At 32.7% G+C, this 115,343-nt stretch carries 129 protein-coding genes, 2 pseudogenes, 1 riboswitch and 1 other annotated feature (2 of these 133 cut by a window edge); of the genes and pseudogenes, 99 read left to right on the top strand and 32 right to left on the bottom strand.

Annotated features, from left to right (window positions below; genetic code table 11):
* Window positions 1–1,417: the 5' portion of a hypothetical protein gene (locus tag bsdE14_RS16590; RefSeq protein WP_264851119.1), read on the bottom strand. 785 nt of this gene lie to the left of the window's left edge; only the first 1,417 of its 2,202 coding nucleotides appear in the window; it begins with the start codon at window positions 1,415–1,417; its stop codon lies off the left edge, out of view.
* 173 nt (window positions 1,418–1,590) lie between these two features.
* Between bsdE14_RS16590 and bsdE14_RS16595 the strand changes: the two genes are divergently transcribed.
* From bsdE14_RS16595 to def, 10 genes and pseudogenes are all read left to right on the top strand, one after another.
* On the top strand, window positions 1,591–2,322 hold the full coding sequence (locus bsdE14_RS16595) for a YybI family spore inner coat protein (protein WP_264851120.1): 732 nt from the start codon (window positions 1,591–1,593) through the stop codon (window positions 2,320–2,322).
* Window positions 2,323–2,521: 199 nt separating this feature from the next.
* Window positions 2,522–2,833 (top strand): annotated as a pseudogene (locus bsdE14_RS16600) (histidine phosphatase family protein); the annotation flags it as partial.
* A 123-nt stretch (window positions 2,834–2,956) separates the two neighbouring features.
* Window positions 2,957–3,883, top strand: a complete 927-nt coding sequence (locus bsdE14_RS16605; RefSeq protein ID WP_264852284.1) for an MYG1 family protein — start codon at window positions 2,957–2,959, stop codon at window positions 3,881–3,883.
* A gap of 327 nt (window positions 3,884–4,210) precedes the next feature.
* The gene (locus bsdE14_RS16610; protein WP_264851121.1) at window positions 4,211–5,818 is read left to right on the top strand and encodes a sensor domain-containing diguanylate cyclase; all 1,608 of its coding nucleotides are present in this window, start codon (window positions 4,211–4,213) and stop codon (window positions 5,816–5,818) included.
* A gap of 196 nt (window positions 5,819–6,014) precedes the next feature.
* Window positions 6,015–6,578 carry a serine/threonine-protein kinase gene (locus bsdE14_RS16615; protein WP_264851122.1) on the top strand — a complete coding sequence of 188 codons (564 nt, stop codon included), beginning with the start codon at window positions 6,015–6,017 and terminating at the stop codon, window positions 6,576–6,578.
* Between the two features lie 48 nt (window positions 6,579–6,626).
* The gene (locus bsdE14_RS16620; protein WP_264851123.1) at window positions 6,627–7,364 is read left to right on the top strand and encodes a PHP domain-containing protein; all 738 of its coding nucleotides are present in this window, start codon (window positions 6,627–6,629) and stop codon (window positions 7,362–7,364) included.
* A gap of 19 nt (window positions 7,365–7,383) precedes the next feature.
* Window positions 7,384–8,220, top strand: a complete 837-nt coding sequence (locus bsdE14_RS16625; RefSeq protein WP_264851124.1) for a metallophosphoesterase family protein — start codon at window positions 7,384–7,386, stop codon at window positions 8,218–8,220.
* Between the two features lie 184 nt (window positions 8,221–8,404).
* Window positions 8,405–9,067: an L-2-amino-thiazoline-4-carboxylic acid hydrolase gene (locus bsdE14_RS16630; protein ID WP_264851125.1), complete on the top strand. Its 663-nt coding sequence runs from the start codon at window positions 8,405–8,407 to the stop codon at window positions 9,065–9,067.
* A 104-nt stretch (window positions 9,068–9,171) separates the two neighbouring features.
* The gene (locus bsdE14_RS16635; RefSeq protein ID WP_264851126.1) at window positions 9,172–9,780 is read left to right on the top strand and encodes a TetR/AcrR family transcriptional regulator; all 609 of its coding nucleotides are present in this window, start codon (window positions 9,172–9,174) and stop codon (window positions 9,778–9,780) included.
* 134 nt (window positions 9,781–9,914) lie between these two features.
* Window positions 9,915–10,367 carry a peptide deformylase gene (def, locus tag bsdE14_RS16640; protein ID WP_264851127.1) on the top strand — a complete coding sequence of 151 codons (453 nt, stop codon included), beginning with the start codon at window positions 9,915–9,917 and terminating at the stop codon, window positions 10,365–10,367.
* A 101-nt stretch (window positions 10,368–10,468) separates the two neighbouring features.
* Here the strand turns inward: def and bsdE14_RS16645 are convergent, their stop codons facing one another.
* Complete coding sequence (locus tag bsdE14_RS16645) at window positions 10,469–10,975, bottom strand: HIT family protein (RefSeq protein WP_264851128.1); 507 nt, start codon at window positions 10,973–10,975, stop codon at window positions 10,469–10,471.
* A 287-nt stretch (window positions 10,976–11,262) separates the two neighbouring features.
* A riboswitch (Lysine riboswitch) is annotated at window positions 11,263–11,444 on the top strand.
* Window positions 11,445–11,557: 113 nt separating this feature from the next.
* Between bsdE14_RS16645 and bsdE14_RS16650 the strand changes: the two genes are divergently transcribed.
* Genes bsdE14_RS16650 through bsdE14_RS16660 form a run of 3 tightly spaced genes read left to right on the top strand, consistent with a single transcriptional unit; the run spans window position 11,558 to window position 13,976 of the window.
* Window positions 11,558–12,391 carry a transporter substrate-binding domain-containing protein gene (locus tag bsdE14_RS16650; protein ID WP_264851129.1) on the top strand — a complete coding sequence of 278 codons (834 nt, stop codon included), beginning with the start codon at window positions 11,558–11,560 and terminating at the stop codon, window positions 12,389–12,391.
* A gap of 40 nt (window positions 12,392–12,431) precedes the next feature.
* Window positions 12,432–13,214, top strand: coding sequence for an amino acid ABC transporter permease (locus tag bsdE14_RS16655; protein ID WP_264851130.1), 783 nt, complete (start codon window positions 12,432–12,434; stop codon window positions 13,212–13,214).
* Window positions 13,215–13,232: 18 nt separating this feature from the next.
* A complete protein-coding gene (locus bsdE14_RS16660) occupies window positions 13,233–13,976 on the top strand; it encodes an amino acid ABC transporter ATP-binding protein (protein WP_264851131.1) in 744 nt (247 codons plus the stop codon).
* A gap of 139 nt (window positions 13,977–14,115) precedes the next feature.
* On the opposite strand, the gene ybaK is transcribed toward bsdE14_RS16660, so the two are convergent.
* Both ybaK and bsdE14_RS16670 read right to left on the bottom strand, forming a co-directional pair.
* On the bottom strand, window positions 14,116–14,586 hold the full coding sequence (gene ybaK, locus bsdE14_RS16665) for a Cys-tRNA(Pro) deacylase (RefSeq protein WP_264851132.1): 471 nt from the start codon (window positions 14,584–14,586) through the stop codon (window positions 14,116–14,118).
* A 31-nt stretch (window positions 14,587–14,617) separates the two neighbouring features.
* Window positions 14,618–15,370, bottom strand: coding sequence for a MurR/RpiR family transcriptional regulator (locus bsdE14_RS16670; protein ID WP_264851133.1), 753 nt, complete (start codon window positions 15,368–15,370; stop codon window positions 14,618–14,620).
* 274 nt (window positions 15,371–15,644) lie between these two features.
* On the opposite strand from bsdE14_RS16670, the gene bsdE14_RS16675 reads away from it, so the two are divergent.
* From bsdE14_RS16675 to bsdE14_RS16710, 8 genes are all read left to right on the top strand, one after another.
* The gene (locus bsdE14_RS16675; RefSeq protein WP_264851134.1) at window positions 15,645–17,117 is read left to right on the top strand and encodes an FAD-binding oxidoreductase; all 1,473 of its coding nucleotides are present in this window, start codon (window positions 15,645–15,647) and stop codon (window positions 17,115–17,117) included.
* 219 nt (window positions 17,118–17,336) lie between these two features.
* Window positions 17,337–18,629: an MFS transporter gene (locus tag bsdE14_RS16680; RefSeq protein WP_264851135.1), complete on the top strand. Its 1,293-nt coding sequence runs from the start codon at window positions 17,337–17,339 to the stop codon at window positions 18,627–18,629.
* Window positions 18,607–19,401 carry an electron transfer flavoprotein subunit beta/FixA family protein gene (locus bsdE14_RS16685; protein ID WP_264851136.1) on the top strand — a complete coding sequence of 265 codons (795 nt, stop codon included), beginning with the start codon at window positions 18,607–18,609 and terminating at the stop codon, window positions 19,399–19,401. The genes bsdE14_RS16680 and bsdE14_RS16685 overlap by 23 nt, the downstream gene beginning before the upstream one ends.
* Window positions 19,398–20,363, top strand: a complete 966-nt coding sequence (locus tag bsdE14_RS16690) for an electron transfer flavoprotein subunit alpha/FixB family protein (protein ID WP_264851137.1) — start codon at window positions 19,398–19,400, stop codon at window positions 20,361–20,363. Before bsdE14_RS16685 ends, bsdE14_RS16690 begins: the two co-directional genes overlap by 4 nt.
* Window positions 20,360–21,136: an SDR family oxidoreductase gene (locus tag bsdE14_RS16695; RefSeq protein WP_264851138.1), complete on the top strand. Its 777-nt coding sequence runs from the start codon at window positions 20,360–20,362 to the stop codon at window positions 21,134–21,136. Before bsdE14_RS16690 ends, bsdE14_RS16695 begins: the two co-directional genes overlap by 4 nt.
* A gap of 83 nt (window positions 21,137–21,219) precedes the next feature.
* The gene (locus bsdE14_RS16700) at window positions 21,220–22,653 is read left to right on the top strand and encodes an FGGY-family carbohydrate kinase (RefSeq protein WP_264851139.1); all 1,434 of its coding nucleotides are present in this window, start codon (window positions 21,220–21,222) and stop codon (window positions 22,651–22,653) included.
* A 38-nt stretch (window positions 22,654–22,691) separates the two neighbouring features.
* Entirely contained in the window at window positions 22,692–23,504 is an 813-nt protein-coding gene (gene surE / locus bsdE14_RS16705; protein WP_264851140.1) for a 5'/3'-nucleotidase SurE, read from the top strand.
* Window positions 23,505–23,564: 60 nt separating this feature from the next.
* A complete protein-coding gene (locus bsdE14_RS16710) occupies window positions 23,565–25,121 on the top strand; it encodes a BCCT family transporter (protein ID WP_264851141.1) in 1,557 nt (518 codons plus the stop codon).
* 30 nt (window positions 25,122–25,151) lie between these two features.
* Here the strand turns inward: bsdE14_RS16710 and bsdE14_RS16715 are convergent, their stop codons facing one another.
* Together bsdE14_RS16715 and bsdE14_RS16720 are read right to left on the bottom strand one after the other, a co-directional pair.
* Window positions 25,152–27,980, bottom strand: coding sequence for a sigma-54-dependent transcriptional regulator (locus bsdE14_RS16715; RefSeq protein WP_264851142.1), 2,829 nt, complete (start codon window positions 27,978–27,980; stop codon window positions 25,152–25,154).
* An 11-nt stretch (window positions 27,981–27,991) separates the two neighbouring features.
* Window positions 27,992–28,186 carry a hypothetical protein gene (locus tag bsdE14_RS16720; protein WP_264851143.1) on the bottom strand — a complete coding sequence of 65 codons (195 nt, stop codon included), beginning with the start codon at window positions 28,184–28,186 and terminating at the stop codon, window positions 27,992–27,994.
* 179 nt (window positions 28,187–28,365) lie between these two features.
* On the opposite strand from bsdE14_RS16720, the gene bsdE14_RS16725 reads away from it, so the two are divergent.
* The 13 genes from bsdE14_RS16725 (at window position 28,366) to bsdE14_RS16785 (ending at window position 40,011) form a co-directional block, all read left to right on the top strand.
* Complete coding sequence (locus bsdE14_RS16725) at window positions 28,366–29,223, top strand: PHP domain-containing protein (RefSeq protein WP_264851144.1); 858 nt, start codon at window positions 28,366–28,368, stop codon at window positions 29,221–29,223.
* A 154-nt stretch (window positions 29,224–29,377) separates the two neighbouring features.
* Window positions 29,378–29,854, top strand: a complete 477-nt coding sequence (locus bsdE14_RS16730; RefSeq protein ID WP_264851145.1) for a PTS sugar transporter subunit IIA — start codon at window positions 29,378–29,380, stop codon at window positions 29,852–29,854.
* Between the two features lie 47 nt (window positions 29,855–29,901).
* A complete protein-coding gene (locus bsdE14_RS16735) occupies window positions 29,902–30,195 on the top strand; it encodes a PTS sugar transporter subunit IIB (RefSeq protein ID WP_264851146.1) in 294 nt (97 codons plus the stop codon).
* 144 nt (window positions 30,196–30,339) lie between these two features.
* Window positions 30,340–31,692: a PTS galactitol transporter subunit IIC gene (locus bsdE14_RS16740; RefSeq protein ID WP_264851147.1), complete on the top strand. Its 1,353-nt coding sequence runs from the start codon at window positions 30,340–30,342 to the stop codon at window positions 31,690–31,692.
* Window positions 31,693–31,750: 58 nt separating this feature from the next.
* Complete coding sequence (locus bsdE14_RS16745; protein WP_264851148.1) at window positions 31,751–32,416, top strand: class II aldolase/adducin family protein; 666 nt, start codon at window positions 31,751–31,753, stop codon at window positions 32,414–32,416.
* Window positions 32,417–32,420: 4 nt separating this feature from the next.
* Window positions 32,421–33,425 carry a dihydroxyacetone kinase subunit DhaK gene (locus tag bsdE14_RS16750; protein ID WP_264851149.1) on the top strand — a complete coding sequence of 335 codons (1,005 nt, stop codon included), beginning with the start codon at window positions 32,421–32,423 and terminating at the stop codon, window positions 33,423–33,425.
* Window positions 33,426–33,442: 17 nt separating this feature from the next.
* Entirely contained in the window at window positions 33,443–34,075 is a 633-nt protein-coding gene (dhaL, locus tag bsdE14_RS16755) for a dihydroxyacetone kinase subunit DhaL (RefSeq protein WP_264851150.1), read from the top strand.
* A 141-nt stretch (window positions 34,076–34,216) separates the two neighbouring features.
* Window positions 34,217–34,465 (top strand) — a binding site (T-box leader).
* A 102-nt stretch (window positions 34,466–34,567) separates the two neighbouring features.
* Window positions 34,568–35,713 carry a trans-sulfuration enzyme family protein gene (locus bsdE14_RS16760; RefSeq protein ID WP_264851151.1) on the top strand — a complete coding sequence of 382 codons (1,146 nt, stop codon included), beginning with the start codon at window positions 34,568–34,570 and terminating at the stop codon, window positions 35,711–35,713.
* A 21-nt stretch (window positions 35,714–35,734) separates the two neighbouring features.
* Window positions 35,735–36,544 carry an amino acid ABC transporter substrate-binding protein gene (locus bsdE14_RS16765; protein ID WP_264851152.1) on the top strand — a complete coding sequence of 270 codons (810 nt, stop codon included), beginning with the start codon at window positions 35,735–35,737 and terminating at the stop codon, window positions 36,542–36,544.
* Window positions 36,545–36,561: 17 nt separating this feature from the next.
* Window positions 36,562–37,245, top strand: a complete 684-nt coding sequence (locus bsdE14_RS16770; RefSeq protein ID WP_264851153.1) for an amino acid ABC transporter permease — start codon at window positions 36,562–36,564, stop codon at window positions 37,243–37,245.
* Between the two features lie 12 nt (window positions 37,246–37,257).
* Window positions 37,258–37,998, top strand: coding sequence for an amino acid ABC transporter ATP-binding protein (locus bsdE14_RS16775; RefSeq protein WP_264851154.1), 741 nt, complete (start codon window positions 37,258–37,260; stop codon window positions 37,996–37,998).
* Between the two features lie 130 nt (window positions 37,999–38,128).
* Window positions 38,129–38,917 (top strand): class I SAM-dependent methyltransferase, encoded by a 789-nt coding sequence (locus bsdE14_RS16780; RefSeq protein WP_264851155.1) that lies wholly within the window; start codon window positions 38,129–38,131, stop codon window positions 38,915–38,917.
* Window positions 38,918–39,117: 200 nt separating this feature from the next.
* Window positions 39,118–40,011: an AraC family transcriptional regulator gene (locus bsdE14_RS16785; protein WP_264851156.1), complete on the top strand. Its 894-nt coding sequence runs from the start codon at window positions 39,118–39,120 to the stop codon at window positions 40,009–40,011.
* A gap of 75 nt (window positions 40,012–40,086) precedes the next feature.
* Here the strand turns inward: bsdE14_RS16785 and bsdE14_RS16790 are convergent, their stop codons facing one another.
* From bsdE14_RS16790 to bsdE14_RS16825, 8 genes are all read right to left on the bottom strand, one after another.
* A complete protein-coding gene (locus tag bsdE14_RS16790) occupies window positions 40,087–40,392 on the bottom strand; it encodes a GNAT family N-acetyltransferase (protein WP_264851157.1) in 306 nt (101 codons plus the stop codon).
* Window positions 40,393–40,649: 257 nt separating this feature from the next.
* On the bottom strand, window positions 40,650–41,336 hold the full coding sequence (locus bsdE14_RS16795) for a FadR/GntR family transcriptional regulator (RefSeq protein ID WP_264851158.1): 687 nt from the start codon (window positions 41,334–41,336) through the stop codon (window positions 40,650–40,652).
* A gap of 21 nt (window positions 41,337–41,357) precedes the next feature.
* Window positions 41,358–41,936: a hypothetical protein gene (locus tag bsdE14_RS16800; RefSeq protein WP_264851159.1), complete on the bottom strand. Its 579-nt coding sequence runs from the start codon at window positions 41,934–41,936 to the stop codon at window positions 41,358–41,360.
* A gap of 83 nt (window positions 41,937–42,019) precedes the next feature.
* The gene (locus bsdE14_RS16805) at window positions 42,020–42,724 is read right to left on the bottom strand and encodes an LrgB family protein (RefSeq protein WP_264851160.1); all 705 of its coding nucleotides are present in this window, start codon (window positions 42,722–42,724) and stop codon (window positions 42,020–42,022) included.
* A complete protein-coding gene (locus tag bsdE14_RS16810) occupies window positions 42,721–43,071 on the bottom strand; it encodes a CidA/LrgA family protein (protein WP_264851161.1) in 351 nt (116 codons plus the stop codon). Before bsdE14_RS16810 ends, bsdE14_RS16805 begins: the two co-directional genes overlap by 4 nt.
* Window positions 43,072–43,269: 198 nt before the next feature.
* Window positions 43,270–43,521, bottom strand: coding sequence for a kinase to dihydroxyacetone kinase (locus tag bsdE14_RS16815; RefSeq protein WP_264851162.1), 252 nt, complete (start codon window positions 43,519–43,521; stop codon window positions 43,270–43,272).
* A gap of 171 nt (window positions 43,522–43,692) precedes the next feature.
* Window positions 43,693–44,421: an alpha/beta hydrolase gene (locus bsdE14_RS16820; protein ID WP_264851163.1), complete on the bottom strand. Its 729-nt coding sequence runs from the start codon at window positions 44,419–44,421 to the stop codon at window positions 43,693–43,695.
* Between the two features lie 69 nt (window positions 44,422–44,490).
* Window positions 44,491–44,865 (bottom strand): YunG family protein, encoded by a 375-nt coding sequence (locus bsdE14_RS16825; RefSeq protein WP_264851164.1) that lies wholly within the window; start codon window positions 44,863–44,865, stop codon window positions 44,491–44,493.
* Between the two features lie 192 nt (window positions 44,866–45,057).
* Between bsdE14_RS16825 and bsdE14_RS16830 the strand changes: the two genes are divergently transcribed.
* Complete coding sequence (locus tag bsdE14_RS16830) at window positions 45,058–46,047, top strand: helix-turn-helix transcriptional regulator (protein WP_264851165.1); 990 nt, start codon at window positions 45,058–45,060, stop codon at window positions 46,045–46,047.
* Between the two features lie 31 nt (window positions 46,048–46,078).
* The gene (gene aroD / locus bsdE14_RS16835; RefSeq protein WP_264851166.1) at window positions 46,079–46,843 is read left to right on the top strand and encodes a type I 3-dehydroquinate dehydratase; all 765 of its coding nucleotides are present in this window, start codon (window positions 46,079–46,081) and stop codon (window positions 46,841–46,843) included.
* 41 nt (window positions 46,844–46,884) lie between these two features.
* Here aroD and bsdE14_RS16840 read toward each other — a convergent pair whose 3' ends face one another.
* Window positions 46,885–47,397: a shikimate kinase gene (locus bsdE14_RS16840; RefSeq protein ID WP_264851167.1), complete on the bottom strand. Its 513-nt coding sequence runs from the start codon at window positions 47,395–47,397 to the stop codon at window positions 46,885–46,887.
* A gap of 22 nt (window positions 47,398–47,419) precedes the next feature.
* Window positions 47,420–48,115 (bottom strand): Crp/Fnr family transcriptional regulator, encoded by a 696-nt coding sequence (locus tag bsdE14_RS16845; RefSeq protein ID WP_264851168.1) that lies wholly within the window; start codon window positions 48,113–48,115, stop codon window positions 47,420–47,422.
* Between the two features lie 92 nt (window positions 48,116–48,207).
* Here bsdE14_RS16845 and bsdE14_RS16850 point away from each other — a divergent pair, with 92 nt between their 5' ends.
* The 12 genes from bsdE14_RS16850 to bsdE14_RS16905 all read left to right on the top strand — a co-directional run bounded on the left by bsdE14_RS16850 (window position 48,208) and on the right by bsdE14_RS16905 (window position 56,004).
* Window positions 48,208–48,630 carry a DMT family transporter gene (locus tag bsdE14_RS16850; protein WP_264851169.1) on the top strand — a complete coding sequence of 141 codons (423 nt, stop codon included), beginning with the start codon at window positions 48,208–48,210 and terminating at the stop codon, window positions 48,628–48,630.
* 63 nt (window positions 48,631–48,693) lie between these two features.
* Window positions 48,694–49,158, top strand: coding sequence for a DMT family transporter (locus tag bsdE14_RS16855; RefSeq protein ID WP_264851170.1), 465 nt, complete (start codon window positions 48,694–48,696; stop codon window positions 49,156–49,158).
* A 112-nt stretch (window positions 49,159–49,270) separates the two neighbouring features.
* Window positions 49,271–49,954 carry a YjjG family noncanonical pyrimidine nucleotidase gene (locus bsdE14_RS16860; RefSeq protein ID WP_264851171.1) on the top strand — a complete coding sequence of 228 codons (684 nt, stop codon included), beginning with the start codon at window positions 49,271–49,273 and terminating at the stop codon, window positions 49,952–49,954.
* Window positions 49,955–50,037: 83 nt separating this feature from the next.
* A complete protein-coding gene (locus bsdE14_RS16865; RefSeq protein ID WP_264851172.1) occupies window positions 50,038–50,577 on the top strand; it encodes an RNA polymerase sigma factor in 540 nt (179 codons plus the stop codon).
* Complete coding sequence (locus tag bsdE14_RS16870; RefSeq protein ID WP_264851173.1) at window positions 50,577–51,104, top strand: zf-HC2 domain-containing protein; 528 nt, start codon at window positions 50,577–50,579, stop codon at window positions 51,102–51,104. Before bsdE14_RS16865 ends, bsdE14_RS16870 begins: the two co-directional genes overlap by 1 nt.
* A gap of 1 nt (window position 51,105) precedes the next feature.
* Window positions 51,106–51,942: a YfjL-like protein gene (locus tag bsdE14_RS16875; RefSeq protein ID WP_264851174.1), complete on the top strand. Its 837-nt coding sequence runs from the start codon at window positions 51,106–51,108 to the stop codon at window positions 51,940–51,942.
* 128 nt (window positions 51,943–52,070) lie between these two features.
* Entirely contained in the window at window positions 52,071–52,268 is a 198-nt protein-coding gene (locus tag bsdE14_RS16880; RefSeq protein ID WP_264851175.1) for a helix-turn-helix transcriptional regulator, read from the top strand.
* 2 nt (window positions 52,269–52,270) lie between these two features.
* On the top strand, window positions 52,271–52,699 hold the full coding sequence (locus bsdE14_RS16885) for a DUF6442 family protein (RefSeq protein WP_264851176.1): 429 nt from the start codon (window positions 52,271–52,273) through the stop codon (window positions 52,697–52,699).
* 77 nt (window positions 52,700–52,776) lie between these two features.
* A complete protein-coding gene (locus bsdE14_RS16890; protein WP_264851177.1) occupies window positions 52,777–53,121 on the top strand; it encodes a phenylpyruvate tautomerase MIF-related protein in 345 nt (114 codons plus the stop codon).
* Between the two features lie 119 nt (window positions 53,122–53,240).
* A complete protein-coding gene (locus tag bsdE14_RS16895) occupies window positions 53,241–53,741 on the top strand; it encodes a DUF6241 domain-containing protein (RefSeq protein ID WP_264851178.1) in 501 nt (166 codons plus the stop codon).
* Between the two features lie 79 nt (window positions 53,742–53,820).
* Window positions 53,821–54,735, top strand: a complete 915-nt coding sequence (locus bsdE14_RS16900) for a GNAT family N-acetyltransferase (protein ID WP_264851179.1) — start codon at window positions 53,821–53,823, stop codon at window positions 54,733–54,735.
* Between the two features lie 159 nt (window positions 54,736–54,894).
* Window positions 54,895–56,004 (top strand): ribose-phosphate pyrophosphokinase, encoded by a 1,110-nt coding sequence (locus tag bsdE14_RS16905; protein WP_264852285.1) that lies wholly within the window; start codon window positions 54,895–54,897, stop codon window positions 56,002–56,004.
* Window positions 56,005–56,057: 53 nt separating this feature from the next.
* Here bsdE14_RS16905 and bsdE14_RS16910 read toward each other — a convergent pair whose 3' ends face one another.
* From bsdE14_RS16910 to bsdE14_RS16925, 4 genes are all read right to left on the bottom strand, one after another.
* Window positions 56,058–56,393, bottom strand: coding sequence for a hypothetical protein (locus bsdE14_RS16910; protein ID WP_264851180.1), 336 nt, complete (start codon window positions 56,391–56,393; stop codon window positions 56,058–56,060).
* Between the two features lie 12 nt (window positions 56,394–56,405).
* Window positions 56,406–56,804 carry a YtxH domain-containing protein gene (locus bsdE14_RS16915; protein ID WP_264851181.1) on the bottom strand — a complete coding sequence of 133 codons (399 nt, stop codon included), beginning with the start codon at window positions 56,802–56,804 and terminating at the stop codon, window positions 56,406–56,408.
* 199 nt (window positions 56,805–57,003) lie between these two features.
* Window positions 57,004–57,339, bottom strand: coding sequence for a hypothetical protein (locus bsdE14_RS16920; RefSeq protein WP_264851182.1), 336 nt, complete (start codon window positions 57,337–57,339; stop codon window positions 57,004–57,006).
* A gap of 11 nt (window positions 57,340–57,350) precedes the next feature.
* Window positions 57,351–57,692 carry a YtxH domain-containing protein gene (locus tag bsdE14_RS16925; RefSeq protein WP_264851183.1) on the bottom strand — a complete coding sequence of 114 codons (342 nt, stop codon included), beginning with the start codon at window positions 57,690–57,692 and terminating at the stop codon, window positions 57,351–57,353.
* A 409-nt stretch (window positions 57,693–58,101) separates the two neighbouring features.
* Between bsdE14_RS16925 and nuoE the strand changes: the two genes are divergently transcribed.
* The 14 genes from nuoE to bsdE14_RS16995 all read left to right on the top strand — a co-directional run bounded on the left by nuoE (window position 58,102) and on the right by bsdE14_RS16995 (window position 72,486).
* Window positions 58,102–58,605, top strand: a complete 504-nt coding sequence (gene nuoE / locus bsdE14_RS16930; RefSeq protein WP_264851184.1) for an NADH-quinone oxidoreductase subunit NuoE — start codon at window positions 58,102–58,104, stop codon at window positions 58,603–58,605.
* A gap of 11 nt (window positions 58,606–58,616) precedes the next feature.
* On the top strand, window positions 58,617–59,018 hold the full coding sequence (locus tag bsdE14_RS16935; RefSeq protein ID WP_264851185.1) for a (2Fe-2S) ferredoxin domain-containing protein: 402 nt from the start codon (window positions 58,617–58,619) through the stop codon (window positions 59,016–59,018).
* Between the two features lie 13 nt (window positions 59,019–59,031).
* Window positions 59,032–60,822, top strand: coding sequence for an NADH-quinone oxidoreductase subunit NuoF (locus tag bsdE14_RS16940; protein ID WP_264851186.1), 1,791 nt, complete (start codon window positions 59,032–59,034; stop codon window positions 60,820–60,822).
* A gap of 28 nt (window positions 60,823–60,850) precedes the next feature.
* A complete protein-coding gene (locus bsdE14_RS16945; RefSeq protein ID WP_264851187.1) occupies window positions 60,851–62,587 on the top strand; it encodes an NADH-dependent [FeFe] hydrogenase, group A6 in 1,737 nt (578 codons plus the stop codon).
* A 265-nt stretch (window positions 62,588–62,852) separates the two neighbouring features.
* Window positions 62,853–63,995 carry an N-acetylglucosamine-6-phosphate deacetylase gene (gene nagA / locus bsdE14_RS16950; protein WP_264851188.1) on the top strand — a complete coding sequence of 381 codons (1,143 nt, stop codon included), beginning with the start codon at window positions 62,853–62,855 and terminating at the stop codon, window positions 63,993–63,995.
* Window positions 63,996–64,109: 114 nt separating this feature from the next.
* Window positions 64,110–64,559, top strand: coding sequence for a NanQ anomerase/TabA/YiaL family protein (locus bsdE14_RS16955; protein ID WP_264851189.1), 450 nt, complete (start codon window positions 64,110–64,112; stop codon window positions 64,557–64,559).
* Between the two features lie 30 nt (window positions 64,560–64,589).
* Window positions 64,590–65,321, top strand: a complete 732-nt coding sequence (locus bsdE14_RS16960; protein ID WP_264851190.1) for a GntR family transcriptional regulator — start codon at window positions 64,590–64,592, stop codon at window positions 65,319–65,321.
* Between the two features lie 236 nt (window positions 65,322–65,557).
* On the top strand, window positions 65,558–66,256 hold the full coding sequence (locus bsdE14_RS16965; RefSeq protein WP_264851191.1) for an N-acetylmannosamine-6-phosphate 2-epimerase: 699 nt from the start codon (window positions 65,558–65,560) through the stop codon (window positions 66,254–66,256).
* Between the two features lie 74 nt (window positions 66,257–66,330).
* Window positions 66,331–67,665 carry an ABC transporter substrate-binding protein gene (locus tag bsdE14_RS16970; protein ID WP_264851192.1) on the top strand — a complete coding sequence of 445 codons (1,335 nt, stop codon included), beginning with the start codon at window positions 66,331–66,333 and terminating at the stop codon, window positions 67,663–67,665.
* Between the two features lie 56 nt (window positions 67,666–67,721).
* A complete protein-coding gene (locus tag bsdE14_RS16975) occupies window positions 67,722–68,648 on the top strand; it encodes a carbohydrate ABC transporter permease (protein WP_264851193.1) in 927 nt (308 codons plus the stop codon).
* A 60-nt stretch (window positions 68,649–68,708) separates the two neighbouring features.
* Window positions 68,709–69,497 carry a carbohydrate ABC transporter permease gene (locus tag bsdE14_RS16980; protein WP_264852286.1) on the top strand — a complete coding sequence of 263 codons (789 nt, stop codon included), beginning with the start codon at window positions 68,709–68,711 and terminating at the stop codon, window positions 69,495–69,497.
* 28 nt (window positions 69,498–69,525) lie between these two features.
* On the top strand, window positions 69,526–70,440 hold the full coding sequence (locus bsdE14_RS16985) for a dihydrodipicolinate synthase family protein (protein WP_264851194.1): 915 nt from the start codon (window positions 69,526–69,528) through the stop codon (window positions 70,438–70,440).
* A 139-nt stretch (window positions 70,441–70,579) separates the two neighbouring features.
* Complete coding sequence (locus bsdE14_RS16990) at window positions 70,580–71,539, top strand: alpha/beta fold hydrolase (RefSeq protein ID WP_264851195.1); 960 nt, start codon at window positions 70,580–70,582, stop codon at window positions 71,537–71,539.
* Window positions 71,540–71,601: 62 nt separating this feature from the next.
* Window positions 71,602–72,486, top strand: a complete 885-nt coding sequence (locus tag bsdE14_RS16995; RefSeq protein WP_264851196.1) for an ROK family protein — start codon at window positions 71,602–71,604, stop codon at window positions 72,484–72,486.
* 154 nt (window positions 72,487–72,640) lie between these two features.
* Here the strand turns inward: bsdE14_RS16995 and bsdE14_RS17000 are convergent, their stop codons facing one another.
* Both bsdE14_RS17000 and bsdE14_RS17005 read right to left on the bottom strand, forming a co-directional pair.
* Window positions 72,641–73,162 carry a GNAT family N-acetyltransferase gene (locus bsdE14_RS17000; protein ID WP_264851197.1) on the bottom strand — a complete coding sequence of 174 codons (522 nt, stop codon included), beginning with the start codon at window positions 73,160–73,162 and terminating at the stop codon, window positions 72,641–72,643.
* Window positions 73,163–73,206: 44 nt separating this feature from the next.
* Window positions 73,207–74,298: a UvrB/UvrC motif-containing protein gene (locus tag bsdE14_RS17005; protein WP_264851198.1), complete on the bottom strand. Its 1,092-nt coding sequence runs from the start codon at window positions 74,296–74,298 to the stop codon at window positions 73,207–73,209.
* Between the two features lie 143 nt (window positions 74,299–74,441).
* On the opposite strand from bsdE14_RS17005, the gene bsdE14_RS17010 reads away from it, so the two are divergent.
* Together bsdE14_RS17010 and bsdE14_RS17015 are read left to right on the top strand one after the other, a co-directional pair.
* Window positions 74,442–75,044: a zinc dependent phospholipase C family protein gene (locus bsdE14_RS17010; RefSeq protein ID WP_264851199.1), complete on the top strand. Its 603-nt coding sequence runs from the start codon at window positions 74,442–74,444 to the stop codon at window positions 75,042–75,044.
* Between the two features lie 95 nt (window positions 75,045–75,139).
* Window positions 75,140–76,087: a flavodoxin domain-containing protein gene (locus tag bsdE14_RS17015; RefSeq protein WP_264851200.1), complete on the top strand. Its 948-nt coding sequence runs from the start codon at window positions 75,140–75,142 to the stop codon at window positions 76,085–76,087.
* Between the two features lie 96 nt (window positions 76,088–76,183).
* Here bsdE14_RS17015 and bsdE14_RS17020 read toward each other — a convergent pair whose 3' ends face one another.
* On the bottom strand, window positions 76,184–77,263 hold the full coding sequence (locus bsdE14_RS17020; RefSeq protein ID WP_264851201.1) for a hypothetical protein: 1,080 nt from the start codon (window positions 77,261–77,263) through the stop codon (window positions 76,184–76,186).
* Between the two features lie 153 nt (window positions 77,264–77,416).
* Between bsdE14_RS17020 and bsdE14_RS17025 the strand changes: the two genes are divergently transcribed.
* Together bsdE14_RS17025 and bsdE14_RS17030 are read left to right on the top strand one after the other, a co-directional pair.
* Window positions 77,417–78,580 (top strand): MFS transporter, encoded by a 1,164-nt coding sequence (locus bsdE14_RS17025; protein ID WP_264851202.1) that lies wholly within the window; start codon window positions 77,417–77,419, stop codon window positions 78,578–78,580.
* 98 nt (window positions 78,581–78,678) lie between these two features.
* Window positions 78,679–80,166 (top strand): methyl-accepting chemotaxis protein, encoded by a 1,488-nt coding sequence (locus bsdE14_RS17030; RefSeq protein WP_264851203.1) that lies wholly within the window; start codon window positions 78,679–78,681, stop codon window positions 80,164–80,166.
* A gap of 55 nt (window positions 80,167–80,221) precedes the next feature.
* Here bsdE14_RS17030 and rocF read toward each other — a convergent pair whose 3' ends face one another.
* Complete coding sequence (gene rocF / locus bsdE14_RS17035) at window positions 80,222–81,118, bottom strand: arginase (RefSeq protein WP_264851204.1); 897 nt, start codon at window positions 81,116–81,118, stop codon at window positions 80,222–80,224.
* A 238-nt stretch (window positions 81,119–81,356) separates the two neighbouring features.
* Between rocF and bsdE14_RS17040 the strand changes: the two genes are divergently transcribed.
* Complete coding sequence (locus tag bsdE14_RS17040) at window positions 81,357–81,983, top strand: GyrI-like domain-containing protein (protein ID WP_264851205.1); 627 nt, start codon at window positions 81,357–81,359, stop codon at window positions 81,981–81,983.
* A gap of 113 nt (window positions 81,984–82,096) precedes the next feature.
* On the opposite strand, the gene bsdE14_RS17045 is transcribed toward bsdE14_RS17040, so the two are convergent.
* On the bottom strand, window positions 82,097–82,597 hold the full coding sequence (locus bsdE14_RS17045; RefSeq protein ID WP_264851206.1) for a nitroreductase family protein: 501 nt from the start codon (window positions 82,595–82,597) through the stop codon (window positions 82,097–82,099).
* 17 nt (window positions 82,598–82,614) lie between these two features.
* On the bottom strand, window positions 82,615–82,902 hold the full coding sequence (locus tag bsdE14_RS17050; RefSeq protein ID WP_264851207.1) for a putative quinol monooxygenase: 288 nt from the start codon (window positions 82,900–82,902) through the stop codon (window positions 82,615–82,617).
* 187 nt (window positions 82,903–83,089) lie between these two features.
* Here bsdE14_RS17050 and bsdE14_RS17055 point away from each other — a divergent pair, with 187 nt between their 5' ends.
* From bsdE14_RS17055 to arsA, 6 genes are all read left to right on the top strand, one after another.
* Window positions 83,090–83,527 carry a MarR family winged helix-turn-helix transcriptional regulator gene (locus tag bsdE14_RS17055; protein WP_264851208.1) on the top strand — a complete coding sequence of 146 codons (438 nt, stop codon included), beginning with the start codon at window positions 83,090–83,092 and terminating at the stop codon, window positions 83,525–83,527.
* An 82-nt stretch (window positions 83,528–83,609) separates the two neighbouring features.
* A complete protein-coding gene (locus tag bsdE14_RS17060; RefSeq protein WP_264851209.1) occupies window positions 83,610–84,110 on the top strand; it encodes a GNAT family N-acetyltransferase in 501 nt (166 codons plus the stop codon).
* Between the two features lie 196 nt (window positions 84,111–84,306).
* A complete protein-coding gene (locus bsdE14_RS17065) occupies window positions 84,307–85,230 on the top strand; it encodes a CobW family GTP-binding protein (protein ID WP_264851210.1) in 924 nt (307 codons plus the stop codon).
* Between the two features lie 219 nt (window positions 85,231–85,449).
* Entirely contained in the window at window positions 85,450–85,773 is a 324-nt protein-coding gene (locus bsdE14_RS17070) for an ArsR/SmtB family transcription factor (protein ID WP_309298121.1), read from the top strand.
* Between the two features lie 16 nt (window positions 85,774–85,789).
* Window positions 85,790–86,161 carry an arsenite efflux transporter metallochaperone ArsD gene (arsD, locus tag bsdE14_RS17075; protein WP_264851211.1) on the top strand — a complete coding sequence of 124 codons (372 nt, stop codon included), beginning with the start codon at window positions 85,790–85,792 and terminating at the stop codon, window positions 86,159–86,161.
* A 20-nt stretch (window positions 86,162–86,181) separates the two neighbouring features.
* Entirely contained in the window at window positions 86,182–87,927 is a 1,746-nt protein-coding gene (gene arsA, locus bsdE14_RS17080) for an arsenical pump-driving ATPase (protein ID WP_264851212.1), read from the top strand.
* A 65-nt stretch (window positions 87,928–87,992) separates the two neighbouring features.
* Here arsA and bsdE14_RS17085 read toward each other — a convergent pair whose 3' ends face one another.
* On the bottom strand, window positions 87,993–88,451 hold the full coding sequence (locus bsdE14_RS17085) for a C-GCAxxG-C-C family protein (RefSeq protein WP_264851213.1): 459 nt from the start codon (window positions 88,449–88,451) through the stop codon (window positions 87,993–87,995).
* A gap of 304 nt (window positions 88,452–88,755) precedes the next feature.
* Here bsdE14_RS17085 and bsdE14_RS17090 point away from each other — a divergent pair, with 304 nt between their 5' ends.
* Window positions 88,756–89,148: an ArsR/SmtB family transcription factor gene (locus tag bsdE14_RS17090; RefSeq protein WP_264851214.1), complete on the top strand. Its 393-nt coding sequence runs from the start codon at window positions 88,756–88,758 to the stop codon at window positions 89,146–89,148.
* A gap of 82 nt (window positions 89,149–89,230) precedes the next feature.
* On the opposite strand, the gene bsdE14_RS17095 is transcribed toward bsdE14_RS17090, so the two are convergent.
* Entirely contained in the window at window positions 89,231–89,452 is a 222-nt protein-coding gene (locus bsdE14_RS17095; protein WP_264851215.1) for a hypothetical protein, read from the bottom strand.
* Between the two features lie 247 nt (window positions 89,453–89,699).
* Here bsdE14_RS17095 and bsdE14_RS17100 point away from each other — a divergent pair, with 247 nt between their 5' ends.
* From bsdE14_RS17100 to bsdE14_RS17190, 20 genes are all read left to right on the top strand, one after another.
* Entirely contained in the window at window positions 89,700–90,068 is a 369-nt protein-coding gene (locus tag bsdE14_RS17100; protein WP_264851216.1) for an ArsR/SmtB family transcription factor, read from the top strand.
* 32 nt (window positions 90,069–90,100) lie between these two features.
* A complete protein-coding gene (locus bsdE14_RS17105) occupies window positions 90,101–90,523 on the top strand; it encodes an arsenate reductase ArsC (RefSeq protein ID WP_264851217.1) in 423 nt (140 codons plus the stop codon).
* 11 nt (window positions 90,524–90,534) lie between these two features.
* The gene (gene arsB, locus bsdE14_RS17110; RefSeq protein ID WP_264851218.1) at window positions 90,535–91,605 is read left to right on the top strand and encodes an ACR3 family arsenite efflux transporter; all 1,071 of its coding nucleotides are present in this window, start codon (window positions 90,535–90,537) and stop codon (window positions 91,603–91,605) included.
* A 168-nt stretch (window positions 91,606–91,773) separates the two neighbouring features.
* Window positions 91,774–92,118, top strand: coding sequence for an ArsR/SmtB family transcription factor (locus tag bsdE14_RS17115; RefSeq protein WP_264851219.1), 345 nt, complete (start codon window positions 91,774–91,776; stop codon window positions 92,116–92,118).
* A gap of 69 nt (window positions 92,119–92,187) precedes the next feature.
* On the top strand, window positions 92,188–93,201 hold the full coding sequence (locus bsdE14_RS17120; RefSeq protein ID WP_264851220.1) for a permease: 1,014 nt from the start codon (window positions 92,188–92,190) through the stop codon (window positions 93,199–93,201).
* Between the two features lie 14 nt (window positions 93,202–93,215).
* Window positions 93,216–93,443 carry a thioredoxin family protein gene (locus bsdE14_RS17125; RefSeq protein WP_264851221.1) on the top strand — a complete coding sequence of 76 codons (228 nt, stop codon included), beginning with the start codon at window positions 93,216–93,218 and terminating at the stop codon, window positions 93,441–93,443.
* Window positions 93,444–93,561: 118 nt separating this feature from the next.
* Window positions 93,562–94,065, top strand: coding sequence for a Csac_0668 family 2Fe-2S cluster-binding (seleno)protein (locus bsdE14_RS17130; protein ID WP_309298123.1), 504 nt, complete (start codon window positions 93,562–93,564; stop codon window positions 94,063–94,065).
* A 144-nt stretch (window positions 94,066–94,209) separates the two neighbouring features.
* Window positions 94,210–94,713 (top strand): MarR family winged helix-turn-helix transcriptional regulator, encoded by a 504-nt coding sequence (locus bsdE14_RS17135; protein ID WP_264851222.1) that lies wholly within the window; start codon window positions 94,210–94,212, stop codon window positions 94,711–94,713.
* A gap of 142 nt (window positions 94,714–94,855) precedes the next feature.
* Window positions 94,856–95,947, top strand: coding sequence for a permease (locus tag bsdE14_RS17140; protein ID WP_264851223.1), 1,092 nt, complete (start codon window positions 94,856–94,858; stop codon window positions 95,945–95,947).
* 129 nt (window positions 95,948–96,076) lie between these two features.
* Window positions 96,077–97,909, top strand: a complete 1,833-nt coding sequence (locus tag bsdE14_RS17145; RefSeq protein ID WP_264851224.1) for a sensor histidine kinase — start codon at window positions 96,077–96,079, stop codon at window positions 97,907–97,909.
* Window positions 97,910–98,018: 109 nt separating this feature from the next.
* Complete coding sequence (locus tag bsdE14_RS17150) at window positions 98,019–98,594, top strand: response regulator (protein WP_264851225.1); 576 nt, start codon at window positions 98,019–98,021, stop codon at window positions 98,592–98,594.
* Between the two features lie 179 nt (window positions 98,595–98,773).
* Window positions 98,774–99,100, top strand: a complete 327-nt coding sequence (locus tag bsdE14_RS17155; protein WP_264851226.1) for a hypothetical protein — start codon at window positions 98,774–98,776, stop codon at window positions 99,098–99,100.
* A gap of 335 nt (window positions 99,101–99,435) precedes the next feature.
* Entirely contained in the window at window positions 99,436–99,513 is a 78-nt protein-coding gene (locus tag bsdE14_RS22400) for a potassium-transporting ATPase subunit F (RefSeq protein WP_350339569.1), read from the top strand.
* A 28-nt stretch (window positions 99,514–99,541) separates the two neighbouring features.
* The gene (gene kdpA / locus bsdE14_RS17160; RefSeq protein WP_264851227.1) at window positions 99,542–101,221 is read left to right on the top strand and encodes a potassium-transporting ATPase subunit KdpA; all 1,680 of its coding nucleotides are present in this window, start codon (window positions 99,542–99,544) and stop codon (window positions 101,219–101,221) included.
* A 15-nt stretch (window positions 101,222–101,236) separates the two neighbouring features.
* A complete protein-coding gene (gene kdpB / locus bsdE14_RS17165; RefSeq protein WP_264851228.1) occupies window positions 101,237–103,246 on the top strand; it encodes a potassium-transporting ATPase subunit KdpB in 2,010 nt (669 codons plus the stop codon).
* 29 nt (window positions 103,247–103,275) lie between these two features.
* Complete coding sequence (kdpC, locus tag bsdE14_RS17170) at window positions 103,276–103,836, top strand: potassium-transporting ATPase subunit KdpC (RefSeq protein ID WP_264851229.1); 561 nt, start codon at window positions 103,276–103,278, stop codon at window positions 103,834–103,836.
* A gap of 14 nt (window positions 103,837–103,850) precedes the next feature.
* Window positions 103,851–104,975: a KdpD-like non-kinase potassium sensor gene (gene kdpDN, locus bsdE14_RS17175; RefSeq protein ID WP_309298124.1), complete on the top strand. Its 1,125-nt coding sequence runs from the start codon at window positions 103,851–103,853 to the stop codon at window positions 104,973–104,975.
* Window positions 104,976–105,089: 114 nt separating this feature from the next.
* Window positions 105,090–105,665 carry a hypothetical protein gene (locus bsdE14_RS17180; RefSeq protein WP_264851230.1) on the top strand — a complete coding sequence of 192 codons (576 nt, stop codon included), beginning with the start codon at window positions 105,090–105,092 and terminating at the stop codon, window positions 105,663–105,665.
* Window positions 105,658–106,038: an NAD-binding protein gene (locus tag bsdE14_RS17185; protein WP_264851231.1), complete on the top strand. Its 381-nt coding sequence runs from the start codon at window positions 105,658–105,660 to the stop codon at window positions 106,036–106,038. Before bsdE14_RS17180 ends, bsdE14_RS17185 begins: the two co-directional genes overlap by 8 nt.
* Window positions 106,038–106,409, top strand: coding sequence for an NAD-binding protein (locus bsdE14_RS17190; RefSeq protein WP_264851232.1), 372 nt, complete (start codon window positions 106,038–106,040; stop codon window positions 106,407–106,409). Before bsdE14_RS17185 ends, bsdE14_RS17190 begins: the two co-directional genes overlap by 1 nt.
* A gap of 221 nt (window positions 106,410–106,630) precedes the next feature.
* Here the strand turns inward: bsdE14_RS17190 and bsdE14_RS17205 are convergent.
* Window positions 106,631–107,796, bottom strand: a pseudogene (locus bsdE14_RS17205) (xanthine dehydrogenase family protein molybdopterin-binding subunit); the annotation flags it as partial.
* 240 nt (window positions 107,797–108,036) lie between these two features.
* Here bsdE14_RS17205 and bsdE14_RS17210 point away from each other — a divergent pair.
* Complete coding sequence (locus tag bsdE14_RS17210) at window positions 108,037–108,963, top strand: metallophosphoesterase (protein WP_264851236.1); 927 nt, start codon at window positions 108,037–108,039, stop codon at window positions 108,961–108,963.
* Window positions 108,964–108,978: 15 nt separating this feature from the next.
* Here bsdE14_RS17210 and bsdE14_RS17215 read toward each other — a convergent pair whose 3' ends face one another.
* Window positions 108,979–109,422 carry a hypothetical protein gene (locus bsdE14_RS17215; RefSeq protein ID WP_264851237.1) on the bottom strand — a complete coding sequence of 148 codons (444 nt, stop codon included), beginning with the start codon at window positions 109,420–109,422 and terminating at the stop codon, window positions 108,979–108,981.
* A gap of 367 nt (window positions 109,423–109,789) precedes the next feature.
* On the opposite strand from bsdE14_RS17215, the gene bsdE14_RS17220 reads away from it, so the two are divergent.
* From bsdE14_RS17220 to bsdE14_RS17235, 4 genes are all read left to right on the top strand, one after another.
* On the top strand, window positions 109,790–110,434 hold the full coding sequence (locus tag bsdE14_RS17220) for a TetR/AcrR family transcriptional regulator (protein ID WP_264851238.1): 645 nt from the start codon (window positions 109,790–109,792) through the stop codon (window positions 110,432–110,434).
* Window positions 110,435–111,133, top strand: a complete 699-nt coding sequence (locus bsdE14_RS17225; protein ID WP_264851239.1) for an ABC transporter ATP-binding protein — start codon at window positions 110,435–110,437, stop codon at window positions 111,131–111,133.
* Window positions 111,133–113,376 (top strand): ABC transporter permease, encoded by a 2,244-nt coding sequence (locus bsdE14_RS17230; protein ID WP_264851240.1) that lies wholly within the window; start codon window positions 111,133–111,135, stop codon window positions 113,374–113,376. Before bsdE14_RS17225 ends, bsdE14_RS17230 begins: the two co-directional genes overlap by 1 nt.
* 113 nt (window positions 113,377–113,489) lie before the next feature.
* Window positions 113,490–113,651, top strand: coding sequence for a hypothetical protein (locus bsdE14_RS17235; protein WP_264851241.1), 162 nt, complete (start codon window positions 113,490–113,492; stop codon window positions 113,649–113,651).
* A gap of 127 nt (window positions 113,652–113,778) precedes the next feature.
* Here the strand turns inward: bsdE14_RS17235 and dhaS are convergent, their stop codons facing one another.
* Both dhaS and bsdE14_RS17245 read right to left on the bottom strand, forming a co-directional pair.
* A complete protein-coding gene (gene dhaS / locus bsdE14_RS17240; protein ID WP_264851242.1) occupies window positions 113,779–114,342 on the bottom strand; it encodes a dihydroxyacetone kinase transcriptional activator DhaS in 564 nt (187 codons plus the stop codon).
* 169 nt (window positions 114,343–114,511) lie between these two features.
* Window positions 114,512–115,343 carry the 3' portion of a S1C family serine protease gene (locus bsdE14_RS17245; RefSeq protein ID WP_264851243.1) on the bottom strand. It continues 647 nt past the right edge of the window, so only the last 832 of its 1,479 coding nucleotides appear in the window; its start codon lies off the right edge, out of view; the stop codon is at window positions 114,512–114,514.

A 115,343-nucleotide genomic window follows, 5' to 3' on the forward strand; every position in this document is an offset into this window, starting at 1 on the left:
TTGCATTTGGCTTTATGATGTTGGTCCAAATGTGAGAAAAGTCATCCACCATTTTGTTATTCTTGTTTATGACCCTTTGAAGGTCCTCCCTGAGGTTCTTCTCCACTAGATTTTTTTCTCTAGTGGTATCTAAAGTCTTAAGGAAAACATCAAAGTCAAGCTCAAAGGTTGAATTGAGCACAAGACTAGGCAGATAATAACCTACTGAAGAATTACCTAGATTGCTATAAAGCTCATAATCCAGGTGTTCTAGATAGCCATATATGGTATCTGTCTGATTATAGGTCAACCTGTACAAGTCATCTGCAGAGGGCAATTTGCAGAGCAGATTGAAAAGCTTGTAATAGTAGGCAATTTTGTAATCTGGACAGTGGAAAAGTGCACTGTCAAAATCTTTTTCCTCCACAAGCTTTAGATACTCTTGGAAATTTCCATCCTCTACATAACCCAGTATGTCCTGAGCAGTTAGAGGCTCCACATAGGACTCATCATAGTCCTTTTTTATGCAGTATTCCTCACATACGAAGAGAAATACAGCAAAAATGGTAGCAGCAGCATCATAGTCTAATACTTCGCCCATAGTATTTTCCCATATAAAATCTATGGCGATATCCTTAAGTTTGAGAGCTGCTTCAAAGGCGGTTTCCGCAGATCTTCTGGAGGAGCTCTCGTAATAATCATCTCCTATTTTGCCCATTATAGCAGCAACAAAATAAAGAGAAGAACCTTTCCAGTTTTTCTTCTGCTTTTTCAGAGTTTGCATCTCATGCAGAAGGCCCTTATCTGGAGTTGCTTCAAATATGATGTCGTCATTGCACTTTAGTGCATGAGATTTAAGCCCCTCATCAACTAAAAACTTCATTCTTACATGAAGATAGTTGTCATAGGCAGCTAAAATCTCTTCATGAAGATATAGTGTTTCACTATAACTGCGGAAGCTTTTAACAATAGCGGCATGTAGCTCCAACTGTTTTTTCAAATAGCCTTCAAAGGCTCTTAGAATTTTTGCTGAAGCTTCTGTAACTACAGCTTTGTCTTCCATTTGCTCATGGTTGTAGAATTCTACTCCAAGAGCTCTTATGTCTTGGGTGAAGACATGAGTATTCTTAAGGAGCGTTATGAGCTCAAAAGAGTCTAGCATATCTTTACTACCAGCCCAAGCAATTATAGTATCAAAGTCGTACTCCAGATCATATTCTCTGAAGTATCCTTGTTCTTCGAATTGGTTTACAAAGTCGAGAAACAAGCCATAGGCAGTTTGGAAATCTTCAGGATTCGCATCTACGAAGTCAAGAAGTTCCTTTTCCATTGTTTCAACTAGCCACAGAAGATTATCACAATTCTTTTCAGTAGACTCCAAAAAGCTGTAATAACCATATTGTAAGTGTATTTCAAAAGTGTTTATATCTTTTATCATACTTATCAACCTCCACGAATTTATAAACCAATTATAGTTCATAGGAGCTATTGGTAACTATTCAAAAACTATGCGAGATTGAGGTTATTATATCATAAATTTGCATACCACGGCACAGAGTTGTTTTTTTATTCATAAGATATTATGAAAACAAATAATTAAAAGGAGAAATCATGTATAATCGTTATTTTAGGCAAAATAGTACTAGTCCGCAAATTGAAGCTTATGCACGTGGAGATGTTAATGGTGATGGTATACCCGATAATGTATATTTAACTGGAATTATAAAGCCAGACAGTCCCTTTATTCAAAATATAACCCTTGTAATACAGGATGGAGTTACTGGGAGGCTTAGCAGAATACCCTTAAAGGAAAATGCAGGCTATGATCCTACGCTCTTTTTAGGTGATTTTACAGGTGATGGAGTTGATGATATATTAATTAGTATTTTCTCTGGTGGCAGCGGAGGCATGATGTGGCACTACATCTACTCTTTTGTAAATAATTCACCAAAACTACTCTTTGACTTTAATGTTTACAATGAAGAATATAAATATGATGTTACTTATAAGGATAACTACAAGGCCGAGGTAATCAGCAGGAACAATAATGAAAAGTATATTATAGATTTAACTTATAAGGGCCAGGATTACTTAAATGAAATATATAATGAGCAGGGAATTTTAAAGCAGCCAATAAGCGGATTTGTAGATCCAATAAGTGGCTTATATCCTATAGATTATGATCGAGATGGAGTATATGAGCTGCTTGCAAATCAGAAAATAGCCGGCAGATATAATGCGGATGGTATAGGTACTGTTTTGAATATTTTAAAGTGGAAGGATAACAAGTTTAACTTGTACGAGCAGAATATAGCTATTTTTGGAGAAGAAATAGGGAAGTAGATAATTTATTGTGAGAGTCGATATATTGAAAGGTGTACTTTAAATAGTACACTTTTTTAGTGGTTTATATAGTTATATGAATTATATTTGAACTAATGCTATAATTAGCATTAAGGTGAGCAATAACTAGTACCAATTTAAATTAATTAGTAGGTGTTAATGTGAATAAGACAATAGGGATACTAGCAATGAAGAGTACGCAAACGAGTGGCATAAGCATTTAGCAGATTTACCTTATCCAGATGGAGAGTGCGGTGAAGATGTTTGCAAGAGGGTGATGAAAATTATAGACGATATAAAAAAGCAGCAATATGATAATGTTGCAATAGTAACTTCTGGAGGTACAATCGCAATACTCTTATGTGAATTTTTAGGCTTAGAACAATATAAGAGATTTGGAATAGGCATTGATAATTGCAGCATAAGCATTCTAGATTATAATATTTTTAATGATAAAGTAACTATAAAGTGTATTAATGATACAGCGCACTTGGAGGATTTAGTTTTGTAAGAAACAAGTTCCAGCTGCCAAAAGTACATTATAGATTTAGATTACAGTAAAGCTGCATATACTATTTAAAACTAATGATGAAATGAAGGGGATAATATAGATACTAAAAAGGAATTTAAAAGAATTGGTACTCATGATGGAAGATTTCATGCTGATGAGGTAATGGCTACCGCTATTTTGAAGGAAGTTTATGATGTAGAGCTAGTTAGAACAAGGGACAATAAAATATTAGAGAAGTTAGATATAGTATACGATGTTGGAGGCGGAGGACTTGATCATCATGGGCTGGATAAGGTTTATAGAGAAGATGGAATTCCTTATGCATCCAGCGGACTTGTGTGGAATAAGTTTGGAAGACAGGTAATAAGCAATAAGAATTCAAGCCTTGGTGAAGAAGAAGTTGAGACTGTAATTAAGCACATCGATAGGAAGCTCATTGAAGGCATTGATGCCTTGGACAATGGGGTTTGGATTGATACTACTGAAATACCACTTATGAATATAAGCTCAATAATATCGGGCTTTAATCCAAACTGGAAATCAGATAAGGACGAAGATGTGGCCTTTAATGAGGCAGTACAGGTTGCTTCCTCCATTTTGAATAATGCAGTAGACAACAGACTTTCTGTGCTTAAAGCAAGAGAGTGCGTAGTAAAAGCTTATGAAAAGAGAAAGACAAAGGAACTTTTAATTTTAAATAAATATTGCCCTTATGGTGAAATCCTAAGGGATATTGATGAGAATAATGAGGTTTTATATGTAATATATCCGAGAAAGGACAGTTATGCTATTCAAACAATTAGAAATGATAATAGAGAAGATAAGAAGAAGTTTCCGGCTTCCTGGGCAGGAAAAAGGGATGAAGAGCTGTCATCAGTAACTGGAGTTAAGGATGCAGTATTCTGCCATACTGGAAGATTTCTTGCAGTAGCAGGTTCATTAGAGGGTATTATGAAAATGGCAGAGCTGGCCCTTGCTGAACCAGAGGAAAGAAAGCCAAGTGGTATTTTTGAATTTATACACAAAGCGATGAAGAAGATAAAAAAATAATATAATAAAAGCATGTTAGAGAACATCCTGCTATGGATGTTCTTTTAGCATATAATTGAATTAACCTAGAAATATGATAGTGCTGTGACTGAGGTCGTGATACCGTAACACCTTTGTACAAAAGCTTACATATTAGTAGATTTGTATGTGCCAAAGATCACAGCCCCGGTTCACCCCTTGTGCCAAAGGTCACGTCCCCTTGGCATGTGGCCGTGATATATAAATTTGTCGAATTAATAAGAAATATGATGAAATAATTACTATTAAGATGTATAATTAAGGTAATACAATTTACAGTTATAAGTTAGAAAGGGGGCATTTTCTAAAATGATAACTAAAGAACTGATGAAATTGAAAAAAGGTATAATATTACATGGTATTTGCATATTCATTGCTGCAAGTTTTATATATTTAGTTATTGCTGTTGTTCTTCAGATAAAAACAAATGAATTAAAGAAAAGCGAAATAATAAGAAATGAAGAAATATTACTAAATGCTGAGCAGGATGTAATTTCATATAGAGTCGATAGAGTTGTTTCAGACGTTTTATATATAGCAGATAGTTTTGAAGCTCATAGTGTAGATTCTAGTGACTTTACAAATATTGAAAAGGAATGGATATCATTTTCTAATAGAAAAAGGATATATGATCAAATACGATTTATTGATGTAGATGGAAATGAGAGAATAAGAATTAATTACTCAGAAAAGGGTGCAACTGAAGTAGGAAAGGGGCAGCTTCAAAACAAGAAGGACAGTTATTACTTTACGGCTTCAACTGGTCTGAAAAAGGATCAAATTTATATTTCCAAGTTAGATTTGAATGTTGACAACGATAAAATAGAGCAGCCTAGCTTACCTACCATTAGATTTGCCACACCAGTTTTTGGACAAGACGGTAAAATAAAAGGTGTTGTAATATTAAATTATTATGCAAACTATGTTTTAAGGCAATTTGAAGATGTATCATTGCCAAGCTATGGAAATATGATTTTATTAAATTCTAATGGATATTGGCTTTTCAATAAACAAGATAGAGATAAAGAATGGACATTTATGTACGATGATAAGAAAAATGTGAGTTTTAAGAATGAGTTTTCTAAGGAGTGGAACCTTATAACCAGTGGCAGTAAGGGTTCATTCAATACAGAGAATGGTTACTATTCATATTCCAATATAAGCTTTAATGATAACAAATTAGCTGACAAAACAAAAAGTACAACAAATGAAGCCACAGTTTTAGATGAGGGAAATTGGATAGCAGTATCCTATATACCTAAGAGCAGAGAAGCTCAATTAATGATTTTTACTGACGTATATACAAATACTAAATACATTTTAAAAAATAATATACCAATTTTTATTTTTATAGCTATTTTAGCAGCAGTTATTGCTCTTTTAATGGCAATAAATAAGCTTTCAAAAGAGAGAATAAAATATTTTTCAGAGTATGATTCAATGACAGGAGCTCTTAATAGAAGAGCTGGCTTTGAAATTTTGAATAAAATATATCAGGATTTTGCAAGGGATAAAGGGGCTATAAGTATTTGTTTTTGTGATATTAATGGTTTAAAGGAAGTAAATGATAATCTAGGTCATGTAACTGGAGACGAGCTTATATCCTCAATAGTCAGTGTAATTAAAAAGCATATAAGGGAATCAGATTTTATAATAAGGCTTGGTGGAGATGAATTCTTAATAATATTTGTTAATTCTGATATTGAGCAATCAGAAAGAATTTGGAGTAGAATTAATGATGAATTTACTAGAATTAACCAGGAAGACAATCGAAAATATATAATAAGTATAAGCCACGGTATAGAAGAGTTTAAATTTAATTCTAATGAGTACATTGACGAGATTATTAATTCAGCTGATTCGAAAATGTATAATGAAAAGAGAATTATAAAAAGGAATTTTAAAGCTATAAAGTAAATAATTCATCTAGCATTAAATATAAGCTAATATTTTCTCAAACTGAGATAAATATTAGCTTTTTTATTTGTTAAAATTCTTTATAATATAGCAAACAAGAGAAAATTTAATTGTGTGTAAATGTTACTATGTGAAAAGTTCCAATACTATATTTCAGTCCATATACTATAATTATGATTATGTTATTAAGTGGGTGATGGGTATTACTAAATATTATAATGACTTAAATATAAATAAGCTGGAACTGCTAGGTGCGGGTACTCAAGGTAAGGTATATAGGATAGACAATAAAAGGTGCTTAAAGATTTTTAAGAGCAAAAAACAGTGCAAAGAGGAGCTTAAAACATTAATAATAGCCCAAGGAGACACGCATTTTCCCGTACTTTATCACTTTGGAGAGGACTATATTGTAAGGGAGTGCATAGAGGGAACCGAACTTAATGAATATTTATTAAGTCATAAACTTACTCCTGAGCTTATATTTAAGCTTATAGGACTTTACGAGGCTATGTTTAAGGTGGGCTATACTAGATTAGATGCGGCAATATTTCATGTTTTTGTAACTCCGGAGGGTGAACTTAAGCTTATAGATACTGCAAAAGCAATGAAAAAGGAAGCAGAAATTCCAAGTCTTCTTATTAGTGGCATTGAAAAAGCTGGATATAAAGAGGAGCTTTTTGATTTTTTGAAAAGTAACAGATCGGACCTTTATGAGGTTTGGAGAAAATATACAAGAATTAATTATAAAAAAATGAGCTAAAGTAACATTTTTAAGTGCTGCTTGCCAAGATAAGCGCAGGAGGTAGAGATGTTTTCAAAAGGGGATCTTCATATACATTCCACTGCATCGGATGGTGCACTAAGCCCAGAAGAAATAATTTTACTAGCAAAAGACAGACAGGTTGATACTATTGCTATCGCGGATCACAATTCAGTATCAGCCATAAATGAAGCTGCAGAAGCAGGCAATAAGTATGGTATCTCAGTAATTCCTGCTGTTGAGCTATCTACTAGGTATAACGGTGAAAGCATTCATGTGTTAGGATATTTTAGGGATAGGAGCTATGAAAGCTATAATTTTCAGCAGATTATAACACTTGTAAAAAATCATAAGGCTGTGGAAGCTAGAAAAATCATTGGTAGCCTTAGAGGCAGAAACAGTAATAATCATCTTTCAGTTTACGAAGGAATCCATTTTTTAAGGCTATTTGGAGCTGCTGTGGTGCTTGCTCATCCTGTTCGCATTTCAGAAAAAAACTTGCCAGAGCTTTTAGCTATGCCCTTTGACGGAATAGAAGCAAGATACTGCCTTAGTAGCGAGGATTCAACTAAATTTTTTATAGAAACAGCATTAAATAAATTTTCTTTTTATACTGGAGGCTCAGACTTTCATACCAACAAGATTAGAGATGAAAAGCACTGTATTATTGGAGAGCCATATCTTAATTCATTAGAACTTCAAAGGTTTCTTGTAAATTCTGGAGCCTTGGTGCTTGGTGCTGGTGCGCAAACCAGATGTTTATATAGATGGATTCCTTACTATTAGTATTTTTGGTGGTGAAATAATGAGATTTTTAATTTTCAGTGATTCTAAAGGGAAAGAAAATGGTATAAATGAGAAGGTACTGTCAAGGTTACTAAAGGAGAGCAAGAGACTTAGGCCAGAGCCTGATTTTATTATGCTCGGAGGAGACAATGTAGGAGGCAGCAGCGACATGGATATATATATGGAGCAGCTTCAAAGACTGAGAGCTTTAATAGATATATGTTATCCTGGCATAGCTCTGCTCCCTGTGATAGGAAATCATGAAGTGAATAATGAGCCTGCAGATGACAGCTATGAAAAAATATTTAAGAGTATTTATAATGATGTGCTCCCACATAATTGCCTTCAGGGTTACAACAATACTGTGTATTACTCAGATTATGGAAACACAAGATTTATAGTACTTAATTCCTTTCACTATGGAGAATTAAACAGGATTGGAGAGAGACAGCTGAACTGGCTTCAGGATACAGCTTCAAAGCCAATGAAGAATAAAATAGTTTTTGTTCACTCTCCTGCATTTCCAACAGGAGCTCATATGGGACACTGTCTTGATTTAAATCAAAGGGATAGGGATGCCTTTTGGAACATAGTTGAGAATTGCAATGTAGATATAGTATTTTCAGGCCATGAGCATAATTATTCAAGAAGAAAATGTGGAAGCGTTTATCAGATAATAACCGGAGGAGCAGGAGAGAAGCTTAAAGATAAATACAAGGATAAAAAGGGAGTTATAGAAGGTCCTAAAGCTAAATATCATTTTGTAGCTGTGGATATTGAGAACAGTGGATTAAAAGTGTCAGCAATTGGATTTGATGGTAAGCTTTTAGATGAATTTACAATGGATAAGTACTAATTGGGGCAGTTCTGAGTAACTGCCTCTATTGCTATTATATAGTTTGTAACACATGTATAATTATGGTAAAATATACTGATATATCTTCTAATTTAGTGCTAGAGGAAAGCCTGAATGAAAATCTATAAAGAAAAGATTTTTCCTAAGTTTTAGGTAGGATATTTATATTAGGGGGTGGCAATCAATGAACCTTAAAAGGTTAGTATATATGGTTACTATGCATAGGTCAAAAAAGTATATTGTTAATAAATATGGAGAAGCATTTTGGAAAGATTTTAAGCAAAAGTCTATGAGAATATTGAATAGCATTTTACCTAAGGTTCCAGATATAGGCAACAGCATATTTGCCTTTAACTATGAATTTTGCCCTGCTTATATATCTTGGTATAAAAGCTTTATGGAACTTGGATTAAGCAGTGATGAGGCGTGCAAAGAAATATGGAAAATGAATGAATGCTTAGTTACGATAATCCCAAGCTGGGTTCTGTCTATGTCAGTTGAAGCATACTTAGGCGGGTTTCGTAGAAGTGCAGCAAGGCATGAGCAAAGGATGAAGGAAAATAAGCTTCACCCCTATGATTGGAAAATTGCGTATAGGGAGATAGATGATAATACATTTGAAATTGATATAACAGAATGTGCAATGCTAAAGCTAAGTAAAGACTTTGATGCTCTTGGCATGTACCCAGCTATTTGTAGAATGGACTACCTTTTTTCACACTATATGGGCAGCGGTTTTGAACGTACTAAAACCTTAGGGGATGGTGATAGTTGCTGCAACTGCAGATATCATATGAGGGGAAGTTGTGAATGGGCACCTGAAAAGGGCTTTGAATATAGAAAGTAACTAGTTTATGCTCAATAGTTTTTTTATAGTATAAAAAGTGTTATAATCTTTATTGGAAAATAATTAGTATTAAAAATTCTTTAAAAAGTACGAGGAAATGTAAAATGGTAAAAAAATCATATGTAAAAAAGGATAAGGTTATAGAAGCTGCTATAAAAGTAGTAAGTGAAAAAAGCGTTGAAGAAGCAACAGTACGTGAAATAGCTGAGAGGGCTGGAGTGACAACAGGAACAATTTATCATTACTATAAAAATAAAGAAGAATTACTATATGATGTAATAAATCATTCAGTGCATTTTATATATAAAATCACCGAAGTTAAGGAAGCTAAAACCAAAACTCAAGAAGAACTTGAAGCACAGATTAAAAGTGAAGTTGCACAGCGTTTGTCAAAAATTGAAGAGCAAAAATTACATATAATGCTTATGAGTGATATACTTTCAAAGAATGGCGACATGAAGGAAAAGTCCAAAACAAATTATGAAAATATAATAAGAAAGTCTGCAGAGCTTTATTATAGTTCCTTTGGAGTAGAAAATGAAAAGCTTAGAAGATCAGTTATTTCAATATTGATTGCAGCCCTTGATGGAGTAGCTATACAGCAGTCATTGAGTGTTTTGCCTGAAGAACAGGAAAATTTTATTAAGATATTTAATGACTTTTTCGCGGAGAGTATTCCTCCGTTTTTAGAAAAGCATAAACTGGATAAGTAGATATAATTTTTATTTTTGAAGATTTGTATTTCTACGATAGTTTAAAAAAACGTAAAACAGCAATAAAATTATAGAAAGTATTGCTGTTTTTATTATGTTGAATATATATAAAATAAAGAAGAGGTGTAATTTAAATGGCATTGAGACAAATAAGATTGCAGGATGATGAAATATTAAGAAAAAAGAGCAGAGTAGTGGAAGTTGTTGATGATAGGATAAGACAGATTTTAAATGATATGGCTGATACTATGTATAATACAGAAAATGGCGGAGGACTAGCAGGTCCACAAGTAGGCATATTGAAGAGGCTAGTTGTAATAGATATGGGACAAGGACTAATAAAATTAGTAAACCCAAGAATCATTAATCAAGAAGGAACACAAGAAGTTGTAGAAGGCTGTTTAAGTATTCCAAACACTTGGGGAAAGCTTACTAGACCTGCAAAGGTAACAATACAGGCCCTAAATGAAAACGGAGAGGAAATTACTTTAACAGGTACAGGAGATTTAGCAAAATGCTTTTGTCATGAAATAGACCATTTAGAGGGCATTCTTTTTACTGATTTAGTTACTGAATTTTTAAAGTAATACTATAATACTAAAAGGCTATTCTACTGCTAAATGCATTGAGCAGTAGAATAAGCTTGTTGTATTTTTCACATGTAAATGACTTTTTTAAATATACTGCCCTATAGTTTAAATCCTTTTAATCTCTGTTTATATACTTCTACTGTTTCATCATAATCCATAAGAAGACCTTCTTCTTTGGCAAAGTTTCCAAAGCCTATGGTATCGCCTTTTAGTCTAGGCAAAAGCTGAAAATGCAAATGATTTCTTTTACCGTCGCATATTGTGCACATATATACCTTTTCTGCACCTAAAACTTCTTTATGGAGTTTAATTATTGCATCTGATATTTTTAATATATGTATTCCTAATTCAAGTGGCATTTCAGAAATATCTTCATAATGTTCCTTTGCTACTATAATCGTATGTCCAGTTGCTTTTGGGTATTTTTCAAATAAACATCTTACCTTCTCATCCTCATAAAAAACTAAACCATCATCAGGGAAAATATCTCCTGTTTCGAAATTATAGCAGGAAAAACATATACCTTTTTCCTGCAGCTCTTTTATTTTTTTGAATCTTTGTTTTAGTGCTTCTTTTTCGCCTTTGGATAATTGCTTAACGTACAAAGTAACCCCACCTTTTTACCGTATTAATCAATACATATCCTACTATAATAGAAATGTTATATTTTGTAAACCTACAATTTGGGTGTATTTTTGCAAATTTGAAGTATACAAATTTGATATACTTAACCTACCATTTATTGAGAGTAATTTATATTACAATAGTCAAAAAATATTAAAAAAATTTTAATGTAATTGTTTACTTTTGTAAAAAAGACAAATTACAAGGTTGACAAAGGTAAAATCCTGTTGTAGACTAAAAACATAATTTAATAAGACCTCACTTTTGCAAGTGAGGTAGAGGCGCGGTGTTTAACAGTCTTTAGTGGAGTATGAGAAGCTAAGATGCTAAGGAGAAGGAAATATCGCCGAAGTTTGTAATATTCTCAGTATTACATGCTGGGTCTGCAGTTAAGAACTGCAGGACTGTCTCAATAGACTGCCCGGTTTATTGAGTTGTGCTATCTCATATTGGGAAAGAAGGGGGATTAGGAGTAACTTTGTATATTTACGACCTGAGCTTGCCTCAGGTCTTTTTTGCGCAAAAAAATATCTAAAAATTCAAAAAATAAGGAGATAAGAATTATGAATAGAAAAATATCAGTATTAATAGCAGTATTTTTATCAGCAGTTATGCTGTTTACAGGATGTGGAAAAGGCAATGGTACAAATAAAGAAGTAAAGGGTGGAACTTTTAAAGTAGGTCTTGAAGCTGGATATGCACCTTTCAACTGGACTCAAAAGGATGATTCCAATGGAGCAGTTAAAATTGAGGGAAGCTCAGAGTATGCAGGAGGATATGATATAGAAATAGCAAAGAAAATTGCTAAGGATTTAGGAAAAGAATTAGTAGTTGTTAAAACTGAATGGGATGGTCTTGTACCTGCATTAACTTCAGGAAAAATTGATGCAATTATAGCAGGTATGTCTCCAACAGCAGAGCGTAAAGCAACAATTGATTTTTCAGATAACTATTATAAATCAAATTTAGTAATGGTTGTTAAAAAGGGTGGAAAATATGACGGAGCTACTTCTATTCAGGATTTCAAGGGAGCAAAGGTAACTGCTCAATTAAATACTTTCCACTATTCAGTAATAGATCAGATACAAGGGGTAGCTAAGCAGCCAGCAATGGACAACTTCCCAGCAATGAGAGTTGCTCTTCAATCAGGAATGATAGATGGATATGTTTCAGAGCGTCCTGAAGGCGTTAGTGCTGAAACTGCTAATTCAGCCTTTAAAATGGTTGAATTTAAAACTGGATTCACTACTTCCGATGATGATACTGCAATTGCTGTAGGTGTTAAAAAGGGCAGTGATCTAACAGCAAAAATTAATAAAACCTTAAGCGGAATATCAGAACAAGACCGTAAAGCTATAATGGATAATGCTATAAAGAACCAGCCAGCAGCTAAATAGTTTAATTTAAATTAAGTGCTGCATACTAAGGAGGATAAAGATGAGCTTTGATTGGGTAGTAAAAATTGTACAAAATAACTGGCAAATGTTCCTTCGTGGAGCTGGAATGACACTATATATTTCTTTGATTGGTACTATATTAGGTACTTGCATAGGATTATTAGTAGGAGTAGTACGTACTATTCCTCTTCCTGAGCGAGGGGTTAAAAAAATTATATTTAAGCTTGTTAATCTTATTCTGTCTATATATATAGAAATATTCCGAGGAACACCAATGATTGTACAAGCTATGGTAATTTATTATGGATCAGCTTTAGCCTTCGGAATAGATATGAACAAGGTATATGCAGCACTCTTTATTGTTTCGATTAATACTGGAGCGTATATGTCAGAAATTGTTCGTGGCGGTATTGTTTCAATCGATAAAGGACAATTTGAAGCAGCTGAGGCTATAGGTATGAGGCATATTCAAACTATGACAAGTGTTATATTACCACAGGTAATTCGTAATATTTTACCTGCAACCGGTAATGAATTTGTAATTAATATAAAAGATACCTCAGTACTTAACGTAATCTCTGTAACAGAATTATATTTCCAAACAAAATCAGTTTCAGGAAATAACTTCAGATACTTTGAAACATTCTTCGTTGCTTGCGTAATATATTTTGTTATGACCTTTACAATTACGAGAATTCTTCGTTATATTGAAAGAAAATTAGATGGCCCAGATAATTACATTATGTGTGGCAATCAAATGCAAGTAGAAACTGCTGAGGATGCTCTTCGCAGAACGAATAATAATGATGGACTAGCTTGTTAACGGGAAGGAGGAGAAAGTATGGAAAAAGTAATTGATATTCAACATTTAAGCAAATCCTTTGGAGCTCATGAAGTTTTAAAAGACATAGATTTTTCAGTAAATAAAGGTGAAGTAGTATGTATAATAGGTTCCTCTGGATCAGGTAAATCCACTCTTCTTCGCTGTGTTAACCTTTTAGAGAAGCCAAGCGGTGGCCAAATTATTTATAACGGAGAAAATATTTTAGATGATAAACATGATATCTATGCATATCGTACAAAATTGGGTATGGTGTTTCAACAATTCAACTTGTTTAACAATCACAATGTATTAAGCAACTGTGTTGTAGGCCAAATGAAGGTTTTAAAACGTTCCAGGGAAGAAGCTGAAAAAGTTGCTATGAAATATTTAAAGGTTGTTGGAATGGATAAGTTTATTAATGCAAAGCCAAGACAACTTTCAGGTGGTCAGAAGCAGCGTGTGGCTATAGCAAGAGCTCTTTCAATGGAACCAGATGTTATGCTTTTTGATGAACCAACATCTGCCCTTGATCCTGAGATGGTTGGAGAAGTTCTGAAGGTTATGAAAGAGTTAGCTGAAAGTGGCCTTACTATGCTTATAGTAACTCACGAAATGGGATTTGCTAAAGAAGTGTCAGATCGTGTAGTATTTATGGACAAAGGAGTTATTGCAGAAGAAGGAAGTCCAGAGCAAATCTTCAATAATCCAACTCAAGAACGTACTAGAGAATTTTTAAAACGAACATTACAGAGAGATAACTAAAACTCATAAAAAATATAAATCCATAGGTTAAAGAAATTTAAACTGCTCCTTGTTATTTAGACATAGAGCAGTTCAAATATAAGTTTAGTCTATGGATTTTTTCTTTCTACTGAAGCTATAAATGCTCAGTTAGGATAGCTTAAACAGTAATATCATCTAAGGAAAAGCTTATAATTTTTTTTAGTTCTTCGAGGCTCATTTCAACCTGATATCCAATTTTACCAGCACTGAAAATTATAGTATTAAACTTAGCTGCTGTCTCATGTATTGTTGTAGTAAGGCACTTTTTCATACCTATAGGTGAGCAGCCTCCGTGTACATAGCCCGTGATAGAAAGCAGATCTTTAGATTTTAACATCTCTATGGATTTTTCATTAACTGAGTTTGCTGCCTTTTTTAAATCCAGCTCTTCAGCAACAGGTATTAAAAAAACATAATACTTTTTTGACTTTGCTACTGTCACTAGGGTTTTAAAAACCTGAGCAGGGTTTTGGTTTAGCGCCGCTGCTACTTCAACACCGCTTATTGCATCTGTAGCAGCATAGCTGTGACTTTTATATTGTAGTTTTGCTTTATCTAGTAATCTCATTACATTTGTTTTGTATTCCATAGTATACCTCGACTGTAGTTAACAATAATTTTTATTCCTTTTCAGCTTCAAGCTGATTTTGCTGATTAATTTTCTCTTGTTTATTGTTAGAAATAATTCTTTGGATAACTTCCTCAATAAAAATGAAAAAAACAGTTCTTGACTTTTCATAAGGCTTTAAATCCTCAGGTTGGGGATATTTTGAAAGCCAAAATATTTTATCAAAACTTGAAAGCAATTCAGCATTATATTCCTCAACGATTAATAAAATATCATTTTTCTTCTCTTTAGAAAAGTTATGAATTTCTTCGAAGGATCTGAACTTTCCAGTTGCAGAAAAAATAACAAGAAGGCTATTTTCATCAAGCAGATTTTCAGCAGAAATTTCATCTTGTACAGCAATAACAAATTTATTTGTAGCCATGCGCAATTTGTATTCGAAATATTGTGTACAAATAAAGGATGGCCCGTAGCCAAAAAACACTATTTTTTCGTGAGAATTCATAATTTCTATAAATTCATCAACTATTGCTTCGTCAAAATCATCAATAAATTTCTTTAATCTTTCCAGTTCTTCATATGGCTTCTTATGAACTATTTCTTTTCCATACAAAAAGTCTATATACTGCTTATAATTATTAAAACCTAACTTTTTTACAAATTTAGAGATTTTAGATACTGAACACTCACAGACTTCAGCAGCCTGGTTAATTGTAATTGGTGGATTATCCTTTGAAAAAGCCTGAAGCTTTTCATAAATTTGCATTTCTAATGGATTCAGTTTGTTTATATTCACATTTATCATAGTTTTTAATAGATTATATATCTACTCCTTATTTTACTAAGTAAAAAACAGTTACTTGTATTTTGATTTTAGCACTTGTAAAAGTGTTAGTAAACCCTATAGATAAATTAAAATGAGAATGATTACAATATAGCGATGTGGAAAATTTTCCGAATAAGTAATGAAAATAATAAAAAAATAAAAAATTTTCCGAAAAAATATTGACTCTTGTCCATATAAATAGTATTCTAAAATTGTAGAAGAAATTAAGCAAAAAAAGGTAGGAGGAATATAGATGGATAAAGAAAAAGTATTAGTTGATTTAAAAAACATGTTGTTAGAAGAGCAAATCAATACAAATTATGATGATTTATATGATGCAGCAGCGGACAGATATAAAAAATACGCAAAGGCTAAAAAGGTATTAGATGTTCCAGTGCCTACAGCAATTGTATATCCAAAATCTGTAGTAGAGGTAAGAAAGCTTTTGGTTTACTGTAATGAAAACGGTATCAACGTAATTCCTAGAAGTGGTAAAACAGCAACTGAAGGCGGTTTAGAGAACTGGAAGGAAATAGCCATTGTCATCGATGGTAAAAATCTTAATAAGATCATAAAAATAGACCCTTATAATATGGAAGCAACAGTACAGGCAGGTGTACCACTGCAAGTATTAGAGGATGAGCTTAGAAAAATAGGATATACAGCTGGTCATTCCCCACAATCAAAACCAGTGGCTCAATATGGTGGACTAGTAGCAACTAGAAGTATAGGACAATTCTCCACTCTATATGGTGGAATTGAGGATATGGTAGTAGGTCTTGAATGCATATTCCCAGATGGACATGTTGCAAGAATTAAAAATGTTCCTAGACGTGCTGGAGGACCAGATATAAGACATATTGTTATAGGTAACGAAGGAACCTTATGTTATATAACTGAAGTCACAGTTAAAATATTCAAGTTTTTCCCTGAAAATAATAGGTTTTATGGATACCTTGTAAAAGATATTGATACCGGGATTAAGGTATTAAGGGAAGTTATGGTGAATGGATATCGCCCATCTGTTGCTCGTACTTACTCAGAGGAAGATGCAAGACAACACTTCTATCATTTTTACAAAGGTAAATGCGTTTTGATATTCATGGCAGAAGGTAATAAAGGCATGGTAGAGGCTATATCTAGTGGAATAGAAGAAGCAGTTGAAAAATACAAAGATGGTATTGTTGAACAAGTGGACAGCAAACTCATTGAAGATTGGTTTAATCACCTTAATTGGTCACAGCAAGATATCGATGATGAAGTCCAAGGAATGATTGATAATGATAAGCATGATGGATTCACTACCGAAATTTCAGCTAATTGGGAAGTGATACCGCAAATTTATTACAATGTTATTAATAGAATTAGAAATGAATTCTCCCGTGCAAATGACTTAACTATGTTAGGCGGGCATTCATCTCACAGTTATATAAATGGAACTAATATGTATTTTGTTTATAATTATGATATAAATTGTGCACCAGAAGATGAAATGAGAATTTATCACCATCCAATACAAACTATCATTGTAGAAGAAACCTTAAAGCTTGGTGGATCGATGTGTCATCACCATGGAATAGGAAAGTATCGTAATCAGTGGACAAAAGAAGAACATGGTACAGCATACTATATGCTAGAAAAACTAAAAGAAGCCTTTGATCCAAAGGGTATCATGAACTTTGGAACAATATTTCCTCAAGAAGAAGGAATAAAATATCAAAAATAAAAATTAGTTAAAAGTTAAATACTATTTGCGCAAATAGTTAATTAAATAATGAACAACTCAAATAATCTTTTATTTCTACAAGTGTTAAATCAAATCTTAAAATCTTAACTAATCTGTCCTTTAAGACTATACTTCATTTGTTTTACTAATTTATTGCAATTATAAACTTGGCTTGAGTAATAATTAAAAATAATCCTAATAAATGAAAGGGGCAAATTTATGAAAAATGATAATTTTAAAAGGTATTTTCAATTCATGCTAATTGTTTTAGCAGCAGGGGCAATTTATCCTATAATTTATTTAAAAACAAATTATCAAGAAACTCTTTTGCAGGTCTTTAATATGACTTTACCTCAATTGAATTCTATTTATTCTGTACTAGGAATTGTATGGGTAATTGGTTACTTCCCAAGTGGATTGATAGCTGATAAATTCTCTGCAAAATGGTTAATAGCTATTTCACTTTTTGGAACAGCAGCAGGCGGCTTTTGGTTTGCTCAGATTCCTAGTTCCAGTAATGTAGCAATTATTTATGGTATTTGGGGTATATTCTCTGTATTTACTTTCTGGAGTGCTCATATGAAGCTTGTTAAGCTGCTATCTACTAAAGAAGAAGAAGGTAGATTTTTCGGAATACTTGATGGTGGACGTGGTGTTGTAGAAGCTTTACTTGCAAGCTTTGCACTTTATATATTCACAAAAGTATTAGGCGGAAGTACAAATTTAGCAGATAAAAGATCAGCAATGGTTTCCATTATATATATGTACACAATAGTTATATTTGTAATTGCAGTTCTTGTTACAATCTTTGTTGAAGATGATAAGAAGAGTGCATATCAAAGTAAAACTAGTGGAGGTTCAAAGCAAAAGGTTACTCTAGCTGACTTTGTAAAGGTATTCAAAAATAAGTATGTTTATATAATGGGCGGAATTATATTCATGTCCTATGCAGTATATTGGACAGTTTATTACCTTGGAGGGTTCCTTCAAACAAATGCTGGTGTTGATGCAGTATCTGTAGCAGCTATCATGGTAGTTGTTCTTTGGATGAGACCCGTAGGTGGAGTTATTGGAGGCTTTTTAGCAGACAAGTTTGGAAAAGAAAAAACACTTGCTGGAGCACTTATAGGAGCTGTGGTTTGTCTTATATTAATAGCTAGTTTATCTGGTGCAGTAATAGGGAAGACAGGTTTCTATATTCTAATTGTAATAACAGGTATTTTTCTATATGCTATTCGTGGTACCTATTGGTCACTTCTTGGTGATGCAAAGATTGATATCAGCATAGTTGGAGCAGCTATTGGTTTCATATCTTTTGTTGGATACCTTCCAGACATTATTTTGCCAAAATTCAATACCTTCCTGTTTAATACCTTTGGAGGTAATGGCGGATATAATGCATACTTCATAGCCAGTGCAATAATGGGCGTTATTGGTATAACATTAGTAGCTGTCTTTGCTACTCTAAATAAAAAGGAAAAAGTAACTAATGAAAATAATTTGTCTGTGTAAGTTCGTTCCTGATGTAGATAACTTTAAATATGATTATGAAAAAAATGTGCTGGTAAGAGAAAATGTAAAGTTAATTCTTAACCCAGATGACGCTTGTGCACTGGCTTTTGCTCTAAGAATAAAAGAAAAGTATAAAGACACCTTCGTAGAAATAGTTAGTATGGCACCCTTAAGCATAATTCCTTATTTAGAGGATTTACTAAGACGAAATGTGGACAAGGCTACCCTTATTTCTGATAGATTGTATGCAGGCAGTGATACTTACGTAACTAGTAAAATCATAGCTAGGTATTTAGAAGATGAGGAATATGATTTTATTCTTACTGGAACTCATTCCTTGGATGGGGACACTGCCCACATCCCATCTCAAATTGCTGAACTGCTTCAAATTGCTCAGCTATCAAATATTGTAAAGGTATATGAAGAAAGCCTAGATAATGATAGTATTGTTGTTCAGGTTGACTGTGAGAAAAACACAACAAAATATGAAATAGCTCTTCCTTGTGTATTGAGTATAGGAAAAGAGAGTAAGTATAAATTACCTTTTATAAAATACAAGGATTTAGAGCTAGATGTAAAAGATAGAATATTAGTACTTTCAAATGAAGAACTAGGATTTTCTGAAAATGAAGTTGGCCTTGAAGGCTCCCTAACAAAAGTGAATAGGACATATACAAAGGAGTTTCTTAAAAAAGAAAAGGTAACAGTGCATAATGATGATGAAGGAATTGAAGTGGTGTATAAATTTTTAAAAGATAAGGGATTTGTATGACAATGAAAAGAAGTTTAATCTACTTTGATGAAGAGGATTTTCAAAATTCTATAGATTTTTTAGAAGTAGTAAGTCAAATGTATAAAGATATTGAATATGAAACCTATGCAGTTTGTTTTAATAATAAAGGGGATGCTGCTGTAAGCAAGTTTGATTATTTAATATCTGTTAAAGATGAAAGAATAAGGAACTATGATATTTCAAATATCACAAATTGTATAGAAGAATTGCAGAATAGCTATGCTTTTGACAGTATCCTTATACCAGCCACATATTTCGGAAGAATGCTAGCGCCTAGGCTTGCTATGAGACTTAAAGTAGGGTTAGTTGCTGATGTAACAGATATTAAAAATTGTAATGGCTTAGTGGAGATGGTGAGACCAGCCTTTAGTGGAAAAATTATGGCTGGTATAACTAGTAAAAACTGCAGCCCGATTATGATGAGTATTAGGCCAAATGTTTTTCATATTACTTCAGCCTTATCAAAAAACACTCAAACTATTAAGTTTCATCCGAGCACAGTAGAGGCAAGTAAGATTAGGCAGCTAGAAGTGAAGCAAAAGGAAAAAGCTAAGGATATAAGAGAAAGCAAAGTTTTGGTTTCTGGTGGCGGCGGCGTAATAGATAATTTTGAGCATCTAAGCTTGCTAGCAGATGAGCTAAATGCAATGGTAGCAGCTAGTAGAAGAATAGTTGATAGTGGTATTGCAACTAGAAGCATTCAAGTTGGTCAATCTGGAAAGACTGTAAGTCCCAAGCTATACATTGCACTTGGAATTTATGGTTCCCTTCAACATATAGAAGGGTTAAAAAATGTTGAAAATATAATTTCTGTAAACATAAATAAGGATGCACCTATTTGCAGTTTATCAGATATTGTTGTTGAAGGAGATGCCATAGAATTTATTGATAAATTAGTAAAAAAAATAAATGAAAATGGGAAAGAGGAGGAAAAATTATGAATATTACAGATTTTAACATGAATTATTTTTCTTTAAAGGGGAAGAACGCAATTGTAACTGGAGGTAACACAGGACTTGGGCAGGCATTTTCCTTAGCATTAGCAAAAGCAGGAGCAAATATAATGATGCCTAGTATTATGCCAGATGATCCTGAATTTAATAAGGTTATTGAAGCTGAAGGCGTAAAAGCTGTATACATGGAAGCTGATATTACAAAACCAAGTGTACCTAAGCAAATAGTTGAAAAATGTGTTGAAGTTTTAGGCTCAGTTGATATATTAGTAAACTGTGCAGGAATTTGTATTTGCAAGCCAGTTTTAGAATTTGGCAGAAGCGAATGGGATACTATGATGTCAATTAATCTTACAGCAGCTTTTGAAATGACTCATGAAGTTATACAGTATATGATTCCACAGAAGAGCGGAAAGATTATTAATATATGCTCAATGTTCTCCTTCTTAGGGGGACAATGGTCACCAGCTTATACTGCATCTAAGCATGGTATCGCTGGTTTAACAAAAACGTATTGTGATGAATTAGCACAATATAATATTCAAGTTAATGGTATAGCACCAGGATATTTTAAGACTAAAGCAGCAGAATTTTCAATGAATGATCCAGAAAGAAACAAATGGATTATGGACCATACACCAGAAGGAAGATGGGGAGATGTTGCTGATTTAATGGGAGCAACTGTATTCCTAGCAAGTGAGGCTTCTCACTTTGTAAATGGTCATGTTTTAGCAGTTGATGGTGGTTTCTTAATGAGATAGTAGAAATATAATTATTGCAAAACTAAGGTTTTTGTTTATGCAAAAGCCTTAGTTTCTAAGTATTTATTTAGGGAGGTATTGACATGAGCGATAAATTTATTGTTGGAGTAGATAGTGGTTCCCAAAGTACTAAAGTTTTTATTATTAACCAAAAGGGTGAAGTAATATGCAGTGCCAGTGAAGGTCTAAAGCCAATGATGGCAAGAGAACCTGGCTATGTTGAGCATCCGGATGATGATTTATGGGATAGCCTTAAAATAGTTTTTAGAAAAGTCATGAAGGAGTTTAAAGGTGATGCTAAGGATATAATGGGCTTGGGGCTTTGTTCTATTCGATGCTGCAGAGTATTTATGAAAAAGGATGGAACACTTGCTGAACCTGTTATGAGCTGGATGGATGTACGTTCTTATAAAAAGTATGAAGACCAACCTGAAATAGGTTACACTTGTCCGACTTCAGGGTATTTAACACATAGATTGACTGGAGAATTCAAGGATACTGCAGCAAATGCTTTTCAATGGCAATTCCCTGTAGATATGGATACCTGGGATTGGTCTAAAGATGATGAATATTTCAATAGTTTTAATATCCCTAAAGAAAAATTACTAGAATTGCAGATGCCGGGTACAATACTTGGATATGTAACTGAAGAAGTAGCAAAAGAAACGGGACTTCCTGTCAATCTTCCAGTTGTAGCTACGGCAAATGATAAAGCAGTTGAAGCTCTAGGTTCAGGTCTTATAGAACCAAACGTTGGATTTATTTCCTTGGGAACTTATATAGCTTCAATGGTATGTGGAAGCAAAAATGAGGCAGCTCCTTCAAACTTTTGGACAAATCTATCTTGTATTCCGAATAAATATTTGTATGAAAGTAATGGTATAAGGCGTGGAATGTGGCTTATATCTTGGTATAAAGGTATCATTGGGGAAGAATATGCAGCTAAAGCAAAAAGTGAAGGCTATTCTGTGGAAGATTATTTAGCAAAAGAAGCAGTTAATGTGCCAGCGGGTTCAGATGGATTACTTACTATCCCTGATTGGCTTGCTCCTGCAGATCAACTATATCGAAAAGGCGTTATCCTTGGATTTGATGAAAGACATACAAGAGGCCATATATATCGTTCACTTTTGGAGGGTATAGCTTTAACTTTAAAGAATAACTATGATGCAATGATTGATGAGCTAGGTATAAAACCTGAAAAGATAATAATTTCAGGTGGAGGCTCTAATAGTGATTTATACATGCAAATTTTTGCAGATATGTATGGGGTGAAAACTGTTAGAAATGAAATTAATGGTGCAGCAGCCATAGGAGCAGCAATCTGTGTTGCTGTGGCTACAGGTATGTATAGCAGTTTTGACGAAGCAGTTAAAAATATGGTAAAGCAAAAGGATGAATTTATCCCAAATGAAGAAAATCATAAAATTTATAATAAAATAAATTCCGAAGCTTATCGTGATTTACCGAAGCTTATGGAAGAAACCTTAAAAACAGTTTATAAGGCTTGTAACTAGTTTATGCACATATAAAGTTATACCTAGGGAGGAAACCTATGAAGCCTTTAATACTTGTTACAAATGATGATGGTGTTTACTCCCCAGGTTTATGTGCAGCTGCTGAAGCTGTACAAGACCTGGGAGATTTGCTTGTAGTTGCTCCAAGATATCAACAAACAAGCATGGGACGGTCATTTCCTAAGAGCAGCGATGTTGGAATTATAGAAAAGGTTAAGTTAATAATAAATGGATGTGAAATAGAAGCTTATGGGGTGCATGGTTCTCCAGCACATGCGGTATCTCATGGTATATTGGAATTAGCTTATAAAAAACCAGACCTATGTATCAGTGGTATAAACTACGGAGAAAATTTAGGGCTTTCTATTACTTGCAGCGGAACAGTAGGTGCGGCTTTTGAAGCTGATAGCTATGATATTTCGTCTATTGCTGTTTCTAGACAGGCAGATTTAAGCATTCAACATGCTAGTGATTATAAAAATATGGACTTTGAAGCTTCAAAAAAAATAATTAGGGAGCTGGCTGTTGATATACTGAAAAATGGGCTGCCTGATGAAATAAGTATTCTTAATGTTAATGTTCCAGATAATGCAGCTGCTAATACTGAGGTTAGAATTACGAAACAAGGCAGAAGCAATTATTCCGTATTCAAAAAACCGGAAGTAAGAGATTTTAGTAAGAGTTATGTATTAAGCTCTGAAATGGATGCCCATATTAACAAAAGTGATAAGAATAGTGACGTGTATGCAATTTATTTTGATAAAGTAATTTCTATTACGCCTCTGACTTGGAATATGTCAGCAAATACTAATTGGGGATTTAAAAGGAGTAGTTCGAATACTAACAATTAAGCGTAATAGAAGTATTACATTTATGGAAAAATACCATAGATGATTAGGAGGGGCAAAATAATGAAAAAGATAAAACCTATAGTTTTCTTTCCACCGGTTATTCTGCTGATTGCAGCAGTAATTATGAGCTTTGTAAATAAAGATGCCTTTGGAAAAGCTGTTAACGGAGCCAACTCATGGATTTTGGTTAATTTTGGGTGGTTATTTAGTTTGAGCGGAATTATATTTTTAGTAATAATAATAGGATTATATTTTTCTCCTTTTGGAAAAGTAAAAATAGGAGGCTCTAAAGCAAAGCCAATGCTTGGAAGATTTGAATGGTTCTCAATAACTTTAACTACAGGCATAGCTATTGGAATACTTTTCTGGGCAACAGCTGAGCCAATGTATCATTTAACAGCACCACCAAAATCATTAGGAATTGCACCTAATTCACCTGAAGCAGCAATATTTTCAATGTCAACTCTAATGCTTCACTGGACTTTTACACCATATGCTATATATACTATCCCAACAATAATATTTGCTTTTGTTTATTATAATATGAAAAAACAATATAGTTTAGGGTCTACACTATATCCATTAATCGGAGAAAAATCCTATGGAACAGGTGGGCAAATAATTGATGCTATCTGTCTTTATGCCTTAGTAGGTGGAATGGCTGCTTCACTTGGAACAGGAGTTCTAACAGTTTCAGGTGGACTTAACTATATGTTTGGAATTAAGAGTAACTCCACACTATGGCTTTTTGTTGATATAGCCATAGTTGCAGCTTTTGTAATTTCTGCTATTACGGGACTTATGAATGGAGTTAAAAATCTTTCTCAGATAAATACCTGGATTTTTATAGGACTTGCTGTATTTGTTTTTGTTGTAGGACCAACAGTATATATACTGAACTTAAACGTAGAGTCTTTTGCAAACTATATAACTCATTTCTTTGAAAAGAGTCTATTTACAGGTATTGTTGAAGGGGATTCCTGGCCACAAGGTTGGACAATGTTCTACTGGGCAAATTGGCTTGCTTGGGCTCCTATAACTGGGCTGTTCCTTGGCAGAATTTCTTATGGATATAAGGTTAAAGACCTTATTATGACAAACTTTATACTACCATCAGTATTTGGATTAGTTTGGATGTCCATATTCGGTGGAGGTGCTATATACTCTCAATTGCATGGTGTTCCAATTGCAGATGCCGTAATGAATAAGGGACCAGAAGCAGCGGTTTATCTTTTCTTCTCTAAGTATCCTCTGGCAGCCTTAATAATACCTATTTTTATATTTACTTCATTCTTATCTTATGTTACTGGTGCAGATGCTATGACTTCTTCCATGGGAGGTATGAGCACTACTGGTATATCGCCAGAAAGTCCAGAACCTTCAATGGCAATGAAAATATTCTGGGGAGTTCTCCTATGCACTGTATCTTGGGTAATGCTATCATTTGCAGGGATAGATGGAATTAAGATGTTATCTAACCTTGGAGGATTTCCATCCATGTTCCTTGAACTAGCTATGGCATATTGTATTATATTAGTTGCTAAAAATCCTAAAAAGTTTGATTGCTTTAAAGAAGATTATACAGCAGAAGGAAAGCCAAAAGATATTGAAGAATAAAAAAAACCAGGCATTAGCCTGGTTTTAGTTTTATTTATTAATTACCTTTATAATATAGCATACCTCATCGTCATTAATATCAATATCATATTCTGCTCCCAGTATGTTACAGGCTTCTCTTGCAGCGGCAAATTGCTTAGGGTTATTCAGCTTAAACTCTTCTACATTATCAAATCTCACCTTGTCGCCGTGAATACATCTATCCAGCATACAGCCCATATGAAGTATTAAGTCCATAATATTGTCCTTGTTGCTGATAGAATCATCTAAGCCCATTTTGATAATAAAGTTTTTAATATTTGCTACAGCTATTTTTGGATTCACAAATTTTAAGTACTGCTCCAGCATGTCCTTTGACAGCTCATAAACACTCTTGGATACATCTTTTTCAGATTTTTCACTAAGCTGTGAGCCTTGAATTTTTGTATCTAAGTATTTGGAGAACTCCTCTTTAAACTGTGAACTTAGAATTTTGTTAATTGGGAAGTAAGGTATACCAATATTAGGATTTATGCTTCCTACAAAGGCTAAAATATCATATTTGTCCGTAAGACTTTTTATATTATTTTTTACTTCCGAGTAGTTTGTAACTATAAGTTCAATATCCTTTTTATACTTTTCATCAAGATTTTGATTTAATATCTGTTTAGCCATCATGCCAGTGCCTTGCCCAGTTACGCATAAGGTTACAATAGCCTTTCTTTTTTCAGAAATACTTGCTGCTGGAACGGTATTAACTACTGCTAGAGAGTTATAAATAGTGTCTAAGTCATCACTGCTGTAGATTATTTTTCTAACAGCTTCTAGAAGGAGAAGGGTGGATATGTTAGCTATTGTTTTTATTTTTATAGAAGTTTCTTTTTCTAGTTTATCTCCAAAATTGCACAGAGAACCCATGTCTACTGCTAATAAAATACCATGTCCTTTATTTGCAGCTAAGGCAGTGGTCTTCAGTACATTATAAATGCTGTCAACGCTGGAATCTAGGGGCATGTCTATAGCTTTAACAATGTTTGTATTAAGCAGCTTGTTAGCTACCTCTGCCATGCTGGAAGCTGTGCTTTGGCCGTGGCAGATAACTACTATACCTATTTTTGAATCAATACAGGCATCTAATTTGTTATTTGCAAGTAATATAGACAAAAACCCTTTTTCATCCTCAGGGACTATAACACCAAAGGTATCACTGATTTTTTTTATTAGAACTTTTGAGGCATTGTACTCGCTAGGATATTCAGATCTTACCTTTAGTATATTGGAATTAACTATTGGCTTTCCTTCTCTAATTCTTTGTAGTAAACCATTTATGTGAAAAGCAAAGGCAAAAATAAACTTAGGATTAAGGCTTGCATTTAGTTCTTTTTCGGCTATATTTATTAGGTCGGCAGATAAATCCACTACTTCCTTTGGAATTACTTTGTATAGTGCACTCTTATTGAGACCTGCTGCGCTAATATTATTAAGCATACATTTAAAATGTTCATCAATTAAGGTTTCGATTTTTGAGTCAAACTGCTCACTATTAAGCTCAGAATCTTTAAGCTTCTTTACATAGTCATTTATCTTGTCGTAAATATTATCATTTACTTTTTCTGCATAAGAATAGCGCTTATTACCAGGGGATAAAACTAAATATTCATTAATCATATCCACATAGTTTTTATCGTTAATATTTATTTTATTATTGCTAAAAACATAATCAATTATGTCTTTACTAAGCATTTCGAATTCAATAGAAATGTTATTTTTATTTTTGATGTAATTTAAAAATGACTTTGCGCAAACTAGCTTTATCTCTGACTTAAGTTGCCCGATATTACCACCCTTAAAGGGATATAGAGCCAGGGCTTTTAAAACCTCAGGGGAAATTCTAATATCCTTGTTTAGATTTATGCACTCATAATAAAAGAGAGTTTCTATAATCTCCATCTTTTCTTCAATAGCCTTTTCTCTAAAAGAGGGCAGAGTTATTACTACAGGAATTCTCCTTAAAAAAGTTGTTAAAAGTGCTTCATTTGGTTCTTCTGTAGTGGCCGCAATTATCATCACATTGCTTTTATTTGTATTGCCGGATTCTCCTAATTTATGATACTGTCCTTTATCAATGAGATAAAAAAGCATTTCTTGTCCATCAGGAGGAAGTCTATGCACTTCATCCAGGAATAAGATGCCACCATTTGCCTTTGCTACTAAGCCTTCTTTATCAGTATTTGCACCTGTAAAGGAGCCTTTAACATGTCCAAAAAGCTCAGAAAGTAAAAGCTGTGGGTTATTAAAGTAGTCAGAACAGTTAAAAGCTACAAAAGGAAAGGAACCTTCATCTAAGCCTTTATTAACTTTAGCATATTCATACATGGAGGTGGCAAAGGTGCTTTTACCAACACCGCTTTCTCCAAGCAGTAAAGTGTGAAGCCCTTTTGGAGGGTACATAAGTGCAGCTTTAGCTTGTCCGATTTGATTTATAAGACTGTTGTTAGCACCAACTAATTGGCTGAAGGGGTCTTCAGAGACGTTATCTTCACTTCTGTCTGCAGATTCCTCAGATTTTAGAGAACTAAGTAAGGTCTTAAAATCTTCCAAGCTATATACAAGGTTTGTGCCTTCACTATTTATCAAATTTAAAGAAGCTAAAATAGCTTTTGGAAAAAAGGAAACAGGTCTAGAATTTATCTTGATGAGCTTATCCTGTTTAAAAAGAGTATTTAAAATAGTGCTGGCATTATTTCTAATAATATGCAGATCCTTTTCTATATCGCTTGTATATACTCCAAAATAATTTTGATTTTTAATGCAATCATTAATGTAGTCAAGAGTTAGTTTTTTAGTTATATAATCGTTTACTGCATCGATGTTTTTCAAAATATCACCTACTATTTTTTCTTCTTAAAGCTAGTGCTTTTAAACTTATCAAAGGCCTTAGGAAGTGGTATTTTTTTAGTGTACCTATCTAGGAATAGTGCTACAGCAAAGGCTATTACTGCTAGGTAAAAGTTTTTATATACTATTGACAGTATAAAAAGCACTAATGTAACAAATACGGAAATGTACCATAAAGCTATCTTCACAACATTCACCACCTTATGTTTAAAATTTTCCTTGCTATTATATTTATTTTTATCATAATATAATTAAATTGTAAATACAAATGCAATTTTATGAAATGTACCTGTTATTAACTATTATGCGGTGACGGTAATAGTTATTAAATTATTTTAATAAAAGTTGAAAGGAGCTTGAATTTACTATGAATAGCATTGATTTACATGTACATACCTATAATTCAGATGGAACAAATAGCCCTAAAGAAATTATTAATATTGCAAAAGAAACAGGATTGAGTGCCATTTCTATAACTGACCATGACAGTATAGAAGGCAATGAGGAAGCTAGGGTGGAAGCAGGAAAGTGCTCTATAGATTACTTAAATGGCATAGAATTTAGTGCAGACTATGGGGAAGGCAGACTGCTGCATATTTTGGGCTTGGGCATAGATATTTACAACCATGACTTTTTAGAGGTCTATAATGGAATTAAAATAGCTAGGGAGAAAAGTGTAGGAGAAATTCTAAAAATAATAAAAAGTAAAAATATTACTATAAGCATTGATGTGCTGAGGGACAGGTGCTTAAAGAAAAACCTAGACAGATATGACATCCATAGATACTTTATGGAGGAGAAACTATGCAGCAGTGCTCAAGAGGTATGGGACAAATATCTGGATCCAATTCCATACAAAAGAGAAGAAATATTAAGTGCAGAAGAGGCTATTTATATAATAAAAAAGGCTGGAGGCAGAGCTTTTTTAGCACACTATAATAAAAGTATTGGACTTGGTGGCCTCAGCAGAGCAGCTATGGAAAGAGAAATTAGGAATTTAATTGATTTAGGGCTTGATGGAATGGAAAAATACTATCCAAGCTTTACACTAGAGGATGTACAGTTTGCAGATTATCTTTTAGAGAAGTACAAGCTGCTGGCCTCTGGAGGAACTGATTTTCATGGAGGAAATAGATCTGACATAAGACTTGGAATAGGAAGTGGTGGATTTAATGTGCCTTATGCAGTATATAAAAGTATTTTTAATAGCATAAAAAATGGTTAAAAAGTTATGCACTATAGTTTTTTTAAAATTATAGTGCATAACTTTTTAAGTAAACATTTTCAAAATTCAGAATTGTAAACCTATGCACTAAAGTTGGCACGGTACTTGCTAAGAATATAGGTACAAAGAAAATTAGCTAAAGGAGAATGATACCATGGAAGAAAATGTAGCTTTATTAAACGAAGAATTAATATTAATGGATTATGGAGCTAATAACAAAGAAGAATTACTAAGGGGCCTGGGAACAATACTAAGAGAAAAGGGATATGTAAAGAACACTTATATAGATGGATTATTGGAAAGAGAAGAAACCTTTCCTACAGGGCTTAATACTCCAGGAGTAAGCGTAGCTATACCTCATACTTATGCAATACATGTTGAAAAACCAGTTATACTTATAGCTAAACTAAATAAGCCGGTAGTATTTAAAGAGATGGGCTCTGGTGAAAACGATGTAGAGGCTAAACTAATATTTATGCTGGCTATTAAAAACCCAGATCAGCAGGTTATAACCCTAAGTAAGTTAATGTCGATATTTTCAAAGGAAGAGACTCTATTAGAAATATATAATGCAAAAGAAAAGCATGATATATACCTTACACTTAAAAAGGTATTAGAAGAAGATAACTAAGATATAATTAAAAATTAATTATATAAAAATTAAAGGGAGGAAAAATCATGGGTAAAATTAAAAAAGTTTTTGTAGCATGCGGATCAGGAGTAGCAACATCACAAACAGTAGCATCAAAAATCGCTAGTATGTGCGAGGATGAAAATCTACCAGTAAGTGTAGAAGCTGTAGATATTAAGTCTCTAGAAAGCTTAATAGATCAATGTGACATATATGTATCTATAGTTCCACTAAAGACAAAGGATTGGGGGAAACCTACATTAAGCGGAATACCATTCTTAACAGGTATGGGAATAGATGCTGAATTTGAAAAGCTTAAAGAATATGTAAAAGGAAAATAGTAATTATCCAAAAACTATTAAAAGACTATAAAAAATATCTCCAAGAAATAATAGATTAAATCAAGGAGATAAAAATAAAAAAATACGTTATTTTATTTTATCACAAAAAAGAAAAAATATAAACAAATTTAGGGGGTAATATTAATGAGCGCAATAATACATTATATCCTTAACCTAGGTGCAGCAGTATTTCTACCAATCATTATGATAATCCTTGGTCTTAGTATGAAGATGAAACCTAAAAAGGCAATTATAGCAGGTTTAACTTTAGGCATAGCATTTACAGGAATGAGCGAAATCATAAACTTCATGTTTGGTGCAATAAGTCCCGCAGCTAGCGCATTTGTAAAAAATACAGGAATACAATTAAATGCCATTGATGCTGGTTGGGCTCCAATGTCAGCAATAGCTTGGGCATGGCCATATGCATTATTACTTTTCCCAATTTGCATAGGAATAAATATAGTAATGTTAATATTAGGCTGGACAAACTGCTTAAACGTAGACTTGTGGAATGTTTGGGGTAAGATTTTTACAGCAACACTAGTAGCAGCAGTAACAGGAAGTATTGCACTAGGACTTGTAGGTGCTTCAATACAAATGATGTTAGAACTTAAGAATGCCGATATTACTCAAAAGCAATTATATGAATTTACCAAAATACCTGGAATTGCATGTACTCACTGTATGACATTAACTGGTGTAATTCTAGCTCCAATAAATAGATTGCTTGATTTCATACCTGGAATAAATAAGAGCAATATAGATGCAGCTAAATTAAAAGAAAAGATTGGTGTATTTGGCGAAAACAGTGTTATGGGCTTTATAGTTGGTGCGCTAATTGCTATATTTGCAAAATATGATCTTAAAGGCATATTAAATACTGCAGTTCAAGTTGCTACAGCATTAGTACTTTTCCCAATGGTTGCTAAGTTATTTATGCAAGCTTTAGCGCCTATAGCAGATGCAGTTGGAGACTTCATGAAGAAGAAATTCAAAGATAGAGAGCTTTACATTGGACTTGACTGGCCATTCCTTGCTGGATTATCAGAAATCTGGGTTGTTGCAATATTAATAGTACCAATAGAATTAATACTAGCAGTTATAATGGCAAAAACAGGTTCAAACACAGTATTACCACTAGGTTCAATAATAAACATTTCTCTAGTAGTTCCAGCTATGATAGTTACTGGAGGAAACATTATAAGAATGATTATATTATGTACCTTAACAACCCCTATATTCTTACTAGTAGGAACAAGCTTTGCAGGAACAGTAACTAACCTTGCTAAAGCTACAGGAAGCATCCAAGTTCCAAATGGACAATTTATGAGCTGGTTCTCCTTCGAAATACCTGGATTAAGATGGGGACTTGCACACGGATTTAATGTAATTCATGGTGAATTCTTAGGAGTAGTAGTATTAGCAGTATTAGCTGCATGCTTCGTATTCTATATGAAGTACATGAAGAAAATGGATGAAAAAATAGAAGCATAAGATAAATATTTGAGACAAGCATTTTAATATAACTTGTAATTTTGAGGAGGCATACATTATGTTAGAAGAATTAAAGAAAAAAGTAGTAGAAATAGCACAGGAAGCAGATAGATCAGGATTATGCAAGCACAAGTCAGGTAATTTTAGTATTAGAGATAAAGAAACTGGATATGTAGTAGTCACACCTGCAGGCATAGCAAGAGAAAAACTAACTTATAGAGATATATGTGTAATAGATATAGATGCAAATGTAATAGAGATGGAAACAGGCCTAAGACCTTCTAGTGAAGTAATGATGCATCTTGAAGCTTATAAAACAAGACCAGATATAAATTCTGTAGTACACACTCACTCAAGATTTGCTACTTCCTTTGCAGTATTAAAAAAGGAAATTCCAGCAGTTGTATATGAAGGAATGTCTTATGGTGGAAGAATCCCAGTAGCTCCGTATGGAAGACCTGGTACAAGACAGCTTGCAGAAAGTGTTATAGAACCATTAAAGCTGTCAAATGCAATATTGCTTGAAAGTCATGGAGTAGTTGTTGTAGGTTCAGATCCAGACGACACACTTTTAAACGCACACTATGTAGAAGAAATCGCTGAAGTATACTTTAGAGCATTACTTATTAACGGAGGAAAAGAGCCTAATGTACTGCCACAGAGCGAGCTTCAAAGCTGGGCTTATCCTTCAGAAATAAAATTTGATAAAGTAAAAAGAGGGTAGTGCTATGAAGAAATTAATTAATAAACCAGAAGATTTTGCAAGAGAGACTATAGAAGGTATTATAGCAGCACATAGCGACAGCTTAAAAATGGTAAACGATAATTTTAGATGCATAGTAAGAGCTGATGAAAAGAAGCCAGGTAAGGTAGCTATAGCTACAGGGGGTGGCTCAGGCCACCTTCCAACCTTCCTTGGATATGTTGGATATGGATTAGCAGATGGAGTAACTGTAGGAAATGTTTTTGCATCACCAAGCGCAGAATGCATGTATGAAGTAGACAAAGCTATAGATAATGGAGCAGGAGTGCTTCACCTATATGGTAATTACGGTGGAGACATAATGAACTTTGGTATGGCTAAGGATATGGCAGAAATGGATGATATAGAAGTTGAAGAAGTGCTTGTAACAGATGATGTAGCTTCAGCTCCTAAGGGAAAGGAAGCAAATAGAAGAGGAGTCGCTGGTTTATTCTATGCATACAAAATAGCAGGAGCCTCTGCAGAAAAGATGCATAATTTACAAGAAGTAAAAAGACTAGCGCAAAAGGCAGTAGACAATACAAGAACTATGGGTGTTGCTCTTACTCCATGTATTGTTCCAGAAGTAGGAAAGGCTACCTTCTCCATAGGTGAAAATGAAATGGAAATAGGTATGGGAATCCATGGAGAACCTGGAATTAAGAGAAGTGAACTTAAGCCAGTAGATGAAGTTGTAGAAGTTATGCTAAATAAGATACTAGAAGACATGACATTTGAAAAGGGCTGCAGTGTTTCAATATTAGTAAATGGCTTAGGTGCTACACCAAAGGAAGAGCTATATATTGCTTATAAAAAGGCACACAGTATATTAGAGGAAAATGGTATAAAGGTGTATAGACCTTACATTGGAGAATTTGCTACTTCACTTGAAATGGCGGGTATGTCTATAACCTTATTAAAGCTAGATAGTGAATTAAAAGAATTATTAGATTGCAATGCTTACTCACCATTTTTCCAACAATTTAGATAAGCATAGGAGGTTAAAGCATGGAAGCAATAAAAAAACCATTTGTTAAAGATATATTAGGAAGCATAGTAAATGCAATGAATGAAGCAAAGGATTACCTTACAGAATTAGATTCAGCTATGGGAGACGGTGACTTAGGTTTAACTATGACTAACGGTTTTGGCTGCCTTTACAATGAATTTGATAAAATTGAAGCTACTGATATGGGCAATGTACTAATGAAGCTTGGAATGACTATGAATACAAATGTTCCATCCACTATGGGAACTTTGATATCCATATGCCTTATAAAAGGAGCAAAAGAAGCTAAAGGCAAAGAGGAGTTAACCCTTGAGAATTTAGCAGCTGTAGGTAGAGCAGCAGTAAAAGGAGTAATGGAAAAAGGAAAGACAAATCTAGGGGATAAAACCATGCTGGATGCCTTGAATCCTGCAGTAGAAGCTCTAGCTGAAGCTTCAAAAGAAGGGCTTAGCTTAAAGGAAGCCTTTGAAAAAGCATATAAAGCTGCTGAAGCTGGAGTAGAATATACAAAACAATTAAAGTCAGTGCACGGAAGAGCAGCTTATTATGGAGAAAAATCGCTAGGAAGACCAGACTCTGGAGCTGTAGCTGTAATGCATATATTTAAAGGAATAAGTATGAGTTTTAAATAATAAAAATTATAAAAAAGTGTACCAATTTTGGTGCACTTTTTTTGTATCTAAAGAGAAAGGTAAAAAATACAAGTTAATATATTTTATAAATATTGTTGACAAGAACACTCGGATATTATATCATGTTACCATGATGAAAACAAAAATGCTGTGATAAGAAATAGTAACATAGGCTAAGCTGACAGAGAGAAATCCTCATAGCTGAAAGGGATTTTGAGTGTAACTTATGTGAATGCGTCTTTGAGCACTGCTTCGAAATTAAAGTAGACGGCAGCGGGTACGCACGTTAAAGCGTTATGGTATGTATGTACCAGAATTAATGAGATAATATGATGTTTTTTTGTCATATTAATTAGAGTGGAACCGCGGAATATAACTTCTGCCTCTATGTTTTTAGAGGCAGGAGTTTTTTGTTTTTAGTCCAGATTTTTTCTTTTCATCGTATGCTTAGAAATAAGATTCTGTAGCAAGAAAAAAATAAGGAGGACAAACATGAAAGTTGAATCATTACTAATTCATGGAGGAGTTGATGGAGACAAAAGTACTGGTGCTGTAAATGTGCCAATTTATCAAACTTCTACTTACAAGCAGCCTAAATTTGGAGTTAATACAGGCTACGAATATTCAAGAACAGGAAATCCTACAAGAGAAGCTCTTGAAAAGCTTATTTCAGATTTAGAGGGTGGATATGCCGGATTTGCTTTTGGTTCAGGAATGGCTGCAACTACAGCGGTATTGTCACTATTTAATTCGGGTGATAAAATCCTTATTCCAAATAATTTATATGGTGGAACCTTTAGAGTAATAGACAAGGTGTTCAAGAATTTTGGGATAAGCTATGGAATAGTTGATACTTCAAAATTAGATGAAGTAAGAAGTGCAGTAGATGATAATGTAAAGGCCATTTTTATAGAAACTCCTACAAATCCACTGATGGATATAACAGATATTGAAGGAGTTGCAAAAATAGCAAAGGAAAATAATCTTTACACAATAGTTGACAACACTTTTATGACACCATATCTTCAAAAACCAATTTCTCTAGGAGCAGATATAGTTATTCACAGTGCAACAAAGTACCTAGGTGGGCATAGCGATGTAGTTTCAGGGCTTGTAGTTGTAAACAGTGAACAATTAGCTGAGAGACTTCACTTTATACAAAATTCAACAGGAGGAGTACTTGCACCATTTGATTCTTTCCTTTTGATAAGAGGAATAAAGACTTTAGCAGTAAGAATGGACAGGCATATTTTAAATGCTAAAATAGTTGCTGAATTTTTAAGTACTAGAGAGGAAATAGAAAAAATTTATTACCCAGGTTTTGTGAGTCATCCAGGTCATGGGATACAAGGGACACAAGCCAAAGGCTTTGGAGGGATGATATCCTTTGTGTTAAAGGATGGTTATGATTATAAAAAATTCCTTGAAAGTCTTGAACTTATAACCTTTGGAGAAAGCCTTGGGGGAGTAGAATCACTTGTATGCCATCCAGCTTCAATGACTCATGCAGCACTACCTTATGAATTAAGACAAAAGGTTGGCATTGTTGATAATTTAATCAGATTGTCTGTAGGTATAGAAAGTACAGATGACATAATAGAAGATATTGAAAATGCATTAGAAAAAATCAAAAGATAATAGAAAATTGGAGGAAATATCATGAAAAAAAGAAACATATTTATCAGTACTGTATTAGCAATAACTTTAGTGGCAGGTTTAGCAGGCTGCTCCACAAAAAACAACTCAAATACACAAGCTGCTTCTAAGAATTTATTAGAAACAGTAAAGAGTCAAGGTAAAATTCTTATAGGCACAGAAGGAACTTATGCACCATTTACTTTTCATGACAAGGATGGAAAGCTAACTGGTTTTGATGTAGATATAGCCGGTGAAGTTGCAAAACGACTAGGAGTTAAAGCTGAGTTTGTTGAAACAAAATGGGATGGAATGTTTGCAGGGCTTGATGCTAAGAGATTTGACATGATTGTAAATGAAGTAGGAATAAGACCAGATAGACAAGAAAAGTATGATTTTTCAGACCCATATATTGCTTCAAGAGGAGTACTTGTTGTTGCTAAGGACAACAATAGCATTACAAAGTTTGAGGATTTAAAAGGCAAGAAGGCTGCACAATCGCTAACAAGTAATTATGCTGATATAGCAAAGAAAAATGGAGCAGAAATAGTAAACTCAGAAGGCTTTAATCAATCCATTGATTTACTTCTTGCAAAAAGAGCAGATGCTACTATAAATGACAGTTTATCTTACTATGACTTATTAAAGCAAAAGCCAGATGTTGCTGTTAAAATAGCAGCACAGCAAAGCAATGCTTCTTCCAGTGGAATAATGTTTAGAAAAGACAATAAGGAATTAGTGGCAGCAGTGAATAAAGCATTAGCAGATATGAAGACAGATGGAACTTATGAAACTATTTCTAAGAAATGGTTTGGAGTTGACGTTTCAAAATAAATAGATGTGGTGATTATATGAATTTTGATGATAAAACTATAAGACTAATACAAATAGCAACAGATTCATTTTGGCCTATGTTAAAGGCAGGTCTGGCTTTTACTGTTCCAGTAGCACTTATTTCATTTGCACTTGGACTTATTGTTGGACTAATAACTGCGCTAGCCAGAATATCAAAGGTAAAGCCTTTGATTTCAATTGCAAAGTTTTATGTATGGATAATTAGAGGAACTCCTCTTTTGGTGCAGCTATTTATAATTTTCTATGGCCTAGCAAAAGTTAATATTATACTAGATCCACTTGTAGCAGCTATTATTGGTTTTACAATAAATGTAGGAGCATACAGTTCTGAAGTTATAAGAGCAGCAATCTTATCCATACCAAAAGGTCAATGGGAGGCAGCAGCATCAATTGGAATGACTCATACTCAAACCTTAAGGAGAGTTGTTCTGCCTCAGGCTGCTAGAGTTTCAATACCTCCACTTTTTAATTCCTTTATAAGCCTTATAAAGGATACCTCGTTAGCAGCTTCAATAACTTTAACTGAAATGTTTCAAGTGGCACAAAGGGTAACTGCTACTACTTACGAACCTCTTTTACTTTATGTCGAAGTAGCTATTATTTATCTAATGTTCTGTACGGTTTTAAGTGCTGTACAAAGCAGGGTTGAAAATAAGCTTGATAGATTTACAGCTAGATAGGAGGGGAAATAAGTGATTTCAATTAAAGGCTTATATAAAAGTTTTGGTGATAACACTATTTTAAAGAATATTGATTTAGAAGTTAATAAAGGTGAAACTACTGTGGTTATAGGCCCTTCAGGTTCGGGTAAAACAACTCTTTTAAGATGTATGAATTTACTTGAGACTCCTGACAGCGGAATTATAAAGATAGGACAAAATGAACTACGCTTCGATGGAAAATCAAAATTAAAGCAAAATGATATTATTACGCTAAGAAAGAACACAGGTATGGTGTTTCAAGGCTTTCACCTTTTTCCTCACAAAACTGTTGTGGAAAACATTATGGAAGGTCAGGTAACTGTTTTAAAAAGATCCAAAAAGGAAGCCTATGAAAAAGCCATGGTTTTACTTGAAAAGGTTGATCTGTCACATAAAAAAGATAGTTATCCTCATGAACTTTCAGGAGGCCAGCAGCAGAGAGTTGCTATTGCACGGGCAATGGCAATGGACCCTGAAGTTCTCCTGTTTGATGAACCTACTTCTGCCCTAGATCCAGAATTAGCAGCTGAGGTTACTAAGGTAATGAAGGAGTTATCAAAGGAAGGAATGACCATGGTAGTAGTAACCCATAAAATGAGTTTTGCTAAGGAAGCAGCTCACAAGGTGATTTTTATGGATCAAGGTTTAATTGTTGAAGCTGGTACACCTGAGCAGGTATTTGAGAATACAAGTAATGAACGTTTAAAGCAGTTTTTAAGCATAATAGACTAGCACACAATAAAGGAAGTTAGCACAACTTCCTTTATTTTTATGGCATAATATGGTATATTTGTTTGAAAGATGATTAATTCTAAAGTGTAGATAATAATGAATTTAATTATATTTTACGGGGGAATGAGATATGGATGAACTTAAATATTTGACAGAGTATTATAGCAATTATGATGAAGAGGGGCGCCTTGCATCTAAACATGGTCAAGTTGAATTTCTTACCACAATGAAGTATATAAATAAGTACATAAAAAAAGGAATGCGTATTTTAGAAGTAGGTGCTGGAACAGGCAGATATTCACTTTCACTTGCTGAAAAAGGATTTCGAGTTGATGCAATTGAACTTATCCAACATAATATTGATATTCTTAAGAGCAAAATTAAGGAAAACTGCAATATAGATGTTAGACAAGGCAATGCCATAGATTTGTCATGTTATAATGATGAAACCTTTGATATTACATTAGTGCTTGGCCCTTTGTACCATCTGTTTGATGAAAATGAAAAAAAGCAAGCCATTAGTGAGGCTATCAGAGTTACAAAAAAAGGTGGAGTAGTATTTGTTTCATATTGTATGAATGAAGCAACAATCATAGGGTGGGGATTTGGAAAAGGCAATATTCTGGACGCTATTCAAACTGGTATTGTTGATAAGGATACATATAAATGTTTATCTAATCCATCTTTACTTTTTGAAATGTATCGCAAAGAAGAAATTGAACAGCTAATGAAAGAATATGATGTTGAACATCTTCATTTTGTCGCAACTGATTTAGCAACAAATTATATGAGGGGTATAATTGATGCAATGGATGAAAAAATGTTTGAAACCTATTTGAAATACCATTTTTCTATATGCGAGCGTTCTGATTTAGTTGGGATAACTCACCACAGCTTAGACATTTTTAGAAAGAAGTGATAAATAAGCAGTTCAAAAACATTCTTAAAAATTAAGCAATGCTATTTAATATAAGGATATAACATATTTTAGCCTAATTTAATTTGTATATTTAATAAAAAATCTTCTTATAAAATACTATAAATAAGACATCTAAAAGTCAAAAAGACAAAACTTACTCCATAGTTATAAGTTAGAATGAATATTGTAGGGGTGAGAATATGAACTATATAGCAAATATGCAGCATGCTATCGATTTTATTAACACTAATGTCAATAATGAGCTCAATCTTGATGATATTGCAAGGCAAGCTTATATGTCCAGATCATACTTTTCCAAAATTTTTCGTATTATTACCGGTTATTCAGTGAAGGAGTATGTAACAGCATATAGATTATACCTTGCAGCACAAGATTTATTGATTACGGATAAGAAAATTATAGACATTGCATTTGAATATGGGTTCAATTCGCAGCAGACCTTCACAAAGGCATTTGTAAAAGCTTATGGAAAGCCTCCGGGAAATTTTAGGATGACAAAAACACTACTGATGCCTTTGAAACAGTTAAATTTATATTTTGATGGAGGTATGAATATGGACACCATTTTTAACAATGTACAGTTTATCCAAAAAGAAGAATTCTATGTAGTGGGTATTGAGGTAAAAGTTGACTACAACAATAGCGGCCATAAATGTATAAGGGAATTATGGGACAGATGGATCAAAGAAAAAATATATGAAAAGATACCTAATGCTGTTAATTTTCCTACAACAATGGGCATGACAGAGGATACAACTAAAGAAGATATGGCAATATATCGTATTTGTATGGAGGTTACAAACTTAGATAATATTCCGGAGGGGCTTATTGGAAAGGTCATGCCTAAAACTACTTATGCGGTATTTAGGTTAACCTTGGACAAATTAGTATCAGGCGAATTCTGGCAGTACTTCTATAAAAAGTGGCTTCCTGAAAGTGGATATGAGCAGCCTGGGGCTCTTTTGACACAAAGCGGTTGGCAGCAAACAAGTATGGCACAGATTGAAGTTTATAGCAACGTTACATGTGCAAAAGGTGAAGAAATAGAAATATATGCTCCTATTTTAAGATAAACAGAAGAATATATCACAGGATAACAAAATTTAGGCATCAGATGGGGTTAAACTCAATTTGATGCCTAAACTTTGTTATAATGATATTCTTTTCCTCCAGATTGTTGATGTCTTAAATGGACGCAAACCAATACTATAGTAGAATTGCTGTGAGGAACCGACTATAGCAGTTTTGGCGCCAAGTTCTCCTACCCGTTTAATACCTTCTAAAACTACCGCTTTACCTAAACCCATTTTTCTGTAATCCGGGTCTGTTGCTACAGGTTCTATTACTGCGTAACCAGCCTCAGCATCATACCACATACCACAATAGGAAGCAAAATTACCATCTGGAGCAACAGCGGCTACCTTTAAATTTAAGTCCACATTAGGACGGAGCATTTCTTCCTTAAATGATAAATCAAGTTCTTCTGAAAATTTAAATTCACCTTGGCCGTCAAGTTCGTGATTAAAGCCTTTCCATAATACACGTATATACTGATAGGCATCAAAGGTTTCCTTAATAGTTGTAAGATGAAAGCCCTTATCCTTATAATAGCTTTCTACTCACATATTTTTGAAATTATGGAGCGTATTATAAGGACATTGTACCATTATTTTCCTGAGTTATCAAAGATATTATAAAATTGTGTTATATGTTAAAAAGCTTGGTTCTGCTTAACGCTAGTAAATTCTAAATGTTTTTTTACAGCTTCTGAAGCTGCTGTGCAGTCATGAGTTTCTAAAGCTCTGCAGATTTCTTCGTGATGAACCTTAACTAAATCCTTATTAAAAGTGTGTATTTGAGAGTTTTCAATATATTCTTCAATTAAGGAGGATAGTGAAAACATTATTGTTGATATCAAAAGGTTTCCAGATGCTTCTGCTATTTTATAATGAAATTGCTTATCTAAAAAGGCACTAGCTTCAACATTTTCGGTATTATTTAATTCGTCTGCTAATTTTTTAAGTTCAATTATTTGTGCATTTGTAATTTTTTTTGCTGCTATAGCTGCTGTTTCAGGCTCCAGTATTTTTCTAAGTTCTAAGATTTCTTCGGATTTGCTTCCAAGGAGCAAGAAAACAATAGATAATGGCTCCAGTAGAGAATTTTCTAAGTTATCATTGATAAAATTTCCTTCTCCATGCTTAGCTTCAACAAGTCCAAGGGTTTCTAAAGCTCTCAATGCCTCCCTAACAGAGGTTCTACTTACTTGAAGTTGATCTGATAGATCTCTTTCTGAGGGTAATTTATCACCTCTGTTTAATTTACCTTCTTTAACAAGCTGCTTTATTTGCTCCATTACTTTTTCATAGATTTTTGTGTTTTTTATTGGATTTAACATGCATTTCATCCTTTCAAGAATTTACATTTTATTTTGATGTAAATATGAAATTAAATCGTTATAATTCTTTTCAGCTATATGCTTTTTTTCTTTTAGATTTTTAATTCTATCATGGTGAATATCTACATTTTCTTTAAAACTTGTAATTGCACTATTAATAGCTGTTCTAAAGAGAGGAATAGCATCGATTATTCTTCTAATACCGTAATAATATTCATCATCACTAATAGTAAAGCATTGAAATAGACCAGATGTAAGCCTTCCATCAGAGAATACATAAATATATCTATCGCTCATTTCATCTGACAAGTCTACTTCAATTTTATGCTTGTATAATCTGAAAATTACATCCCCGTCCTTTATGAAAATTGGGAATATGCTTGAGAAAAGTACTTCTATATTTACTTCTTCATCAGCGATACCTTCAAAATCATATTCATTAAGCTTAGAAACAATTTCATCAGTAAAAATGCTGTTTTTTATTTCTTTACCAAGCTTTGATTTTAACTTTTGCTCTTTTTCTTCAGTCAATATGTTATCAAGTGAATATAATAATTTACATATTGGATTTGTAATTTTCTTTGAATTATTATCACTCATAATTTTCTCCTTTCACCCGAAAAGTGGGTAACCTAACCATAGCAGCTTCCACTACAAGTTATCCGTAAATGCCTATAAGTACTTTAATGAAATATTGTAAGATATAAGTTCCATAACACTGGTGCTAAAAAAACGGTGATGATTCCTGAAATAGCAATAGTTATACTGCTCATAGCTCCTTCAGTTTCGCCTATTTCCATGGCTTTTGCTGTTCCAATAGCGTGGGAGGCTGAGCCTAAAGCAATTCCAAGGGCTACATTATCATTTATTTTTAATAACTTATACAAAAATGGTCCAATAATAGAGCCGATTATTCCAGTAACTATAATTGCAACAACTGTAATTGAAGGAAGTCCGCCTAATTGCTTAGATAGTGCCATGCCTATAGGTGTTGTTATAGATTTAGGTATTAAGGACTTTGTAAGTACATCAGAAAGTTTAAATAACTTGCATAAGCCAATAACGCAAGCTATTCCAGCTACAGCGCCGCTTAGAATACCAGCTAGAATAGGAAGTGCATTTTCTTTAAATAGAGTAAACTTTTTGTAGAATGGCAAGGCAAGAGCAATGGTTGCAGGTGCTAAAAAGAAAGAAATAACTTGCCCACCGTTATTGTAGTCACTATATTTAATATGAAATTTGGATAAAAAAGCTATTAATATTATTATCGCTATAAGTAATGGATTAAAAATTGAAAGCTTCAGCTTCTGCTTTATATAAACACCTATTTCGTAAGCAATTAATGAAACCAATACACCAAAAACGGGAGAACTAATTATATCTTTCATTTAGAACACACCTTTCTTAAAAATGTTACAACATAAGCGGTTACAATCCAAACTACAGCAGTAGAAATAATAATTATGACTATAAAAGGGAGGATTTTACCTTTTAAAATTTCAAAGGAGGTTATGAGTCCTACCCCTGCAGGAACAAACAAAAATGACATATGAGATATGAGAATATCACAGATATCTTCTATCATTTCAATTTTAATAATACGAAACTGGAGCGCTAGAAAAAGTAGAATTAATCCAAGCACTGTTCCAGGTATGGGTAAATTAAATATGGATTGTAGTATTATTCCTAAGAAATACACCATTAAAATAATCATAAGCTGCCTCAAGTATTTCAAAAAATCACCTTCTAGTAAAAATTACTGGTGTGGTGGTCAGACCAGCTATTTAAATTTACCACATATCTTGTATTAGTTCAACTAATAAATAAAAACGGACAAGTCTATGATTGTCCGTTTTACTATTCATTTTGTGTAGTTTTAAGATTTTTTATATAAGTTTATACATTAGCACTGAAATAAGTTAATATCTATTGTTTAACCTTTAAGACCATTAGCCTGTCGTTCCATATTTTCTATAACAATATCATGGATATCACCCAATGAAGCACAATACTCGAGCACTTCCCATGGCTTATTTGTGTGAAAATGTATTTTTATCAATTCCTCGTCTCCAACAGCAAGTAAGCAATCGCCTTGAAAGTTTTTTGTTATATAATCATTGATTTCATCTTCTGAAAGATTTTCTCCCTCTATTAATAACTGTGTATCAAATCTGTATTCTAGCATAATTAATCTCCTTTTATAATTATAATTCTTTAATACAAGAGTAATACACTTTAATATAGAAAGCAAAGTATTTTTTGAAATTATTTAAGTCCTAATAAGTTCTACATTTGATATGATTTTAAACCAACCAACTGAAGATATATATTAAGTAAGGCAGTGGCTAGTGATAGGTTATTTTTCATTAAGCATTCTTGCATAATCTTTAGGATTGGATAATAGATAGCCGCAGTGTTTATATCCTACTTTTTTAATAATAGCACTATATTTATATCTTCTTAATCTAGGAATACACATTCGTGCAGGTTCTTTAGTTCCATATAGAAAAATAATTGGCTTTTGAGCCGCTTCATCTAACTTAGGTAGTGAAAAACTATAACAGGCATGAGCTAAGTTTCTAACACTGAGCATTGTAATATGGCTGCATACTTGAAGCATATTATTGCCTGAACCCGGAAATAAACTATCTAATTTTTTAAGGGCATTTTTAGAATCTTTTCGTATACTATTGCAGATACCCCAGAATTTTTTGAAGGCTATTGTCTGCAGAAATGGACCAAAGTTAAAAAAGGGCCCTCCATCCAAAAATACTTTATTTATCTGCACTTCATTTCTCTTATATAACTCAAAAGCAATAATAGCTCCTAAGGATGTGCCAAGGATAAAATCTAAATTTTCAATATTATTTTGCTTCAAATAAGATAATATTTTATCTGCTTCATCTTCAAGGGACATAAAAATAGAATTCTCATTAACATCATGTCCGTCAAGTGTTGGGATTATGAGAAAATAATCTTCTTTTAAATACTCTGACAAAGCTTCAAAACTATCTGAAGATACAAACATAGCATGTATAAGCAATATTTTAGGATTATTAGGATTGCCAACAATTTTAAAGTTCACTCAATGGCCCCCTTTTTTATTCATAAACATAGCAAAGCTTTTATACATATATTCTTACAAAAAAACATACTAAATTGCAGTTTTATAATGTTCATTTATATATTGATTTACACTATTCCTTAAGTAGTAATACTGTTCCAAATTTGTATCTAAAAATGCATCTTCTCTGCTTGATAATATGTCTAAATAAATTGGTTCTTTTGAAAACTGTGATCTTGTTAAATCCAGTCGGTCATTTTCAATTTTGTTATAAAAGTGCCAGCCTTTAGGAGTTATAGTTTTTAATATGTCGCCACCAAAGAAATCATTAACGACTAATGAAGTTACACCACATTGTCCATTAGCTGGATTATCCTGTGTCCATTTTGAACTGGAATTGATCGACCAGCATTTATATAGAATATTTAAAAATTCATGTATACTCTGTTCAACATGAGCAGCCATTTTATCACCCCACAATTTTAATACAAATATATTATACCAGTATTTGTTACAAAATTGTATGTTTTTTGTAAATAAGAATTTTTACATAAGTTTTGGAATAAATAAACAAGATTATAACTAGAAAAGGATGGGCATTATGATTTATAATTAATAATAGGTGTGAGCATACAGCTAAAAGGGGGATAAATTAGTTTGGAAGGGGAGAGCAAACTTAAACTATTATATTTACTTGAGATTTTGGAAAAGGAATCTGATGACGATAATAAGCTTACAATAAGGGAAATAATCGAAAAGCTTGAGGCAAGGGGAATTAAGGTTGAAAGAAAAGCTGTAAGCAGGGATATTAAGCTGCTTATTGACCATGGTTATGATATAGTAAGCTATGGTGAGAATAGAGAAGGCTATTTTATGGCAAGCAGAAAATTTACTGTGTCAGAACTTAGACTTTTGATGGATGCAGTACTTTCAGCAAAGTTTATAAGCTTAAAACAATCTAAAGAATTAATTGACAAGCTTAAGACCCTCACTAGTAATGATTTAGCTAAGAAGCTTCAAAATCAGATGTATATAGATGAAAGAATTAAGACTTCAAATAATTTTGTATGTGAAAATGTAGATAAGATTAATGAAGCTATAAATAACAATAAAAAAATAGCTTTTCAATATTATAGTTATACACTTGAAAAACAATTTGTAGCCAGTCGAGATGGAAAGGAATATATTAGAAGTCCTTATAGTCTAGCTTGGTATGATGATAAATACTATATGATTTGCGGTCATGATAGATATGAGGACTTGTCTCATTTTAGAGTTGATAGAATGAGACATATAAAGATACTTGAAGAAAATAGACGAAACTTTAAAGAAGTTAGTGAATATAAGAATTATTTTGACACTGCAGATTACGTTAACAGGGTATTTAATATGTTTGCTGGTAAAAAAGAAACAGTAAAAATAAAGTTTCAAAGGGAGCTTATTAATGTAGTTATAGAAAAGTTTGAAGAAGAGGTTCAACTTAAAAAGCTGGATGAAGAGCATTTCGAAATAAGAGTTACAGTAAAGATAAGTGAAGGATTTTTTTCATGGGTACTTCAGTTTGGAAGTAGGGCAGAGATTACTGAACCCGTGAGTGTCAGAAATACTATGAAGCAGTATGTTGCTGAAATGTATAAGTTATATTAGCTAATAATTACTTGAAATTTGAGGTGGTAATATGAGTACTGTGAAGGTAAAAGATGTAGTAATTGGGGATGGAATACCTAAGGTTTGTGTTCCTATTGTGGCTAAAACAAAGGATAAAATAATAGAAGAAACTCTAAGCCTTAAGAATATTAATGTGGATATGATAGAATGGCGTGTGGATTTTTTTGAAGATGCACTTGATAATGAAAAGGTGAAAGCTGTTTTAAAAGAACTTGTTCCAGTATTAAATAATGTTCCACTTATATTTACCTTTCGCACCACTAAAGAAGGTGGTGAAAAGGCAATAGATACACTGGAATATATTCAGCTAAACAAAGCTGTGATAGACACAGGCTTAGTGGATATTATAGATATTGAAGCTTTTACAGGGGATAATTTTGTAAAGGAAGTTATCAGATATGCCCATGCAGCTGGAGTTAAGGTTATTGCCTCAAATCATGACTTTGAAAAAACTCCTTCAAAAGAGGAGATAATAAGCCGCTTAAAAAAGATGCAAGTCATGGGAGCAGACATTCCTAAAATTGCCGTTATGCCAAAGTCTAAATTGGATGTATTAGAACTATTAGAAGCTACAGTAATAATGTCAGAAGAATATGCGGATAGACCTATTGTTACTATGGCTATGTCAGGGTTAGGTGTTGTTAGCAGACTAACTGGTGAAGTGTTTGGTTCTGCTATAACTTTTGGTACCTTAAATAAAGCCTCTGCTCCAGGGCAAATTGGTGCAGAAGCACTATTCGATTTATTGCAGATGTTACATAAAAATATAAATTAACGTTTTGATAAGGGTTCATTAAAAAATGAAATCTTTATGTTTTAACCTTCAATTAATTCCATGATTTTATCTATAACTCTTTTGAAGTCCGTATCATTTAAAACTTCTATATCACAATAGCCTTTATATAAGTTGTATCTTTCTTCATATAGTTTATAAAGGTGGTTAATATCATCTGCCAAAAGAGGTCTTGTAGAAATATTGATATCTTCAATAATTTTTTCTATTGGGCGGTTAATAAAAATAATAATAGAGTGTTTTTGAAGGACTTTCATATTCTCTGATACCTTTACTGAACCTCCCCCAGTTGATATAACAGAAGGACAGTTTTCGCTAATTTCTTTTATTACTTCACTTTCAAGTTTTCTAAAGTAGGCTTCTCCATCTAGAAAAATTTCTTTAATAAGCTTATCTGTTTTTTTTTCGATATAATCATCTATGTCATAAAAGGAAAGTGACAACCTTTTGGCAACTTCTCTTCCTATGCTGGTCTTTCCGCAGCCAGGCATACCTATAAATACGATGTTTTTATTAATCTTAAGATTGCTTTTCATTCTATATCCTCACCTTCACTCTCTAGTATTCAACAGATTTTATATACAGATTTTTAGATAATTCTCTAAGCTTTTCCTTATCAATTATATATATTTTTTTATTTTCACACCTAATAACTGCTTCTGCTTCAAGTTCCTTTAAGATTCTATTCAAATGTCTATATGTTGTTCCTAAAAACTGGGCAATTTCTATATAGGAGGAATTTAAAACAATATAATCTTTATCTGTAATATGCTCCACTAAATAGCTGGATAATCTATTTATAAGTGGATACACCAAATTGTAGGAGCTATTATTGCAGACTGCATAAAATTTATCGCTTAAGCTGTTTATAATATAGTGCAAAAACTTTGGATTGTCCATGTAGTTTTTTCTTAGTATATCAGCAGGTACTGCAACTAGATAAGAATCCTCTATGGTTTCAATGTTACAGCGAATAGGAGTATTATTTATTAGTTCCACATCTCCTAGAGGATTAAAGTCCTTATAAAACTTTAGCAGTATGGACTTACCGTTTTCTAAAAGGTAAGATACCTTTATTTTCCCATCTACAAATAGATAATAATATTCCAGCTCAAATCCTGCTTTTAAGATAAATTCATTTTTTTCATAAAAGTGAAGCTGTGTATGCTTCAACATATCATTGTCAAAAATGCTTTCAATATCATTCTCAGCAATATAATAGTTTAAAAGCTCATTATTAAAAATTCTTTTCATAAATTCTCCTTAACCTGACATATGTCATGTGATAGTCCTTATAAATATATTATTTTATTTATAAAGTGATGTAAAGCAAGGGGGAATATATTATGTATAAAAACTTAGCTTTAATAAATGGAATTATACTTGCTGTTATGGTTTTCTTCAATGGAATGCTGGCAAGTAAAACAGGACCTTATATGAGTACCTTAATTTATCATGTACTAGGGCTTATGCTGATTATTATTGTATCTATTATAAAGAAAAACAAATTAACAAATTTGAGAAAAGTACCATTTTTACTTCTATTACCAGGTGTGCTCAGTGTTATAACAATACTTTTAAATAATATTTCAATACCTCGTATAGGAGTAACACTTGCTGTAGGGGTAGGGCTGTTTGGGCAGCTAGTGATGTCAAGCCTAGTAGAACATTTTGGTTTGTTTGGAATGCCAGTTAACAAGTTAAAAAAAGGGAAAATAGTAGGGTTATCAATCATTTCGCTAGGGATAATATTTATGATCACCATGTAAGAAAGAAAAATAGCAGAATAGACAAGGAAAACAAAAGGCAACTTAAAGGGAGGTTGAAAATTTATGTATGTATTCTTATCTTTTCTAACAGGAATAACAATTGTTATAAATATGATGCTGAACGGAAAGCTTGCACAAAGGGAAGGCATGATTAATGGGGTCTATATAAACTATATAATGGCTACTATATCGTCTGTTATTTTATGTGGTGTTATGCTTAAGGCTATACCAGATTACACTGTTATAAGGCAAGTTCCTATGCTATATTTTTTAGGAGGAATTATAGGAGTTATAACTACCTACCTTTTTAATATTATTGTGCCTAAAGTATCAGCAGTATATGTAGTTATCCTTCGATTTATAGGGCAGATGCTGACCAGTGCCATTATTGATTATATATTCTTAGGTATTTTTTCTAAGGGAAAGTTAATTGGAGGCATATTATTTCTCATAGGTCTTATAATTAATGCTATTGTTGATAATAAGTATAAGGAAGAAAGTACTAAGTTATGTAAGGAAGCTCAGTAAGAAAAATGTTGGAAGTATAATTTAATATAATTAACTAAAGCTTAGATATGCTATAATTATTAAATAAGCGAATTAATGGTTATTATTATTTTCAAAGTAAGAGGAGGATATTATGAACTACGAAATTATTATATTTGATGCAGATGAGACACTATTTGATTTCAATAAATCTGAAAGAACTGCATTTAAAAATGCTATGCTGGATTTTAAAATAGAATATGATGACAATCATCATTTGAAAATATATCATGAAATAAATAAAGCAATTTGGAAAGAGTTTGAGGAAGGACTTATTTCCCAGGAAAAATTAAAGGTAGAGAGATTTAGAAGGTTGTCGGAAAAATTAAATGCTGAATTTGACGAGGTGGAATTTTCAAAAGTATATATGAAGCATTTAGGCGACGCATGCTTTTTATTTGAAGAAAGCGAGGCACTTGTAGAAAGTCTGCACAAGGATTACAGGCTTGTAATAGTTACTAATGGATTAAAAGAGGTTCAGACTAATAGAATCAAAAGGTCTTCTATAGCAAGGTACTTTGAAGATGTAGTAATATCTGACGAAGTTAAGGTAGCCAAGCCAGATCCTAGAATTTTTGAAATTGCTTTGAATAACTTAAAGCATACTGACAAATCTAAGGTACTGGTGGTAGGGGACAGCTTAACCTCAGATATAAGAGGTGGAATAAATTTAGGGGTAGATACCTGCTGGTATAACCCTGGTAGGCTTACAAATGAAACTGAAATAAAGCCAAGCTTTGAAATATCTTCTTTGATGGAGCTTAAGCAAATTCTTTAGATGCTTAAGCTTTTAATTTTATTTTTAAATGACTGTAACAATAGTGCAAAAATAGGTATCTAATACAGTGAAAGGAGGTACTCATGAAAGAGTTTGGTGAACTTTACGGTTTATATTATAAAAGCATCTATAAGTATCTTTTTTATCTAACTGGGGACCATCATCTATCTGAGGATCTCCTACAGGAAACTTTTTTTAATGCTTTTAAAGCTATTGATAAATTTGAAGGCAGATCAAAGGTATCTACATGGCTTTATACTATTGCAAAGAATGCTTACTTAAAGGAGCAGAATAAAAGCAAAAAAACAGATGTGGTACTATCAGAGGAAATAATACTGGAGCAGATTGACTTGGAAATGCCTGAGGCTATCCTTGAAAGCAGGGATAGCGTAAAAGCTATTATTTCAGCAATAAGAAGGCTTGAAGAAAATTACAGGCAGGTTATTTTATTAAGAAGTATTGGAGAATTAAGCTTTAGAGATATAGGAGAGCTGCTAAATAGAAATGAAAATTGGGCAAGAATTACTTTTTACAGAGCAAAACTGAAGTTAAAGCAGGAAATGGAATCAAATCAATATTTGTTTTCAAAGGATAGCATGAAAAATACAGGAGGTAAAAGGTAATGAATGATATTAAATGTGAAATAATTCAGGATTTGATGCAGCTGTATGTAGATGATCTTTGCAGTGGTGAAAGTTGTAGGCTTATAGAAGAACATATAGGAAGCTGCAGTGAATGCCAGGAATTTTTAAAGATTCTGAGAGAAAAAGATCCACTAAGTGATGAGGTAGACATAGAAATTAACAGCAGCATAGAAGGAAAGCTGATTAAAAATATAAAAAAGCGTATGCTGCTTATAGAATTAATCTGCTTAGGACTTGGAGCTTTTGGAGGACTTTATACTACCTTATTTATTGACCAATTTAAAATGGTACTTATATACCCAATCATAGGATGTATAGGATATTTAATTGTTAAGAGGCTTTGGGCAACTCCAGTACTTATTTTGGGAGTAAGTTTGGTGGGCTGTATTTTTATGGGGAGATTTAGCGGAGTTATAATGCTATCCTTGGTAAATTGTTTTCTTACTCTTGTAGGATGCGTTATAGGCTATCTATTGAAAAAGATTTTTGAGAAACAGGGGGCTTAATATGAAAAAGATATTATATGGAGTAGTTTTAGTACTGCTCATTGGTATTATATTTTGGTTTTATACAGGGCTTAATGGAAATTCAATGAGTAAAGCTCAGGCAGAGAAGGATATGAAAGTTTATTTGCAGGAAAATTATCCTGATAAAGATTTTGAACTTGGCCCGGTAGGATATAGTATGAGTTTTGGTGGTTATATGGCTGTTGTTACATCAAAGAGTGACAGCAGTATATCCTTTAATTTAAGTTGGAGGAAAGGAGCTAAAGTTATATACGATGAATATATTTATAAATATTCAAAGGATGAAGCGCTGAGCAAAAAATTTGCTGATGAAATTACAGAAAGACTAAAGACTATTTTAAGGAGCGATATAAAAGGTTTTAATGATGTGAGCTCAGAAATATATATTAAAAAAGGAGTCTATAACAGCAGTGATAGCTTTAGAGTGGATATGCCTGAAAAAATAACAGTGTGGGTATATATGAAGGGGGATAAAATATCTAAGGAAGAGTTTGTGGAACGCTGTGTTAAAGCAAGGGATCTAATTGCAAAAGAGGGATACAAAATTGATACCTACAGCTTTCATTACAATACAAGCTTTGCAGGGGATGTTAAAGGGGGAGGACAGGAGCTATATTCTTTAGCCCTTGGAAAAAGTCTTTTAAATGCATCAAAGGATGACATATTAAAAAGCAATAAACTTAGTATTAATACAGGAAAAGGAAGAATGATTGCTGCTGATATTATATATAAAGGCTCAATTACATTATTTATCCTTGGTATTATTGGTGCAGGGGTTTTTATAGCTAGGAAAGAGAAAAAGGAAAAAGTGAAGTAATAAAAAAGTAGTTTCTCAATTAAAGTGAGAACTACTTTTTATTATTATGGAAAGTTTACTTGACATAGTGGTAAGTTATGGTATACTAGAGTTATGGAAAGTAGACTTTACATGAAAGGAGGATATATGTGAAAAATCGATTAGAAGAAATACGAAAGCTGAGAGGTATTAAACAGGAAGAGCTGGCAGCAGCACTTGCAGTATCAAGACAGACAATCGGTTCGCTTGAAAACGGTAGATATAATCCTTCAATTTTATTGGCATTTAAAATAGCAAAATATTTTAACATGAGTATAGAAGAAATTTTTATCTATGAGGAGGTTTAAAAATGAAAAAGAGTATATATTACATTACCACTATAATTGGATTATTACTTTTGGGTGTAGGCTTATGGCTTATTAAAGTTGTTATTGAGCCGGAAGGAATAATGAAAGCTTTACCATATGTTTTTGTAGGTGTTGGATGTGGCAGCTTTGGTCATGGTATGGGAAGAATAATCAGTAACAGAACTATGAAAAACTATCCTGAAATTAAAAAGCAAGTGGAAATTGATAAGCAGGATGAACGCAATATTGTAATTGGGAATATGGCAAAGGCTAAGGCATACGATATGATGATATTTATTTTTGGTGCTCTAATGATTGCTTTTGCATTAATGGGTACTGATATGGTGGTGATTATCCTTTTAGTTTGCGCATACCTCTTTTCTATCGCATATGGCATTTATTATCGATTCAAATTTGATAAAGAAATGTAGGCTTATATAAATTATGTAGATATATAAGTGATATAATAATAAAAAAGAATTAATGCACATAGGAAAGGAGCATTAAAATGCCATATATAAATTCAAAAGTAACTGTAAAATTGTCAGAAGAAAATAAGGAAAATTTAAAAGCAAAAATGGGTCAGATTATTTCAGATCTTCCAGGAAAATCTGAGGAATGGCTTATGGTAAGCTTTAATGATGGAGAAACTATCTATTTTAGAGGAAACAAAATGGATAAGGCTGCTTTTGTTGATGTAAGGATGTTTGGAAAGGCAGATAGACAGCATAAAAATAAAGTTGCTCAGATGCTATGCAGTCTTTTGGAAAGCGAAGTAGATATTCCTCAGGAAAACATATATGTAACCTTTAGTGAAGTTGAAGACTGGGGCTGGAATGGAGAGTTGTTTTAAGAATTAAAAAAAGTAGTTTCACACTTATAATTGTGAAGCTACTTTTTTCTTTAAGACTGCTATTTTTATTTCTGGGTTTATTTGGTAGAATGGTTTTATAATACATAGGGGGGATGATGATGAGTAAGGGTTTAAAGTGGACGATAATTGGAGTTATAATTATAGCGGTCCTTGGTGGAATTGCTTTCTTTGGATATGAATTTTTCAAATATAAACAGGATGTAAAAGTACCTGAGGTTAAAAAAAGCGCTGAGCAAATTGTTGAAGAAAATAAGTCTGAGATTAACAAGGTTGATAAAGAAAAGATTAAAGTTACAAGTAAAACTGATATTTACGATATTTTTCATAGGATGAGCAATACTTTAATTGTAGCAGAGGATGGCTTAATTTATGGGGAAATACCAATAAATGATGAGAGCATTAGCCAGGCAATGGCAATGGTAAATAGTACGGATTTAATTGATAAATCGGAAAAGGAAGTATTTCTTAACATACTAGATGCTTGGAAGCATAAAGACTTTTCTAATGGAGTACAAGCCCATAATTATGCCTGGAAGAGACTGAATGGACAGATAGGAAGAGCTAAGGAGCTTAGAGAGCAATACAAAACTAAGAAGTAGAATGTTTTTACAAACACTATAGATGGACTTTTGGTAATGTGTTTTAATTGTATATATAAGTAGAAAGGGTGGGGAATATATGAGAGTGGAGGCTTTAAAAAGCAATAGACTAGAAGAATTTATAGATTACTGCAGGAAGCATAGAGCAGAGGTTGATGATTCCTTTTTATATGATGAGGACTTAAGGGAGTTTGAACCAAATGCTGAAAATCCAACTTATATAGTTGTTGATGATAATGAGCTAATAATAGCTGCAGCTTCTCTAATAATTAATGAATATCACAGAAGAGGCAAGAAAGGCAGGTTTAGAATATTCCATTCTGAAGTTTCTGAGGCTCAGGTATATAATAAGCTGCTGGAAGCTATTTTAAGACATACAGAAGGACTAGGTAAAATTTTTGTGTTTATGCACACTGATGATAGTTCAGCAATAGAGATTATTGAAGAGCTTAAGTTTACTATAGAGAGATATTCTTTTTTTCTTGTGAGAGAGGATTTAGAGGTACAATCTTTCAAGCTTCCAGAAGGTTATGAAATTAAGCCTTTTAAAGCTGGTGAACATGAAAAAGACTGGTGTGAAGTTAGAAATCAAGCCTTTGCAAAACTTAAGGGTAGTGAGACACCTATTACACTAGAAATGGTATCAAAGATGATTTCAGATAGTGACAGTATAGAAGGAGCAGCTATGCTGCTTTATCATAAGGAAGTACCTGTGGGAGTAATAAGAGGAGCTTTAGATGAATATGAAGGGACTCAAACTATGAATATAGGACCTGTTGCTATAATTCCTGAATATCAGGGAAAAGGATTAGGCAGATGTCTTTTGAGAGCTATACTACGCTTTGCAAAGGATAATAATTTTAGAATGACAAGTCTTTGTGTAAATGGTGATAATGAAAGAGCAAAGTCACTATATTTACAGGAGGGCTTTAAGCAGGTAGAAGCAGTTGTATGCTATGATTATCATATAAAAAGAAGTAAATCCGAATCATAAATTGTTTATTTAGTGTTTAATATTAGATTTAAGGTTGTAATATATTTTAGAATTGATTACAATAGTCTATGGGAGAAAATGATTTCAATGCTAATCTACGATGAATCTATATAACAATTAACGAGGAGGATTTCTGTGAGTACGAATTTAAAGAGTTCCATGCCTTATGGACAACTTGGAATAATTGCTCTTGAAAGCTGTAAGGAACTAGGCGAAAAAATTGATCATTATTTGCTCGAAAAACGAGGAGAGAATTCAGAGGGTCCAGATACTTATCTAATTTCTATTGATGAGATAAGATTCTCAAACGGTGAAGGCAAAGTTAAATTAGAGGAGACAGTTAGAGGTAAAGATATATATATATTATGCGATGTAGGAAACTACAGCTGTACTTATGAGATGTATGGATTCACTAATCATAAGGGACCTGATGAACACTTTCAGGACATTAAGAGAGTTGTATCTGCATTAGGTGGCAAAGCTAGAAGAGTGACAGTTCTTATGCCTATGCTATATGAAGGAAGACAGCACAAGAGAAAGGGGAGAGAATCCCTAGACTGTGCATTAGCATTGCAGGAGCTTGAAAGACTTGGTGTTAAAGATATATATACCTTTGATGTTCACGATCCAAATGTTCAAAATGCTATACCTTTAGTTACTTTTGAAAATTTATATCCGACTTATGAAATTGTTAAAAGCTTTATTAGGCAGGAAGATATAGAAATAGATAAATCAAAGATGTTAACTATAAGCCCTGATACAGGAGCTATGGATAGAGCTATATACTATTCCAATGTTCTTGGACTTGATATAGGACTTTTCTATAAGAGACGTGATTATACTTCTGTTGTAAAAGGAAAAAATCCTATAGTCCAGCATGAATATATAGGTAAAGATGTTGAGGGTATGGATGTTTTAATAGTAGATGATATGATTGCTTCAGGAGAATCCGTTTTCGATATAGCTAGAGAACTAAAAAAGAGAAATGCAAAAAGAATATTTGTAGCTACAACATTTGCACTCTTTACAGAAGGAGTAAATAAGTTCAGTGAATTCTATAAAGAAGGATTAATTGATAGGGTTTACTCAACAAACTTGACCTACATATCTCCAGAGGCTAGAGAGGCTGAATGGTTTAGGGAAGTTGATATGTCAGAATTTATATCAACAGTACTTGACTATATTAATAAAGGAAGGTCTATTAGCCCATTAGTAGATGCAACCTATAATATTAAGCAGCTTTTAAGTGGTGCAGAAATTTTAAGATAAAACTATAATTTTTTATAAAAGCCAAAGCTGCAGGAATTAACCTGCAGCTTTGGTTATTTTAAAAATACTTTTTTAATAATAGAAAATATATCTCTTATTATACTTATGTAATCTTCGATATTTTCCTTTGCATCAATGGCAGATGCAGCAGTTTCTGTTACTACCTCAGATACAACTTTAATATTATCACTAAGTTCCACTATATTATCAGTAGCTTTAGGAAGTGAAGCTAGAACCTGATCGATATTCTTTTCATTTCTTTCTAGAATTCCATTTACATTGGATAAAACCTTAAATAGCTTCATAAGTGCCATTATAAGCAGTACTAAAGCAGCTGCTCCTAAAATAGCAAGAACACCTAATACTAAACTAGATACTTTTATATACATAGCATACCACCGTTATTCTTCAACTTCAGCTGGAACTTCGATTTCTTTAACTTCATCCTCTGCAATAGCCTCATCACAGCAGCAGCCTTTTCTAGCAGCTTTCTTTTCAGCTAAGTATTGTGATATCTTTTCTTTAGCTTCAACAACATTGCCCTTTGTCTCAGTTACTTTATTTTCAACATTGCCCTTAAATTCAACTGTTTTATTCTTTATATTTTCGCCTAGGTCCTTTGCAGTCTTTGCAATGTCTTCTTGAGTTTCTTTACCTGATTTAGGTGCTAATAATATTCCACTAATAGCGCCAACAACAACGCCAGCGGCAGTTCCTGCAGAAACCTTTTTAGCAAGTTTTATTCTTTCTCTTTTAGCTTTTTCTCTTTTTTTCTTTTCCATCATTTCAACTATTTTCATTTTATTTCCTCCTTGTAAACTATTTTCATGTGTCGATGCTTTATGAAATATCTTACATATAATAGCATATTATACCATGAATCTTGTTGAATTTATATAAACACATTTGCTATTTTGTTCAAATTTAATAGAAAATGTCACTATGTGTCTATAACTAAATGGATAATTAATAAAAAAAGCAAGGGAAAACCCTTGCTTGCTATTTTGAGAATACCTCTTTAATTATGGTCAATATATCCTTAATGATAGTAACGTAGTCGTTAATATTTTCCTTTGCTTTAATAGCAGAAGCAGTAGTGTCAGTAACAACTTCAGTAACTACCTTTATATTTTCACTTATTTCAGCTGCATTGTTTGAAGCCTTTGGCAGTGATATCAGCATACTGTTTATATTTTTTTCATTTTTTTCAAGGATTCCATTAAATCTTGATATAACTTTAAACAGTTTTATCAAATTCATTATTAACAGCACTAAGGCAGCTGCTCCTAATATTGCCAGAGCGCCATATGCTAAGCTGGATAAATCTATATACATTATGGCACCAGCTATTCTTGAATTTCTGAAGCTTTATTTTCAATTTCCGAAGCTTTTTTATCTGCCAAATATTTTGATATTTTTTCTTTTGCTTCATCTATTTTGCTCTTTGTTGCAACAACTTTATTAATAGCTGTATCTCTAATCTCAGAGGTCTTCACTGCTACAGTATTTACGGTATTAGCTATATCTTCTCTTGTTTCCTTACCTGATTTTGGAGCTAATAATATACCACCTGCACTTCCAGCAACTATTCCTGCTGCTGTACCTGCAGCTATTTTTTTAGCTAGATTAATTCTTTCTTTTCTTAATCTTTCTTTTTTAATATTCTCTAGTTTTTTTAATAAACTCATTTCATAAAATCCTCCTTTAAACTAGTGAGTAATTCACACTGTTTATGTAATCATAATATGAAGAAGTTCTAAATTTGGTAGTATATTTAAAAAAAGAACATAGGAAAAGAAGATATTTGGATTTGGAACCAAAATAATAACAAGGTTTGATTAAAAAATATCAAGGAGAACATAAAATTAGATTATTTTCACAAAAGTTTTATCATATATATAGGTTGTACTACAACAGTTGCGCTGATATAATTAAATTAATTAAAATATTCCGAATATTTAAACAAGTATTTCTGCTTTACTTTTTTATTACATTTCTACTTTATTTTTTTTATTGCATTTCATCAAGTTCTAGCTCAAAAAATCCATGGCTTTATTTTCATGTTATTTTAATCACAAAGAAAAGGAGAGGATAAATTTGTGTGAAAAAAATTGTTGCTGCAATTTTGACGAAAATGATGACAGATTCAGCAATATTAAGCAAATCATTAAGGAGCATAAAGCTGTAAAAGGTGCTCTCATTCCTGTACTTCACGAAACTCAAAGAATATACGGATATATACCTGAAAGAATTATGCAAGTAGCTTCTGAAGAATTTAATATTCCAGTGTCTGAGATATATGGAGTAGCCACTTTTTACTCTCAATTTGCCTTAGAGCCGAAAGGAAAGCATATTATAAAGGTTTGTCTAGGTACTGCCTGCTATGTTAAGGGCTCCCAAGATATTATGGATAGATTGTGCAGCCTATTAGAGATTCAGGTAGGAAAAACTACAGAAGATGGACTATTTACTTTAGAGGCTGCCAGATGTTTAGGGGGATGCGGACTTGCTCCTGTAATGATGATTGATGATAAAGTGTACGGAAAGCTTATCCCGGATGACGTAATTAAAATAATTGAAGAATATAAAGCTTTGGAATAAGGAGGCACAGCATGAAAACCATTGAAGATCTTAAAAATATAAAAAAAGCGACCTTTCAGAGAGTTAACCAAGGCACCAATAGAAAAACCACAAGAATAGTTGTAGGAATGGCAACCTGTGGACTAGCAGCTGGAGCAGAGCCTGTATATGATGCAATTGTAGATGAAGTTAATAAGCTTGGCCTTACTAATGTGGTTGTAGTGAAAACTGGATGTATAGGTGTGTGCAGATTAGAGCCAATAGTTGAAATTATAAAACCTGGGGAGGAAAAGGTTACTTATGTAAATATGTCTCCCTATAAAGCAAGAAGAGTAATTGCTAGTCATGTGCTTGTGGGGGCTGTTATGAAGGATTATACCATTCATGTTGTTCAGGGAAAAATTTTAAATGATTATAAAATAGAAAGCGACTAGAGGGGGGATATAAATGGATTTTTATCGTTCACAGGTATTGGTCTGTGGTGGTGATGGCTGCTGCGATCCTCACTCTGCAGATATTTATAAATTTTTTAAAACAGAACTTAAAAGGCATAATGTTGACCATGAAATTGAACTTATAAAAACTGGCTGCTTAGGGCTTTGTGAGCTTGGTCCTGTAGTTATAGTTTATCCGGAAGGAACCTTTTACAGCAAGGTAACAGTAGAGGATATACCTGAAATTGTAGAAGAACATTTAGTTAACAATAGAGTAGTAGAAAGACTGATTCATAAGGCAGAAGGGGATGGAAGAGTTAGAAATTTAAATGAACTTAGCTTTTTTAAAAAGCAAGTAAGAATTGCTTTAAGGAATTGCGGAATTATTGATCCTGAAAATATAGATGAGTACATAGCTTTTGATGGTTATAGTGCTCTAGGAAAAGTATTAACTACTATAACGTCTAAAGAAGTTATAGAGGTGATAAAGCAGTCTGGCCTTAGAGGTAGAGGAGGCGGAGGCTTTCCAACCGGGAAAAAGTGGGAGTTTGCAGCTGTACAGGATAATCCTGAAAAATATATAATCTGCAACGCAGATGAAGGAGATCCCGGCGCATTTATGGACCGTTCTGTACTTGAAGGAGATCCTCATTCTGTACTTGAGGCTATGACCATTGGCGGTTATGCAATAGGTGCAAATAAAGGGTTTATATATGTTAGAGCGGAATATCCTGTGGCGGTACAAAGGCTATATACAGCTATTGAACAGTCAAAGGAATATGGACTTTTAGGTGACAATATTTTAGGAACTGGTTTTAAATTTGATATTGAAATAAGGCTAGGTGCAGGTGCATTTGTATGCGGAGAAGAAACTGCACTTATGCAGTCTATTGAGGGCAAGAGAGGAATGCCTATGCCCAAACCACCATTCCCAGCTGTCAGCGGATTATGGGGCAAGCCTACAGTAATAAATAATGTTGAGACTTATGCAAATATAGTGCCTATAATGCTTAATGGGGCTGAATGGTTCAGGAGCATAGGAACAGAAAAGAGTCCTGGTACAAAGGTATTTGCACTAGGTGGAAAGATTACTAATACAGGTCTAGTTGAAATACCAATGGGAACTACTTTAAGAGAGACTATTTATGAAATAGGAGGAGGAATTCCAAACGCAAAAGAATTTAAAGCAGTGCAAACTGGAGGACCTTCAGGCGGATGTATACCTTCACAAAATCTAGATACTCCAATTGAATATGATACATTAACCGCTTTAGGGTCGATGATGGGCTCCGGCGGAATGATAGTTATGGATGAAGATAACTGCATGGTGGACGTTGCAAGATTCTTTTTAGACTTTACTAAGGATGAGTCTTGTGGCAAGTGTACTCCTTGTAGAATTGGAACAAAGAGGCTGCTGGAATTACTAGAAAAAATTACTCATGGTAAAGGGACTTTGGAAGATGTTGATGCCCTTGAGGAATTGGGCAAGGTAATTAAAAAGGCAGCACTCTGCGGATTAGGTCAGACTGCTCCAAATCCAGTGCTTTCGACATTACACTATTTTAAAGATGAATATGTAGCTCATGTAACTGACAAGAAATGCCCTGCTAAGGTTTGTAAGCCATTAATTAGGTATGTGATACTTGAAGATAAATGTAAGGGATGTGGATTATGCACTAGAAATTGCAGCCAGGGTGCAATAAATGGAAGGATAAGAGAATTACATTCAATAGATCCTGAAGTTTGCATAAGATGTGGTCTTTGCATGAGTGTATGTAAGTTTAGAGCAATAGTTAAGGTGTGATAGAGGTGCTTGGAAGGAGGAAAAATCAATGGAAACAGTAAAACTTAGAATAGATGGTATACAAGTTGAAGTACCTAAAGGTACTACAGTACTTGAAGCTGCAAGGTCAGTTGGAATTGAGATTCCTACGCTTTGCTTCCTGAAGGAAATAAATGAAGTAGCAAGCTGTAGAGTATGTGTTGTTGAAGTGGGCAAGAAACTCATAGGAGCTTGCACTTTAACTTGTGAAAATGGTATGGAAGTAAAAACTAACACTACAGATGTAAGAGAAGCAAGAAAAATGGTGGTAGAGCTTTTACTTTCAAATCATAAAAGAGAATGCACCACTTGTGTAAGAAGTGAAAATTGTGAGCTTCAGAAGCTATCTAAGGATTTAAATATTCGAGATATTAAATATGTAGGTGAAAAGACAGAATCTGAAATAGATGATTCTTCAGCTTCAATTGTTAGGGACGCTGAAAAATGTATTCTTTGTGGAAGATGCATAAATACCTGTAGTAAGGTACAAAGTGTAGGTGCTATTAATTTTTCTATGAGAGGCTTCAATACCAAGGTAACTGCCTTATATGACAGACCAATTTCTGAAACTACCTGCATAAATTGCGGTCAGTGCATAATGGCTTGTCCGGTTGGTGCTCTCTATGAAAGGGATAGTATAAAGGAAGTTTGGAAGGCTATAGCTAATCCTGATAAATATGTGGTGGTTCAAACAGCACCTGCAATAAGAGTAGCTCTTGGAGAAGAATTTGGACTTCCAATAGGTACAAGAGTTACTGGAAGGATGGCAGCAGCACTGAAAAAGCTTGGTTTTGATAAAGTATTTGATACAGATTTTGCAGCAGATTTGACTATTATGGAGGAAGGTACAGAGCTTATAAACAGGCTACTCAGTGGAGGAGCACTGCCTCTTATGACCTCCTGCTGCCCTGGTTGGGTAAAATTTGTAGAGCATAATTATAAAGATATGCTTGATAATTTATCAACCTGCAAGTCTCCAAGTGAAATGGAAGGCGCATTAATAAAGTCCTATTTTGCAGAGAAGATGGATATAGATCCGGAAAAAATAGTAGTTGTATCAATTATGCCCTGTGTAGCTAAAAAGTTTGAAGGTGGTAGAGAAGAACTGTCGAAGGACAGTATGAAGGATATAGATTATGTGCTTACCACAAGAGAGCTTGCTCAAATGATAAAGGAGGCTGGAATAGATTTTGTAAATCTAAAGGATGAAGAATTTGATAATCCCTTTGGAGAATCTACAGGTGCTTCTGTAATATTTGGAGCTACTGGAGGAGTCGCAGAGGCTGCTCTTAGAACAATCTTTGAAATACTTTCAGGAAAAGATATAGAAACTGTTAACTATACAGCTGTTCGTGGCACAGGTGGAATAAAGGAAGCTGCAATAGAACTGCCCAACGGCATTACCATAAATGCTGCAGTAATAAATGGACTCAATAATGCAAGGCAAGTTTTAGATGCTATGCAAAATGGTGAAAAGCATTATGATTTTATTGAAGTAATGGCCTGCCCAGGCGGCTGTGTAACAGGTGGAGGTCAGCCAATAGTCAATTCTAAAGTAAGAGAAAAGGTAGACGTAAAGGCTTTAAGAGCAAAGTCTATTTATGATGAGGACGAGGCTTTAACTATTAGAAAATCACACAAGAATCCGTATATTATGAAGATATATGATGAGTTCTTAATTGAGCCAAATGGACACTTAAGCCATGAATTACTTCATACGCGCTATGTGAAGAGAAGTAAATTCTAGAATTACTGCTTGAAAGTATAGTTTTAAGCTCATTACTATATCAATTCAAATTACTTTATATAGTTGTAACCATTGATATTGTACAAGAAAGGTATTTAGCAGCTTTTTATTGCTAAATACCTTATTTTTGTGGATTAGGACTATACTAATGTATAATTTAATGTATTTATTTCTTGTATTGAGAAGGTCTATATTATATAATTTAGTATATACAAAGCTAAAGTGTATATACAAAGAAGCGCTTTTGCTTAAGGAGGAAATATGCATGCTAATAAAAAACTGTAGAATTGTATATGAAGATAAATGTGAGAAGGGTGCAGTATCTTTAAATTCATCAAAAATTGAAGCTGTAAACCCTGAAGATTATATAGATGATGAGGTAATTGATGCAGAAGGACTATATCTAGCTCCTGGATTTATCGATATCCATATCCACGGGGCAGGAGGGTATGATACCATGGATGGCAACTATGAGGCATTAAATAATATTTCTAAAACTATAGTAAATAGCGGTACAACCTCTTACCTTCCTACTACAATGACTTGTGACATGGAGGATATTAAGAAAGCTATTTCTGCTATAGCAGAGGCTGTGAATAGAGGTACAGAAGGAGCTAACGTATTAGGTGCGCATCTTGAGGGACCATTTATCAGCCTTTTTGCAATAGGTGCGCAAAATCCAAAGTTCATTAAGTGGCCTTCAATAGAAACCTTTGTAGAAATAGTTCAGGACAAAATATCCTATATTAAGGCAGTGACTTTGGCTCCAGAAATAGAAGGTGCCAAAGAGCTTATAAAGTTTTTATGCAAAAATAATATAGTAGTATCTGCTGGCCATACGAAAGCAACTTATAAGGAAACAATCGAGGGGATAGAATGGGGAATCTCTCATGCTACTCATTTATTTAATGCCATGACCGGGTTTCAGCATAGAGAACCAGGAGTAGTAGGAGCGATATTTGATACTGATATAACTACAGAAGCTATATGTGACGGCATTCATATCGCCTATCCATCCATCAGAGTTGCACTAAAGCAAAAAACTACTGACAATATGATTCTTATTACTGATGCTATGAGCGCATGTGGAATGGCAGAAGGGACCTATTCACTGGGTGGCCAAGCTGTATTTGTAAAAGAAGGAGCTGCTAGGCTTGAAAATGGTGCTTTGGCAGGATCTATACTTACTTTAGATAAAGCCATCAAAAACGTTCTTGATAATACGAAATATGAGCTTTATGAAATAGTGAAAATGGCGACTAGCAACGCAGCAAGACACTGTGGGGTAGAGTATAGAAAAGGGAAAATAAAGGAAGGCTATGATGCTGATTTAGTTTTATTCGATGAAAATATAGATATTAAACTAGTTATAGTAAATGGAAAGATTGTGGTGAATAATTTAGAGTAAATATTAATGTATATATAAAATAATATTGTATAGACAATTTTAAACTGGTTATATATAATTAATATATAGTATAAATAGTTTAATGTTATTTTTTAAAAATTAGGGGGACTTAAAATGATATATGATAATATTAAAAACAGTGAAAGATATGAAGGGTTAAATATAAATTTCAAAAAAGCATTTGAATTTCTTAAGCGTTCAGATTTAAAAGACCTAGCAGCTGGTAGATACGAAATAGACAGTGACAATGTTTTTGCACTAGTTCAAACCTATGAAACAATGCATTTAGAAAGTAAGGACTATGAGGTTCATAAAAAATATATAGATGTGCAGTATATGGTAAAGGGTGAAGAAAACATGGGCTTTTCTCAAATTGACAGCCTAAATGTTAAAAATTCTTATAATGATGAGTCAGATGCTATGATTATGGATGGAGATAAGGTATTATATAAATTAAGAGAAGGTGAATTTTTTATCTTTTTTCCAGAAGAGCCTCACATGCCTGGAATAATGAAAGATGAAAAAAGAGAAGTAAAGAAGATAGTGATTAAGATAAAAGCTTGAAGTTTTAATATATATCTGGAGGGTTAAAAAATGCTTGATAAAAACTCATCGGTGCCAATTTATGTTCAATTGGAAGAGGTGGTAAAAGATAAAATTAAAAATAGAGAATATTTGCCTGGGGAAGAACTGCCAACAGAAAGAGAGCTTACAGAGTTATATGGTGTAAGTAGAATGACTATAAGGCAAGTTATTACTAATCTTGTGCACAAAGGGATTCTTTACAGGATTCCAGGCAAGGGAGCTTTTGTATCAAAGGAAGTAATAGAGAAAAAACTTGAAATTGAAAGCTTTAGTGAAGATATGAGAAAGAGAGGACTTGTTCCTGGAAGCAAAGTAATAGAGTTTGAAAAAGTTGAGCCTAGTGATGAAATAAGAGAAAAGCTTAAGTTACCTAAAGGTGAACAAATATATCTTTTAAACAGACTTAGACTAGCTGATGATGAGCCAATGGCTATAGAGTACTGCTATTTGCCGGAAAAGTTTTTCCCTAATATTATAAAATACAATATGGTTCATTGCTCCCTCTACACAATAATGAAAGAAGAATATAATATTCATTTTAATTATATGAAGCAAAGCCTAAAGGCAGCTAATCTTAATAAAAAAGAGGCTGAAATGCTGCTTGGAAAACCTAAAGGGGTGGGACTTGTTTCAGAAAGACTTATGTACAATATTGAGGAAGTTCCTATTGAATTTACTAAGACAATTTATAATGCTGAACGATATACCTTTAATATGGTTTTGTTTAATAATAATAATTAATAAAAGTGTAATTCCAAAACAATTATGGAATTACACTTTTTTATTTGTGGTATATGCAATTTATGCAAATTCAAAAGATATTAATGCATTGTCTATACAAAAATAAAAATTATATATACAATTTTTATTTTTGTATAGACAATTATTGAAAACGTTGTTATAATGTATATATAAAGTGAACTAATAAAAAATAGAAGCTTAAATTACAGAAAATTACGCAGGAATGGAGGGATAAAGTGCATAATTCAGAGGATGTACTAAAAGCTATTAGAGGTGGACTTATTGTATCATGCCAAGCTCTTGAGAATGAACCTTTACATAGTTCTCAAATAATGATGAGAATGGCTAAGGCAGCTTTAGAGGGCGGTGCAATAGGCATAAGGGCTAATTCACCGGAGGACTGCTGTGAAATTAAGCAGCATGTTGATTTGCCAATAATAGCAATTTATAAAAGGGTTTATGGAACAAGTAATGTTTATATAACACCAACAATTGAAGAGGTGAAGAAACTACTTCCTGCAAAGCCTGAGATAATTGCTGTTGATGCCACTAAACGAGAAAGACCAGATGGTAAAACTCTTGAAGAATTTTTAGAGGAGATAAGGAAAATATATAATGGTCTTGTTATGGCAGATATATCTACTTTTGAAGAGGCTGTAGAAGCAGAAAGGCTTGGATTTGATATTGTTTCAACTACTTTAAGCGGATATACTGATTATACCTTAGATAGACCAAGACCAGATATTGAATTAATAAAGAGATTAAAAGATACTTTAAATGTACCAATAATAGCAGAAGGAAATGTGGAAACTCCGCCTTTAGCTGCTGAAGCACTTAAAGCTGGTGCATGGGCAGTAGTTGTTGGAGGGGCAATAACAAGACCACAATTAATAACAAAGAAATTTGTTGATGCTGTTAAAAAAGTAGTATTATAAAATATTGTATTGTTTCAGAGGAAATAATATCAATATAAATAAATTATAAAATTTAAATTAGGGGGTTAAAAAAGATGAAAAAAATAAAAGCACTTACATTATTGCTAGCACTTTCAATGACAGCTTCTGTATTTTCAGCATGTGGAAAAAAAGAAACAGCAGACAATTCAAAAGCTGCGGATAGTAATAAACCTGTAGAAATAACTTGGTGGGATTATCCAAACTATCAAACTGGAACTGCAGGAGATTATGAAAAGAAAATAATTGAAAACTTTAATAAAAAGTATCCAAACATAAAAGTTAATCTACAAATGATAGACTTTGCAAGTGGTCCACAAAAGCTTAATACAGCAATTGCATCAAATTCAGCTCCAGACTTAGTTTACGACTATCCAGGAAGAATAATCGACTATGCAAGAAATGGTGTTATGGCACCACTTGATGATATGTTCACAGATGATTTTAAGAAGGATGTACCAGAAGCTATAACAAACTCATGTAAGTTAGATGGACATTATTACATGTACCCAATTAATACAGCACCAAACATGATGGTATTTAATAAAACGATGCTTGATAAAGCAGGACTTACAAATATGCTTCCACTTAATAAACCGGATAGATTATGGACAAATGATGAATACTATGCATTATTAAAAGCTATAAAGGAAAAGGTTCCAGGAATAGCAGCACCATCAGCAGTTTATGCTAAGTCAAGTGCTGGAGACCAAGGAACTAGACCATATATAGCTAATATGGGCGGAGGAGAAATAGTATCTAAAGATTTATCAAAATATACTTTTAACAGTGCTGGCAATGCAGCTGCACTTCAGTGGCTAGCTGATTCTGTTAAATCAGGATTAACTTTAAAAGGCGGAGAAGCTCTTGCATCTAATGATATGATTGATATGTTTTTAGCACAAAAGATTGCAGTTTCAATATTATATAACCCAGTATTAAAAGCTTCCAGCCAATCAAAGAAATCTTCTGCATTTGAAGAAGTATACGTTCCATATCCAACACCAAGCCTTTCACAAAAGCCATTCCTTGAGGCTTTTATTGGAGGTATAGGAGTATTTGACAATAAAGATAAAGACAAAGTTGCAGCAGCTAAAAAGCTTGCAGATTTCATAGCTAATGATCCAGCTATGTTTAAACAAAACTTAGTTTCAACTGGTGGTTTCTCAGTTAGATCCTCAGTTACTGGCTTATATAATGATGCTGAAGCTAAATATGCAGAAGGCATGATTAAATATTTAGGAACATACTACAATGCTGTTCCAGGATTTGCAGAAATGAGAACTTATTACTTCCCAATGCTTCAACAAGTATTACTTGGTCAAACAACTCCACAAAAGGGATTGGATGACTTTGTTAATAAGGCAAATGCTACGCTTACTAAAAAATAATTTTATAATATGGGGTGGTTAAGTCCACTCCATATAATTTTCACGGAGGTGGGTACATGCAAAAGATACAGAAGGCAAGCGCCGATGAAATTGTTATAAAGAAAAAAATAAGCAAATCAAATGTTAAAGAATGGATTTCTGCTTATCTTTTCCTTGCACCTATGTTAGTTTTATTTGTAACGTTTGTAATCTATCCTATGATTAAAGGTATATATATAAGTTTTTTTGATTATTCACTAAGAAATTTTAAGTTTATTGGACTTACAAATTATAAGAACATATTTCATGATCAAATTTTTATAAAGTCTTTAGTTAATACTCTAATAATAGTTTTGGCTAATGTACCTATTGTAATTTTATTATCCTTAGGTGTTTCTCTAATAATATACAAAAAGCCATCAGGAGCACGTTCTTTCTTTAGAGGGGTATTTTACTTACCTACAGTTGCGTCAGTAGTAAGTATCACTGTAGTATGGGGTTGGATACTTCACCCTAATTTTGGTATTCTAAATTATTTGACAGGATTATTTGGAATGCAGCCATTAGGATGGCTGGGAGATCCAAGAACTGCTTTAAAGTGTATAATAGCCATACTTGTAACTCTATCGGTTGGACAACCAATTATATTATATGTTGCAGCATTAGGTAATGTGGATCCAACTTATTTAGAAGCTGCAGAAATAGATGGTGCTACACCATGGCAGGTATTCAAAAACGTAACATGGCCTCTATTAATGCCTACTACATTATATATTGTTATTATAACTACTATAAACTCATTCCAATGTTTCTCTATAATTCAACTTTTAACTTCAGGTGGACCAGCATTTTCAACAGAAACTATTATGTACTTAGTATATGAAAGAGCATTCACCTTAAATCAGTACGGAGTTGCTTCATCAATGGGTTGTGTTCTTGCAATTATAATAATGATAATATCAATAATACAGTTCAAGTTCTTTGGAACTGAAGTTGAATATTAGGATTCGGAGGTGAATGTGTTGAACAAAATTAAGAAGATTTCTGCAAGTAAAGTACTATCTATGGTATTACTATTAATATTAACTATAATTTTCATGTTCCCATTCTATTGGATATTAACTGGATCTTTTAAACCACAAAATGTCACTGTTCAAATTCCACCACAGTGGTTTCCTAAAAATCCAACGTTCCAAAACTATATAGATCTTGCAAAAAATCCATTGTTCTCATGGACAATGAACAGCTTCTTTATAGCATTTGCTACTATGCTTGTAGTATGTTTGACTGCAACAATGGCAGGATATGCACTTGCTAAAAAGAGATTTCCAGGCAGGAATATACTGTTTTGGTTACTTATCATGGCTATGGCATTGCCAAAGCAAGTAGTAATGATACCTTTATTCACAATATTATCTAAACTTCATTGGATAAATACTTATCAAGCGCTTATACTTCCGGCAGCTGGCTGGCCATTTGGAGTATTTCTTATGAAGCAATTTACTACAGGATTACCAGGTGAGCTTTTAGAAGCTGCAAAAATAGACGGATGCTCAGAATTTAGAATCTTCTGGAGTATTGTTGTCCCATTAGTAAAGCCAGGAATAGGCGCGCTTGCTATATTTACTTTTATAAGTTCATGGAATGATTACTTTATGCAGCTTATAATAATAAGAAGTTCTAAAATGATGACTTTACCACTAGGAGTAGCATTATTACAACAAGAATTTACAACAAACTATGGTGCAATAATGGCTGGAGCAGCTTTAGCATCACTCCCAATGATAATTATATTTATCTGTTTCCAAAATACATTTACACAAGGTATTACAATGGGAGCTGTTAAGGGTTAAAATAAAGTAGAGGACGGTGTAAATTAATATGAATTTTAATAGAGATGATTTTAAAGGTATATTTATTGCATTCTATGCATGTTATGACAAAGAAAATAACATCAGCATTGAGGCTACAAAAAAGTTAGCTAGATTTTATGCTGAAAAAGGTGTAAAGGGTTTATATGTAGGAGGAAGTTCAGGAGAGGGATTTCTTCTTACTGTGGAAGAAAGAAAAAAAATGCTTGAGGCTGTAATGGCTGAGGTAGGATCAGAATTAACTATTATTGTTCACGTAGGTGCTGCAGCAACTAAAGATAGCATGGAACTTGCCAGACATGCAAAAGAAGTTGGGGCTCATGCGCTCTCTGCAGTTCCAAATGTTTATTATGGACTTCCTGAAAGAAGTATTGAATTACATTGGAAAAATATAATGGATAGTGCAGAGCTTCCATTTATCATATATAATATTCCTCAAACTACAGGATACTCACTTTCAAATAACTTATTAAAGAAAATGCTATCCTATCAAAATGTTGTAGGAATAAAAAACAGCAGTATGAGCACTTATGATATTCAGAAGTTTAAAGCAATAGGTGGAGAAAAACTATTAGTTTTCAACGGTCCTGATGAGCAATATATTTCAGGAAGAATTATGGGAGCTGATTCAGGAATAGGCGGTACTTATGGAGTAATGCCAGAGCTATTCCTAAAAGCTGAAGAATATTTTTCAAATGGCAATATAGAAAAAGCAAAGGAAGTACAATTCACAATAAATGAAATAATAGGTGAGTTGCTTTCATTCCCATCACTTTATGGCGCAGCAAAGGAAGTTGTTAAGCTTAGAGGTATAGATATAGGTACTACAAGACTTCCATTAGAACCTGTAGATGAAGCTGATATGCCAAGAGTGAAAGCACTTTATGAAAAAGTTGTTAGTTCTATAGAAAAGTTCAATGCTTAATGAAAATTAAATGCTATAAATAAAATGTATTATTCTATATGCTAATGTCTTAATCAAAATATATCCCTCAAAAATGCAGACAGATTTCCATATAGGGGAGTTTGTCTGCTTTAATTTTAATCTGGAAGGAGATAAACCAATGCCAATGTTAGATATGCCAATTGAAGAATTAAAAGAATATATGGGAATCAATCCATGCCCAGAAGATTTTGATGAGTATTGGGCTAGAGCGTTAAAGGAATTAGAAACTGTTGACCCATCAGTAGAATATATTCCAAGTAATTTTAAAGTTCCTTACGCTGATTGCTTTGATATGTACTTTACAGGGGTTAGAGGTGCTCGAGTACATGCTAAATGTTTAAAGCCAAAGAATGTACAAAAAAAGCATCCAGCTATAATTATGTTTCATGGGTATAGAGGAAACTCAGGAGACTGGGTAGAAAAACTTCCTTATGTAGCTATGGGATTTACTGTGGTTGCAATGGACTGTAGAGGACAAGGCGGATTGTCAGAAGATGTAGGAAATAATGTGGGAACTACTTATGGAGGGCACATAATTAGAGGACTTGAAGGCAGCCCAGATGACTTAATGTTTAGACATATCTTTTTAGATACTGCTGAACTTGCAAAGATTGTAATGAACATGGAAGATGTAGATGCTAATAGGGTAGGAGTCACAGGCTATTCACAAGGTGGCGCTCTGACAATTGCCTGTGCAGCACTAGAACCAAGAATCAAAAAAATAGCACCAGTTTATCCTTTTTTAAGTGATTATAAGAGGGTTTGGCAAATGGATCTTGCAAAGGACGCTTATGAAGAATTAAATTACTACTTTAGATTTTTTGATCCTCTTCATGAAAAAGAAGATCAGGTATTCACTAAACTTGGTTATATAGATGTAAAAAACTTAGCAAAATATATAAAAAGTGATGTATTATTTACAGCAACTCTACTGGATAACATATGTCCGCCATCAACACAATTTGCAATCTATAATAGACTTACTAGTACTAAAAAATTAAGAGTTTATAATGATTTTGGACATGAAAATTTACCTAGAACTAATGATGATATTTTCAAGTATATGTCAAGTTTATAAATATTAATTAATATAACATAAGACTAAGAAGCATAACCGATTAATTTATGAGGTGATATAAAGTGAGAATTTTGGCATTTGATATTGGTGGAACTGCGATAAAGATAGGTATTATTAATGAAAACGGACAGATTCTTGAGAGTAGTGAAATGCCAACTATGGCACATGAAGGTGGAGAAGCACTAATGAGCAGGATTTTGACTGTTATTAGTGAGCATAAGGATGTAGATAGAATAGGCATAAGTACGGCTGGACAAGTGGATTATTTAGAAGGAAAAATTATTTTTGCTTCCGAAAATCTTCCTGGATGGACAGGAATGGAAATAAAGAAAAGAATTGAAGATGCATTTAACATACCTACTATTGTAGAAAATGATGTAAATGCAGCAGCTATAGGGGAAGCCTACTATGGTGCTGGTACTAATGCTAAAAGCTTTTTATGCCTTGCCTATGGTACCGGCATTGGCGGAGCCATAATAGAAAATGGAGAGATATACAGAGGAGCCTATGGTTCTGCTGGTGAATTTGGCCATATAGTTACACATGTTGGAGGAAAGGACTGCACTTGTGGAGCAAGGGGATGCTATGAAGCCTATGCATCTACTACAGCCTTAGTAAAAAGGGTTAAACAAGAGATAACTTTAAATGAGGTAAATGGCAGGGTAATTTTTAACCTTGTTAATGATGGTAATGAACATGTTAAAAAAATAGTTGACGAGTGGATTTTTGAAATAATAATGGGACTCATAAATCTAGTTCATGTATTTAATCCTTCCCTTATAGTACTAGGAGGAGGAATTATGGAACAACCATATATAATAAAATATATCCAAGATAACCTTCCAAGGTTTGTAATGCCAAATTACAGAAAGGTTATTATTAAAGCTGCAGAGATTGGTAACAATGCTGGTATTCTAGGTGCAGCTCACCTTGCAATGAAAATATAGTAAGTACTCAAAAATGGAAGCTTAAATGGCTTCCATTTTTAATTATTAACAAATAGCAAGATTCTTTTATATAGCATCAAATCTAAATTCTATTACCATTTTTGAGGACTTTTGCTTATTATCAGCAGCTCTTAGTGCATCATAGGTGGAACTGTTACCGCCATTCATTCTCCAATATGCTCATTTCATATAAGCTCCAATATTGGTCACCAATTTTTCTTATATCTCTAAGCAGTCCGTCCTTCTTAAAACCGGCCTTTTCATAGCAAGCAATGGCACTTTTATTGAAATCAAATACTCCCAGGCTAACTCTGTGCAATTTTAAATCCTCAAAGGCAATACGAAGTACTTCTTCAATCATTTTTACTCCTAAACCTTGTCCTCTTACACTAGGATCTCCCAGCAGAACTCTACCTATTCGTGCAGAATTATTCTTCCTATCTAGATTAGCCAAGGATACATGTCCTATGGTTTTGCCTGTACTTGTTAAAACAGCTTTGTAGATAAAAATATTAGAATCCTCGGTGTTTGCCTCATTGATATAGTTATTTAGCTGACTTTCATCTAGTGGATAGGTAAAAGATGGTCCGCTCCACTGCATCAGGAATTCTGGAGAACCAGACCATTCAATCAGCTGCTTAAAATCTGACTGCTCAAAATATTTTAATTCTATCATAATAACTCCACCTTTTAATCTTAATTATTTATAAACATAAAAGCCTACATATGCAGGCAAGATAACATGTTTTCAACTGCATCATCTATGTTTTTATTATCTTTACCATCAATCCACTTGTCCTCAATAATAACATATCTGCAATCATTATTTTTATATTTTAAGTAGCTGTAGATTATGTGAGCTTCATCTAGCTCTTCTTTGCTGAGTTTGGTGAAACCATCAGAAGCTGCATCACAAAAATAGTGGTTAATCTTCTCTAGAATATCTAGTTTAAAGCTGTGGTGATTATCCTTGTTAAAAGAATATTTTTCACTGAAGAGAACTTTGCTTTTCTTTATAAGGAACAGCTTTACCATATTTTCATTAAGCTTTTCCAGTAAAACTATATTTTTATTTTCTTCCGTAAATTCTATTACTTTTTCATTACTCAGTATGGAGTATATTGCTCCTATATAATCTCTTAGCTTTGCAGCAGCTTCAAAATCAAATTTTTCCGCAGCTTCAAGCATTTTAATTTCCATTTCATTAAGAATACTGTTATCTGAGCTATTAAGTAAAGCTATAACTTTTTCAATTATCTTGAGATATTCACCTTCAGCAGAGCTATCCAAACAAGTTCCGATGCATAAGCCTAGCGAATAATTTAAGCAGGAAGCATTCTTTGTTGTAGGATTATTGCAAGGAATTTTGCAGACATTTTTTATACCTTCAATAGCTCTGTCTACAGTATTTTTATTTGTATATGGGCCAAAATAAAGATTGTCATCATCTGAAGCATATTGGTGACTTAACGAAATAATTGGATACTTTTCATTTATAGTTATTTTTATATAGGTATAAGCAAGAGGGCTTTTCATTTTTCTATTATATATAGGCTTTATTTCTTGTATGAGCTTGCATTCAAGCATAAAGGCCTCAAATTCTGTATCAGTAAGTATATATTGAAAATCACTTATATTTTTAACAAGCTTTACGACCTTTGGAGAATGAGTCTTAGAGTTTATAAAATAAGAACCAACTCTACTCTTTAGGTTTTTGGACTTTCCTACATAGATAATTGTATCAAGGGAATCTTTCATCAGGTATACTCCAGGTGAGGATGGAAGCTCTTTTACTTTTGTTTTTAAATCCATTTTTTTCTCCTTAAAGTAGATTATATTTATTTTAACACGATATTGTTTATAAGTTCAATTGACAGACTATGTTAATTATTTTTAAAACTTGTTTTGCATACTATCACAATGTACTACAATGAATATAAATATATTAGAAAGGGGTGAGCTATAGGGTGGTACCAGGAACCCATTTCATAATATCAAATATTTTATACAACTATATTGAAAATAAATTGAATATCAAGTTGGATTTAAGTGCCTTTGTATGGGGAAATCTAAGGCCGGATTTTGATAAGAAGCATATCAGATGTTCTCATACTTTAGAGGGAAGTTTAGATTTAATTAACTTTTATGCAGATAAAATTATACAAAATAATATGTCAATTACAGAATTTTCAATGCTGCTTGGAGTTATATGCCATTTTACTTGTGATTATTTTTGTATTTATCACAGTAAGGAGTATTGGAGAAAAGACATGATAGAGCATTTTACTTATGAAATACTTTTGCATGTGAAATTATTAATATTTCTTAATAGAGGAAACCTAAAAATTAGATATAATTATAAACAGGAAGAAAGTATGGAAGCACTCTTAAAGAATATATTAAAAAGATATAACCTGAAGGAAAAGTCTTTAACAAAGGATCTTGTTTATGCTATTAAAGCATCAGCATCAGTATCTGAGTTTATAATAACTTCAAGTTATATTTATAGAAAAAATATAAAAAATTCACTTAATGAAACAAATGCTATTCCAAACTAGATTTGTTTTTCGGCTAAATTGTATTATTTTATTGATAATTATATAGTAAGTGGTAAAATATTATTCAAATCTTGGAATGAATAGGGGATGTTTTTGTGATTAGAACCTTAATTATCTACGAAAGCAAATATGGTTTCACCGAAGGCATAAGCAAGGATTTAGCGATGGTTTTAGGGCCTGCTAATATATGCAGAACCAATGAATTCAAGAGTTTTTATAAAGAGTTTGATTTGTTTGTAATATGTGCTCCAATTTATGAAGAAAGAATTAATCAGGATATTTCAGCATTTGTAAAGGAAAATAGCGAGTGGATGAAGCATAAAAAGGTGGTGCTTTTATGCAGCAGTCTTTCAGCTAAGGCTTATGAAAAATATCTTAAAGAGCTAAAGGATATATTGGGAAGCAGTGTTATTTTCCAGAGTTCCATAGGTGGAGTAATAAATTTAGATAAGCTGCACAGTGAAGATTACAAGAAAATGAAAGAATTTTCAAAGAAGGTAAGACTGCCCTTCAAATCTTATGATGCTTTCAATAAAAATGAATTTGTAGACGTGGCATTAAAGATAAAAGAAATAAAGGATACTAAAATTAAGCCTTCTATGGATAAAAAAGAATTAAAGAAATATATAGATGAGTTTTTGAAGGCTCATAATACCTGCTGCTTGTGTACAGCACATAGGGATAGTGTAAGATCCACTCCTATAGAATATTTATATATCGATGATAAGCTCTATTTTATAAGCGAAGGTGGAGAGAAATTTGCACATCTGCTTTTAAATGATAGAGTATCTATTTCTATTTATGAGCCTTTTAAAGCTATGAATAAGCTTGCAGGAATGCAGATAGAGGGTACTGCTTCACTAGTAGAGATGAATAGCAAAGAGTATATAGAGGTTTTAGAAAATAGAGGATTAAAATATGATCAATTAGTTAATTTACCTATAAGAATGAATGTTATAAAGGTATCAGTTCAAAGCATAGAATTCTTATGGTCAAACTTTAAAGCACTCGGATATGAAGCAAAACAAGTATATAGCAAATAAAAACTTTATTAAAAGTTTTAAAGGCTGCTAGCATTAATAAATGCAGCAGCCTTTGATTTTAAGCTAATTAAGTAGTTAAATTTTCATAAAAGATTGCTATTTTAATTCAGCTATATATTGTTTAAAATTGCCATTGCCTTGTTCACTACCGCTAAAAACAAATTTCAGGTTATCCTCATTCCACCACATTTGTGCAGCTATATTACCTTTAAAAATAGAACTTGAGTTTGTAATAGTAAAGTCTTTTAAAATACCTACATATAGGTTTGAATTAATTGTATAAGCTATATGTCTTTGGTTATTTGACAATATAAAATTAGACACCGATTCTAGAATTTCCTTCCTTTCTTTACTGTTCAAATCATATTGATAAAGTGAAGTTATTTCTCCTTTGGATCCAACAAAAAGAGCTTCTGAGTTATTTAAAAACATATAGCTAGAAATATTACCGCTGCTAATTTTAAATTCCTCAAGACCCCATATATCCTTAGGTAGGGAATATAAGTCTACTAAGTATAAACCTGAGTGCAAAGCAAGAAAGGCATGTTTGGCATCATCAGAGACCTTAACATCTCCATAACCACTTATGTTTCTTAAATTTGTAATATAATATTGTTTCGACTCGTTGGTCTTTGTGTCATATACAGCTATGCCGTCTCTCACTATAGAAGAAAAGTATCTGCTGTTATTACTCCACATAATAGAGCCTGGTTTACTAAAGCTTCCTATTAAAGTGGTTTTACCAGAGTTTATATCTATAGTTCCCATTATGTCACTGTTATCATCAGATTTTTTATAGGCTCCTTTAGTACCGTCTGGTGAAAGTATTAGGTAATTAAATTGATCTTCAATAAGCTTTTTTACTTCAAGTGTGTTATAGTTTAACTTTTTAAGTTCAAGCCACTTGTATCTTCCGGAGACATCCTTTTCCTGTAGATGAGTAGGTGAAGCAGTAAGTAATTCACTTTTGTTAATCCAACCTTTTATAGTACCCGTATCCTCAAGCTTTGTTAGCTTGCTTAATTCTAATTTATTAGCTTGCTGTTTTTCATTATTATTTTCAGGTCTTACTGTGGTATCTTGAGTAGTATTCTTTGCACAGCTGACAAAAGTAGCACTGGCTAGCACTGCTGTTAATAAAATAATGAATTTTGATTTGAAATTAATTTTACTCACCCCTTCTTAAGTGGACTAATTATGGTAGTCTATATTGATATTATAAACCAATTACATAAATGTATCAAATTGGTAAAGTAGAATGCTTACATAAATAATCTTTAAACTATTGCACATAATAAAAAAACTACTGATATTAATAAGGAGAAGTTTATGTGTAAGGATGCAAAGATACTTTTAGTTATAAGTGCCCTATTTACATTCGCAATGGGGCTTTCTAATGTATTTGTAAATATCTATTTTTGGAGGGAAACTGGTAATTTTATAGTTATAGTTTTATATAACTTGACCCATTATATAACTACGCCTATTGCTTTTGTTTTTGGTGGAATTTTAGCTAAAAGAAAAAATAGCATGTGGTCATTAAGAATTGGATTAATGCTATATGCCATATTTTATGTCTTAGTCTTAATTTTGGGAAGTAAAGGTAGCCTTTATATATACATGTTGGGCTTATTATATGGTTTAGCTTCCGGCTTTTATTGGCTGGCTTATAACACTCTGAGTTTTGACTATACTTGTATAAACAATAGAGATACCTTTAATGGCTATAATGGCTGCTGTGGCGGAATAACTGCGGCAATTGCACCTATAACCGCTGCTTATATAATTAGCAGATTTACAAGCTTGAGAGGATATACCATAGTGTTTACAATAACTCTTGTTGTCTTTGTACTACTAATGATAACAAGTTATATGATAAAGTGTAAGAATTATGGCAGCAAGGTTGATATTAAAATGGTTTTTTCAAAAATAAATGATCAGTGGAGTATAATATTAAAAGCCACTGTCTTATGGGGGTTTAGAGATGTAATAATAGTCTTTGTTATTAATATTTTAATTATACAAACTACTGGAAGTGAACTGTCTCTTGGTAAGTTAACTTTGTTATCATCTCTCATATCCTCAGGTTCTTTTGTGTTAGTACAAAGGGTAATAAAACCGCAAAAGAGAAAACTATCAACATATCTTGGAACTGTAGGAATTTTTATTGCTGTATGGGGTATAGCCTATAAGATGGCCTTTAGTACACTAGTTATTTATATAATAATGGATGCTTTATTTTTACCATTTTTTACTATACAATTGTCTTCTTCAACCTTTAATGTGATAGATAAGACTAATGAAGAAAATATGAGAATTGAATATATGATTAGTAAGGATTTGGCACTTAATGGCGGTAGAATAGTAAGCTCATTAATTTTACTGCTGCTGCTGTCAATTTTTAAAAGTCTATCAGTTATAAAAATATATCTACTTTTTATTGCTGCAGTTCCTTTATTTTCAGCATATTACTTAAGAAAGGTATTGGAATAGACCTTTGAGGTAAAATGTGGTAGTTTATACATTAACTAATTAAAGTAATGCATATAAACTGCGATAAATTATATAGACCATTTTAAGGGGGGTTCAAGATGAATAATTTTAATTCTTTTACTAACAGAGTAAATAGGGCCGTTATTATGATCAACTGGGTTATTAGTTTTATTCTGGCATTAGGCTTTATTGCCGAATTCATGAAGGGCAAAAGAACACTGAACTTTCTAATGATAGTAATGTGCATTATAATCCTAGCTATTGTAGTTTCTCAATTATTGTATATGAAGAAAAAAGATAGTAAAAATATTAAACATATTTTGTTTATTAGCTCCATGGCTGTATATGTAATTACAATGTTTACAAGTACTTTTGCAATAGTATTTGTTTTTGCATTTCCTCTAACATTAGTTTATTGCCTATATTCAGATAAGAAGTTGACATATATACATACTGCTATAATATTTGCAATTAATCTTTTGCATGTTCTTTTAAGGGTTAAAGCTGGACAAGTTTCTGCAACTGATACTACCAACTATACAATGCAATTAGGTACAATGATTATGTATAGTTATTCAATAATTAAAGTAGTTCAAGTATCTAAAGGGATTAAAGATGATTCTGATAGCGCAATGGATAGTGTAGTATTAAGCCAGGAGCATCAAAATGAGATACTTAGAGATGTTGCTAAATCTGTAGAAGTATTAAATAAAAATACAATTGGGGTAACTGATATTGTAAATAATCTGGAACAATCTTCTCGTTCTGTTTCTTTAGCAGTTGAGGAAATAGCTGAAGGAGCTGAAAGTACCTCCAGTGATATTAAACTTCAAACCAGCTTGGTTGAGGAGATTAATAATAAAATTTCAGAGGCTTCAATTACATCAAAAGAGATGGAGTACAGCTCTGAAACAATTTATAATACTGTAGCTTCTGGAATGGTAATTTCTAAGGAGTTATTTGATATATCTGAGGAAGTAAACAAAACTAATAAAGAAACTTTTAGGCTTTCAAATGTATTAAAAGAAAAGACCAATGAGGTTATTTCTATAAATGATATGATGGCAAGTATATCTGAACAAACTAATTTATTGGCACTAAATGCAGCTATTGAAGCTGCGCGAGTAGGGGAAGCTGGAAGAGGGTTCAACGTAGTAGCTGAGGAGATTAGAAAGCTTGCTGAGCAAAGTCAACAGTTTTCAAATAATATAAATAATATTGTAAATCAGCTTTATAGAGAAACAAACAATATGGTGAATTATATTACAATAATTAATGAGAAAAATGAAATTCAAAATAATAAAGTAAAAGAAACAAATGCACTTCTAGAAAATATTAATAATGTGTCGGAAGAAATTAAAATTAAGAGCCAATATGTAAGTGAAAGTATTAATGAAGTATTGATTGTGAATGAAAAAATTGTTAATTCCATATCAAATGTTTCAGCAGTTTCAAATGAAACAATGCTTAGCTCTAAAGAGGCCGCAGCTACGACAAATGAACATATTAATATGGCAGAAAGAGCAAAGGAGCTAGTGAAGGAATTAACTGAAATAGCAGCAAGTCTATCTAAGCATATTAATTAAATTGAATATTTATTTTATAAAAACCTCAGTAAATGCTGAGGTTTTTTATGAATTTTTACATATATTTAAAGGTTAAATCTAAAAGCTCTACAGCAATATTAGCTGTTGTATCATTAACATCTAGTAATGGATTAAGTTCAACAAAATCCATAGACTTAACAAGCTTTGACTCGGCTAAGATTTTTAATAGCGTTTTAGCATCTTCAATACTAGGTCCATCTGCTACAGCAGTGCCAGTACCTGGAACGAGTTTTGCGTCTATAAAGTCTATATCGAAGCTAAGATGAACAGTATCAATATTTTTATCCCTTAAATCTTTTAAAACTTCTTCTAGTACATGTTCAATGCCCTTTTCTTTAATTCTCTTTGTTGTATAAACATGTAGGTTTTCTTTTTTTATCAGGTCATACTCCCCAGGATCTAAGTCCCTTGCTCCAACTATAAATACATTTTCATTGGACACTTTTGGGCCTTTATAGTATACATCTGTTAAATCATCATAGCCTACTCCCATAGCTTTTGCTAAAGACATGCCATGTACATTTCCACTTTCACTAGTTGTATGTGTATTAATATCCCCATGAGCATCAACCCAAATTACAGCAAAGTTTTTATTTGCTCTACTTACTCCTGCAATGCTTCCAAGTCCTATGGAGTGGTCTCCGCCAAATACTAATGGAAAGCTTCCACCCTTTATGGCGGAATAAACTATGTGAGCAAGATTATTATTAACTTGAATTATAGGTTCAAGATACTTCATATTTGGATGAGAAAAAAATTTGTTATACTCCTTTACCACAGGCACAAATAAATCACCAAAGTCAAATACTCTGTGATTATGACTTCCAATTACTTCAACTATATTTTTTTCCCTTAGCTTTGCAGGTCCAAATTGAGGTCCTTGTTTATCTGCACCATAGAAGATTGGAACTCCAATTATACTTATATCCATATATATAACCACCTTAAAATTAGTTTATATTATTTAAATTATAGTATCCCACTAAGTTGTTAAAAATAATCTAAAGGCTTGTTTATATTTTTATGATTGAAAGTTTAGGGGAGTAATGCTAAAGGTGATAATGTAGGCACTTCACGACCCAGAGTTAAAATAAATATTAATAACCTGACATACTGTTGTCAGGGTTTCTTTAGTATACTTACGGTAGAATTGGTTAGGGGGAATCAAGATGAAATACGAATGGAAAAAAGCAGCTAAAGAATTTTATTGTCCTAAGAATAAGCCAGAGGTTGTTGAGGTTCCTAGTTTTAAGTTCTTTATACTAGAAGGAAAGGGAAATCCAAATGAGAAAGATTTTTCAGAAGCTGTTGGAGTGTTGTATTCATTAGCTTATGCTGTTAAGATGATGCCAAAGAAAGGAATAATTCCAGAAGGATATTTTGATTATACTGTATTTCCACTAGAAGGAGTGTGGGATTTAGCAGAAGAGGCAAGACATTTGGAAAAATTGGATAAGAACAGTTTAATCTATAAAATCATGATAAGGCAGCCAGACTTTGTTACTGAGGATTTAGCACAAAAGGTAATTGAAAGTTTAAAGAGTAAAAAGCCACATGTATTGTTAGATAAAGTTAAGTTTCAAAGCATAGAGGATGGATTATGTGTTCAAATGCTTCATTTAGGTCCCTATGATGAGGAGCCAAAGAGTTTTGCTATAATGGAGGATTACTGCAGAGACAACAATTTAAAAAGAATAGAGAAAATTCACAGAGAATTGTATATTTCAGATATTAGAAAGACTGAACCTAGTAAGCTAAAAACTGTACTTAGATTTAAAATTGAAAGAGTAGAATAGTTCTGTTATTTTAAAAGAACTCTACATTAAAAATGGAAAAGGTTCTGATTAAGAAGGGTATAATAACAAACACATTCACAATCAGAACCTTAATTATTATTTTTAACTATGGTTTACCATCTTTCATAGTGAACTTTTGTACTATCAAATCTATCTACAAATTTAGGCTCATCAGCTGGATATCCTATAGGGATTAATGAGTATGGAATAATGTTTTCAGGCAAATTGAACATATTCTTTATATAATTTATTCTATCTTCTTCAGGTGTAACAGCCATCCATACTCCACCTAGTCCAAGCTCTACAGCTTCAAGTAATAGATTTTCACAAGCTGCTCCTAAATCTTGCTGCCAGCATCCTGGTACCTTCATATTATCCTTATTGCCTAAAACTACAAAAGCTAATGGTGCATTTGCTACTGGCTTTGAAAATGGGCTGGTTTCTGAAAGCTTTTTTAAAGTGTTCTTATCTTCAACTACTACAAACTCCCAAGCTTGTTGATTATACGCTGATGGAGCTTGCATAGCAGCTCTTAGTAGTTTTTCAACTTTTTCTTTTTCAACTTTAATATCCTTATAGGTTCTTACGCTTCTTCTGCTATTAATTATCTCCATTTTCATTTCCTCCAAGTCTATTTAATTCTTTCATATAAAGTTACGTCTGGTGAACTAACTCTAAATTTCCCTAGCATTGGTACAATTGTTTTATAGTGTTCGCTGTTATTATGTAATGCTATAGCTTCTTTGCTTTCCCATTCTTCCATAAAGGTAAGCACATTACTATTATTTATATCTTGATTCAAATAGTAGGATATGCAACCGGCTTCTTTTCTACTCTCATTTATAAGCTTTTCAGCTAAAGCTATGAATTCTTCTACTTTACCTTCTTTTATTTCACTCTTAGCAACAATAGTGATCATTTTACATCAACCTTCTTTCTAAATTATACTTCTGTGAACATTTTGATAAGTACCAAAATTCCATACTAGTATTATAACTTATTAACTTACTTTTGGGAAGTAAATTCTTTAAGGTGAGTTGATGCTTGTTTGTAATATAGTTGCAATACACAACAGTTTTGAGTTACAATTATATGGAGGTGATTAATTGGATAATAGAGAAAGTCACTACTTAAGGGAATTGATTAGAGTACTTGTAAGGAATTTAGGAATACTTGAAAAAGATGAAGCAACCTGCTGTGGAATAACAATTTCACAATGTCATGCAATTGTTGAAGTTGGAAGGGCAGAAGAAATTTCCTTGAATGAACTTGCTAAAACGTTGGAATTAGATAAAAGTACAATGAGTAGAACAATTAATAATCTTGTGGAAAGTGGTTTAGTGATTAGAGAATTACATCCGGAAGATAGAAGATATGTAACAATAAAGCTAACTGATAAAGGAAAGGAATTATATAAAAATACTGAAGGAAGTATGGAAAATTATTATAGAGATATTTTTATGTCAGTTCCAGAGAATAAAAGAGATCAGCTACTTGATAGTTTAAAAGTACTAACGGATGCAGTGAAGAAAAATAAAAATTGAAATTGTTGCTGAAGTTTTTGCTGGAGACAAGGTAAGGGGGTATAAGTGTTAGAAATAGATTTATTTAAAGGAAGTGTTTACAATGGACTATAAAATCGAAAAAATGACAGATGAAGATTGGGAGGGAGTAGCTAAAATCTATCTAGAAGGTATAAAAACAGGCAAAGCTACATTTCAATCTGAAATACCAAGCTATGATGCTTGGAATAATGGGCATGTTAAAACTTGTAGGTTGGTTGCTCGTAAGGGAAACGAGGTACTAGGATGGGGAGCTTTAAGCCCAACCTCAAGTAGATGTGTTTATGCTGGTGTTGCGGAAGTCAGCATATATATAGGAGAAGAATATAGGGGGAAAGGAATAGGGAGAACTCTTCTAAAGGCTTTAGTTAAAATGTCAGAAGAAAATGGATTTTGGACTTTGCAATCAGGTATTATAAAAGAAAACACTGCAAGTATAGAACTGCATAAAAGTTGTGGCTTCAGAGAAATTGGAATAAGAGAAAGAGTTGCTAAAATGAATAATGGAGCATGGCATGATGTAGTACTTATGGAACGTAGAAGTGATGTTACAGGAATAGATTAGATTCATTAAAATGAATTTTCTTCAAAGGGTGTAAATATAACCATATTTGCACTCTATTTTTTTATTCTTCTGCTAAGGAATGAATGATAGTATTATTTATCAAATACTAAATTGACAAATAAAAAAAGTAAGATTATTATGTATATATACGCATATGGATATATAAGGATGGAATGTTATAGGAGGAAAAGTTCTCATGATAAAATTGTATTTGTTGACAGGGTTCTTAGGAGCAGGCAAAACTACATTTTTAACTAATACTTTAGAACATTTAAAAGGGGAAAAAGTAGGAGTTATAATGAACGAATTTGGTAAGATAGGTATAGATGGTACTATCATTAAAAAAGATGGAATGGAACTTATTGAGATAAATAGAGGATCAATATTTTGCTCTTGTCTAAAGATTTCTTTTGCGCAGGCAATGATTGAAATGGCGGAACGTGAATTAGATTATTTGTTTGTAGAAAGCTCAGGCCTTGCTGACCCTTCTAATATTTATGAGATTTTAGGGGCAGTAACTTCTTTGAAGGGTGATGTATATGATTACAGTGGAGCTATATGTCTTGTAGATGCACCTAATTTTTTAGAGCAAATTAATGATTTAGAAACAGTAGAAAAGCAGCTTAAGCACTGTCATATGGTTATAGTAAACAAGGCTGATTTAGTCGATGAAGATACTCTAAAAAAAGTTATTGAAAAAATTAGAGAAATAAATAATAAGGTAGAAATAGAGATTACTTCTTTCGGAAAAACAGATTATAAGTTTTTAGAAAAGGATTTGATGTTAAATCAATGGGTCGAAGGTGAGGAAAGCAGCAATACTCCAGAAAATAAGCCTAAGACTTTAAATTTAACCTATGAAGGAGAAATTACAAAAGAACAGCTTACTGCATTTATAGATAAGATTTCTGGTGATGCCTTTAGAATAAAGGGGTTCTTTAAATTGGAAGATGGGTGGAATCAAGTTGATGTGGTAAATAAAAAAATAGATTACAAGCTTTCAACTACAGAAGAAACAACCTCACAAATAGTTATTATTTCAAAAATAGGGCCTAACATAATAAGACCTATTTTTAATGCATGGGAACAGGTAGTTGGAAAAGAAATGAAACTTAGATAGATATTACACAGAATTATAAGTTTAGGCGGAACGGTAAAGCTTTACCTATCCGCCTAATTTTATGTACATACGAAAATGTTATTTGTATAGAATAGTGTTATATAGACTAATGTATATGCTAGTGTTAATAATGCGTTAATAAACTTACGGTAAGTTGACGTTAACTATATAAAGGTCTATATTTTATATAGATGATTATCTATATATGGAGGCGATTGGGTGAAGCTAAATTATGACCAGAATGCAAAAATGATTAAAGCGCTATCAGATAGTAATAGACTAAAAATAGTTGATATATTGTCTTGTGGAGAAAAGTGTGCTTGTGATTTGTTAGAGCACTTTGATTTCACACAGCCCACACTTTCACATCACATGAAGGTGCTTTCTGATTGTGGTATTGTTCACTGTAGAAAAGAAGGGTTGTGGAATTATTATTCGCTTAATAATTCTAACTGCAATAAACTTATGCTATTTCTTATGAATCTTATTACAGATACAGATGACTGCATCTGTAAAGATAAATCTAAATGTGATTGTAAATAAAAAGGAGTGAATTGATATGAAAAAGATGATTGTTTTTGATCCAGCTATGTGCTGTTCAACAGGTGTATGTGGGCCGTCAGTAAATCCAGAATTATTAAGAGTTTCTACAGTGTTAAATAACTTAAAGAGCAAGGGAATAATTGTTGAAAGGCATAATCTAACTAATAATCCTCAAATATTTGTGGATAACAAGGAAATAAACAAAATTTTAAACGAAAAAGGCATCGATGTGCTTCCTGTTACCATGGTTGATGGTGTCATAGTAAAAACTAATGCTTATCCAACTAATGAAGAGTTTTGTAAACTATTAGATATCACAGAAGACTATCTAAAACCTACAATTAAAAAGCCAACTAAAGGCTGTGGTTGTAAAGGTGGATGCTGCTAAAAGAGAAATGAGGGATATTAATGTTTAAAAATTTTAATGTGAAGGACATAAACCTAACAAAATATTTATTCTTTACAGGAAAAGGTGGAGTTGGTAAGACTTCGACAGCTTGCGCAGTGGCAGTATCTTTAGCTGATAAGGGAAAGAAAATTATTCTTGTTAGTACAGACCCGGCGTCAAACCTACAGGATGTATTTAATACAGAATTAAATAATAAGGGAGTTGCCATAAAAGAAGTTTCAAATTTAATAGTTGCAAACTTTGAGCCAGAAGAAGCTGCTGCTGAGTATAGAGAAAGTGTAATAGCCCCTTATCGTGGAAAGCTTCCAGAAGTAGTTTTGAAAAATATGGAGGAACAGCTTTCAGGAAGCTGTACAGTGGAGATTGCAGCATTTAATGAGTTCTCAACATTCATAACTGATAAAAAAGCTGCTGAGGAGTACGATCATATTATATTTGATACGGCACCTACAGGACATACGCTAAGAATGTTGCAGCTTCCTTCAGCATGGAGTAATTTTATTAGTGAAAGCACACATGGTGCTTCATGTTTAGGGCAGCTTTCAGGGCTTGAAAGTAAAAAGGAAGTCTACAAAAATGCAGTTAGTACTTTAGCAGATAAGGAAAAAACTACACTTGTTCTTGTAGCTCGTCCTGAGATATCGCCATTAAATGAGGCTGAAAGAGCTTCAAAAGAGCTTCAAGATTTAGGAATAAATAATCAAATTTTGGTTATAAACGGTATTGTTAATGAACATGGAGATTATCTTTCTGATGCTATTTATTCTAAACAACAAAAGGCATTAGCGGAGATACCTAAGTCACTTAAGTCTATTGAAACTTTTGAAATTCCTCTAAGACCTTATAATGTAACAGGATTAGATAATGTAAGGGCATTCTTAAAGGATAACAATATTAAATATAATACTGAAACGTTAAATACTAACAATATACCTAAACTAAAAAGTGTAATAGAAGATTTATATGTAAATAATAAAAAAGTTATATTTGCAATGGGTAAAGGTGGCGTAGGAAAAACTACAATAGCTGCTGCAATTGCCTTAGGCTTAGCTAAAAAGGGAAAAAAAGTACATTTAACAACTACTGATCCAGCTGCACACTTGAAATTTGTACTAGATGAAAGCTATGGAATTACACTAAGCCATATAGATGAAAAAGAAGAACTTAAAAAATATAGGGAAGAAGTATTGAGGAAGGCAAGAGAAACTATGAACGAAGATGATATTGCTTATGTTGAAGAAGATTTAAGATCACCTTGTACTCAAGAAATAGCAGTGTTCAGAGCCTTTGCTGAAATAGTTGAAAGGTCAGAAAATGAGGTTGTAGTTATTGATACAGCTCCAACAGGACATACACTTTTACTTCTAGATTCAACTCAAAGTTATAATAGGGAAATACAGCGTTCTCAGGGAGATATTCCAGAGTCAGTTAAAAAGCTTCTACCTAAGCTTAGAAATGAAAAGGAAACCGAAGTTATTATTGTAACATTGGCTGAAACTACTCCCGTTTATGAAGCTCTAAGACTACAGAAAGACTTAAATAGAGCTGGTATTCATAGTAAATGGTGGGTTATTAATTCAAGTTTCTATGCTTCAAATACAACTAATGATATTTTAAAAGTTAAAGCAAGTAATGAAGTGCAGTGGATTAATAAGGTCAATGAAATATCACAAGGAAATTTTGCAGTTATAGAATGGATGACTGAAGAAGTAAAAGGTGAAAAACTTAAAGACTTAATAAACTAAATCATAATTCCACTACAAAATAGTATTATAAATTTTGTAGTGGAATTTATAATAAAGATATAAATTTATTTAGCTTCTAGATTTAATTCTCTTATTATTATTTTTGCTGTTTCTTCAGCAACTTCTCCAGTGAAGCTGATACATTGTTCCATATGCTTTGAAGAGCCCAGCGTCATATCTTTTGTTAGTACTCTACAACATAAGCTTTTGTGATTTCCTCTAAAGATATCATGCAGCTCTTTTGAGAGTGACATAGCTTTATTAACCTTTATATCCTTTGCTTGAGTTCTACCGAAAAATAATCCTAATGCCATAATTCCACCGGAAACAGCACCACATGTACAGCCGGAACCACCTATTCCAACAGGAAAGCCTGAAGCCATGGCTATGATATCATCTGAAATAGATAGTCCAAATTCATCTTTTATTGTCTTCACAACAGCCTCAGAACAATAAAAGTCTCCATTTCTATAGTAATTTTCTGCTGTAGTTCTTATTTTCTTTAGGTCTATAACTTTATTCAAAAAAATCCCCCCAAAATAATACTGTGTGTCTAATTTATTTTAATAATGTTTGGCTAACAGTTCATCTCATGAATAATATACTACTTAAAAATATCTGATTCAAGAAGTTTGCAATGCAAGTTCTATTGAAATTATTAATACATGAAAAACAAAGTATAGATAAATTTATATTCCTTATTTTTTATATCAATATCTTTTAATTCAATGAATATAGTATATATTGATATATGTTACTGATATGAATAACATATGTGTGAAGAAGAATATAGTAATACTATAAACTATATTACTAGGAGATGATTGTATGGATCTAGTTCAGGTTCTAAAAGCACTAGGTGATGAAAATAGAATCAGAATACTAAATATATTAAAAGAGGGAGAGCTTTGTGTTGGTGAAATTGAACATGTTCTAGGGATGACTCAATCTAATGTTTCAAGACACTTAAATAAGCTTTCCTCAATGAAAATCATTGTATATGGTAAAAAAGCACAGTGGGTATTATATAAATTAAATGGCAATATCTTAAATGAGTATCCTTTTATCCAGGAATTATTGAATGTTGAACTTGATAAAATTGAGCAATGTAAAAATGATTTAGAAAAACTAAAATGCTATAAAAATAGTGGAATAACCTGTGAGCAATTGAAGGAGTGTAAGGAAGTTTTAAGAAATAATATCACTTCGTATGAAAAATAGAGGAATAAGTAAGACTTCAATGCAAGGGGGGAAACATTGAAGTCTTTTTGTTTAGCTAAATTTGAAATGTAAAAATTATTTGTTAGTAGGTTGTTCTACAGTTGTTGCAGCAACTTAGGTAAAAAATTGCTATTATGAACAGGATACCATTGTCCACTCCGTTAAATCCATCTGAACTTCCGTGACCTTTAGTAAATTGAAGTATAATTAGAATTAATATAATTAAGCTCGGAAGATTAGGTTTTGCGATTCCCGTTCTATAGTTATCATAGTTATTAAATGTACTTTCCTTTTTTCTTCTCATAATAGTGTACCTCCTCTTTTAGAATCAATTAATTTAGGTCTTCTATTACAATAACATTATATTCCAATACACTCATATAAGTTACAGAAATGATAGTGGATTTAAAATAACTTGAGTAAGCAAATATAGAATAATAAAGTGTTAAATTTATTTAACATACTTAAGGATAAGTGATAATTGACAAGAGAAACTGCACATTGTATCATATGATTATAAACGAATATGTTAATGTGAAGGAGGAAGTATATTGGACTTAATACAAGTGATGAAGGCTTTGTCTGATGAAACACGTATAAGAATATTAAATATACTTAAAGATGGTGATTTATGTGTTTGTGAAATAGAAGCATTACTTGATATTAACCAATCAAATGCTTCAAGACACTTAAATAAATTAACCAATGCAAAAATACTGGATTATTACAAAGTAGCAAAATACGTATATTATAAAATAAACGAAGATACATTATTAGAATTTCCTTTCTTAAAAGAAGTAATTAAGGAGGAGGCAATTAAGCTAAAGCAATGCAAAGAAGACTATGCAAGATTAAAAAAATATAAAAGCTGCAATCTAGGCTGTGAGGACTTAAAAGAAGGAAAAGTTTGTTTTGATTAATGTTATAAGAAATTTAACGGAGGATAATTTTTATGAAACCTAAAGTAGCATTTATATGTGTACACAATTCCTGCAGATCACAAATGGCTGAAGTGCTGGGAAAACTACTTGCTTCAGATGTTTTTGAATCCTATTCGGCAGGAACAGAGTTAAGGTCACAAATAAATCAGGATGCTGTAAGGATAATAAAAGATTTATACCATGTGGACATGAATGAAACACAAAAATCTAAACTTCTTACTGATATACCAGAAGTTGATATAGTTGTAAAAATGGGATGTAATGTAGTATGTCCATTCTTACCTTCAAAACATGAGGAAGATTGGGGGTTAGATGATCCATCAGGTAAAAGTGATGAAGAGTTTATCAAAACTGCAAAAAAAATTGAGGATAAAATAAAAGATTTAGCAAAGAGAATAAAAAATGATGAAATAAATTATGATGGTGAAATTTAAAATAAGGGGGAATGATTTTTTTGAGTAATAATAAAGGAAAACTAGCTTGGCTAGATAAATACCTAACACTATGGATTTTTTTAGCCATGGCACTAGGAGTATTATTAGGCTGGGGGTTCCCTGGAATGTCAACAGCACTATCTTCACTTTCAGTGGGAACAACATCAATACCAATAGCTATAGGGCTTATAGTAATGATGTATCCACCACTTGCTAAGGTGAATTATAGAGAGATTGGAAAAGTATTTAAAAACCCAAAGGTTTTAACACTATCATTAGTTCAGAACTGGATTATAGGGCCAGTATTAATGTTTGCTCTTGCAGTAATATTTTTAAGAAATTATCCGCATTTTATGGTAGGTCTTATACTTATAGGACTTGCAAGATGTATTGCTATGGTAATTGTTTGGAATAGCTTAGCTGATGGTGATAATGAGTATGCAGCAGCACTTGTTGCTTTTAACTCAATATTTCAAGTAGTTTTCTATTCAATATTTGCTTATATTTTTATCACTGTACTACCAAAGTGGATTGGGCTTGAAGGTATGGCAGTGCATGTTTCCATAGGGGAAGTGGCTTCCTCGGTGGCAATTTATCTTGGCATACCGTTTATAGGCGGAATGCTTACTAGATTGTTACTAGAACCTAAAATGGGAACAGAATGGTACACTAAAAAATTTATACCTAAAATAAGTCCACTAGCATTAATAGCTCTGCTATTTACTATTGTTATTATGTTTATGTTTAAAGGAAAATATATAATAGAACTTCCTATGGACGTAGTAAGAATTGCAATACCACTTATGATATACTTTATAATTATGTTCTCAGTTTCATTCTTTATAAGCCACAAAGCAGGTATAGATTATCATAAGACAGTAAGTCTTTCCTTTACCGCTGCAAGCAATAATTTTGAACTTGCTATAGCAGTTGCTGTTGCTGTGTTTGGAATTGAATCTAAAGAGGCATTTACAGCAGTTATAGGACCGCTTATAGAAGTACCTGTAATGATTGCGCTAGTTAATGTAGCATTACATTGGGGTAGGAAATATTTTAACTATGGAAAGAATATTGAGAATTAATAGCATAATAAGTTTAAAAGGTCAGTTAAAATGCTGACCTTTTTGTTTTATATATTTTTTATCATATCGGTTGACAAAAGCAGTTGAAAGAGATAACATGAATATATACTCACATGCGTATATGCGGTTATATAAATTAATATTATAGAACAAAGGAAGTGAAATTATATGGATAAACTAACAGATTTTTTTAAAATACTTTCAGATGAAACTAGAGTAAGAATATTAGTACTTTTGTATCATAAAAAGCTTTGCGTTTGTCAGTTATGTGGAATAATGGGAGAAACTCAGCCAAAAATCTCAAAGCACCTATCAAAGCTTAGAGATATGGGATTTGTAAAGGATGAAAGAAAAGAACAGTTCATATACTACTACTTGAATTTAGAAGATAAGCTATTTGAGGGTGTCTTAAAGGATATAGTGGAGAACATTGACAAATATGAAAACTTAAAAAAGGACATTGAAAGACTTAGCAGTGCTGAAGTATTTCTAAGTACATGTAAAAGACAATAAAATAGTGATTTAGTGTCTAAATGAAGATTTAGATACTAAGTTTTATAATCAAAAGGTGGCGGGGTTTAAATGATAATATCAGCTTTTTTTAGCTTTCTAAATGATCAAATATTAAAAATGACTTGGCTTTCAGAACTGATAAGACTACTTGTAGAAAAAGTATTCGGATTATCCATTAAAGAAAGACTGGGAGGAAGCATACACTTCTTTATCTACGACACTATAAAGATATTCATATTGCTATCTGTACTTATATTTTTAATTTCTTATATACAAAGCTATTTTCCTCCTGAAAGGACAAAGAAGATACTTGGTAATATAAAGGGAATCAAAGGAAATATATTAGGAGCGTTACTTGGAACTATTACTCCATTTTGCAGTTGCTCTAGCATCCCAATATTTATTGGATTTACATCAGCTGGACTGCCGCTTGGAATAACATTTTCGTTCCTTATTTCATCTCCTCTTGTAGATATTGCATCATTACTAATCCTAATGTCCTTCTTTGGCGCTAAGATTGCTATAGCATATGTTGTGGTAGGTCTTATATTAGCAGTAGTAGGTGGAACTATTATTGATAAGTTGGGATTAGAAAGTCAGGTGCAAGGATATATACGTGAAATAGAAAGCGTTGATGCGGATATTGATGAGATGACAAGAGAGGATAGAATTTCATATTCAAAGGAACAAGTTAAAGACATTATTAAAAGGGTTTGGTTGTATGTACTAATAGGAGTTGGAATAGGTGCAGCAATCCATAATTGGATACCAACATCTGTGGTAGAAAGAGTAGTCGGAAGCAAAAATCCATTTGCAGTATTGCTTGCAACAGCAATAGGTATTCCAATGTATGCTGATATATTCGGTACTCTTCCAATAGCAGAAGCGTTATTTGGTAAAGGGGTAGGTATTGGTACAGTATTATCCTTTATGATGGCTGTAACTGCGCTGTCATTACCATCTATAATTATGCTTAGCAAGGTAGTTAAACCAAAATTATTAGCCATATTTGTTACAATTGTGTCCATTGGAATAATAATAATTGGTTATCTATTTAATGCATTTTCATTTATATTTATTTAATTAAGGAGGGTATTATGGTAATTAAAGTATTAGGAACAGGCTGTGAAAAATGTCATAAGCTTGAAGAAAACACAAAAAAGGCTGTAGAGGAACTAGGTTTAGATGCTACTATTGAAAAGGTTGAAAATATAGTAGACATTATGAAATACGGAGTGATGAAAACACCAGCACTTGTGGTAGATGAGAAAGTGAAGCTTATGGGAAGAGTTCCAACTGTAGAGGAAATAAAAAAATACTTATAAGTAGTAAGAAAGACTGAGATAAAAGCGCATTATGTTTTTATCTCAGTCTTTTAATATATTATAATAAAAATATATAAATATAAAAATATATAAATATTTCTATGAGGAGGGTTTAATCATGGAAAAACCAAATGCTAAAAGGTCTTGTTGAACAAGCAATGAGACTTCTGCTAGTATAGTAGAAAAAGATTTAATATGTCCTGTATGTAATGGAAAAACTCAGCAGGTTAAAGCCTTAACGGTTAAGCATTTTGCAATTGATAAAGATAAGATACTAGAAGATGTTTATAATATATGCTTAAATGAACAGTGTGAAGTAGTTTATTTTAATTTATCAAATAATTTCATATTAAAAAAATCTGATATTAAAATTCCAATATGGTTTAAGCAAGATGCAGATCCAAGGTATATTTGCTATTGTAATAAAGTTACTGAAGAACAGATAATTGATGCAGTGTTAAAGCATGGTGCAAAAAACATAAAAGATATAATTAGGCTCACAGGAGCAATGAAAAATGGTAAATGTGAAATCAATAATCCCTTAGGGAAATGTTGCAGTCCTTATATAAATCAAACTATTAATAAAGCATTGCTTATGGTTGACTCTACTATGTTAGAATAAATATTAATATAATAAAGAAATGCTAATTTTGAATATTAGCATTTCTTTTTATTACTTTATGAATATTAAAAAAACAAAAATAAATAGACATATTGATTTTAATATATTTGTATGATACAATTAATTTAAAGAGAGGTGATTGAGGTGACTGAAAAAAAGGGCATAGAATGTTGCAAAGTGCTGCCAGATAAGGTAAATCAAGAGGATAACTGCTGCGTAGAAGAAGTAGGACAAATGGTTCAAAGGTTAGTTAGAGTTTTTCAGTTATTTGAAAGAGATCAAATAAAGGTTCATGGGTTTACAAGCTCTCAATGCTATGCAATGCTGGAGATATTGAAGTATGGAAGTCTAACTATGAATGAGCTGAGTGATAAGATGAATCTGGACTCAAGTACTATGACAAGGGTTATAGATAAGTTAGTTAGAGATGAACTAGTATATAGGGATAGAGATAGTTCAGATAGAAGAATTGTTGTTGTGAGCCTAACGGATACAGGTAGCGAAGCTGCCAAGAAATTAAGTAGCTCAGTGAATGAATACTATAAGAAAATTATTGAAAATATACCAGAAGGAGAAGTGTTAGATATACTAGGATGTGTGTCTAAGTTGCTAAAAGCTTTTGAAAAAGCTAATCCAAACTGCTGCTAAAAATTTTATAATATAATTGTATCATACAAATATATTGCTGATGTATTTATTAAAGGAGGGTAAAAATAAAAACTACTTGTATGATACAAGCATTGCGTGTTGATTTTTATATAAAATAGAGATTTAAAAAGGAGAGATATTTATGGAAAAATTTATTACAGAAATATTACTGAGTATATGGCATTACTTAAGTGCAGACTGGTTAATTTTATTGATAGGTATAACTTTAGCAGTTACAATGAATGTTTATGTAGATTCAAACAAACTAAGAAATCTACTTACGAATAAGTCAGGAGCTTCTATACCAGGCGCAGTACTATTTGGAGCATTAACACCTCTTTGTGCATGTGGGACTATGGCAGTTCTTTTATCAATGTTTGTTACAGCAATGCCTTGGGGTCCAGTAATGGCATTTCTTATATCGTCACCGCTGAGCAGTCCTTCTGAATATATGTTTGAAACAGCCTTCTTTGGAAGTAAATTTGCCACTGCAGTATTAATAACGTCTGCTATTCTAGGACTAATTGCCGGATTTTTAGCTAACCTTTTAGAAAAGAAAACAAACTTTTTTAAAGATCAATTTAGATTTGTTAAGGATAAGGGTGAAAGCTGCTGTACAGTAAGTAGCAATGCTGCTAAGACGCTTAAGAGCTTTAAAAAAAGTGATAATGCTTCTGCGAATTGCTGTACGCCTAATAAAGAACTGGTAGTTAAAAGCTCAGCTGTACTAAAATTCAAAAAGGCTGCTATTAAGAATCAAGCTTGCTGCACAGAGCAAACTAGTGAAAAGAATCACATAGGTTTTATACAAAAGTATAAGCTTGATAGACTAGCAAGGAAATTTGTAAATATAGGCCTTAAGAAGATACTTTTCTATTTTGTTATCTTTATAGCCATAGGAAGAATAGTTGAAATGATAATACCTCAAAGCTTTATTATGGCTCTATTTAGTGCTGACAAAGCCTACTCTATCCCACTAGCAGCCACAATAGGCTTGCCTTTATATTTAAATGATTCATCAGCACTGCCTCTGCTAAAATCCTTTATAAATTCAGGGGCAGGGCAAGGGGTTGTTCTAGCATTTATAATAACAGGAAAAGCTACTGGAGTACCAGTTATAGCAGGCATGGCAACCTTTATAAAAAAGAGAGCAATGCTATTCTATATAGGAGCTGTTTATATAGGCGGTATTTTAGCCGGATATATATTTCAGTTAATGTATAATCTCTTATAAACTCAGAAGTGTAGTAAAATTTCGATAATGCAACATGTTTAATGGAGTTGTTAATATTGAATATTTGGGTTTATAATGATACTAAATCCATAAGATGGATTTAGTGAATTAAATACTTGGAGGTAAATCATGATTAGAACTCTGAAGGCAAAATTTTCTGTTGTTTATCTTTTACTATTTGTAATTACACTGATTATAGGTGTTGTTTCAGCTTTCAATATATATAATTTAGAGAAGTCAATTAATGGACTTATGGTTGATAATTATAGGAGTATAAGAGCAGGAAATGAGATGCTAGAGGCATTAGAAAATGAAAATAGCTCAATATTAACCTATATAAATATTAGCCGAAATAAAGGGATAGAGGACTTTTATAAATACAGCAATACATTTTACAATGAATATTATGTGGAGGCTAATAATATTACAGAAAAAGGTGAAAAAGAATTAGTAGAGAAGATCAATAAATCAAATGTTAGATATCTTCAGCTATTTTCTAAGCTTCAAGAAATGTCAGCGAGTAACGATACTTCTATAGTAGAATTTTATAATACCCAAGTTACGCCAGAGTTTAACAATTTAAGAGATTTAATAAGTAAATTAGTTTTATTAAATGAAAAAAGTATGTTTGACAGCAAGGATATAGTAACTCATGATGCTCAAAATTCAATGTATATAATATTAACTCTAAGTGCTATAGGTATAGTAATAGGTTTTATTTTATCATTATTCTCCTTAAAAAAATTTTTGAGCCCATTATATGCTTTAAGAGAAAATATGAAAGCTGTAAAGGAAGGAAATATCAATCAGCAAACTTCAATTGAAACCAATGATGAAATAGGAGAGTTATCCATTGAATTTAATAATATGACAAAAAGACTGCAGCAGTTTGAACATAGTACTTTAGGCAGGGTTATAGCAGAAAAGAATAAATCAATTGCTATTGTAAAGAGTATTTCAGATCCTATAATAGTTTTGGATACAAATTACAAAGTGCTGCTTATCAATAATGCATTAGAGAAGCTGTTTAATACAAAAGAGGAAAATGCTCTAAATAAATATTTCCTTGAGGTTATTACTAATGGAGAATTATATGATTATATACAGCATGCTTATAATTCTCAGGTTGAAGTATCAGAAAATAAAATAATGTATTTTGAGCTTAATGATGAGGATTATTATTTTAATGTAATAGTTACTGTTTTAAAAGATTCTGAAGATAAAGCTGTGGGTATGGTAGTCCTATTTCAAAATATCACAGGAATAAAACAGATTGAAAAAATGAAAAGTGATTTTATAGCTACAGTTTCTCATGAGTTTAAAACTCCATTGACCTCTTTAATGATGGGAACAAGCCTAATTAATGAAGAAAGTGTAGGGAGCCTAAATGAGGAGCAAAAGAATATTATATCAGCTGTTAAAGAAGATAGTGAGAGACTATTGAACTTAGTAGAAAATCTGTTATCCCTTTCTTTAGTTGAATCCACAAATGGAATATTTAATATTGAGCCTAATTTTATTAATAATATTATCGAAAATAGTATAAGTGGTTTTACGGAGCAAGCTAATAGTTTAGGAGTAGATATTATATACAAATCAGATAGCAATCTTCCTAAAGTAAATGCTGATTTTGAGAAGGTGACTTGGGTTATTAATAATTTAATATCAAATGCCTTAAAGTTTACTAAAAAAGGAGGTTCTATATATATTTCTTCTTTTATAAGTCAAGATAGGCTTTGCGTTTTTGTTAAAGATACGGGAATAGGGATACCAGAGGAGTATAGAGAAAAAATATTTGATAAGTTCGTACAGGTTAAAGGTAGTGATACTGTAGCTAATGGCACAGGGTTAGGTTTAGCAATATCCAAAGAAATAATTGAGGCCCATGGTGGAGAAATTTGGTGTGAAAGTGAGCTAGGAGTAGGTAGTAAATTTATATTTACTCTACCGCTGGCTGAATGATTATTATGGAATGGGTGTAAATGATTCAAATGGACTTACGGGTACACAGACTGCAGAGTATGCTGTTTTAGAGTATCCAGAGTTTTGATAATAGGAGGAGAATAGCAATATGAAAAGGGTACTTGTAGTAGATGATACAAAAAATATTAAAAACTTGCTTACAACTTGTCTGACTGTAAATGGATATAGTGTTTTGACAGCAAGCAATGGTGCTGAGGCTATGGAAATTTTAAAAACTAATGAAGTTGAGTTAATATTTTTAGATATAAAAATGCCTGAGCTTAGTGGAACGGAGGTTCTGAAAAGAATCAGGGGAATGGGAATAGAGACTCCTGTAATAATTATGACAGCATTCGCAACAGTAAAAAATGCTGTAGAATGCACTAAGCTTGGGGCTATTATGTATCTTCAAAAACCATTTACTTCAGATAAGGTTAAAAGTGTTTTAGCTGAAATTGAGCCTCTGATAGAAAAAAATAATTTAAGTATAGATAGATATTTATTGAGAGCTAAGGAATTAATGAGGACAGGTGAGCTGGATGAAGCTTTTAATATTCTTAAGAAAGCTTTATCTATAAATGTGAACAGCAAAGAAGCATATGAACTACTTGGAAATATTTATGAGCTTCGAGGAGATATTACAGAGGCTGAGAGGTTCAATAAGATTAGCAAGTTATTTGATTAGCTTCGTGGTTAGTGAGAAATAAAGAATCATTCATTTAAACTAAGCATATATAAGATAGTTAGCTTTGGCTAGCCATTTTTATAAAATATAATTATCCTGCCTATAGATTTTAGATTTAAGTTTAGAAAGATGAAGAACTATAATTTTTATGTAATGAATCTTATAGGGGGAGAAACGAAATGAAGAGGCTTGTAATTCCTTTAGGGATAATAGTAATATTGTTATTATGGTCAGTTTATAATGGTAACTCAGGTACATATTCAGGAACTTATGATTTTACACAAGATCCTAATATTGTGTTAAAGATAAATGATGACCTTACCTGTATCATGTATTATACAATTGACAAAAATAGTGAATTCATGGAGGGACATTATTCAGTAGATGACGATAATAATATAACTTTGGTTCTTAAGAAGGATAATTTAAGTAAATCATTAACTGGAAAAGTTAAAGGTTCAACTATAGAAATGGCATCCATGAATGGAAAGTTTATAAAAAAATAGATTATAGAAGCTGTGATTAGATTTTATTCTAGTTACAGCTTTTTTTATTTCTAACATTATGTCCAATGATTATTAACTTGAAAGCTTAGCAAGATTGCGATAAATGAAATCGCTGCCATCAGGTTAATTAGCTTTTTTTGAAGAATAAAGCTATGGATATTAAAATTGTTTAAGTATATTAAGGGGTATATCATATTAGTAGAAATTAACAAAAGCAGAAGCCTTAAGTTTCTTGGGGGTTCTGCTTAACTCAATTTATAGGCATTAAAACTTCTTATAAGTTACATAATAACATTAATGTGACTATAAGTATTGAAATGTTGAGGTGAAATTCTATGGTATTTATAAGTATTGTTTTTGGAGTTGTTACAATTTATTTATTTTATGCTCTTTTAGAGCCTGAAAAATTTTAGTTAATTAAGAAATTTGGGAGGATTCTATATGTATTATTTAGAATTGGCATTAATTGTTCTAATTTTAATATTAATCACTAAGCCGCTTGGCACCTATCTTTTTAGAATAGCAAAATATGAGGATATGTCCCAAAATGGCTTCTTTAATTCAATTGATAACTTTATATATAGAGTTATTGGTGTTGATAAAGTTTCAGTTATGGGATGGAAGGAGTATTCGAAAGCCTTCATAATAACAAACATCATAATGATTTTTACTGCTTTTATTATTTTGATTATGCAGTTCATGCTGCCATTAAACCCAACAAGAGCACAAGGGATGAATTTCGCTCTTGCTTTTAATACTGCAATAAGCTTTATGACAAATACAAATCTTCAGCATTATGTTGGAGAAAGCGGTATATCTTTTTTATCTCAAATGCTTGTTATTGTGTTTTTAATGTTTGCCTCAGCTGCTTCTGGTATAGCAACAGCTTTTGCTATAATGCGTGGTATTGCACAGAAGAGAGATGATCTTGGTAATTTTTATGTAGACTTTACGAGAATAATTACAAGATTACTGCTGCCATTTTCAATAGTAATAACCTTAGTGCTGGTTTCTCAAGGTGTACCTCAAACCTTTGGAGGAATACAAAAGGCATTTACCTTACAAGGAGAAACGCAGACTATAATAACAGGACCAGTAGCAGTACTTGAATCTATAAAACACATTGGAACAAATGGTGGGGGATTTTTTGGAGCTAATTCGGCTCATCCATTTGAAAATCCAAATCCATTTACAAATTTAATAGAAATTTTAGCAATGATGATAATTCCTGCTGCACTAGTTTATACCTTTGGACTTATGGTAAATAGTAAAAAACACGCAAGAGTGTTATTTATATCACTTATGGTTATTTTCATTGGATTAACCTCAGTAGGAATTTATTCTGAAACTCATGTTGGAAAGCCATATACAAATACTACAATCAATAATTCACTTGGAAATATGGAAGGTAAGGAAACAAGGTTTGGAGCAAGCGATTCTGCTATTTTTGCAGGGGTTACAACAGCATTTACAACTGGCTCAGTAAATTCTATGCATGATTCCTATACTCCTATAGGAGGAGGGGTGCCATTAACATTTATGATGCTTAATACAGTTTTTGGCGGAGAAGGTGCAGGTATTGAAAATGTAATATTATATGCTATATTAACAGTTTTCATAACTGGCTTAATGGTGGGAAGGACACCTGAATATTTAGGAAATAAGATTGAGACTAGAGAAATAAAGCTTGCTGCTTTAGCTATACTTATACACCCATTATTAATATTATTTGCTTCTGCAGTAACAATAGTTTTAGGACTTGCAAACTCACATATTACTAATCCTGGCTTTCACGGCCTTACACAAATGATTTATGAATTTACTACAGCAGCTGCTAATAACGGTTCAGAATTTGCAGGCTTTGTTGGAAATACTAACTATATGAATATAATGACAGGAATATTAATGTTTATTGGAAGATACGTAACTATAATAATGTTAATTGCTATAGCAGGTTCTATGGCAAAGAAAACTAAGCTTCAGCCTTCAACAGGAACCTTTAGAACTGACAATGCACTTTTTGGAGTATTGTTTGTATCAGTAATCATGATAGTTGGTGCATTAACATTTTTTCCAGCATTAATTCTTGGACCTATATCAGAGTTTTTAAGTTTAGTTTAAGGAGGGGTGGATACTATGAATAAAGAGATAATAAAGACTGCAGTGGTGAATTCTTTTAAAAAGTTTAATCCTAAAACAATGGTTAAAAATCCAATAATGTTTATTGTTGAGTTAGGTGCTGTTCTTACATTACTAGTAACCATTTTTCCTGGATTATTTAATTCAACTCAAAGTTTTGGATATAATTTAACTATAACTTTAGTGTTATTTATTACAGTACTTTTTGCTAACTTTGCTGAATCTATAGCAGAAGGAAGAGGAAAAGCTCAGGCAGATACACTTAAGAAAACTAAAAAGGATACACAAGCAAAGCTTATAGACAAAAATGGAAAAATAAAAATGATAAGTTCAGCAGAACTTAGAAAAGGTGATATTGTTCAGGTTTCTGCTGGAGAAATTATACCAAGTGATGGTGAAATAATTGAAGGGATAGCATCTGTTGATGAATCTGCTATAACTGGGGAATCAGCTCCGGTAATTAAAGAAGCCGGAGGAGACTTTAGTTCTGTTACTGGTGGTACAAAGGTTATCAGCAATACTTTAAAGATAAGAATATCAGTAAGCGCGGGAGAATCCTTCTTAGATAAAATGATTAGCCTTGTAGAAGGTGCTGCAAGACAGAAGACACCTAATGAATTAGCCTTAAGTACGCTATTAATTAGCTTAACTATTATATTTGTAGTTGTGGTTTGGACTATAATTCCTATTGCTGGATTTGTAAAAATAAATATAGATATAGCTACTCTTATTGCACTCTTGGTTTGCTTAATTCCAACTACCATAGGAGGGCTCTTATCAGCTATTGGTATAGCAGGGATGGATAGAGTTACAAAGTTTAATGTAATTGCTATGTCTGGTCGTGCAGTAGAAGTTACAGGTGATATAAATGCTATGCTGCTAGATAAAACAGGAACTATAACCTTCGGTAACAGAATGGCAGATGAATTTGTACCAGTTGGAGGACATACAGCAGAAGAAGTAACCTATTATGCTCTTCTTTCTTCTTTGAAGGATGGTACACCTGAAGGTCGTTCTGTGGTAGAGCTATCACATAAGCTTGGGATAAAAGCAGATGATGGTATAGAAGAAGGTGCTGAAGTAATTGAATTTACTGCCGAAACAAGAATGAGTGGTATGAATTTCAAAAATGGTTTAGTAGTAAGAAAAGGAGCTGCTTCGGCAGTAGTTGACTATGTTAAGGCAAATGGCGGGGCTATTCCAAGTGATTTAGAGAGTGAGGTAGAAAGAATATCTAAATTAGGAGGAACACCTTTAGTAGTTGTAAAAGAGAAGGAAATAATGGGTGTTATTTACTTGAAGGATATAGTTAAGCCAGGCATGCAGGAAAGATTTAAGCAGCTTAGAGCTATGGGCATAAAAACTATAATGGTAACTGGAGATAATCCTCTAACAGCTCAAACCATTGCAAAAGAAGCAGGAGTAGATGACTTTATAGCGCAGGCTAAGCCAGAGGATAAAATCTCAGCTATAAAAAATGAACAGGCACAAGGAAGGCTGGTAGCTATGACAGGAGACGGAACAAATGATGCCCCAGCGCTTGCTCAAGCAGATGTGGGCCTTGCAATGAACAGCGGGACTATGGCAGCAAAGGAAGCTGCAAATATGATAGATTTAGATTCTGATCCTACAAAAATTATAGAGGTAGTAGAGATTGGAAAGCAGCTTCTTATGACTAGGGGTTCCCTTACGACCTTTAGTATTGCAAATGATGTTGCTAAGTACTTTGCTATACTTCCTGCTATTATGTCAGCTACGCTGCCATCTATAGGAATACTAAATATAATGAGATTATCTTCTTCAAATAGTGCTATTCTTTCAGCATTAATATTTAATGCTGTGGTAATACCAGCATTAATACCTATTGCCATGAGAGGTATTAAATATAAACCTGCATCTGCAAATGCAATTTTAGCAAAGAATATGCTTATTTATGGGATAGGTGGAGTTATAACTCCGTTTATAGGTATTAAGGTAATAGATGTGATAGTTAGTTTATTTATTTAGCTTAAACTGAGTGAAAAGAGGTAATATTTATGAATAATGTTAAACCAGGTCTTAGGCTTACTTTAATATTTATTTTAATACTTGGTATAATATATCCCCTTGTAATGACTGGTATATCAAATTTAATATTTCCGGAAAAAGCAAAAGGAAGTTTAGTATATGATAAGAACCAGCTTATAGGATCTTCGATAATAGGTCAAAAATTTACTGATGATAAATGGTTCCACGGCAGACCTTCCGCTATTGAATATGATGCTTCTAAATCAGGTGGCACTAATCTTGCTATGTCAAATCCAGAATTTAAAAAGGCTTTAGATAGAAATATTAAAGAATTTTTGAGTAAAAACCCTACTGTAAAGCAAGAAGAAATACCATCAGATATGTTAACAGCTTCAGCTTCAGGTTTAGATCCGGAAATAACTGTAGTTTCAGCAAAGCTTCAGGCAGATAGAGTGGCCAAGGCAAATGGAATTGCTGTTGAGGAAGTAAATAGGATAATAGATAGCAATAAAAGTGGAAAGTTTTTAGGTGTATTTGGTCAGGAAAGAGTTAATGTACTAAAACTAAACTTGAAGCTTTTAAATAAATAGATTAGAGGTGCATTATGGCTAATAAGTCACCGGATCAGTTTTTAAAGGAAATTGAAAGAGCGAATAAAGGAAGGCTTAAGATATATATTGGTGCTGCTCCTGGGGTAGGAAAAACTTATCAGATGCTTAGAGATGCACATGAAATGAAAGAAAGTGGAATAGATGTGGTTATTGGACTCGTTGAGACCTATGGACGAAAGGGAACTATAGCTCAGATTGGGGATCTCGAATTAGTGCCAATGAAAGAGATAGTATATAAAGATGTCATATTGGAAGAAATGGATGTGGAGGCTATATTAAAAAGAAAGCCTCAAGTTGTAATTGTAGATGAACTAGCTCATACTAATGTGCCTAATAGTAGAAATCAAAAGCGCTTTCAAGATGTCCTTGAGATTATAGAAAATGGTATAAGTGTTATGACAGCTGTTAACATACAGCATTTTGAGAGCCTAAATGATTATGTAAATAGAATGACTGGCGTAAAGGTAAGAGAAACAATTCCAGATACTCTTATGGATTTAGCAGATGAAGTTGAAGTTATTGATGTTTCAATAGATGCATTAAGAGATAGATTGAGGCAGGGCAAAATTTATAGCAAGGATAAAATTGAAACTGCTTTAAATAATTTCTTTAGAGTAGGAAATCTTACTGCTTTAAGAGAATTAACACTAAGAGAAGTAGCTAATGAGGTGGATGAGCACCTCATGGAATATAAGAATGCTAAAAGTGTAGAGGGGCTTGTAGGAGCACAGGAAAAAATTCTTGTGTGCGTTAATCTAAACTTTAATGCTGAATATCTAATTAGAAGAGGCTATAGAATAGCAAAAATGCTAAAAGCTCCTCTATTTGTTTTATATGTAAAAAGTAATGAATACACAACTGACAGAGAAAAACTAAAGAAGCTAGATGATTTAAGTGAGCTTTGTACTAAGCTTGAAGCCGAATTTAAAGTAGTTGCTGCAAATGATCCAGCAGTACCAATAATTGAGTTTGCTAAGGAATATGGTATAACTCAAGTAATAATAGGGCAGTCTGCAAGAACTAGATCTCATGAGATAATAAGAGGGTCCATTGTAAGAAAGATAATGAGAGGTATAAAATATGTGGATGTTTTAGTAGTTGCTGACCCAAGGATTTAATATGAGTAAAGAGCTGGAAGATGTGTAAAGATACATCTTCTTATTGTATTAGTATACAAAGGTAAAGTAAAAATTGAAATAGTTTGTATATTTTTTTATTTAGGGGGAAGATGTTTGTTTAGTAAGTATGCAGATTTAGAAAACGATACTCTCAAAAATTATTCTTCTATATTAGCTGAGAACTGTTATGGTATTTCACTAATATTTAAAATATATATAAATACTAAAAATTGTATAGATTATATTCCAGATAATGTACTTCAAAAAGCTTCAGAAACACTTGTTATGGGAAGAGGAAATAATTTTAGTAAAAACATATTACTCTATTCTTTGTTAAAAATAAGTGGCTTTGAATGTGAGCTAAATTACAAATATATTGTTGATAATACAAAGGTAATAACTTGTAAAAATAATAGTATTATCCCTTGGTTTTACGTTAATGTATATTATCTTGACAAGAAACTTGAAATGGATTGTAGTCTTGATAGGTCCTACAAAAAATCTGCTGGAGTTGTAATAGATGGAAATGAAATGGAATATAGCGTAGAAAAGTATAAGGTAAAAAATAAAAGGGCTTTTTCATTACTTCCTATGGACGTAGAAGATAGTGAAGACTATGTTTTAAATATTCTATCAAGACGAGGAGTAGCTGGAGTCTATTCAAGGTTGAGGGGGATTGGATATGTATAATATTGTTATTGGTGCTTCAAAGTATGGTGAAATGATTATAGATATGTTAATGCAAAGAGAGAAGTTAGTAATGGCCTTGGACAAATATGAAAGTCTTAAAAGAATTGATAAAAAAAGAATTTTAAAAATTCAAGTGAATATTGAAAATGTTAAACTTGTTGAAGGTGAGATAAAAAATCAAGAAATTGAGGGTATCTATATTCTTACTGATGACGATAAGTTAAATCTAATGCTTGGGGAGTATTTATCATCCTATAATAATGTGAATGTTTTACTATCAGAGGAGAAAATGCTGAAACTTGCAGGTGTAAAGTACAAGGTTATTTGTCCTGATACACTTGTGAAGGATTTTATTTCAAGGGGGATAGAATAATGGTAGCAGTGGTAGTTGGTGATTTAAAGAAAAGTGAATTGATTTTACAAGATTTAAGAGATGCAGGGTTTGGAGTGGCCTTTATAGATACAGATAAAAATAAGGACATTACAGATTTATGTTTAAGGGAAAATAGAATCCAGTTTGCGAAGCTTTTTATAGCTTTAACTGAAGAAGATCAGGTTAATTTATACCTGTGTAAGCTTGCTAAGATAGTTTATGGAGTACCAAAGACTATTGCAATAGCAAATTATCCAGATAATATAGAGCTTATGAAAGAACAACTGATTGACAATGTTATTTGCTCTAATTTGTTTATAAAGGAAAGTATTGAAGATATTATCGGTGAGAGAGCAAGTGGATGTAAATAGTTATTATTGGATGTGGAAGGCTTGGAAGTAATTTGGCTATGTAATAAAATAATGATAATGAGCTGCTAATAAGTTTTCGCATGGTAACTTATTAGCAGTATTTTATTCTATCGGCTAAACAAAAATATATCCCTATTTTTTAATATGGAATTGAATGGTAACGATTAGTGTTTTAAGAGGATTTATATAGTAAATATGAGGTGTCTTATTTATATAACCTACTTAAGTTTTTCTGCTAGTATTTGTGCTAATGTGGTTTTCATTGAAGACCCTATTTCAACGGCTCCACTATTAATATTTATACTTCCATCGCTGTTGAAAGTAAGTACAACTCCAGAAATGGCATCTGTAGGAGAATCTGAGGTTTTCCAAAAGCAACTTAATCCCTTTGCACGTATCATACCATTTTCTAACTCTATCCTATTGCCTTCGTCCCATTTAATCATATCCTTTAATTTTGAGAGGCAGCTATTTAGATTTCCTAAATTACTTAAATTTAGTTTGACTTGCGATTGAATCACAACATAAATTTTCTATATTATATGGGCCGGTGCAGTCCACTGCTATAGCTTTAGCCATACGTGGACCTATATCTGCATATGCTCCGCAATCTACCCAATATGTACACTTCAAAGCCACCACCTACAAAGGGAACATGAACAGATATATTTCCTTCAGGTACATTGTAAGCTTTGCTTAATAGTTTCTTAACTGAGAATGGAGCTTGGGAAGAGGTATAGATTATAAATTGACCATTTGGTAGAATTTGAGCTCTAGCATTTCTTGTTTCCATAGCTATGTGGTCTGATTGAGGCAGTGAAAAGGATCCATCTACTATTACATTGCTTTCTTTAAAGCCTTTTTCAAGATCTCCTTTTCGAATCTTTATATGATCAGCAATGTTACTATTCGGTTCATGATATACATCTTCAACTGCAAGGTTATACTGTGAAGCATTTTCGTGAATTAATGGCGAGTTTAGCTTAATAGCTTCAATTACTGAATTAACAACAGGGAGAGGCTCATATTCAACCTCTATAAGGTTTACGGCACTCATAGCATCTTGCTCACTATTAGCAATTACTATGGCTACTGGTTCTCCGAAATATCTTACCTTATCTCTTGCAATTGGAGGTCTGTCTTCAATAACTGTGCCCAATAACCCTAAATAATAGTCTCCGGTAATTATGGACTGAACACCAGTAACCTGGATAGCTTCATTTATATTAATTGATTTTATTTTTGCATGAGAATATGTGCTTGTGAGTATTTTGCCATACAGCATATTTGGTACTATAGTGTCATCAGTATATTTTGCAGTGCCAGTTACCTTGTTACAGGCCTCTTTTTTCGGATTATTTACTCCTATGCTTGTGAAACTTTCCATTGTTGCTGCCTCCAGTATGAATATATCCGTAATATTTATGAAAATATTAAAAATAAATAGTCAAAATTATTTTTCCTTTATTTAGGTGGATTATACATAGTTGAATAATCCATTACCAATATCTAAAATTTTGTTTAAAGTTTTAAATATATTCTTATTTAAAAGGGTAGATTAACCATATATGGTTAAGTTGTTTTGCATAAATACGGAAGTTAATTTTTAAGTTTTAAGAGGTGTGCTATGATATACGAAAAAAAGTTAGTAGAAAAGAGATTAACGGAAGCTTACAATAAGGCTAAAATTGAATACTTTGATAACAATTCTAAATATATATTTTTCAGTGACTGTCATAGAGGAGATTGTACACCATCAGATGAATTTGCTAAAAATCAGAATATCTTTTTATTTGCATTAGAATTCTATTTTAATAATGGATATACTTATGTGGAGGCTGGAGATGGAGATGAACTTTGGCAACACTCAAATTTTAAAGAGATAAGGCTGGCACATGATGAGGTGTTTTCTCTACTAAAAAAGTTCTATGATTCCAACAGATTGATTATGTTATATGGTAATCACAATGTGTACTTAAAGTATAAAGATTTTGTACAAAAGAATTATTATAAATTCTACGATGATTATAACCAGGAAGACGTGGAATTATTTCCTGGGATTACGCTATATGAGGCAGTGGTGTTTAAACATAAAAGTACAGGACAGGAAATACTTACTGTTCATGGTCATCAAGGAGACATAATGAATGACAGGTTATGGCGGTTTACTGTACTTACAGTAAGATATTTTTGGAGATATCTGAACTCAATAGGATTTACAAATCCTGCAAGTCCTGTAAGAGATTCTGAAAAGATTCATAAAATTGAACGCATTTATAATGGGTGGATTGAAAGAAACAAAATTATGATCATCTGTGGACATACTCATAGACCGTATTTTCCCAAAGCTAACGAATTACCGTACTTCAATGATGGATCATGCGTGCGAGCAAGTGGAATACAAGGTATTGAAATAGAAGAGGGGAAAATAACGTTGATTAATTGGAAAATCAGCTATGACTCATCGGGTGATCTTCATATAAAAAGGGAAATATTAAGAGGACCAGAGCCAATCGAAACATTTGATTTAAGAAATTATAAAACAAATGAGTAAAGTGATGTTAAATCGTTACATAGTTTTTCTTATTTGTTTATAAACATAGAAAATGAGGTTGGTAGGAAACATACGCTGTTTAAACAGGATAATCATTGATAAAACTGCTTCAACCAATCCTATGATAAAAAATATAACATGCAGATAAATTACCGTATTAAGCATGATACATTGGACGATAATCCAAATTACCAATGCCCAACTAAATATGCTACTTACGTATCCATGAAATCTTGGTTTTAAAAGAATTATAAAAGCACTTATAATATTTCCAAGCCCAATCACTGCAAATAAGATAATACCAGGTATAAGATAATTACTAAAAGGTGAATTTTTCAGAGCATCAGTTGGCATTCCCCCTGGCCCTTGAGGATTTAGAATAGCCATCATCCCGCCGCCCACGGCTCCTAACCCTACAAATGCATGCAAAATAAACAATAACCGATATACTTTCTTCATCTCTTTTCCCTCCACTCACCATAAAATAAATTAATGCATCATTAAAGATAATTATAAGCTTATTATATTATAAGGCAATTATACCACAAAGTGGATGAATATGATTTATTTGTTGGAAGAATTTTTGCTTAATCAAAAATTAATATTTTATAACAAAAAGTAAGGGTGAATAAAAAAGTTGTCTATTATAGTTATAATTTATTCTTTTACTATGTTTATTTTCAAACTTAGGATAACGATTCTCAAATTTTATGATTTTCCAATATATCTATTGACAATGTGACTTACCAGTCATATAATGTGACTATAAGGTCATATGACCCATGAGTCATAGTTTCACTGTGAAAAATACTAAGGTGGTGTATCCATGCCAAAAGAAACTTTTTTAAACTTATCAGAAGAAAAACAAGAATTAATAATGAGGGCTGCTATAGATGAATTTATGAACCGAGGTTATGAGAAGGGCAATATTGGTGATATTGCAAAGGCGGCTGGCGTTGCTAAAGGCAGCATGTATCAATATTTCGAGAATAAGAAGGAGCTTTTTTTATATTCGGTCAAATGGGCTATGGAGCTTGTTATGAAAAAATACAACAAAGTCATGCTTACTGATGTGAAGGATATAAATATTTTTGATTACCTTTATGAGAGCTCCAAAGAAACTTGGCAGCAGATGAGAGAAGAAAGGGAAGTTATCATTTTTATTCAGGATGTATTTCTAGGTAAATACAACAATGTAAAGGATGAAACCATGAATTATATGCTGAAGGTAATGGATGATTACACGTTGCGGCTTATAAGAGATGGAAAGAAAAATGGATATATAAGAACTGATGTTGATGACAATATACTTGCTATGTTTATTACAGGAGCCTCAATTAAAATGAAGGAATACATTATGAACAAAGCAAGAAATGCTGGAGATAATTTAATAGATGAAACCTTTGAAGCAAATGAAAGTGAATTTAAGAGCATGATAGATTTAATAAAAAATGGAATGGGGGCAAAGTAAATGTTTGTAGAAGTAAAAAATTTAAAGAAGAGCTATAAAACAGGTGATATAAAAACTGATGTATTAAAGGGTATAGGAATGAAGCTTGAAAAAGGTGAGATAGGAGTAATACTTGGACCTTCGGGGTCAGGAAAATCAACTATGATGAATATACTTGGTGGGATTGACAGGTGCGATGCTGGAGAGGTAGTGGTTGATGGAATAGACATTACCTCTCTTAAGGATGATAAACTTACTGATTATAGAAGGGAAAATATTGGTTTTGTATTTCAATTTTACAACCTTATTCCAAATCTTACCGTAGGAGAAAATATTGAAGTAGTTTCTAACATAAGCAAGTCTCCGCTAAATACTGATGAGGTACTTAAGGCTGTAGGAATGCTTGATAAAAAGCGCAGATTTCCAAAGGAATTAAGTGGTGGGGAACAGCAGAGAGTTTCCATAGCAAGAGCAGTGGTTAAGAACCCTAAACTGCTTTTATGTGACGAACCTACAGGAGCACTAGACTTTACAACTTCAAGAGAGATATTAAAGCTTTTGCAAAAGATTAATGAAGAGTTTGGTACAACAATATTAATGATAACTCATAACACTGCTATAAGTGCAATGGCAAACAGAGTTTATAGAGTTAGAAGCGGAGAAATTGTGGAGACGAAAATCAATGAAAGGATTATTCCAGCAGAAAGGATTGAGTGGTAATGGTCATAAACAAAAAAATAAAGAGAACTATGCTGGAAAGCAAGTCTCAATATCTAGGTTCTTTAATACTAATAATTATAAGCTGCTTAACTTATACAATGTTCAACCAGTTAGCAAGCAACATGGCTAATATTACTTCCTCCTTTGAAAAAAAATATGTTCAAGAGGATGCAAGCTTTGTTGTAGATAAAAAGTTAAGCAATATACCTGAGCTGGAATCAAAGTTTAATGTAGTTATTGAGGAAGCAGCTTCTTTTGATTATTCAATTTCAAAGGATAAAACCTTAAGGGTCTTTGAGGAAAATACAAAGGTGAATATTCCAGCATTAATTGAAGGAAATAAACTTGGAAAGAGCGGTATAATTATTGACCCTGCTTACGCTAAAGCTAATAATGTGAAAGTTGGGGACAAACTAGATATAAATAATACAACCTTTATAGTAAACGGCTTTATGTCACTGCCAAACTATATATACCCACTAAAATCTCAAAGTGATCTTCTTAATGACCCAAACAGCTTTGGAATAGCAGTTGTAACTAAATCAGATTTTAACGCTATGAAAAAGGGTAATATATTCTACAGCATAAAGTATCTTGGGGATAAAAAAGATGCAGAAAATAAATTAGCTGAATTAAAGGATTATCTTAAGAACAATAATGTAGTTATACTTAGCTGGACAAATATCGGTGAAAATTTAAGAGTTAGCTACGTAACAGCAAAAATTGATAGTATAAATAAGGTTAGTGCTACAATTCCAGTATGTATATTGCTCTTAACCTGCATTTTAGCAGGTATTGTAATGTGGAGAATGCTTAAAAGAGAAGCTAAGATTATAGGAACTCTTTATGCTCTTGGTTATAAGAAAAAAGAAATAATGAAGCATTACCTTATGTATTCAATATCTATTGCTATTTTGGGTGGAGTAATTGGAACTGTTTTAGGTTCCTTAACCTTAAAGCCAATGCTTAAATTTATGATTTCATATTTCAATATGCCAATGGATTCAGTAACCTTCAACCTTAAATACATTGGAATAAGCATACTTCTTCCAATTCTGTTTTTAGTGATTAGCAGCTATTTTGTTGTAAATAGAGCATTAAAATTCTCACCTGTTGATCTTATCAGGGGTGGAAAGGAAAAAAATAAAGTTGGGTTTATAGAAAGAAAATTAAACTTAGATAAATTTAAATTTAATACTAAGTTTAAGATAAGGGAACAGCTTAGGAGTATACCAAGAAGTATTTTCCTGCTGCTTGGAGTAACAATGGCAACAATGCTGCTGCTCTTTGGCTTTGCTGCTAAGAATTCAATGGATTTCATGATGAAGGATACTTATGAAAGCACCTATAAGTATCAATACCAGTATATATTCAATTCATTGCAAAAGGGAGTTCCAACCAGTGGAGAAGCTTTTTCAATGTCACCTTTTTCATTAAAGTCAGACAGTAAAAAGAGTTTTTCAGTATGCGGAATAAATACCGATTCACAATATATTATGCTAAAGGACAGTTCAGGAAAAAGGTTAACTGCAGATAAAGTTATAATAACAAGACCTCTAGCTGATAAGCTTATGCTTAAACCACAGGATACAATTACAGTTGTTAACAAGCTAGACTCAAGAGAATACAACATCAAAATTGACAGCATAGCTGAAACCTATGTTGGAGAGAACATTTATATGCCATTATCAAGCTTTAATGAAATGCTTAACTACCCGGTAGATAGTTATATAGGACTTTGGAGTGCAGAAAAAATAGATATACCTGAAAACAAGCTTTTATCTACAGCTACCATTGATGATTTTAAAAAGTCCTTTGATTCTGTTACTCAACCTTTACAATATGCTGTTGGAACAATGTCCTTTTTTTCCTTTATAATAGGGCTAATTGTTATTTATGTGGTAACTTCTCTAGTTATTGAGGAAAACAAGGAAAGTATATCTCTTATGAAGATTATGGGCTATAGGAAGAAAGAAGTATATTCATTAATACTCAATAGTTCTGCTATAACAGTAGTGATAGGGTATATTTTAGGAGTTCCCCTTATACTTGCTTCACTTACTGCTATGTTTGCATCTGCTACAAAGGATATGAACTTCTCATTTCCAATAAGAATAGACTATATATATGTTTTAATTGGCTTTGTAATAATTTATCTAACTTATGAAGTATCAAAGATACTCAGCAGAAGAAAAGTAAATAGAATATCTATGTCAGATGCTCTAAAATCTGGACTAGAATAAGTAATGAAGCCTTGCTGCAATAGCAGGGCTTTATTACTTATCTTAGCACATATATAACATTTAATTTATGGATATGCTATAATAAGATAATTAAAAAATAGGGAGTGAACTAAATGGCAGATAAAAACATTGAAATAATGAAAAAGATTATTGAAGCAAAAAAGAAAAAGAGTGCTGAGCAAAGTGGAAGTGGTAGAGCTGAAAAGAATATAGGAAGTGCAAGAAAGGGCAGCAGAAGCAATAAGAAGACTGGCGGATTGTTTGACAAAGGCTAATAGTAAAAAGTTAAATACCAGTAGTTCACTTATGGAACTTGAAAATATAGGTATATTATTAGAAAACAATAAAAAATGCAGTGGATTCATTTAATAATTCCACTGCTATTTTTTTATTTGAAATATATCATCTTTTAGCGTGTCTAGTAACAGCTCTCAGCATGCTTCCTTCCACAATGTCTTTCAAAATGTTTACAATTCTTTCTGGAGATTCTTTCATACCGTTTTTTGCCCATTGAAGAGCAATACCTACAAAGGCGTGGTTATAAAAATCGCTTATAAAATTTTTATCCTCTTCACTAACGTCTAGACCATCAGCAACATGATCAAGCACATTTTTAATAAGTTCGTGGGTAACCTTAAATAGATATCTGTCAAAGCCATTTTGTTCGGGGGTATTGAGTGCATTAATATAAAATGCTTTATTGTTCATTAAGTACAATAAAATCCTGTATATTCCATCTATCCATGTGTCATAAGACTTATAATCAGCTATACTTTCAATGGCTTCAGTATAATAAATCCAATTTACAAGATCAAATTTGTCTTGAAAGTGATAGTAAAAGGTTGTCCTGTTAAGACCACAGTTGTCAACAATCATCTGTATAGATATTTTACTTAATGGAGTTGTCTCCATAAGTTGCTTTATGGATTCAGCAAGAGCTTTTTTAGTTATTAAAGATTCTGACATAATAACCACCTACTACAAAGATTAGTATTAATAAATACCTTATTCTACAAATTAAAGGTTAATGTTCATACTGAGATAATGCTAATATTATAGCAAAAAGCGGAGCTTATGACAACAAAAAGGAAGTCATTTTGACTTCCCCTAATATATTAATATTATTTGCTGCTGATTATTTACTTTCAGTTAGCTTTAGTGTAACAGTTTGCTCTTTTCCATCTCTATTAAGTGTAACTGACACTTGATCGCCTGCTTTGTGTTTTGCTTTAATAGTATTTACTTCATCAAAGGTAGTTACCTTTTGACCATCAAATTTAATTATTACATCTCCAGCCTGAATACCTGCCTTTTCTGCTGGACTAAATTCTGTAACTTGTTGAACGTAAAGTCCTACAGGCATATTGTATTGTTTTGATATTTCGCTGTCTATTTCTCTGCCTTGAATTCCTATTAATAAAATTGGTTTTGAAAGGTTTGATATTTTATCCTTTATAGCATTTATAGGAATTGCAAATCCAAGACCTTCAACTCCACTTTCCTTTATTTTAGCAGTATTTATACCTACTACTTGACCTCTAGAATTAATAAGTGGTCCACCACTGTTACCGGAGTTTATAGCAGCATCGGTTTGGATATAAGTAGCTTTATTAGTATCACCACTTATTTTTCTATTAAGTGCACTTACTATACCTGTAGTTACTGAGCCAAAAAAGTCTGTGCCTAGAGGATTTCCAATAGCAACTACTTCTTCACCTACTTGAAGGCTGTTCGAGTCTCCAAGTTCTACAACAGCTGGTATGTCAACCTTATCTGTTATTTGAACTACAGCTACGTCATAATTAGCATCATAGTTAACCACCTTTGCATTAGCCTGTTTACCATTGCTTAATACAACTTTTACTTGTTGAGCTCCTTCTACAACGTGATAATTAGTAAGTACATAACCTTCTTGACTTATTATCATTCCTGAACCTACGCCTTGCTGTACACCTTGTCTCCCGAAG

The sequence above is a fragment of the Clostridium omnivorum genome, from assembly GCF_026012015.1.
GTDB classification, from domain to species: domain Bacteria; phylum Bacillota; class Clostridia; order Clostridiales; family Clostridiaceae; genus Clostridium_AX; species Clostridium_AX omnivorum.

Coding starts and splice junctions, on each gene's coding strand:
- bsdE14_RS16595 (WP_264851120.1), top strand. CDS start 1,591: ATGTATAATCGTTATTTTAGGCAAAATAGTACTAGTCCGCAAATTGAA.
- bsdE14_RS16610 (WP_264851121.1), top strand. CDS start 4,211: ATGATAACTAAAGAACTGATGAAATTGAAAAAAGGTATAATATTACAT.
- bsdE14_RS16615 (WP_264851122.1), top strand. CDS start 6,015: ATGGGTATTACTAAATATTATAATGACTTAAATATAAATAAGCTGGAA.
- bsdE14_RS16620 (WP_264851123.1), top strand. CDS start 6,627: ATGTTTTCAAAAGGGGATCTTCATATACATTCCACTGCATCGGATGGT.
- bsdE14_RS16625 (WP_264851124.1), top strand. CDS start 7,384: ATGAGATTTTTAATTTTCAGTGATTCTAAAGGGAAAGAAAATGGTATA.
- bsdE14_RS16630 (WP_264851125.1), top strand. CDS start 8,405: ATGAACCTTAAAAGGTTAGTATATATGGTTACTATGCATAGGTCAAAA.
- bsdE14_RS16635 (WP_264851126.1), top strand. CDS start 9,172: ATGGTAAAAAAATCATATGTAAAAAAGGATAAGGTTATAGAAGCTGCT.
- def (WP_264851127.1), top strand. CDS start 9,915: ATGGCATTGAGACAAATAAGATTGCAGGATGATGAAATATTAAGAAAA.
- bsdE14_RS16650 (WP_264851129.1), top strand. CDS start 11,558: ATGAATAGAAAAATATCAGTATTAATAGCAGTATTTTTATCAGCAGTT.
- bsdE14_RS16655 (WP_264851130.1), top strand. CDS start 12,432: ATGAGCTTTGATTGGGTAGTAAAAATTGTACAAAATAACTGGCAAATG.
- bsdE14_RS16660 (WP_264851131.1), top strand. CDS start 13,233: ATGGAAAAAGTAATTGATATTCAACATTTAAGCAAATCCTTTGGAGCT.
- ybaK (WP_264851132.1), bottom strand. CDS start 14,586: ATGGAATACAAAACAAATGTAATGAGATTACTAGATAAAGCAAAACTA.
- bsdE14_RS16670 (WP_264851133.1), bottom strand. CDS start 15,370: ATGATAAATGTGAATATAAACAAACTGAATCCATTAGAAATGCAAATT.
- bsdE14_RS16675 (WP_264851134.1), top strand. CDS start 15,645: ATGGATAAAGAAAAAGTATTAGTTGATTTAAAAAACATGTTGTTAGAA.
- bsdE14_RS16680 (WP_264851135.1), top strand. CDS start 17,337: ATGAAAAATGATAATTTTAAAAGGTATTTTCAATTCATGCTAATTGTT.
- bsdE14_RS16685 (WP_264851136.1), top strand. CDS start 18,607: ATGAAAATAATTTGTCTGTGTAAGTTCGTTCCTGATGTAGATAACTTT.
- bsdE14_RS16690 (WP_264851137.1), top strand. CDS start 19,398: ATGACAATGAAAAGAAGTTTAATCTACTTTGATGAAGAGGATTTTCAA.
- bsdE14_RS16695 (WP_264851138.1), top strand. CDS start 20,360: ATGAATATTACAGATTTTAACATGAATTATTTTTCTTTAAAGGGGAAG.
- bsdE14_RS16700 (WP_264851139.1), top strand. CDS start 21,220: ATGAGCGATAAATTTATTGTTGGAGTAGATAGTGGTTCCCAAAGTACT.
- surE (WP_264851140.1), top strand. CDS start 22,692: ATGAAGCCTTTAATACTTGTTACAAATGATGATGGTGTTTACTCCCCA.
- bsdE14_RS16710 (WP_264851141.1), top strand. CDS start 23,565: ATGAAAAAGATAAAACCTATAGTTTTCTTTCCACCGGTTATTCTGCTG.
- bsdE14_RS16725 (WP_264851144.1), top strand. CDS start 28,366: ATGAATAGCATTGATTTACATGTACATACCTATAATTCAGATGGAACA.
- bsdE14_RS16730 (WP_264851145.1), top strand. CDS start 29,378: ATGGAAGAAAATGTAGCTTTATTAAACGAAGAATTAATATTAATGGAT.
- bsdE14_RS16735 (WP_264851146.1), top strand. CDS start 29,902: ATGGGTAAAATTAAAAAAGTTTTTGTAGCATGCGGATCAGGAGTAGCA.
- bsdE14_RS16740 (WP_264851147.1), top strand. CDS start 30,340: ATGAGCGCAATAATACATTATATCCTTAACCTAGGTGCAGCAGTATTT.
- bsdE14_RS16745 (WP_264851148.1), top strand. CDS start 31,751: ATGTTAGAAGAATTAAAGAAAAAAGTAGTAGAAATAGCACAGGAAGCA.
- bsdE14_RS16750 (WP_264851149.1), top strand. CDS start 32,421: ATGAAGAAATTAATTAATAAACCAGAAGATTTTGCAAGAGAGACTATA.
- dhaL (WP_264851150.1), top strand. CDS start 33,443: ATGGAAGCAATAAAAAAACCATTTGTTAAAGATATATTAGGAAGCATA.
- bsdE14_RS16760 (WP_264851151.1), top strand. CDS start 34,568: ATGAAAGTTGAATCATTACTAATTCATGGAGGAGTTGATGGAGACAAA.
- bsdE14_RS16765 (WP_264851152.1), top strand. CDS start 35,735: ATGAAAAAAAGAAACATATTTATCAGTACTGTATTAGCAATAACTTTA.
- bsdE14_RS16770 (WP_264851153.1), top strand. CDS start 36,562: ATGAATTTTGATGATAAAACTATAAGACTAATACAAATAGCAACAGAT.
- bsdE14_RS16780 (WP_264851155.1), top strand. CDS start 38,129: ATGGATGAACTTAAATATTTGACAGAGTATTATAGCAATTATGATGAA.
- bsdE14_RS16785 (WP_264851156.1), top strand. CDS start 39,118: ATGAACTATATAGCAAATATGCAGCATGCTATCGATTTTATTAACACT.
- bsdE14_RS16790 (WP_264851157.1), bottom strand. CDS start 40,392: ATGCTCCGTCCTAATGTGGACTTAAATTTAAAGGTAGCCGCTGTTGCT.
- bsdE14_RS16795 (WP_264851158.1), bottom strand. CDS start 41,336: ATGTTAAATCCAATAAAAAACACAAAAATCTATGAAAAAGTAATGGAG.
- bsdE14_RS16800 (WP_264851159.1), bottom strand. CDS start 41,936: ATGAGTGATAATAATTCAAAGAAAATTACAAATCCAATATGTAAATTA.
- bsdE14_RS16805 (WP_264851160.1), bottom strand. CDS start 42,724: ATGAAAGATATAATTAGTTCTCCCGTTTTTGGTGTATTGGTTTCATTA.
- bsdE14_RS16815 (WP_264851162.1), bottom strand. CDS start 43,521: ATGCTAGAATACAGATTTGATACACAGTTATTAATAGAGGGAGAAAAT.
- bsdE14_RS16825 (WP_264851164.1), bottom strand. CDS start 44,865: ATGGCTGCTCATGTTGAACAGAGTATACATGAATTTTTAAATATTCTA.
- aroD (WP_264851166.1), top strand. CDS start 46,079: ATGAGTACTGTGAAGGTAAAAGATGTAGTAATTGGGGATGGAATACCT.
- bsdE14_RS16840 (WP_264851167.1), bottom strand. CDS start 47,397: ATGAAAAGCAATCTTAAGATTAATAAAAACATCGTATTTATAGGTATG.
- bsdE14_RS16845 (WP_264851168.1), bottom strand. CDS start 48,115: ATGAAAAGAATTTTTAATAATGAGCTTTTAAACTATTATATTGCTGAG.
- bsdE14_RS16850 (WP_264851169.1), top strand. CDS start 48,208: ATGTATAAAAACTTAGCTTTAATAAATGGAATTATACTTGCTGTTATG.
- bsdE14_RS16855 (WP_264851170.1), top strand. CDS start 48,694: ATGTATGTATTCTTATCTTTTCTAACAGGAATAACAATTGTTATAAAT.
- bsdE14_RS16860 (WP_264851171.1), top strand. CDS start 49,271: ATGAACTACGAAATTATTATATTTGATGCAGATGAGACACTATTTGAT.
- bsdE14_RS16865 (WP_264851172.1), top strand. CDS start 50,038: ATGAAAGAGTTTGGTGAACTTTACGGTTTATATTATAAAAGCATCTAT.
- bsdE14_RS16870 (WP_264851173.1), top strand. CDS start 50,577: ATGAATGATATTAAATGTGAAATAATTCAGGATTTGATGCAGCTGTAT.
- bsdE14_RS16875 (WP_264851174.1), top strand. CDS start 51,106: ATGAAAAAGATATTATATGGAGTAGTTTTAGTACTGCTCATTGGTATT.
- bsdE14_RS16885 (WP_264851176.1), top strand. CDS start 52,271: ATGAAAAAGAGTATATATTACATTACCACTATAATTGGATTATTACTT.
- bsdE14_RS16890 (WP_264851177.1), top strand. CDS start 52,777: ATGCCATATATAAATTCAAAAGTAACTGTAAAATTGTCAGAAGAAAAT.
- bsdE14_RS16895 (WP_264851178.1), top strand. CDS start 53,241: ATGAGTAAGGGTTTAAAGTGGACGATAATTGGAGTTATAATTATAGCG.
- bsdE14_RS16900 (WP_264851179.1), top strand. CDS start 53,821: ATGAGAGTGGAGGCTTTAAAAAGCAATAGACTAGAAGAATTTATAGAT.
- bsdE14_RS16905 (WP_264852285.1), top strand. CDS start 54,895: ATGCCTTATGGACAACTTGGAATAATTGCTCTTGAAAGCTGTAAGGAA.
- bsdE14_RS16910 (WP_264851180.1), bottom strand. CDS start 56,393: ATGTATATAAAAGTATCTAGTTTAGTATTAGGTGTTCTTGCTATTTTA.
- bsdE14_RS16915 (WP_264851181.1), bottom strand. CDS start 56,804: ATGAAAATAGTTGAAATGATGGAAAAGAAAAAAAGAGAAAAAGCTAAA.
- bsdE14_RS16920 (WP_264851182.1), bottom strand. CDS start 57,339: ATGTATATAGATTTATCCAGCTTAGCATATGGCGCTCTGGCAATATTA.
- bsdE14_RS16925 (WP_264851183.1), bottom strand. CDS start 57,692: ATGAGTTTATTAAAAAAACTAGAGAATATTAAAAAAGAAAGATTAAGA.
- bsdE14_RS16935 (WP_264851185.1), top strand. CDS start 58,617: ATGAAAACCATTGAAGATCTTAAAAATATAAAAAAAGCGACCTTTCAG.
- bsdE14_RS16940 (WP_264851186.1), top strand. CDS start 59,032: ATGGATTTTTATCGTTCACAGGTATTGGTCTGTGGTGGTGATGGCTGC.
- bsdE14_RS16945 (WP_264851187.1), top strand. CDS start 60,851: ATGGAAACAGTAAAACTTAGAATAGATGGTATACAAGTTGAAGTACCT.
- nagA (WP_264851188.1), top strand. CDS start 62,853: ATGCTAATAAAAAACTGTAGAATTGTATATGAAGATAAATGTGAGAAG.
- bsdE14_RS16955 (WP_264851189.1), top strand. CDS start 64,110: ATGATATATGATAATATTAAAAACAGTGAAAGATATGAAGGGTTAAAT.
- bsdE14_RS16960 (WP_264851190.1), top strand. CDS start 64,590: ATGCTTGATAAAAACTCATCGGTGCCAATTTATGTTCAATTGGAAGAG.
- bsdE14_RS16970 (WP_264851192.1), top strand. CDS start 66,331: ATGAAAAAAATAAAAGCACTTACATTATTGCTAGCACTTTCAATGACA.
- bsdE14_RS16975 (WP_264851193.1), top strand. CDS start 67,722: ATGCAAAAGATACAGAAGGCAAGCGCCGATGAAATTGTTATAAAGAAA.
- bsdE14_RS16980 (WP_264852286.1), top strand. CDS start 68,709: ATGGTATTACTATTAATATTAACTATAATTTTCATGTTCCCATTCTAT.
- bsdE14_RS16985 (WP_264851194.1), top strand. CDS start 69,526: ATGAATTTTAATAGAGATGATTTTAAAGGTATATTTATTGCATTCTAT.
- bsdE14_RS16990 (WP_264851195.1), top strand. CDS start 70,580: ATGCCAATGTTAGATATGCCAATTGAAGAATTAAAAGAATATATGGGA.
- bsdE14_RS17000 (WP_264851197.1), bottom strand. CDS start 73,162: ATGATAGAATTAAAATATTTTGAGCAGTCAGATTTTAAGCAGCTGATT.
- bsdE14_RS17005 (WP_264851198.1), bottom strand. CDS start 74,298: ATGGATTTAAAAACAAAAGTAAAAGAGCTTCCATCCTCACCTGGAGTA.
- bsdE14_RS17025 (WP_264851202.1), top strand. CDS start 77,417: ATGTGTAAGGATGCAAAGATACTTTTAGTTATAAGTGCCCTATTTACA.
- bsdE14_RS17030 (WP_264851203.1), top strand. CDS start 78,679: ATGAATAATTTTAATTCTTTTACTAACAGAGTAAATAGGGCCGTTATT.
- rocF (WP_264851204.1), bottom strand. CDS start 81,118: ATGGATATAAGTATAATTGGAGTTCCAATCTTCTATGGTGCAGATAAA.
- bsdE14_RS17040 (WP_264851205.1), top strand. CDS start 81,357: ATGAAATACGAATGGAAAAAAGCAGCTAAAGAATTTTATTGTCCTAAG.
- bsdE14_RS17045 (WP_264851206.1), bottom strand. CDS start 82,597: ATGGAGATAATTAATAGCAGAAGAAGCGTAAGAACCTATAAGGATATT.
- bsdE14_RS17050 (WP_264851207.1), bottom strand. CDS start 82,902: ATGATCACTATTGTTGCTAAGAGTGAAATAAAAGAAGGTAAAGTAGAA.
- bsdE14_RS17060 (WP_264851209.1), top strand. CDS start 83,610: ATGGACTATAAAATCGAAAAAATGACAGATGAAGATTGGGAGGGAGTA.
- bsdE14_RS17065 (WP_264851210.1), top strand. CDS start 84,307: ATGATAAAATTGTATTTGTTGACAGGGTTCTTAGGAGCAGGCAAAACT.
- arsD (WP_264851211.1), top strand. CDS start 85,790: ATGAAAAAGATGATTGTTTTTGATCCAGCTATGTGCTGTTCAACAGGT.
- arsA (WP_264851212.1), top strand. CDS start 86,182: ATGTTTAAAAATTTTAATGTGAAGGACATAAACCTAACAAAATATTTA.
- bsdE14_RS17090 (WP_264851214.1), top strand. CDS start 88,756: ATGGATCTAGTTCAGGTTCTAAAAGCACTAGGTGATGAAAATAGAATC.
- bsdE14_RS17095 (WP_264851215.1), bottom strand. CDS start 89,452: ATGAGAAGAAAAAAGGAAAGTACATTTAATAACTATGATAACTATAGA.
- bsdE14_RS17105 (WP_264851217.1), top strand. CDS start 90,101: ATGAAACCTAAAGTAGCATTTATATGTGTACACAATTCCTGCAGATCA.
- arsB (WP_264851218.1), top strand. CDS start 90,535: ATGATTTTTTTGAGTAATAATAAAGGAAAACTAGCTTGGCTAGATAAA.
- bsdE14_RS17115 (WP_264851219.1), top strand. CDS start 91,774: ATGGATAAACTAACAGATTTTTTTAAAATACTTTCAGATGAAACTAGA.
- bsdE14_RS17120 (WP_264851220.1), top strand. CDS start 92,188: ATGATAATATCAGCTTTTTTTAGCTTTCTAAATGATCAAATATTAAAA.
- bsdE14_RS17125 (WP_264851221.1), top strand. CDS start 93,216: ATGGTAATTAAAGTATTAGGAACAGGCTGTGAAAAATGTCATAAGCTT.
- bsdE14_RS17140 (WP_264851223.1), top strand. CDS start 94,856: ATGGAAAAATTTATTACAGAAATATTACTGAGTATATGGCATTACTTA.
- bsdE14_RS17145 (WP_264851224.1), top strand. CDS start 96,077: ATGATTAGAACTCTGAAGGCAAAATTTTCTGTTGTTTATCTTTTACTA.
- bsdE14_RS17150 (WP_264851225.1), top strand. CDS start 98,019: ATGAAAAGGGTACTTGTAGTAGATGATACAAAAAATATTAAAAACTTG.
- bsdE14_RS17155 (WP_264851226.1), top strand. CDS start 98,774: ATGAAGAGGCTTGTAATTCCTTTAGGGATAATAGTAATATTGTTATTA.
- bsdE14_RS22400 (WP_350339569.1), top strand. CDS start 99,436: ATGGTATTTATAAGTATTGTTTTTGGAGTTGTTACAATTTATTTATTT.
- kdpA (WP_264851227.1), top strand. CDS start 99,542: ATGTATTATTTAGAATTGGCATTAATTGTTCTAATTTTAATATTAATC.
- kdpB (WP_264851228.1), top strand. CDS start 101,237: ATGAATAAAGAGATAATAAAGACTGCAGTGGTGAATTCTTTTAAAAAG.
- kdpC (WP_264851229.1), top strand. CDS start 103,276: ATGAATAATGTTAAACCAGGTCTTAGGCTTACTTTAATATTTATTTTA.
- kdpDN (WP_309298124.1), top strand. CDS start 103,851: ATGGCTAATAAGTCACCGGATCAGTTTTTAAAGGAAATTGAAAGAGCG.
- bsdE14_RS17185 (WP_264851231.1), top strand. CDS start 105,658: ATGTATAATATTGTTATTGGTGCTTCAAAGTATGGTGAAATGATTATA.
- bsdE14_RS17190 (WP_264851232.1), top strand. CDS start 106,038: ATGGTAGCAGTGGTAGTTGGTGATTTAAAGAAAAGTGAATTGATTTTA.
- bsdE14_RS17210 (WP_264851236.1), top strand. CDS start 108,037: ATGATATACGAAAAAAAGTTAGTAGAAAAGAGATTAACGGAAGCTTAC.
- bsdE14_RS17215 (WP_264851237.1), bottom strand. CDS start 109,422: ATGAAGAAAGTATATCGGTTATTGTTTATTTTGCATGCATTTGTAGGG.
- bsdE14_RS17220 (WP_264851238.1), top strand. CDS start 109,790: ATGCCAAAAGAAACTTTTTTAAACTTATCAGAAGAAAAACAAGAATTA.
- bsdE14_RS17225 (WP_264851239.1), top strand. CDS start 110,435: ATGTTTGTAGAAGTAAAAAATTTAAAGAAGAGCTATAAAACAGGTGAT.
- bsdE14_RS17230 (WP_264851240.1), top strand. CDS start 111,133: ATGGTCATAAACAAAAAAATAAAGAGAACTATGCTGGAAAGCAAGTCT.
- bsdE14_RS17235 (WP_264851241.1), top strand. CDS start 113,490: ATGGCAGATAAAAACATTGAAATAATGAAAAAGATTATTGAAGCAAAA.
- dhaS (WP_264851242.1), bottom strand. CDS start 114,342: ATGTCAGAATCTTTAATAACTAAAAAAGCTCTTGCTGAATCCATAAAG.